The 114,483-nt window shown below is 68.5% G+C and carries 96 protein-coding genes, 2 tRNA genes and 3 pseudogenes (1 of these 101 only partly in view); 45 read left to right on the forward strand and 56 right to left on the reverse strand.

Annotation, left to right across the window (positions count from 1 at the left end; genetic code table 11):
- Window positions 1–638: 638 nt before the first annotated feature.
- The 3 genes and pseudogenes from rpmA to ACFO8M_RS04635 all read right to left on the reverse strand — a co-directional run.
- Window positions 639–908, reverse strand: coding sequence for a 50S ribosomal protein L27 (gene rpmA, locus ACFO8M_RS04625; RefSeq protein ID WP_205324360.1), 270 nt, complete (start codon window positions 906–908; stop codon window positions 639–641).
- Between the two features lie 12 nt (window positions 909–920).
- Window positions 921–1,220, reverse strand: a complete 300-nt coding sequence (gene rplU, locus ACFO8M_RS04630) for a 50S ribosomal protein L21 (RefSeq protein ID WP_205324359.1) — start codon at window positions 1,218–1,220, stop codon at window positions 921–923.
- A 289-nt stretch (window positions 1,221–1,509) separates the two neighbouring features.
- Window positions 1,510–4,053, reverse strand: a pseudogene (locus tag ACFO8M_RS04635) (Rne/Rng family ribonuclease); the annotation flags it as partial.
- A 489-nt stretch (window positions 4,054–4,542) separates the two neighbouring features.
- Here ACFO8M_RS04635 and ACFO8M_RS04640 point away from each other — a divergent pair.
- Window positions 4,543–5,283, forward strand: a complete 741-nt coding sequence (locus ACFO8M_RS04640; RefSeq protein WP_387971220.1) for a hypothetical protein — start codon at window positions 4,543–4,545, stop codon at window positions 5,281–5,283.
- Window positions 5,284–5,772: 489 nt separating this feature from the next.
- Window positions 5,773–6,696, forward strand: a complete 924-nt coding sequence (locus ACFO8M_RS04645) for a hypothetical protein (protein ID WP_387971222.1) — start codon at window positions 5,773–5,775, stop codon at window positions 6,694–6,696.
- A gap of 58 nt (window positions 6,697–6,754) precedes the next feature.
- Here ACFO8M_RS04645 and ACFO8M_RS04650 read toward each other — a convergent pair whose 3' ends face one another.
- Both ACFO8M_RS04650 and eccE read right to left on the reverse strand, forming a co-directional pair.
- Window positions 6,755–8,488 (reverse strand): hypothetical protein, encoded by a 1,734-nt coding sequence (locus ACFO8M_RS04650; protein WP_387971225.1) that lies wholly within the window; start codon window positions 8,486–8,488, stop codon window positions 6,755–6,757.
- Complete coding sequence (gene eccE / locus ACFO8M_RS04655) at window positions 8,485–9,741, reverse strand: type VII secretion protein EccE (RefSeq protein WP_387971228.1); 1,257 nt, start codon at window positions 9,739–9,741, stop codon at window positions 8,485–8,487. Before eccE ends, ACFO8M_RS04650 begins: the two co-directional genes overlap by 4 nt.
- Window positions 9,742–9,998: 257 nt before the next feature.
- On the opposite strand from eccE, the gene ACFO8M_RS04660 reads away from it, so the two are divergent.
- Window positions 9,999–11,255 (forward strand): S8 family peptidase, encoded by a 1,257-nt coding sequence (locus ACFO8M_RS04660; RefSeq protein WP_387971231.1) that lies wholly within the window; start codon window positions 9,999–10,001, stop codon window positions 11,253–11,255.
- 169 nt (window positions 11,256–11,424) lie between these two features.
- Here ACFO8M_RS04660 and ACFO8M_RS04665 read toward each other — a convergent pair whose 3' ends face one another.
- Window positions 11,425–11,694 (reverse strand): WXG100 family type VII secretion target, encoded by a 270-nt coding sequence (locus ACFO8M_RS04665; RefSeq protein ID WP_387971234.1) that lies wholly within the window; start codon window positions 11,692–11,694, stop codon window positions 11,425–11,427.
- Window positions 11,695–11,744: 50 nt separating this feature from the next.
- Window positions 11,745–12,050 (reverse strand): WXG100 family type VII secretion target, encoded by a 306-nt coding sequence (locus ACFO8M_RS04670; protein WP_387971237.1) that lies wholly within the window; start codon window positions 12,048–12,050, stop codon window positions 11,745–11,747.
- 571 nt (window positions 12,051–12,621) lie between these two features.
- On the opposite strand from ACFO8M_RS04670, the gene ACFO8M_RS04675 reads away from it, so the two are divergent.
- Together ACFO8M_RS04675 and ACFO8M_RS04680 are read left to right on the forward strand one after the other, a co-directional pair.
- Complete coding sequence (locus ACFO8M_RS04675) at window positions 12,622–13,209, forward strand: hypothetical protein (RefSeq protein WP_387971240.1); 588 nt, start codon at window positions 12,622–12,624, stop codon at window positions 13,207–13,209.
- A 47-nt stretch (window positions 13,210–13,256) separates the two neighbouring features.
- Window positions 13,257–14,507, forward strand: coding sequence for a WXG100 family type VII secretion target (locus ACFO8M_RS04680; RefSeq protein WP_387971242.1), 1,251 nt, complete (start codon window positions 13,257–13,259; stop codon window positions 14,505–14,507).
- A gap of 116 nt (window positions 14,508–14,623) precedes the next feature.
- On the opposite strand, the gene ACFO8M_RS04685 is transcribed toward ACFO8M_RS04680, so the two are convergent.
- The 6 genes from ACFO8M_RS04685 to ACFO8M_RS04710 all read right to left on the reverse strand — a co-directional run bounded on the left by ACFO8M_RS04685 (window position 14,624) and on the right by ACFO8M_RS04710 (window position 21,282).
- Window positions 14,624–16,135 carry a S8 family serine peptidase gene (locus tag ACFO8M_RS04685; RefSeq protein ID WP_387971245.1) on the reverse strand — a complete coding sequence of 504 codons (1,512 nt, stop codon included), beginning with the start codon at window positions 16,133–16,135 and terminating at the stop codon, window positions 14,624–14,626.
- A gap of 289 nt (window positions 16,136–16,424) precedes the next feature.
- On the reverse strand, window positions 16,425–16,967 hold the full coding sequence (locus tag ACFO8M_RS04690) for a hypothetical protein (protein WP_387971248.1): 543 nt from the start codon (window positions 16,965–16,967) through the stop codon (window positions 16,425–16,427).
- A gap of 103 nt (window positions 16,968–17,070) precedes the next feature.
- The gene (locus ACFO8M_RS04695; protein ID WP_387971251.1) at window positions 17,071–17,673 is read right to left on the reverse strand and encodes a hypothetical protein; all 603 of its coding nucleotides are present in this window, start codon (window positions 17,671–17,673) and stop codon (window positions 17,071–17,073) included.
- A 146-nt stretch (window positions 17,674–17,819) separates the two neighbouring features.
- The gene (locus tag ACFO8M_RS04700; RefSeq protein ID WP_387971254.1) at window positions 17,820–18,833 is read right to left on the reverse strand and encodes a hypothetical protein; all 1,014 of its coding nucleotides are present in this window, start codon (window positions 18,831–18,833) and stop codon (window positions 17,820–17,822) included.
- 28 nt (window positions 18,834–18,861) lie between these two features.
- A complete protein-coding gene (locus tag ACFO8M_RS04705; protein WP_387971257.1) occupies window positions 18,862–19,245 on the reverse strand; it encodes a hypothetical protein in 384 nt (127 codons plus the stop codon).
- Window positions 19,246–20,124: 879 nt separating this feature from the next.
- A complete protein-coding gene (locus ACFO8M_RS04710; RefSeq protein WP_387971260.1) occupies window positions 20,125–21,282 on the reverse strand; it encodes a hypothetical protein in 1,158 nt (385 codons plus the stop codon).
- Window positions 21,283–21,375: 93 nt separating this feature from the next.
- Here ACFO8M_RS04710 and ACFO8M_RS04715 point away from each other — a divergent pair, with 93 nt between their 5' ends.
- Window positions 21,376–22,212 (forward strand): hypothetical protein, encoded by an 837-nt coding sequence (locus tag ACFO8M_RS04715; RefSeq protein ID WP_387971263.1) that lies wholly within the window; start codon window positions 21,376–21,378, stop codon window positions 22,210–22,212.
- On the opposite strand, the gene ACFO8M_RS04720 is transcribed toward ACFO8M_RS04715, so the two are convergent.
- Window positions 22,213–23,322, reverse strand: a complete 1,110-nt coding sequence (locus tag ACFO8M_RS04720; protein WP_387971265.1) for a hypothetical protein — start codon at window positions 23,320–23,322, stop codon at window positions 22,213–22,215.
- Between the two features lie 125 nt (window positions 23,323–23,447).
- The gene (gene eccCa, locus ACFO8M_RS04725) at window positions 23,448–27,485 is read right to left on the reverse strand and encodes a type VII secretion protein EccCa (RefSeq protein ID WP_387971268.1); all 4,038 of its coding nucleotides are present in this window, start codon (window positions 27,483–27,485) and stop codon (window positions 23,448–23,450) included.
- Between the two features lie 248 nt (window positions 27,486–27,733).
- Between eccCa and eccD the strand changes: the two genes are divergently transcribed.
- From eccD to ACFO8M_RS04740, 3 genes are all read left to right on the forward strand, one after another.
- A complete protein-coding gene (gene eccD / locus ACFO8M_RS04730; protein ID WP_387971271.1) occupies window positions 27,734–29,140 on the forward strand; it encodes a type VII secretion integral membrane protein EccD in 1,407 nt (468 codons plus the stop codon).
- 45 nt (window positions 29,141–29,185) lie between these two features.
- On the forward strand, window positions 29,186–30,781 hold the full coding sequence (gene eccB, locus ACFO8M_RS04735; protein WP_387971274.1) for a type VII secretion protein EccB: 1,596 nt from the start codon (window positions 29,186–29,188) through the stop codon (window positions 30,779–30,781).
- A 138-nt stretch (window positions 30,782–30,919) separates the two neighbouring features.
- Complete coding sequence (locus tag ACFO8M_RS04740; RefSeq protein ID WP_387971277.1) at window positions 30,920–31,777, forward strand: hypothetical protein; 858 nt, start codon at window positions 30,920–30,922, stop codon at window positions 31,775–31,777.
- A gap of 62 nt (window positions 31,778–31,839) precedes the next feature.
- Here ACFO8M_RS04740 and ACFO8M_RS04745 read toward each other — a convergent pair whose 3' ends face one another.
- Together ACFO8M_RS04745 and ACFO8M_RS04750 are read right to left on the reverse strand one after the other, a co-directional pair.
- The gene (locus tag ACFO8M_RS04745; protein WP_387971280.1) at window positions 31,840–32,613 is read right to left on the reverse strand and encodes an SGNH/GDSL hydrolase family protein; all 774 of its coding nucleotides are present in this window, start codon (window positions 32,611–32,613) and stop codon (window positions 31,840–31,842) included.
- 165 nt (window positions 32,614–32,778) lie between these two features.
- Complete coding sequence (locus ACFO8M_RS04750; protein ID WP_387971283.1) at window positions 32,779–33,582, reverse strand: GntR family transcriptional regulator; 804 nt, start codon at window positions 33,580–33,582, stop codon at window positions 32,779–32,781.
- A 202-nt stretch (window positions 33,583–33,784) separates the two neighbouring features.
- Here ACFO8M_RS04750 and ACFO8M_RS04755 point away from each other — a divergent pair, with 202 nt between their 5' ends.
- The 11 genes from ACFO8M_RS04755 to ACFO8M_RS04805 all read left to right on the forward strand — a co-directional run bounded on the left by ACFO8M_RS04755 (window position 33,785) and on the right by ACFO8M_RS04805 (window position 46,100).
- On the forward strand, window positions 33,785–34,693 hold the full coding sequence (locus ACFO8M_RS04755; RefSeq protein ID WP_387971286.1) for a transporter substrate-binding domain-containing protein: 909 nt from the start codon (window positions 33,785–33,787) through the stop codon (window positions 34,691–34,693).
- A gap of 5 nt (window positions 34,694–34,698) precedes the next feature.
- Window positions 34,699–35,424, forward strand: coding sequence for an ectoine/hydroxyectoine ABC transporter permease subunit EhuC (ehuC, locus tag ACFO8M_RS04760; protein WP_387971289.1), 726 nt, complete (start codon window positions 34,699–34,701; stop codon window positions 35,422–35,424).
- Window positions 35,424–36,092, forward strand: a complete 669-nt coding sequence (locus ACFO8M_RS04765) for an amino acid ABC transporter permease (RefSeq protein WP_387971292.1) — start codon at window positions 35,424–35,426, stop codon at window positions 36,090–36,092. The genes ehuC and ACFO8M_RS04765 overlap by 1 nt, the downstream gene beginning before the upstream one ends.
- Before the next feature lie 10 nt (window positions 36,093–36,102).
- Window positions 36,103–36,888, forward strand: coding sequence for an ectoine/hydroxyectoine ABC transporter ATP-binding protein EhuA (ehuA, locus tag ACFO8M_RS04770; protein WP_387971675.1), 786 nt, complete (start codon window positions 36,103–36,105; stop codon window positions 36,886–36,888).
- Window positions 36,889–37,112: 224 nt separating this feature from the next.
- A complete protein-coding gene (locus ACFO8M_RS04775) occupies window positions 37,113–38,456 on the forward strand; it encodes a TrkH family potassium uptake protein (protein ID WP_387971295.1) in 1,344 nt (447 codons plus the stop codon).
- 125 nt (window positions 38,457–38,581) lie between these two features.
- A complete protein-coding gene (locus ACFO8M_RS04780; protein WP_387971297.1) occupies window positions 38,582–39,262 on the forward strand; it encodes a potassium channel family protein in 681 nt (226 codons plus the stop codon).
- A gap of 1 nt (window position 39,263) precedes the next feature.
- Window positions 39,264–40,607, forward strand: coding sequence for a TrkH family potassium uptake protein (locus ACFO8M_RS04785; protein WP_387971300.1), 1,344 nt, complete (start codon window positions 39,264–39,266; stop codon window positions 40,605–40,607).
- Window positions 40,608–40,714: 107 nt separating this feature from the next.
- Window positions 40,715–43,135, forward strand: coding sequence for a sensor histidine kinase (locus ACFO8M_RS04790; RefSeq protein WP_387971303.1), 2,421 nt, complete (start codon window positions 40,715–40,717; stop codon window positions 43,133–43,135).
- Window positions 43,136–43,146: 11 nt separating this feature from the next.
- Window positions 43,147–43,551, forward strand: coding sequence for a roadblock/LC7 domain-containing protein (locus ACFO8M_RS04795; protein WP_387971306.1), 405 nt, complete (start codon window positions 43,147–43,149; stop codon window positions 43,549–43,551).
- 225 nt (window positions 43,552–43,776) lie between these two features.
- A complete protein-coding gene (gene ctaD, locus ACFO8M_RS04800; protein WP_387971309.1) occupies window positions 43,777–45,453 on the forward strand; it encodes an aa3-type cytochrome oxidase subunit I in 1,677 nt (558 codons plus the stop codon).
- A 92-nt stretch (window positions 45,454–45,545) separates the two neighbouring features.
- On the forward strand, window positions 45,546–46,100 hold the full coding sequence (locus ACFO8M_RS04805; protein WP_387971312.1) for an isochorismatase family protein: 555 nt from the start codon (window positions 45,546–45,548) through the stop codon (window positions 46,098–46,100).
- A gap of 55 nt (window positions 46,101–46,155) precedes the next feature.
- Here the strand turns inward: ACFO8M_RS04805 and ACFO8M_RS04810 are convergent, their stop codons facing one another.
- The 13 genes from ACFO8M_RS04810 to ACFO8M_RS04870 form a co-directional block, all read right to left on the reverse strand.
- Complete coding sequence (locus ACFO8M_RS04810) at window positions 46,156–47,376, reverse strand: CARDB domain-containing protein (RefSeq protein WP_387971315.1); 1,221 nt, start codon at window positions 47,374–47,376, stop codon at window positions 46,156–46,158.
- Window positions 47,373–47,927 (reverse strand): RNA polymerase sigma factor, encoded by a 555-nt coding sequence (locus tag ACFO8M_RS04815; protein ID WP_387971318.1) that lies wholly within the window; start codon window positions 47,925–47,927, stop codon window positions 47,373–47,375. The genes ACFO8M_RS04810 and ACFO8M_RS04815 overlap by 4 nt, the downstream gene beginning before the upstream one ends.
- Before the next feature lie 160 nt (window positions 47,928–48,087).
- Window positions 48,088–49,284, reverse strand: coding sequence for a hypothetical protein (locus tag ACFO8M_RS04820; protein WP_387971320.1), 1,197 nt, complete (start codon window positions 49,282–49,284; stop codon window positions 48,088–48,090).
- A complete protein-coding gene (locus ACFO8M_RS04825; RefSeq protein ID WP_387971323.1) occupies window positions 49,284–49,820 on the reverse strand; it encodes an RNA polymerase sigma factor in 537 nt (178 codons plus the stop codon). The genes ACFO8M_RS04820 and ACFO8M_RS04825 overlap by 1 nt, the downstream gene beginning before the upstream one ends.
- A gap of 168 nt (window positions 49,821–49,988) precedes the next feature.
- On the reverse strand, window positions 49,989–51,173 hold the full coding sequence (locus tag ACFO8M_RS04830) for a hypothetical protein (RefSeq protein ID WP_387971326.1): 1,185 nt from the start codon (window positions 51,171–51,173) through the stop codon (window positions 49,989–49,991).
- A complete protein-coding gene (locus ACFO8M_RS04835) occupies window positions 51,170–51,682 on the reverse strand; it encodes an RNA polymerase sigma factor (protein ID WP_387971329.1) in 513 nt (170 codons plus the stop codon). The genes ACFO8M_RS04830 and ACFO8M_RS04835 overlap by 4 nt, the downstream gene beginning before the upstream one ends.
- A 140-nt stretch (window positions 51,683–51,822) precedes the next feature.
- The gene (locus tag ACFO8M_RS04840; protein WP_387971332.1) at window positions 51,823–52,590 is read right to left on the reverse strand and encodes an isoprenyl transferase; all 768 of its coding nucleotides are present in this window, start codon (window positions 52,588–52,590) and stop codon (window positions 51,823–51,825) included.
- Between the two features lie 283 nt (window positions 52,591–52,873).
- Window positions 52,874–54,676, reverse strand: a complete 1,803-nt coding sequence (locus ACFO8M_RS04845; protein ID WP_387971678.1) for a phosphoenolpyruvate carboxykinase (GTP) — start codon at window positions 54,674–54,676, stop codon at window positions 52,874–52,876.
- Window positions 54,677–55,345: 669 nt separating this feature from the next.
- Window positions 55,346–55,900, reverse strand: coding sequence for a hypothetical protein (locus ACFO8M_RS04850; RefSeq protein ID WP_387971335.1), 555 nt, complete (start codon window positions 55,898–55,900; stop codon window positions 55,346–55,348).
- 60 nt (window positions 55,901–55,960) lie between these two features.
- Window positions 55,961–56,626 (reverse strand): hypothetical protein, encoded by a 666-nt coding sequence (locus ACFO8M_RS04855; protein ID WP_387971337.1) that lies wholly within the window; start codon window positions 56,624–56,626, stop codon window positions 55,961–55,963.
- Between the two features lie 9 nt (window positions 56,627–56,635).
- Entirely contained in the window at window positions 56,636–59,458 is a 2,823-nt protein-coding gene (locus tag ACFO8M_RS04860; RefSeq protein WP_387971340.1) for an FtsK/SpoIIIE domain-containing protein, read from the reverse strand.
- A gap of 2 nt (window positions 59,459–59,460) precedes the next feature.
- On the reverse strand, window positions 59,461–60,249 hold the full coding sequence (locus ACFO8M_RS04865) for a hypothetical protein (RefSeq protein ID WP_387971342.1): 789 nt from the start codon (window positions 60,247–60,249) through the stop codon (window positions 59,461–59,463).
- Between the two features lie 22 nt (window positions 60,250–60,271).
- Window positions 60,272–60,538: a hypothetical protein gene (locus ACFO8M_RS04870; RefSeq protein ID WP_387971345.1), complete on the reverse strand. Its 267-nt coding sequence runs from the start codon at window positions 60,536–60,538 to the stop codon at window positions 60,272–60,274.
- 183 nt (window positions 60,539–60,721) lie between these two features.
- Here ACFO8M_RS04870 and ACFO8M_RS04875 point away from each other — a divergent pair, with 183 nt between their 5' ends.
- From ACFO8M_RS04875 to ACFO8M_RS04885, 3 genes are all read left to right on the forward strand, one after another.
- Window positions 60,722–62,026 carry a PhoH family protein gene (locus ACFO8M_RS04875; RefSeq protein ID WP_387971681.1) on the forward strand — a complete coding sequence of 435 codons (1,305 nt, stop codon included), beginning with the start codon at window positions 60,722–60,724 and terminating at the stop codon, window positions 62,024–62,026.
- Window positions 62,027–62,095: 69 nt separating this feature from the next.
- Window positions 62,096–62,785, forward strand: coding sequence for an aggregation-promoting factor C-terminal-like domain-containing protein (locus tag ACFO8M_RS04880; RefSeq protein WP_387971347.1), 690 nt, complete (start codon window positions 62,096–62,098; stop codon window positions 62,783–62,785).
- A gap of 55 nt (window positions 62,786–62,840) precedes the next feature.
- Entirely contained in the window at window positions 62,841–63,512 is a 672-nt protein-coding gene (locus ACFO8M_RS04885; RefSeq protein ID WP_387971350.1) for an aggregation-promoting factor C-terminal-like domain-containing protein, read from the forward strand.
- Window positions 63,513–63,584: 72 nt separating this feature from the next.
- Here the strand turns inward: ACFO8M_RS04885 and ACFO8M_RS04890 are convergent.
- A pseudogene (locus tag ACFO8M_RS04890) lies at window positions 63,585–64,169 on the reverse strand (DUF998 domain-containing protein); the annotation flags it as partial.
- Between the two features lie 145 nt (window positions 64,170–64,314).
- Here ACFO8M_RS04890 and ACFO8M_RS04895 point away from each other — a divergent pair.
- From ACFO8M_RS04895 to ACFO8M_RS04915, 5 genes are all read left to right on the forward strand, one after another.
- A complete protein-coding gene (locus ACFO8M_RS04895; protein ID WP_387971352.1) occupies window positions 64,315–66,081 on the forward strand; it encodes a thioredoxin domain-containing protein in 1,767 nt (588 codons plus the stop codon).
- 136 nt (window positions 66,082–66,217) lie between these two features.
- On the forward strand, window positions 66,218–67,903 hold the full coding sequence (locus ACFO8M_RS04900; protein ID WP_387971355.1) for an ABC transporter transmembrane domain-containing protein: 1,686 nt from the start codon (window positions 66,218–66,220) through the stop codon (window positions 67,901–67,903).
- The gene (locus tag ACFO8M_RS04905; RefSeq protein ID WP_387971358.1) at window positions 67,903–69,654 is read left to right on the forward strand and encodes an ABC transporter ATP-binding protein; all 1,752 of its coding nucleotides are present in this window, start codon (window positions 67,903–67,905) and stop codon (window positions 69,652–69,654) included. The genes ACFO8M_RS04900 and ACFO8M_RS04905 overlap by 1 nt, the downstream gene beginning before the upstream one ends.
- Before the next feature lie 180 nt (window positions 69,655–69,834).
- Window positions 69,835–70,734: an alpha/beta fold hydrolase gene (locus ACFO8M_RS04910; RefSeq protein WP_387971361.1), complete on the forward strand. Its 900-nt coding sequence runs from the start codon at window positions 69,835–69,837 to the stop codon at window positions 70,732–70,734.
- A gap of 72 nt (window positions 70,735–70,806) precedes the next feature.
- Entirely contained in the window at window positions 70,807–71,523 is a 717-nt protein-coding gene (locus ACFO8M_RS04915; RefSeq protein ID WP_387971684.1) for a helix-turn-helix domain-containing protein, read from the forward strand.
- Here the strand turns inward: ACFO8M_RS04915 and ACFO8M_RS04920 are convergent.
- Window positions 71,511–72,422 (reverse strand): hypothetical protein, encoded by a 912-nt coding sequence (locus tag ACFO8M_RS04920; protein WP_387971364.1) that lies wholly within the window; start codon window positions 72,420–72,422, stop codon window positions 71,511–71,513. The two genes, ACFO8M_RS04915 and ACFO8M_RS04920, sit on opposite strands and share 13 nt — an antisense overlap.
- Before the next feature lie 118 nt (window positions 72,423–72,540).
- On the reverse strand, window positions 72,541–74,193 hold the full coding sequence (locus ACFO8M_RS04925) for an AbfB domain-containing protein (RefSeq protein ID WP_387971366.1): 1,653 nt from the start codon (window positions 74,191–74,193) through the stop codon (window positions 72,541–72,543).
- A gap of 320 nt (window positions 74,194–74,513) precedes the next feature.
- Between ACFO8M_RS04925 and ACFO8M_RS04930 the strand changes: the two genes are divergently transcribed.
- Complete coding sequence (locus ACFO8M_RS04930) at window positions 74,514–74,675, forward strand: hypothetical protein (RefSeq protein ID WP_387971369.1); 162 nt, start codon at window positions 74,514–74,516, stop codon at window positions 74,673–74,675.
- Between the two features lie 511 nt (window positions 74,676–75,186).
- Window positions 75,187–76,665 carry a non-reducing end alpha-L-arabinofuranosidase family hydrolase gene (locus ACFO8M_RS04935; RefSeq protein ID WP_387971686.1) on the forward strand — a complete coding sequence of 493 codons (1,479 nt, stop codon included), beginning with the start codon at window positions 75,187–75,189 and terminating at the stop codon, window positions 76,663–76,665.
- A 373-nt stretch (window positions 76,666–77,038) separates the two neighbouring features.
- Here the strand turns inward: ACFO8M_RS04935 and ACFO8M_RS04940 are convergent.
- The 4 genes from ACFO8M_RS04940 to ACFO8M_RS04955 form a co-directional block, all read right to left on the reverse strand.
- A tRNA-Ala gene (locus tag ACFO8M_RS04940) sits at window positions 77,039–77,111 on the reverse strand.
- A gap of 76 nt (window positions 77,112–77,187) precedes the next feature.
- Window positions 77,188–78,753: a dolichyl-phosphate-mannose--protein mannosyltransferase gene (locus ACFO8M_RS04945; protein WP_387971372.1), complete on the reverse strand. Its 1,566-nt coding sequence runs from the start codon at window positions 78,751–78,753 to the stop codon at window positions 77,188–77,190.
- Window positions 78,754–78,818: 65 nt separating this feature from the next.
- Window positions 78,819–80,960 (reverse strand): transglycosylase domain-containing protein, encoded by a 2,142-nt coding sequence (locus ACFO8M_RS04950; protein WP_387971375.1) that lies wholly within the window; start codon window positions 80,958–80,960, stop codon window positions 78,819–78,821.
- A 172-nt stretch (window positions 80,961–81,132) separates the two neighbouring features.
- Window positions 81,133–81,891: a hypothetical protein gene (locus tag ACFO8M_RS04955; protein ID WP_387971377.1), complete on the reverse strand. Its 759-nt coding sequence runs from the start codon at window positions 81,889–81,891 to the stop codon at window positions 81,133–81,135.
- Window positions 81,892–82,019: 128 nt separating this feature from the next.
- Between ACFO8M_RS04955 and metG the strand changes: the two genes are divergently transcribed.
- Entirely contained in the window at window positions 82,020–83,813 is a 1,794-nt protein-coding gene (gene metG / locus ACFO8M_RS04960) for a methionine--tRNA ligase (RefSeq protein WP_387971380.1), read from the forward strand.
- A 47-nt stretch (window positions 83,814–83,860) separates the two neighbouring features.
- On the opposite strand, the gene ACFO8M_RS04965 is transcribed toward metG, so the two are convergent.
- Window positions 83,861–84,985: a hypothetical protein gene (locus tag ACFO8M_RS04965; protein ID WP_387971383.1), complete on the reverse strand. Its 1,125-nt coding sequence runs from the start codon at window positions 84,983–84,985 to the stop codon at window positions 83,861–83,863.
- A gap of 252 nt (window positions 84,986–85,237) precedes the next feature.
- Here ACFO8M_RS04965 and ACFO8M_RS04970 point away from each other — a divergent pair, with 252 nt between their 5' ends.
- Window positions 85,238–86,095 carry a TatD family hydrolase gene (locus ACFO8M_RS04970; protein ID WP_387971386.1) on the forward strand — a complete coding sequence of 286 codons (858 nt, stop codon included), beginning with the start codon at window positions 85,238–85,240 and terminating at the stop codon, window positions 86,093–86,095.
- A 16-nt stretch (window positions 86,096–86,111) separates the two neighbouring features.
- On the opposite strand, the gene ACFO8M_RS04975 is transcribed toward ACFO8M_RS04970, so the two are convergent.
- Window positions 86,112–87,761: a copper resistance CopC/CopD family protein gene (locus tag ACFO8M_RS04975; RefSeq protein WP_387971388.1), complete on the reverse strand. Its 1,650-nt coding sequence runs from the start codon at window positions 87,759–87,761 to the stop codon at window positions 86,112–86,114.
- A gap of 69 nt (window positions 87,762–87,830) precedes the next feature.
- Here ACFO8M_RS04975 and ACFO8M_RS04980 point away from each other — a divergent pair, with 69 nt between their 5' ends.
- Window positions 87,831–88,568, forward strand: a complete 738-nt coding sequence (locus ACFO8M_RS04980; RefSeq protein ID WP_387971391.1) for a DsbA family protein — start codon at window positions 87,831–87,833, stop codon at window positions 88,566–88,568.
- Between the two features lie 190 nt (window positions 88,569–88,758).
- On the opposite strand, the gene ACFO8M_RS04985 is transcribed toward ACFO8M_RS04980, so the two are convergent.
- From ACFO8M_RS04985 to ACFO8M_RS05000, 4 genes are read right to left on the reverse strand one after another with little or no spacing between them, the layout of a single operon-like run.
- Window positions 88,759–89,511 carry an energy-coupling factor ABC transporter ATP-binding protein gene (locus tag ACFO8M_RS04985; RefSeq protein WP_387971394.1) on the reverse strand — a complete coding sequence of 251 codons (753 nt, stop codon included), beginning with the start codon at window positions 89,509–89,511 and terminating at the stop codon, window positions 88,759–88,761.
- Complete coding sequence (cbiQ, locus tag ACFO8M_RS04990) at window positions 89,508–90,269, reverse strand: cobalt ECF transporter T component CbiQ (protein ID WP_387971397.1); 762 nt, start codon at window positions 90,267–90,269, stop codon at window positions 89,508–89,510. The genes ACFO8M_RS04985 and cbiQ overlap by 4 nt, the downstream gene beginning before the upstream one ends.
- Complete coding sequence (locus ACFO8M_RS04995) at window positions 90,266–90,631, reverse strand: PDGLE domain-containing protein (protein WP_387971398.1); 366 nt, start codon at window positions 90,629–90,631, stop codon at window positions 90,266–90,268. The genes cbiQ and ACFO8M_RS04995 overlap by 4 nt, the downstream gene beginning before the upstream one ends.
- Complete coding sequence (locus ACFO8M_RS05000) at window positions 90,628–91,323, reverse strand: energy-coupling factor ABC transporter permease (RefSeq protein ID WP_387971689.1); 696 nt, start codon at window positions 91,321–91,323, stop codon at window positions 90,628–90,630. The genes ACFO8M_RS04995 and ACFO8M_RS05000 overlap by 4 nt, the downstream gene beginning before the upstream one ends.
- 255 nt (window positions 91,324–91,578) lie before the next feature.
- On the opposite strand from ACFO8M_RS05000, the gene bcp reads away from it, so the two are divergent.
- Window positions 91,579–92,055, forward strand: coding sequence for a thioredoxin-dependent thiol peroxidase (gene bcp, locus ACFO8M_RS05005; protein WP_387971401.1), 477 nt, complete (start codon window positions 91,579–91,581; stop codon window positions 92,053–92,055).
- 6 nt (window positions 92,056–92,061) lie between these two features.
- On the opposite strand, the gene ACFO8M_RS05010 is transcribed toward bcp, so the two are convergent.
- The 3 genes and pseudogenes from ACFO8M_RS05010 to ACFO8M_RS05020 all read right to left on the reverse strand — a co-directional run bounded on the left by ACFO8M_RS05010 (window position 92,062) and on the right by ACFO8M_RS05020 (window position 94,680).
- Window positions 92,062–93,552 carry a HAMP domain-containing sensor histidine kinase gene (locus ACFO8M_RS05010; RefSeq protein ID WP_387971404.1) on the reverse strand — a complete coding sequence of 497 codons (1,491 nt, stop codon included), beginning with the start codon at window positions 93,550–93,552 and terminating at the stop codon, window positions 92,062–92,064.
- Window positions 93,553–93,670: 118 nt separating this feature from the next.
- Window positions 93,671–94,372, reverse strand: a pseudogene (locus ACFO8M_RS05015) (response regulator transcription factor); the annotation flags it as partial.
- 92 nt (window positions 94,373–94,464) lie between these two features.
- The gene (locus tag ACFO8M_RS05020; protein WP_387971407.1) at window positions 94,465–94,680 is read right to left on the reverse strand and encodes a hypothetical protein; all 216 of its coding nucleotides are present in this window, start codon (window positions 94,678–94,680) and stop codon (window positions 94,465–94,467) included.
- A gap of 238 nt (window positions 94,681–94,918) precedes the next feature.
- Here ACFO8M_RS05020 and katG point away from each other — a divergent pair, with 238 nt between their 5' ends.
- Window positions 94,919–97,135, forward strand: a complete 2,217-nt coding sequence (gene katG / locus ACFO8M_RS05025) for a catalase/peroxidase HPI (protein ID WP_387971409.1) — start codon at window positions 94,919–94,921, stop codon at window positions 97,133–97,135.
- 38 nt (window positions 97,136–97,173) lie between these two features.
- Here katG and ACFO8M_RS05030 read toward each other — a convergent pair whose 3' ends face one another.
- Window positions 97,174–97,590, reverse strand: coding sequence for a VOC family protein (locus ACFO8M_RS05030; RefSeq protein WP_387971412.1), 417 nt, complete (start codon window positions 97,588–97,590; stop codon window positions 97,174–97,176).
- A 109-nt stretch (window positions 97,591–97,699) separates the two neighbouring features.
- Here ACFO8M_RS05030 and ACFO8M_RS05035 point away from each other — a divergent pair, with 109 nt between their 5' ends.
- Entirely contained in the window at window positions 97,700–98,665 is a 966-nt protein-coding gene (locus tag ACFO8M_RS05035) for a helix-turn-helix transcriptional regulator (RefSeq protein ID WP_387971415.1), read from the forward strand.
- 106 nt (window positions 98,666–98,771) lie between these two features.
- On the forward strand, window positions 98,772–99,890 hold the full coding sequence (locus tag ACFO8M_RS05040; protein ID WP_387971417.1) for a sulfite oxidase: 1,119 nt from the start codon (window positions 98,772–98,774) through the stop codon (window positions 99,888–99,890).
- A gap of 43 nt (window positions 99,891–99,933) precedes the next feature.
- Here ACFO8M_RS05040 and ACFO8M_RS05045 read toward each other — a convergent pair.
- Window positions 99,934–100,018, reverse strand: a tRNA-Leu gene (locus ACFO8M_RS05045).
- Window positions 100,019–100,131: 113 nt separating this feature from the next.
- On the opposite strand from ACFO8M_RS05045, the gene rph reads away from it, so the two are divergent.
- Together rph and rdgB are read left to right on the forward strand one after the other, a co-directional pair.
- Entirely contained in the window at window positions 100,132–100,860 is a 729-nt protein-coding gene (gene rph, locus ACFO8M_RS05050; RefSeq protein ID WP_387971420.1) for a ribonuclease PH, read from the forward strand.
- On the forward strand, window positions 100,857–101,441 hold the full coding sequence (gene rdgB / locus ACFO8M_RS05055; RefSeq protein WP_387971423.1) for an RdgB/HAM1 family non-canonical purine NTP pyrophosphatase: 585 nt from the start codon (window positions 100,857–100,859) through the stop codon (window positions 101,439–101,441). Before rph ends, rdgB begins: the two co-directional genes overlap by 4 nt.
- A gap of 73 nt (window positions 101,442–101,514) precedes the next feature.
- Here the strand turns inward: rdgB and ACFO8M_RS05060 are convergent, their stop codons facing one another.
- A complete protein-coding gene (locus ACFO8M_RS05060; protein ID WP_387971425.1) occupies window positions 101,515–101,964 on the reverse strand; it encodes a peroxiredoxin in 450 nt (149 codons plus the stop codon).
- Between the two features lie 189 nt (window positions 101,965–102,153).
- Between ACFO8M_RS05060 and ACFO8M_RS05065 the strand changes: the two genes are divergently transcribed.
- Together ACFO8M_RS05065 and ACFO8M_RS05070 are read left to right on the forward strand one after the other, a co-directional pair.
- Window positions 102,154–103,287 (forward strand): lytic polysaccharide monooxygenase, encoded by a 1,134-nt coding sequence (locus ACFO8M_RS05065; protein ID WP_387971428.1) that lies wholly within the window; start codon window positions 102,154–102,156, stop codon window positions 103,285–103,287.
- Between the two features lie 134 nt (window positions 103,288–103,421).
- A complete protein-coding gene (locus ACFO8M_RS05070) occupies window positions 103,422–104,306 on the forward strand; it encodes a CHAD domain-containing protein (RefSeq protein WP_387971431.1) in 885 nt (294 codons plus the stop codon).
- 88 nt (window positions 104,307–104,394) lie between these two features.
- Here ACFO8M_RS05070 and ACFO8M_RS05075 read toward each other — a convergent pair whose 3' ends face one another.
- Genes ACFO8M_RS05075 through ACFO8M_RS05085 form a run of 3 tightly spaced genes read right to left on the reverse strand, consistent with a single transcriptional unit; the run spans window position 104,395 to window position 107,081 of the window.
- The gene (locus tag ACFO8M_RS05075; protein WP_387971434.1) at window positions 104,395–106,038 is read right to left on the reverse strand and encodes a DUF885 domain-containing protein; all 1,644 of its coding nucleotides are present in this window, start codon (window positions 106,036–106,038) and stop codon (window positions 104,395–104,397) included.
- A gap of 21 nt (window positions 106,039–106,059) precedes the next feature.
- Complete coding sequence (locus tag ACFO8M_RS05080; RefSeq protein WP_387971437.1) at window positions 106,060–106,608, reverse strand: NADH-quinone oxidoreductase subunit J family protein; 549 nt, start codon at window positions 106,606–106,608, stop codon at window positions 106,060–106,062.
- Entirely contained in the window at window positions 106,605–107,081 is a 477-nt protein-coding gene (locus ACFO8M_RS05085; RefSeq protein ID WP_387971440.1) for a 4Fe-4S binding protein, read from the reverse strand. Before ACFO8M_RS05085 ends, ACFO8M_RS05080 begins: the two co-directional genes overlap by 4 nt.
- A 211-nt stretch (window positions 107,082–107,292) precedes the next feature.
- Between ACFO8M_RS05085 and ACFO8M_RS05090 the strand changes: the two genes are divergently transcribed.
- The 4 genes from ACFO8M_RS05090 to ACFO8M_RS05105 all read left to right on the forward strand — a co-directional run bounded on the left by ACFO8M_RS05090 (window position 107,293) and on the right by ACFO8M_RS05105 (window position 111,420).
- Window positions 107,293–107,769, forward strand: coding sequence for a hypothetical protein (locus ACFO8M_RS05090; RefSeq protein ID WP_387971443.1), 477 nt, complete (start codon window positions 107,293–107,295; stop codon window positions 107,767–107,769).
- A complete protein-coding gene (locus tag ACFO8M_RS05095; RefSeq protein ID WP_387971446.1) occupies window positions 107,753–108,505 on the forward strand; it encodes a class F sortase in 753 nt (250 codons plus the stop codon). Before ACFO8M_RS05090 ends, ACFO8M_RS05095 begins: the two co-directional genes overlap by 17 nt.
- A 34-nt stretch (window positions 108,506–108,539) precedes the next feature.
- A complete protein-coding gene (locus ACFO8M_RS05100; protein ID WP_387971449.1) occupies window positions 108,540–108,887 on the forward strand; it encodes a VOC family protein in 348 nt (115 codons plus the stop codon).
- Window positions 108,888–109,368: 481 nt separating this feature from the next.
- A complete protein-coding gene (locus ACFO8M_RS05105) occupies window positions 109,369–111,420 on the forward strand; it encodes an HNH endonuclease signature motif containing protein (RefSeq protein WP_387971452.1) in 2,052 nt (683 codons plus the stop codon).
- A 104-nt stretch (window positions 111,421–111,524) separates the two neighbouring features.
- Here ACFO8M_RS05105 and ACFO8M_RS05110 read toward each other — a convergent pair whose 3' ends face one another.
- From ACFO8M_RS05110 to ACFO8M_RS05125, 4 genes are all read right to left on the reverse strand, one after another.
- Complete coding sequence (locus ACFO8M_RS05110; protein ID WP_387971455.1) at window positions 111,525–111,692, reverse strand: hypothetical protein; 168 nt, start codon at window positions 111,690–111,692, stop codon at window positions 111,525–111,527.
- A 150-nt stretch (window positions 111,693–111,842) separates the two neighbouring features.
- Window positions 111,843–112,655 carry a sugar phosphate isomerase/epimerase family protein gene (locus ACFO8M_RS05115; RefSeq protein WP_387971458.1) on the reverse strand — a complete coding sequence of 271 codons (813 nt, stop codon included), beginning with the start codon at window positions 112,653–112,655 and terminating at the stop codon, window positions 111,843–111,845.
- A complete protein-coding gene (locus ACFO8M_RS05120; RefSeq protein ID WP_387971460.1) occupies window positions 112,652–113,743 on the reverse strand; it encodes a dihydrodipicolinate synthase family protein in 1,092 nt (363 codons plus the stop codon). Before ACFO8M_RS05120 ends, ACFO8M_RS05115 begins: the two co-directional genes overlap by 4 nt.
- Window positions 113,740–114,483, reverse strand: the 3' portion of a protein-coding gene (locus tag ACFO8M_RS05125; RefSeq protein WP_387971463.1) for a Gfo/Idh/MocA family protein. 411 nt of this gene lie beyond the right edge of the window; the window shows 744 of its 1,155 coding nt (coding positions 412–1,155); its start codon lies off the right edge, out of view — the gene reads right to left on this strand; its stop codon occupies window positions 113,740–113,742. The genes ACFO8M_RS05120 and ACFO8M_RS05125 overlap by 4 nt, the downstream gene beginning before the upstream one ends.

The raw sequence follows: 114,483 nt of genomic DNA on the forward strand, positions 1-114,483 counted from the left end.
AAACACCCTGTTGAGTTCTCAAACAACACGCCAACCCAAGTCGATCCACATTTAAGGATTCGGCCTCAGCCGGGGCAACCTCTCAACTCTAACAGTCTCGATTCGCTCTGCAAACCTCAGGTTGATTAACCTGTGTCACACTCGATCGAGCCTCTAGTGAGTCTCAAAGATTCCCGAGATTCAGCTTCCGGACCGCGCCTAAACTCTAATGAGTTTGTCGCTGGTCTCCGGCGGCTTCCGGACCAGGCCTTTTCGGCTCTGTTCCGTTCCCCCTCGGGCTAGGACAACATTACACGACCTTTTGAGGGCACGAAACCGGGGGCCCCCTTTTCGATCGCGACCGCGCTGAGCTGCGGCGATGCCGCTGCAGCCCAACCCGATCCGCACAACGGCCGTTCATGCGCGCTCGTCGGCGGCGCCGGCTTCGGTCGCGTTGCCGCGGGGTCCTGGGTCGAACCTAGGGGAAGGGTCCGACATTCTGCGGTCGTCGCGGTGAACGGACGGGTGCGATCGGTGGTCGAGTACCGGCCGATGCGGGATGCGTTGGGGCCGCGGGGAAGGCGGGTACGCAAAAAGGGCCGGGCCCGTCTTTCGACGGGCCCGGCCCTTTCATGCTTTCGAGCGTTGCCGCTCAGGTCTTAAGCCGCGACCTCGGTGGAGGCCGGGACGATGTTGACCAGCTTGCGACCGCGCTTGGAGGAGAAGAGAACCTCTCCCTCGGCGAGAGCGAACAGCGTGTCGTCGCCACCGCGGCCGACCAGGTCGCCCGGGTGGTACTTGGTGCCGCGCTGACGGATGAGGATCTCGCCCGCGCTCACGTGCTGACCACCGAAGCGCTTGACACCAAGTCGCTTGGAGTTGGAGTCGCGCCCGTTGCGGGAGCTGGATGCGCCCTTTTTGTGTGCCATCTGTCCAACCCCTTACTTGGTGATGCCGGTGACCCGGACGAGGGTCAACGGCTGGCGGTGACCCTGTCGCTTGTGGTAGCCGGTCTTGTTCTTGTACTTGTGGATCTTGATCTTCGGGCCCTTGGTGTGCTCGAGAAGTTCACCGCTCACCGTGACGCCAGAGGCGTCGGTGACCACAGTGCCTTCGTCGACGAGCAACACCGCAGGCAGCGTAAGCGTGTCGCCGGGCGCGCCCTGAAGCTTCTCGACTTCGAGGACGTCTCCTTCGGCGACCTTGTACTGCTTTCCGCCAGTCTTGACGATTGCGTACATGTCGACGCGGTCTCCTTGGGTCCTCCCCGGTGCGGGGAAATGAGTTCCCCGCAGGGGAACGGTGTCTGTCAAATAATCGCGGTGTCAACCACCGTGCCAACAGCGTCAGGTTCCGTAAAGCGGATCCTTGGCTGGGCCGCCGATCGAGCTCCGCGTTGATCCCGCTCGCGCGAGGTCAAAAGCTGAGGGCTCTATAGGCCGCTCACTAGGGTACGTCATGTACCCGCTGGTTCCGGCATCGGGATGAGCCTGACGCCGCGAACGTCACAGTCCGCGGCGTCGGGCCCGCCTAGTGCGCGGCCGGCACCGATCCGGCGTCGTCGCCGGGCTCGGAGTCGGTTTCCGCTGTCTCGGCAGGCGAGTCAACGGTGGTCTGGTCTGCGTCCGGGGCCTCGTCGGCGTCAACCGAGTCGGTCTCGTCCGCGTAGTCGGCCTCGTCCTGCTCGCCGTGGGCGAACTGGTCGGAGGTCTCCTCGTCGATCTCGTCGTCGTGGTCGGCGAGCGCGGCCGCGATCTTCGCGGTCTCGGCAGCGGCGGACTTCACGTGCGGCTCGGCGTTGTCCTGCTGCTTCTGCTGGCCCTGCTGCTGTTGCTGCTGGCCGGACTTGCCCTTGTCGCGCTTGCGCTTGCTGCCCTGGGTCTGCTGCCCCTGGCCTTGGCCGGCGTTGCCGCCGCCTCCGCCGTTGCCCTTCTTGCGGGTGTTCCCCAGGATCTCGTCCGTGTGGACCATGACCCCGCGGCCCTTGCAGTGATCGCAAGGCTCGGAGAAGGCCTCGATGAGGCCCTGGCCGACGCGCTTGCGGGTCATCTGGACCAGGCCCAGCGAGGTGACCTCGGTGACCTGGTGCTTGGTCCGGTCCCGGCCCAGGCATTCGGTCAGGCGGCGGAGCACCAGGTCGCGGTTCGACTCGAGCACCATGTCGATGAAGTCGATCACGATGATGCCGCCGATGTCGCGAAGGCGCAGCTGCCGCACGATCTCCTCGGCCGCCTCCAGGTTGTTCCTGGTGACGGTCTCTTCGAGGTTGCCGCCCTCGCCGGTGAAACGACCGGTGTTGACGTCGATCACGGTCATCGCCTCGGTGCGGTCGATGACGAGCGAGCCGCCGGAAGGCAGGTAGACCTTGCGGTCCAGCGCCTTGAGGAGCTGCTCGTCGACGCGCATCTCGGCGAAGACGTCCTTCGTGCCGGTGTGGCGCTTGAGCCGCGGGAGCAGCTCGGGCGAGACCGACTCGATGTACTTGTGGATCTCGTCATAGGCCTCGTCGCCCTCGACCACGATCTCCTTGAAGTCCTCGTTGAAGACGTCGCGGACCACCCGGATGAGCACGTCGGGCTCGGAGTGCAGGACGGCCGGCGCGTTGGCCTTCTTCGACTTGGACTGGATCTCCTCCCACTCGATCTGGAGGCGGGAGATGTCGCGGGCCAGCTCTTCGGGGCCGGCGCCCTCGGCGGCGGTGCGCACGATCACGCCCGCGCTCTCAGGCACGAGCTTCTTGAGCGCCGCGCGCAGGCGGGTGCGCTCGCGGTCGGGGAGCTTGCGGGAGATTCCGGAGGCGTTGCCGCCCGGGACGTAGACCAGGTGGCGGCCCGAGAGGGCGACGTGGCTGGTCAGGCGGGCGCCCTTGTGGCCGACCGGGTCCTTGGTGACCTGGACGAGCACGGGGTCGCCGGGGCGGAGGGCCTGCTCGATCGAGCGGGCCTTCCCTGCCAAGCCGGTGGCGTCCCAGTTCACTTCACCGGCGTAGAGCACGGCATTGCGGCCGCGGCCGATGTCGACGAAGGCGGCTTCCATGCTCGGGAGCACGTTCTGGACCTTGCCGAGGTAGACATTGCCGACCAGGCCCTGGGTCCCGGACTTCGACACGTAGTGCTCGGCGAGGATGCCGTCCTCGAGGACGGCGACCTGGGATTTGCCAGCGCGGACGCGGACGATCATCTGGCGCTCGACGGCTTCGCGGCGGGCGAGGAACTCGGCCTCGCTCACAACCTGGACGCGGCCGCGGCCGGACTTGCGGCCGTCGCGGCGGCGCTGGCGCTTCGCCTCGAGGCGCGTGGAGCCGGAGACGCCGCGGACCTCTTCGTTGGAGGACAGCGCCCGGCGCTGCGGGGAGCGGACCTTGACGACCACTTCGGCGTCGTCGTCGGAGTCGTCGGGACGCGAGCGGTCGGAGTCCTCCGAGCCGGCGCGCCTGCGGCGGCGACGGCGGCGGCGGGTGACCTCGGGGCCGTCGGCCCCGGATTCCTCGTCGTCCTCTTCGTCGGACTCGGACTCGCGGTCCTCGTCGTCGTTCTCGTCCTCGTCGTCGGCTGCGCCGTCGACGCCCTTGCCGCGGCCTCGGCCGCGACGGCCCCGGCGGCCGCGGCGGCGACGCCCGGCCTCGGAGTCGTCATCGTCGTCGAAATCGTCGTCGAAGTCCTCGGCCTCGGGCGCTTCGGCCTTCGGCTCGGGCTTCTCGGGCGTGGTCTTCTCGGAGGGGCCCTTGTCCGCGCCGGCCTTCTCGGCGGCGCGGTTGTCGGAGCGGCTGCGGGTGCGCTTGCGCGACGGCTGCTGGTCCTGGGTCTTCTTGGCCTGGGTCTTCTTCGCCGGTCCGCGGCGGGGCGCGTCTTCTCGCGCCGCGTCGTCGCGGGGCTCTGCCTCGCGCGGTTCGCGCTTGGAGGGTTCGGCCTTGGGCTCGGCCGCTTTGGGCTGGACCTTCGGGGGTGGGGCGAACATCGCGGCGGTGGTCGCAGCGGCGGCGCGGGGGCGCTCGTTCCGCGGCGGTTCCGCCTGAGGCTCGTCGTTCTTGGGTTTCTGAGGAGCCATGAAGGTCACCGCGACAACGGGAACCTGTTCGCGCGGCTCATTCTCGCGCATATGAATAAATCTCCATTCCAGCCGCCGCCCGGGCGCGTGATGCGATCTGCATCCGCTGCCTCACGGGCGCGGCATCAGCAGTGCGGTCCTCCCGGCCTGGCGATGCCGGCATCCGGCTCGCTTCGCCCAAGAGGCTGGCGAGCCATGCTCCGGCGCTCAAATCATGCCGTTCGGGCCGCACTGAAAGCCTCAACTCGCACTGGGGAAACAACCTCGGCCCCAGCCGAGTGGTCAAGTCCGTCGCCGTCGTGAGGGACGCGGACAGGACATCTACAGGTCGCACCGTCCGTAGCTGTGTGCGGTACGACAAGGTCGAGTATCGCACACTCTGCGTCATTCGCCGAGCCGGTCAGCAAGCCGGTGCCGCCGCTCTCAGTGTGAACCGTCACGAAAGGGTGAGAAAACACGACTCCTCGCGGTTGGCACGGTTCGAGCGTGGCCCGTGTCCCATGTACTCGATAGGCTGTGGACTGGCGCGTCAGCAGCGAGCCTGAAGATAAGGAAGACGACATCGCACTCCAGGTGATCGACTCGGACAAGTCCGAGGAGCCCCCGGCGGACGGGAAACCCTCCACCTACCAGGGGCGGCATCGTGGTGCCGACCTCTTCCGGCAGCTCACCAGCGTCGGCTGGGTGCTCGCCGTGGTCGCGCTGCTGCTCGCGGCCGGAGGGACCGTGCTGTTCCTGTCCTCCGGGTCAGGCGACGAGGAGCCCCTGGTCGACGCGGAGAAGATCGGCGATCTGTGCGAGCTCGCGGTGAACGCCGAGCTGCTCGCGCCTTGGGCCGACACCGAGCAGGCCCGCAGCCCCGAGGAGTCCTCGGAGGAGAAGGTCCGGACGTTCGACTGCACCTACGGGGCCGAATACGCCGGGACCGAGGCCTACCGACTGGTGACGTTGTTCTCGACCCTCCAAGTCTACGAGGACCCGTCGAAGGCGCGGGCCGCGTACGCCGGGGTGCTCGACTTCGAGAAGTCCAAGGGGTACGACACCGCCAAGGTCGGCGGGATCGGCGAGCAGGCGGCGTCAGTCACCGTGGCCGATGGCGAGGAGACGCAGGTCCGCCTGCACATCCAGCTCGCGAACGTGACCTTGAGCATCAACCTGTTCTTCACGGGCGTGCCGCCCGAGGGCGGCGATGTGCAGCAGTTGACCGAGGATCTCGGCAAGGGCCTCATCGACGCGCTCCCCCGAGTGGAGAATTAGGCGGCTCCCTTTAAGCTGGCGGTGACTACCGCGGCGTCAAGTCGACACGCCGGGAATCATTCGCGGAGGATCATTGTGAGCGCCACACCACCCTTTGGCCCGGCATATGACGAGCAGCCCGAGGACGGGCAGCGGTCGGGTTCGGGCCAGTGGCGGCCCAGGGCGGGCAGACCGCGGGGGGTGCAGGGCGAACCGGGCCAGTACCAGAGCGGACCGCGCCCGCCCGAGAATCCGCAGGACCGGGGCGGGCAGCCGCAGGCCGGCGGACCGCAAGGCGGTCAGCGTCCGATGCCACAGGCGGGACGACCCGGCCAGGACCCGCGCGGCGGCCCGCCGCGTGCGGGCGGGCCTTCGGCGGGCCGCGGCCAGCAGCCGGGGCAAGGTTTTCCGGGGCAGGGTCAGTCACCGCAGCAGCAGTTCTCTCCGCAGCCCGGAGGCTATGAAGCGCAACCCGGGGGCTACGAGTCGCGTCGTCCGCAAGGCGGCCCGGTGACGGGCGCGACGCCGCGCGCGAACCCCGCACCACGCACGGACCAGTGGAACGCGGGCTCCCCGCCGAGGCGGGACGCGGGCTCTCCCCCGCAGGGCGCGCATGATCCGCAGTACCGACCCGAGCCCGGTGGCGCCGAGCCGCTGACCCGCAAGGACCAGCCGTTCGAGGAGGCCGCGTTCCTCGACGAGGCCCGGAGCGAATGGGGCAGCGGCGGCGAGACCACCGCGATCGGGCGGCTCGGATACATGCCCAAGGAGCCGCGCCGGCGCGCGGACTTCCAGAAGGTGCGCAGCCGGGCCCGCAAGTCGAGTCCGATCCCCAAGATCATCATCGGTGTCGTCGTGCTCGCTTTGGTGGGCGGCGGCGTGTGGTGGTTCATGAACCGCGACGACGGCAGCGAGACCACCGCCGGGGGGCTGGAGACGAACCTGACGTACGACGGCAGCGACGAGCCCTGCTCCCTGGTCGACGCGGCCCCGCTCGAGTCCCTTGTGGATGCTTCTGATCCCGAGGCCGTCGGGGACGCCGAGGACAAGAGCCGCGGCTGGGTCCAGACCTGCTCGATGACCTACGGCGAGGCCGACCGGGCGGCGGCGCTGCTCGAGGTCGAGGGCACCGTCTTCGAAACCGACGCGAAGGCCAGTGTCAACTTCGAGCTGGGTACCGGCGACATCGGCGAGACGGGCGAGGCCTGGACCTTGGTCGACCCCGCGCCGTCGATCGGCGACCAGTCGGCGGCGGTCGCGCGCGTCGTCACCGACGGCACCTCGAACTTCCACCTGCACGTCCAGGACGACAACGCCTATGTCGTGGTGCGGCTCTCGGTCTCGAAGGACGCCGCGGTGGACCAGCAGGGCCTGACCGACCTGGCGGTCGAACTCGCGAACGGCTACCTGGAGAACTGGCGCGAAGCGAGCTAGGACACAGCACGAGGAAGGGGCGGGGCCGATCGGCCCCGCCCCTTCTTCTATGCCTTGATCAGTACGTACGCATCGGCGCGCCGAACATCTGCGACTCGATCGACGTCGGGGAGCACCACAGGTAGCGCTCCTTCTGGCCCTTGCGGAGCATCGCGATCATGTCGTCGTGCAGCATCTGGAGCCATTGCAGCACTTCCTGGTTGACCCGGATCGCCGAGCGGGCGATCTGGGCCTCTTCGGCAGTGAGCCGCTGGAGGACCGTCATGTGGGCCTCGCCGGTGAGGTCGTCGGCGTAGTTCGTCAGGCGCGGCAGCACCGTCAGCTGGGTGCGCCAGGGGCCGAGGACCGGCTTGGTCTGGGAGCCGCGCTCGCCCACGTCGTAGACGTACAGCGCCGGCGAGTGCTGGCTGGCCTCGACGGTGACCGGCTGGTCGCCGTGCAGGACCGCGAGGCGGTCGTTGCGGCCGGTGGCCGTCTCGCCCAGGCCGTTCCACTCCTGCGGGCGGGTCGTGCAGACCGCGACGCGGGTGCCGATCGCCAAGGCGCGGAAGACGAGCAGACGGGCGAGGTATACGCCGCCGATGAGGTTGATGCGCGTCTCCTCCGGGCGGAAGAACGGCGCGACGACCGGCACCTGCTCGGCGTCGCGGCCGATCACGAGCCCGGACGGCGGGCTGGCGGAGGTCATGAGCTCCAGGGCCCGCGCGGTCGGGATCTGCGGGGAGGGCTTGACGGCCTCGACCGCGCGTCCCGCGTCACTGGCCGTCTCGACGGCGCGGTCGGTGACCGGGAGGCCGTAGACCGTGCCCTCGGTGGGTCCGGCGGAGACCGACCCGACACCGAACAGACCCGCCGAGGTCGGCAAGGAGCTGACCGGGCCGCCGGTGATCGGGGCCGCGCCGGAGTACGGCATCCCCGAATACGGTTGGGCCGAAGCGGGTTGCGAGGAGAACGGCTGCCCGGAGACGGGGCTGCCGGACATGGGCTGGCCCGAGATCGGCTGGCCCGACACGGGTTGCGCCGAGACCGGAGCGATCGACGGGGCGCTGACGGGCGCGGCGGAGACCGGTGCGACCGACGGCTGCGAAGGCTGGGGCTGGGACGGCTGCGGCGTCGTGGGCAGCTGGTACGCCGGCTGCTGCGGACGCGCCGCAGGCGGTTGTGCCGCAGGCGGTTGCGAGGGCTGCGGCGCCGGAGGCGGCGTGGCCCGAGCCTGGGCTGGTGCCGGCGGCTGCGCGGCCGGACGCTGCGGCGGCTGGTACTGCGGCGGCGAAGACGGTTGCGGCGCTTGGCCTTGCGGCGGCGACGGCGGGCGCATCTCCGGGGGCCGGGGCGTCTGCTGCTGCGGCTGCGCGGGCTGGGCCGGACGCGGCGGCTGGGCGCCACCGCGGGCCGAGGGCGGCTGCGCCGGCGAAGCGGGCCGACCCGGCGGCGGGGGCTGCTGGCCCTGGCGTGCCGACGGCGCACCGTAAACGGCGCCCGACTGACCCGTCTGGCCCGTTTGGCCCGGCTGCACCGGTTGCCCGGGCTGCCCCTGCTGCTGGCCGTAGACCGCGCCTTGCGGCGGCTGCGCGCCACCGCGAGCGGTGGGCGGCTGCGGCGGCGAAGCCGCACCCGCGGCTCCCGCGCGGCCGATCTTCGCGGTGCCCGAGGACTCATCGTCCACCGGGCGCTGCTGGTCCTCGTCGTCCTTGCCGTGGCGGCCGGTGCGGTGGGCGCCGCTCTGGTACGAGCCGCCCTGGTAGGTGCCGCCGCCGTAGACGTTGCCGTTGCCGTTGTTGCGGTCGCTCATCGGGGGCCTCCTCCGGTCGGGGCGGATGCGTAGGCGGCGGGGCCGTGCTCGCCGTCGAGGCGCTGCAGGCGGACGCCGAGCTGGTCGGCGACGTTGAGCAGCTGGTTCTGGGCCGACTCCCATGAGGACTGGTCGAGCGCGAGGCGGACGATCCCGTCGACGGCGAGCTGCCGCCCGGTGACGCGACCGTCAGGGTTGACCTTGCCGTTCGTGCCCGCGGTGACCACGGTCGAGACCGTCACGAACGCGGCGGGCACGCCCGACAGTGCGTCGCCGGTGCGGTGCAGGGCCACGGCGTCGGTGGGCCACTTGGTGATCCGGTAGGCGACGTGGCGCAGACCGTCTGCGTACCAGTGGTTCCAGTCCTCGGCGGTGCGCTCGCCCGGGACCGGCGCGAAGGCGACACCGAGCGACTGCGAGACCGCCTCGCGGACGCCTTCGGCGTCGAGGATGCGGTTGGGGACGCCGACGTTGCCGAGGAGCTTGCTGACGCGCTGGGACGTCGAGGCGAGTGCCTTGTAGACACCGTCGACCTCGCCGCCGCGCTCGGCGGTCGCGTCCCGGGCGTCGCGGGCGCCGAGGCGCACGGCGAGCCAGGCCTTGTGGTGGACCACGGCGGGGTAGTCGCCGAGGAGTTCGCGGTACGAGCGGGAGGCGGGGCTGTTGTCGTAGGCGCTCAAGCCGACCGGAGTCGTGTGGCCGATGAGCTGCACGGCGGTGACGGGGACGGAGGTCTCGTCGAAGAGCCTTTCGAGGCGCTCGAGCGGGACGGCCTTGGTGCCCTCGTCGGTGGTGCCGATCTCGATGACGGAGAACCAGCCGCCGTTGTCGTGGCCGATGCCGACGTTCTCGTCGCGGTCCTCGATGCCGGTGATGCCCAGGTCAGGCGCGATCCGGTGGAGCACTTCGGTGGCCAGCTCGGGGTCGAGGGAGCGGACGCGCCGCTTCATGCGCGACTTGAGCGGCCAGGTCTGGTACCACCAGTAGTCGCCCTTGCGCCAGAAGACGATGATCAGGACGACGAGCGCGACACCGCCGCCGGCGGCCGCGGCGATCAGGCTGATCGCCAGGCAGGCCAGCGGGATCAGGAGGGCGAGCTCAACCGTGATGAGCTGCGCGACCGTGAGCGGGCCGAGCTTTCCCGAAGAGCGGGTCGTGAACACGACGGACTCGCCTGGGGTCGGGCCGGCGCCCTGCTGGGCTTGCACGGACGCGGTGCCGCGAGCTTGCTGTTGGGCCTGCAGCATCGTCATGGGCGACGTCTCCAAGATGAAGGTGAGTGGTCGTACCTATCGTAAGCGGACGAGTCCACCTCTTGGTCCCCCGCCCTTCCGGTGTTTCGGGCGTATACGGGTGTACCGGACGGCTGGTACTGCGGCGTTAGACTGACCGGGTGCGATTCCTCCCGCGTATACCTCTCTATTCCGCCGCTGTCGCAGTCGCGACCGTCGGAACGGTCCTCTTGGCGACCACTCCTGTTCAGGCGCAGTATGACGACTGGGACCTGAAGATGGACACCGAGAATCTCGCCGATTGCATACCGGTCTCGGAAGGCGGCTCGGCGCTGAACCAGCGGCCGTGGGCGAAGAACTTCATCGGGCTCGAGCAGGCGCAGCAGTACAACCGCGGCACGTTCGAGACCGGAGAGAAGAAAGGTCAGCCCGTCACGATCGCCGTCATCGACTCGGGTGTCGCGGCGGAACGCGAAGCAGACGTGTTCAGCTCCCGCCTGTTGGACGGCTACGACGCGTGGGACGGGAATTCCAAGGGGCAGTGCGATTCTGACGGGGACGGTCACGGCACGGCCGTGGCGGCGATCGCAGCAGGCGGACTGGTGAACAACGGCGACTTCATCGGTGTCGCTCCTGAGGCGAACATCCTGCCCATCAGGGTCTTCACCGGCGACAGCCGGGAGGGCGGCGACGCCGAGAAGTCGCTTGTGGTCGCCGGAGCCATCAGGGATGCGGTGAAGCACGACGCCGACGTCATCAACGTCTCGTCGGTGATGGTCCAGACGCCCGAGCTCGCGGAGGCCGTCGCCTACGCCGTTGAGAACAAGGTCGTCGTGGTGGCCGCCAGCGGCAACGACACCAAGAATATGGACGACGACTCCCTCGAAGCGGACCAGCTGACGTTCTATCCGGCCAACTACCCGGAAGTCATCGCGGTGGGGGCGCACAACCCGTACGGGAACTGGTACGAGGGCACCAACTTCGGGTCCAACCTCGACCTGCTCGCTCCCGGCATGGAACTGGCGTATCCCTTCGCGGGCGGCGAATGGAAGGAAGGCAGCGGCACGAGCTTCGCCGCGCCGTTCGTGACCGGCGCCGTCGCTCTGCTCAAGGGCCAGTACGGCGCCGAGGCGACGCCGGCGTGGATCCAGCAGCGTCTGCAGGAGACCGCGATCCACCCGCCGAACAGCTTCAACATCTACCAGGGCCACGGCATCCTCAACGTCGCCGCGGCCCTGACCGCTCCGTACGACGAGGCTGAGGTCACCTCCGACACGGTGTCCGCGGTCCCGACCGAGACGCCGAGCGAGGCGCCGGTGGAAGAGGGGGAACGGGACTCGATCGTGGGGCTCGACCCGGACTACGACCCGCTGGCCATGGAGAAGACCGTCGCCTGGGCGAGCATGGGCGGCTCGATCGTGCTCATCGCGTTGGTGCTCGTCCTGCGGAAGATCATCCCGCAGGGCCGCAAGCGCGGTTGGCGGCCGGGAACGCGGAAGCCGGACAACCTGCCGGTGAAGGTCGCCAGCGAGTGACGTCGAAGCATCGTCAGAGGGCGGGACCGATCGGTCCCGCCCTTTCGCGTCTCCAACGCGGCCGCCCCTCGGGGACGTTCTGGCCCAACAGGCTTCCGGGCATGAAGAAACCCGGGTCATCCTGGCGGACTACCCGGGTTTCCTGTTGTCTTCGAGCGCAGGGAAGCTGCTACCCGGCGAAACGAGACGCGTTCGAGGCCTCGACCTCTTGGTAGCGGATCTTCGCGTTGTCGACCGCGCGGCCGACGGCTTCGAGGATGTCGTTGATCTTCTCGAAGGACGCATCCCACTGGGCCTTGGCTTCTTCGTAGGCAGCCTTGTCGGCGCCTTCCCAGTCGAGGGCGTCGAGCTGAGTGCGAAGGTCAGCCAGCGTGCTGGTCATTGCACCAGACTCCGACGCGATCTGAGCAGTTGCAGCTTCGAGCTGCTCGTAGCTCATGGCAATACGAGAACCCATGGTTCACCTCTTTCCTTAGTTCGGGGGAAGTTTTAGAGTTCGCCGTCGTAGGCCGAGAAGTCGGACTGCGACGCGGCGTCCTGCTCCGCCTGCTGGGCGGCCGAGGAGTCGAGGCTGTCCGCGATGTCCTGGAGCGCGTCGAGGAGCTTCGCGGCTTCAGCGTCCCACGCCTGCATGACGTTGGCGAACGCGGTCGCGCCCTGGCCGGTCCAGCCAGCGGCGAGGTCGTCGCACAGCGCCTTCAAGCTGGCAAGGTTGCCGTCGACCTCGAGCTTGGCGTTGACCGTGTCAGTCGCTGCTTGAGCAACTGTCTCTGTGTCCATTGCGACACCGGCCATGTTCACCTCCAAGTGATTAACCGGGGGCTGCGGCGCTAGGGATCTAGGCCGTCAGGGGTATCCCAGTGAGTTTTTGATCGATTCCGCAGTCACCATAACCCGTCCGTGCAAACTCACCGGGTTGGCGGTGCGCCTCTGAGTTTACAAGCTTCGGGGTCTGCCGTGTATCCCCACTTTGTGCCAGCTCCGCTGGTGGTCTTCCCCCGATCGGGTGAGTAGTGGCGGCCGTCCGATCGCCTGTGCGACAAGGCCGTGCGCAAAGCGGGCTAACCAGGGCGAAGGGTCTGGTCGGCCTCGCGTTGCGGATGGGGCCTAGCGGCCGCTTCGGGCCGTGCGCCGACGGCCGGTCGAGCATTCCGGAGCTACATTGGACGGGCGGCGGACGCCCCTTGCTCCTCTGTGTCCTCTCCTCCCGCTTTCGTGCCATGCGGGACGACCTGCGCCGCCTGGGTTGTGGTAAGTCGCTATGCTGGTCTCAGACCAAATCGAGCGACCGTGCCCGTCGCGTCACGCTGAACGGCTCGGACCGATATCCCCCTGTAAACCCGACCTTTGCACCGAGGTGATGACGTTGTCGGACCCCGACGCCGCTTACTCAGCCAGTTACAGCAAGAGCACGGACCTTTACTCGGTCACGAACCACGCGACAGGCCAGACGGTCCAGATGACCGAGGAGTCCTTCGACGAGTTCATCACCAAGATGGACACCACGATCCAGGACCTCGGACTCTTCCGAAGCCGGATCCTCGAGGGCACCGTGGTCACCATCCGCGAGAGCTGGAACCAGGACTACCTCAGCATGGGCGCCATGCAGGAGGTCGACGCGCAGAACCTCAAGCTCGGCGGTTTCGACGACGCGCTCGAACTGCAGGAGGCGTACCGCACGGTCTTCTATCCTTCCCGCGCGGAGCAGCTCGACCGGGTCTTCCACGGCCTGGACACGGGCCGCGTGGTCAGCCAGGACATCAAGACCAGCTACCTCGAGAACGACGGCAACGTTTCGGCCGACGTGGTCAACATCCAGAGCGAGTTCGACAGCAGCGGTGGCAACATCACCGCTGGCGATGTCGACGAGGCTCGTTCGGAGAACGAGCGCAGTAGCGACATGCCGCCCACCGGCGAGGAGCCCGGTTCCGAAGAACCGCCTCCGATGCTCTAGTCCTCGTTCATCGTTGAAGACCTGACCCCCTTAGGAAGGAGTCGAAGATGGTCGCCAAAGGCAAAGGTGTGAGCTACTACCAGAGCACCTACACCCACCAGCAGCTCTGGGACATGCTCCAGGAAGGTGACGACTATGCCGTCGAACGTGCGGGCTCGATCTGGGTGTCTGCAGCGAGCGGCATGAAGGCCGCACGCGAGGAGATGGACACGCACGTTTCCTCGCTGCGCACCCAGTGGACCGGACCTGCCTCTGATGAGTTCGAGGGCCGAATGAACCTCGTCAAGCAATACAGTGTCGAGTCCGAAGAAGGCATGCAGTCCGCCGGGGAGTCCGAAATCCCGCGTCTGGCTGGATTGCTACTCACGGCCCAGAACCAGGCTAAGTCGCTTGATTACCTTCCGGGCAAATCGCTTGACCCGACTCTCATCGACACCTACGAAGACTGGGTCGAAAGCACTAAGAACGTCGACCCTGCAAGCGCCGAGGCTCAATCAAAGAAGACTCAGTGGCAGCAGGAATATCAGACGGATTTGAACGAGCGGCACCAGGCAATGGCCGAAATCGTTGCCGCTCTTGGTGATGAGTACGCGCGGGCGACCGAGGAGACGTTCGGCGAGCCGCCGCCCCCTCCCCCGAGCGACATGCCCGGCAATAACACTTACACAAAGCCCACTGGCGGCGTGTTCTCGGAAACTGCACTGAATCCGTCGAACTCGACCGGGACCGTTCCCTCGGACCAGTCCTCCGACCTCGACGGCGACGGCTTCGCCGACTCGCCGGACGACCTCGACCCTGTCGAGAACGACTGGAACCCAGGTTCTTACGACGACGTCGACTCGAATGTCACCACTGGTGGTCTTGCCAGTGGCCTCACCATGCCTGGAGGAGGTGGCGGCGTCCCGCTCGGCGGCGGTACCGGCGGCATGGGCGGATCCACCATTCCCGGTGGCGCAGGGCTATTCGGGCCGGCCCAGGGCGGTTCCGGCTCGACCGGCGGGCGTGCTGGGAACACCAGCCCCGCGCGATCTGGCGCGAACAGCAAGCCGGGTTCGAGCCCCGCTCGCTCCGGTGCCGGCAGCCGTGGCAACAACGGTGGCCGCCTCTCCTCGTCGAGCCGCAACGCGATCAATCGCGGCGGTAGTGGCAATCCTCGCGGCGGCACCCGCTCGGGGTACAACGACGATGACGACGAAGAGACCTACACTCGCGAGACTTGGCTGCGCGAGGACGATGTCGACTGGGGCCAGAACAACGTCCGGCGCGAGGAACTCGACGACGATGACGGCGAGGACTGACAGCCCGTGAACGAAGTGTGAGGGGCGGATGGCTTAGGCCATCCGCCCCTCACACGTTTCCAGGATGGCGAAAGAGGAAGGGCCCATGCGCATTGCGCATGGGCCCTTCCTCTGAACTATTGCCGGTTCGGATCACTCGGACGCCAGGGCGTGTTCGGGTCTCCGTTTCCAGGCGGCGGGTTGAACCCTTGCTGGCCTCGAGGAGGACTGCTGTAACCCCCCTGTGGTCCAGGAGGGGGAGCGCCATAGCCTTGACCGCCGCCTACCGGAGGACCACCGTATTGCTGTTGCATCGCAGGAGGTTGCTGGAATCCACTCTGCACTGGTCCGTGGTTGGGGTTGAACGGCCCGGCCTCTGCCGCAGCGGCGTTCTTTCGACCACGACCGCGAAGAACGAGCCAGACCGCGATCGCAGCACCGATCAACACGACCGCGGCGGCGACAACGATGATGGTCGAGAGGTTCGATTCCTTGTTCCCCTCGGCACCAGTTGATGACGGGCCTGCGGACTCCCCGGCTGCCTCGGATTCAGCAGGATCCCCGGAACCATCATCAGGAGAAGCGCCGCTGGCGCCGGCCTCACCCATCGGGTAGCCGAGCGGGTTTTCAGCAACCTCTTCGATGCCTTCGGCATGGACAGCCTGGTCGGCATTCACCAACCCGTAGCCCGCGTCCTCACTCTTGGAGCCACCGCCATCTCCGGCGGTCTGGATCAATCGCTGGATCACATTGCTTGCGTCGAGGTCGGGATGAGCGGCCCACGTCAATGCGGCTACGCCACCGGCGATTCCGGACCCCATCGATGTGCCACCAACGACATCCCTGTACAGCTCGGTATTTCCCAACGCGCTGTCCTGAGGAAGTGGGGCAGTCATCTCATCGGCAGGTGCCGCGATATCGACCTCCGGACCAGTGGTGGTGTTCTCGTACCAAATGTTTCCACTGCGATCGGTACCTGTAACCGTGACCACTCCAGGCACAAGGCCCGGATACGGAACTTCGGCAGCCGGATCATTTCCGGCAGAGGCCACAACAATGACGCCCTTGTCGATTGCGTATTGAAGGACCTCGAGATATTCACCCTCGGGGTCAGCCCCCGTAACACCCCAGGGAACAACTATAATATTTGCACCGTTGTCGACGGCCCATCGGAATGTGTCGAACTCCTGTGGGCCCATGGCACCGTTGAGAACGCTCTCGCCTGTGCTGATTCTGACTGGCAGGATTGTCGCCTCAGGTGCCGCGAGCAGCACCCCCGCCGCAATTGCGGACCCGTGCCCATCCGTATCGTTCCACCCAGTGCCGTCCTCGGTGCTCAGCGCCGAATAGCCATCCAAAACGTTCTTACCATCGAAGAACGGGTGGTCGTTGATGCCCGTATCAATCACCGCGACGGTGATGCCCTCGCCCTTTGTGGTTTCCCATGCAGCAGGAGCTTGGACCTGCTCGGCTACCCAGGCGTTGTCGGACGCGTAGGTGTCGTCCTGGGCCAGTGCAGCACTCGGGGTTACGGCAATGACAGCTGCGGTGGCGATGGCTGCGATTCCTGCGCCGAGCGTGGCTCGAGAACGCGATCTGTGTTGCGCTGGTTGGGGTTGCGGAGGGTTTGGCGTGAGAGGTGTGGCCATAGGGTGGGACCCCTTCCGTGTGCCGGTCGTTACAGCGCTGTCCGCACTGCCCCACAAGATACCGGACCAACCAACGGCTCGCGAGCCCGGTTGATCAGGGCAGATGTCATGGCAGATTCGCGAAACCATCAGTCTTTCACCGCTTCTGCACGGGTGAGGAGCGGGCCACGAGGACGAGCGTGCCGGCGACGAGGAGCGCCACCAGGCCGGTTCACCGCTTGGGCGGCGCTGGTGGCATTCGCGGCTGGAACTGGTCTATCCGTAACTCCCGGGAAGCGGGCACTTCGCCTCAGTTTCGCTCAAGCCCGCGAAGCGCAGCCTCATACTGCGCTCGGTCGAAGACGAACAGCCCCAGCTCTTTGAGGTCCCAGTTACCTCGGTGCCCGTTTCGGAAACGGGACCAGGACACCGCAGTCTCGGTCACCGCGACATCGGCAACGAGCGGCCAGCAGCCCCAGTCGCCGCAGGTGCAGCCGAGCAGCACAGTGTCCCCGTCGTCGAAGTTGGACAGGCTCGGCTCACCAAGGAAGTGACGGCTCGGCCAAAGGATGTCATCGCCCGCGGCCAGCCCTTCATAGCTACCGGCGAGGTCCGGCTTCCCCTCCACCTCAGCGAACGGCAACTCCACCGGCCGGGCCAGTTCCTCGAGCCGCACACCATCAACCCAGATCCCCACCACCAGAGCAGGCCCATCTGCAACAACCCGCCCAACAACGTTGAATTCGGCCAGGTTCACCACCGGCAGCTCCGAACTCCTGTAATCACTCAGTCCCCCTTCATGATCCGTTCCACGTCGCGGCCCCGAGAGAATCATGCCCTCGCTGTTGAACAACGGTCCCAAAGACTTCCTACAGTCCTCGAAGCCCGACGAACCAGCAGCTCCCTGAGCCGTCCCGGCGGAAACTAGTGACGCCGCAAATCACGAACGGCTCATTCTACTTCTTGTCCAGCTTTTCCAGAATAGTTGGAAGATACTCCGCGGTCATCCATTGATAGAGAACATCTGATGAAATAATGCAACCTGAATTCAGGTTTGTCGCGTCACAATATTGATTGTATAGAAGCGGTTGATCAAAATATTCCTGTTCCGCGGTGACTTTGAAAGCAATCCCGTACTCGAAACCATTGACTTCGCCCCATGCTCCAACTATGTAGAGATCCCTATTCCGGAAAATTCCATCGAGAAGGTACGCATCTCCAGCATTCCAGGTATCCGAAACCGGCGTGACCGACGATTCAATTACCTCATTGAGTTCTTCCTGACCCTCGGGGTAGAACCACTCGATCTGACCAGATGAAGGGGCTTCATCGGAATCGCTGGTGTCCTCGGAGTCTGACTGAACGAACACTCGGGAAACCACTTCCAGACTCCCGGTTTCTTCCCCGTCATGCATGATACTAAGTCGATCACTACAACCAACGTTGGTTTCATTAATCTCTTCCGTTTGCCCTTCGGCCAGACTGTCTCCAAAAAGAACTCCGGAAGCTCCATCCATGTCCAAGAAGGCACACGGATCATCGGTTGCCAACAATTCCAACGCGCTCGATCCCCCTCCTGGTTCGTCACTGCCCCCGACGCACCCGGCTGTTAGCAGCAAAACTGGCCCGAGAAACCCCAAGAAGACGCGACCCAGGGCAGGCCGTTGTGTCGAATTTCCACTTCGGAAAGAACCGAGATGCAAGATCAGTACACCTCTCCTTGAATAAGGCCACTGGCATCGGCGTTGATCTCATTCGCAAGCTCCGTGACCAGCGCCCTCCCTTCAGAAAGATTGGTTTCGACCGATTCCATCATACTGTTAAGGCCCTCCACCAATGATTCGAAAGTATCGGGACTAATGCCGATCTCATATTCACCTGTGAGATATCGATCCTTGAAATCACTGAACCATTTCGTACCTTCTTCAGACCCCATCATCAGTGTCTCGACCACCGAAAGCGCCGAATCGACATATCCTAGTGGCGTGAAAGTGGTTGCGCCAGTGTACACAATCTGGAGAGCATATCCACGTGCAGTCTGTGCCTCTACCAACCTATCGACGAGTGTGAAAATGCGCTCTCCGATTCCGTTGCGCGCCTCCGCCTGCAACGCAAATTCGGCAATAGTTACTTGTATGGTTTCCCGGAGAAAGCTGCGCTGTGTACCGGCGGTTTCGCGGAGATGCCCAAACGCAAGAAAGGCGGCGGCGTCGTCTGCTCCTCCTGTCCAATCAGTAAATAGTTCCTCGATTTTTTGAAATCCACTTGCTTCCTGCCCTTCGATGAACTCGTCGAATGTCTCCTTAAACTGATTCAATCGATCCACCGTGTTTGCTATATCCTGAAGCGAGTCAGGATATAGGACGCTTGCGAGCCTCGCGGAAATGCGCGAGTACTCATGCGACGCAATTTGCTCACCGTCCGCTTGAATTGATTCCAGATCACCGTCTTCCGCTTCATATGGAACAGGACAGTTGGAAATAGAGCTCCATCGTTGAGTCGGCATCGAGACATCACCTACGATTCCTCCATCGCTGTCGCTCTGCTGCCATTGATCCAGGTTGTACCAGACCGCCGATCCAATCTCAGGCCATTTTTCAAGCACCATCTCTCTAATCTTGATGTCGATCATTGGTTGTCGGAACTGATACAGCATTCCATCAATGGCTTCCGGCGTGATCTGAAGGCAACTTGCAACCTCGGGTCCGAATTCTGACATGGTCTACTCTTGACTCCTTCTTGATAGATCAGTAGTTAGAATCGATTTCAGCCTGAATCTCTGCTAGTTCAATTTGGGTCACATCCTCTGCATCGCTCATGGACTGCGCAGCTTTGAGTACTGCATGTTGAAGATGCTCCAAAGCAGTGGCCGATTCTTCCATTGCGCGTTCAAATCGCATAAAGAGCGTGTTCCAGGCAGCGGCCACGTCTGAAGCACCGGGAGATTCGGTCGGTGCGCCACCTGATCCAGGACCGACATTCGTAGTCTGCGAAGGAACCTGAAACATTGAATCTCGTGCCGCACCCGCTGTCTTGGTTCCGTGAGCGAGATCCCAGTATCCGTTAACAAGTCCCGGAAATACTTGAGTACCGATTTCGGTGATCTGGTCGATATCATATTGGCGGCTCAATATCAAATCCCTTTAGTTCCGTCGCGAATAATAGAACAGTACCCACCGACTCGCCAACCTGCTTCGAGAGCATTTGCCGACTCATCTTAGTAGGTAGTCCGGCCTAGTCGACTGGAGCTCGATCCGAGTTGCATTCCCGTTGACCCTGAGGCTCGCACCAGGGTAACTAGTTCCTCCTACTCGCGGGGTACATGCTGAGGGCCATCGCGTGCCGCTCGGATTCGTTGGGAGGCCTGCAACCACAACGAGTAGTCATATTTGCCTGATATATGTCCCAGTTCGGCGATTTAGCCCACATTCCCGCTACTCAGCGTAGCTTTATCACGGTTTTGTAAATCCTGAATATTGGGATGATTTCGGCGCATTTAGGTCGCCGCGGAAGGCTCTTCCCAGAAGACCGCTACTGCAGCTCGGTAGGCGCCGAGGAGCTTGCGGCAGCGTGCACGACCACTGGATCCTCGGATCCGACTGCAGCGGATAAGGGTTGGTCGGCTGACATGTCTCGAGCGCCAGGCGCCGGGGGTGGATTCCGGGGCGGGACCATTGTTCCTGAATGGAGTTGGGGATACGCCGGGGTTGGGGTTGACATTGGTGCCGTGAGGGCCTCAACATGATGTTCGCGGGCCCACCGAAGTTCGGTAGACCCACCTCCAGGTAGAGGAAGCCGGTCGGCTGCGGCTCAGCGGCACGGGGGAAGGCGAGGACGATGAGCCGGTCGACTTCACCGCGTTGTGCCACTTCGATACCGACTATCTCGTCGCTTACTTCAATCACGACGGCAGTGCGACGATCCGCTGGGACGAAACCTACGGCGATGACGGGTACGGGGGCGTCGGCGCGGACTCGTGCCGGGGTACGGAGGCCTGATCCGGCGCGAAGTCAGGCTGCCTCGCACCAAGACTCGTAGCCGTCGTGCCATGCGGTGTCCGTTGGGCTGGTGGGGGCGTTCGGGTCCTGGTTCGGGCCGATCGTGTATTCGCCGGTTGTATCGAAGACCAGGTAGAGGCCGGCGGTGGTGATCGGGCATTCGAGGACGAGTTCCTCGCCCGTCGCCGAGTCGACCGCGGTCACGCGGGCGCGGCCCTCATTGCGGGTCAGCAGTCCGAGTCCGAATTCCTCGGTGTAGATGGCGCCGCCGAAGCCGGAGGCGGCCGCTTGCGGGTATTCGATGATCTCCCAGCGGTTGTCGTCGCCCAGAGTGAAGTCGAGGTTGTCGATGTCCCGTTGCCGCAAGCCGAACGGGCAGCCGAAGGACTCGGGGCCGTCGGGGCTGGCCAGGCACTCGTCCAGGTAGGCGGTGAGTCGTGCGTTGAGCTCCGGTTCGTCGCCTTCGACGGCGGTGAAGCCCTCGAAGGCTTCGCCGAGGAGCGGCGCCTCGGCGCCGTCCGCCTTGACCAGTCGGTCCCCCAGGGCGAGCAGCGGCTCGGCTTCATAGGCGAGGAATTCGGGGGCGTGTTCGTAGAGCTGGTAGACGCCGGGGAGCAGCGCGAAGTCGAGGCCCTCGTACGGCTCGGTATCCACTGGCAGCGTGAACCCGTTGACGTCGAGATAGGGAACGGGAAGGTTCTCGATGGTCAGTGTCGTGAACGGGTCCTCCACTTTCCAGTCGTCGCCGACCGGGACGAGACTGAACTCGGTCGTGAGTTCGGTGCCGTTGGGCCCCTTGACAGTGGCCCATACGTAGGCGTAGTCGGTGAACGGCGACCAGGACTGGAGACCGAGGTCCAGGATCTCCCAGTCGGCGCTCATCGCCTCGGGCACGAGCAGGTCCGTCGCGTCTTGGGGTTCATCGGTCGTCATGGCCAGTGCCGCGTCGACATTCCCGGAGCGGGCGGCTTCGAGGAGGGCGCGTACGGCTTCGACCGGTTCGCTGGCCTGGCGATCCGTGTGCACCCAGCGCACGGTGTAGATGCCCGCGGCGAGGGCGAGGATCAGGGGGACGGCGATGGCGATCCGGCGGCGGGTGCGGGCCTGCATCGGTGCGTCGGGCCAGCGCTTGGCGGCGCCAGGATCGGGCTTGTCGCGGCGGACGACCATCGGGGTTCCTTGGGCGGCTCGGGTTTCAGGGGATGGCGACCCACCGTACTGCGGGGCATCCACACTGTTGCGACCGATTTCTATGATGGCCGGGTGACCCCCTCCCCCGAATCTGCAGCTCCCCGCCGCCCCCGTATCGCCGACGGGGTGTTCGCGCTGGGGCTGGCCGTTTCGATCCTGGTCTTGCTCCTCTCGCCCCTGTGGACCGTTGATCCGGCGAACTTCATTGAGCCTCGAACGCTGGGCGATGCCGATCCGGTGCTGCCGGAGCGCCTTGAGGTCGGCGACTACGCGGCGCTGGCGGAGGTGCGGCCGGAGGAGGAGCCTCCGGCGGTGGCGACCGTTGCCGTCGAGGAGTTCGGTTACGACATTTCGGTGGACGGCACGGCGCTCACCTGGGGCGCTTCGATTCGCAACACCCACAGTGACTATGCGGCGAAGTTCGGACTGCAGGTGTCGGTCGACGGGGACTTCCTGTATGAGGACGGCGAGTCGGTGTACGGCACGATGACGCTGCCGGGCGGCGATATCCAGACCGGGGGTTCGCTCTATCTCAGTGATGACTTCCCGTCCGAGCCTGTCGTCGAGATCAAGGTCGTGGAGTTGGAGTGGTTCGCCTTCGACGGCGAGACGCCTCCGGAGCCGCAGTCGTCGCCGTTGACCGCCCGTGTCGACGGGATCGACGAGGGGGACGAACCGCACGGGCAGATGCGGTTCTCGGTGACGATCACCAACAGCGCCGCCCATGCGCTCGATCCCAGGTTGTCGGCGGTCTTCCGGCGTGCCGACGGCACCCTGGTTGGTGGCGCCAACGTGTACGTCCGCCTGGTGGTGCCGCCTGGGGAGTCGATCCGTGAGTTCCGGATCTGGAAGCAGGACGTTCCGGCCGGGGCGGATCTCTCGCTCACCGAGTTCGTGCCGACCTGGTAACTAGTCCCTCGGGCAGGTGATGCCCGTGATGGTGTCGGTGGTCGGGTCGCCTTGGGGCAGTATGCATTCGGTTGGTTCGGTGCTGCGTTCGACGCAGGGGCTCTCAAGGTGGAGCGTCGGAGTTCCGGCTTCGGTGTAGGCCAGGGTGATGGCGTGGACGCCGTTCTCGGTGGGGTAGGTGCCGCGGCCGTCGTCGAAGGGGAAGGTGCGTTCGGCGGTGATGCGGCGCGTGCCTTCGAGGGTCTCGCCGTCGTAGGTGAGGTGGAAGTCGTCTTTGGCCCAGCGGGCGGCGATCGGGGCGTCGGCGGGTTCGCGGAGTTCGTAGGTGAGCAGGTAGCGGTAGGTGGGCAGGCCCGCGGGGGTGTAGTAGTCGCAGGGCGCCACGTCGAGGGTGCGGGTGGTGAAGCCGGGGAAGGACGGGATCGCGTCGGTGGTCTCGGTGACGGCCAGTTCGAGGCTCGCCCAGGTGCCGGCCTCGTCGTACTCGCCGTCGGGGGCGGCGGGTTCGGCCGCGGTCTGGGTCCATTGGCGCACTTCGGCACCCGTGTTGAAGGCCAGGGCCAGGGCCAGGCACCAGACGGCTGCTTCGACGATGAGGAAACGGCTGCGGGGCTTCGGGGTGGTGCCCAGCCATTCGCGGGCTTTCGTGGCGGTGGCGATCCAGATGCCTGCGAGGAGCAGCGGCCCGACGGTGACGAGGTGGCGGATGCCGACGGCGTTGGTGCCGTCGCTCATCGCGTCGGTGAGGGGCATCGCCGAGGGGGTGAGGAGGAGCACGACTTGCACGGCGGCGAGCGCTGCGGCGGCGGCGAGGTAGTGGCGGGCGCCGCGGGTGAGGCCGATGGCGGCGACGAGGTTGACGGGGACGGCGGGGGCGAGGATCAGGAGGTAGGCGAGGCCGCGTTCGGCGAGGCCGTTGTCGACGCCGGGCCACGCGTAGGCCTGCACGCCTTGCCAAGCCCAGGCCCAGGTCAGGATGGTGAATGCGGTGGCGGCCAGGAGGAGGAACCGGAGGACCTGCACGCTCGCCGGCGGCCGCGCGGGGGTGAACGGGACCGCCGTCTCGGCCGGGGTGGGGTCGAGGCCGGGCGGGGAGAGCAACGGTTTCATTCGGGGCCTTGGTGTCCAGTGGCGCGAGCGGGGTTCGCGTCCGTTCTGACACTAATACGCCGCGGGGCCGCCTACCGGTTGCGGTAGGCGGCCCTGCGATGTGCGTCTTACGCAGTGACCTGCGACTAGGCGGTGCCGTTCGGGGGGAGCAGCGTCGTCTGGATGAGCTGCTCGCCGTCCTTGCGGCGCACCAGGGTGCCGCGGCCCGGAGGCTGCGGGCTGGGGCGGAGCTTGCCGAAGATCGCGCCTTCCTCCTTGCGGCCGCTCATGAGCAGGCCTGGGGATTCGAGCTGCTTGATCTGACCGACGATCGGGTCCATCATCGCGCGGGACGCACCGGAGGCGCGGCGGGCGATGATGACGTGGAAGCCGATGTCGCGGCCCTGCGGGATCAGTTCGGCGAGCGGGGCGAGCGGGTTCACGCGCTGCGCGACCATCTCGTAGTCGTCGATGATCAGGTACAGGTCCGGGCCGGTCCACCAGGAGCGGTCGCGCAGCTGCGCCGGGGAGACGTCGTCTCCGGGGAGCCGCTTCTCGATCGGGCCCTTGAGGTTCTTGACCGAGTTCTCGAACTGCTTGCCCGACATGGCGTAGTCCAGCAGGGTCGGCTTCGAGATCTCCTCGAGCATGCCGCGCCGGTAGTCGGCCATGATGACCTTGGCTTCCTTCGGCGTGTACGTCGCCTGGATCTGGCGGGCGATGTGACGCAGGAGGTTGGTCTTGCCGGACTCGGAGTCGCCGAACACGAGCAGGTGCGGCTCGGCCTGGAAGTCGAGGTACACCGGCTTGAGCCCGGCCTCGTTGAGGCCGATCGGGATGCCCGGCTTCGAGCGGTCGACCGCCTGGAGGAAGTCGGCCACGTGGAGCTGGCGCGGCAGCAGCCGCACCTTCGGGCAGGGCGGGAAGCGCCAGGCCTGCTTGACCTTCTTGACGAAGTCCTCCACGCCCGGCAGCAGGTCGTCGCCGTCGCGGATGCCGTCGATACGCGGCACACCCGAAAGGAAATGCAGCTTCTGCAGCGAGAGACCGCGACCGGGGCGGTTCTTCGGCACGTTCGCCGCCGCCTTCCGGTCGATCTCGGACTCCATGTTGTCCGAAAGCTTCAACTCCAGCTTCAGACCGAACATGTCGCGCATGTTCATGCGGATGTCGCCCCAGCGGGTGCAGGTCACCATGACGTGCACGCCGTAGGCCAGACCCCGGTTGCCGATCGCGCGGACCTGGTCGACGAACGGCTCGAAGTCCTCGCGCAACGTCATCCAGTTGTCGATGACCAGGAACACGTCACCGTAGGGGTCCTCCTGGAACCGGCCCTCGTTCTTCATGCGCCGGTAGGAGCCCATGCCGTCGATCTTGTTGTCGGTGAAGAACTTCTCGCGCTCGTCCAGGATCGTCGAGACCTCCTGGATCGTGCGCCGCACGCCTTCCTCTTCCTGACGGCCGAAGACGCCCGCGACATGCGGAAGGTCCTCGATGCCGCGGAGCGTACCGCCACCGAAGTCGAGACAGTAGAACTGCACCTCACGCGGCGTGTGCAGCAGCGCGAGAGAGCCGATGAGGCCGCGGAGCATCGTCGACTTGCCCGACTGGGCCCCGCCGGCGATGGCCACGGTGCCCTGGGCACCGGAGAGGTCGACCACGAACGGGCTGCGTCGCTGCTCGAACGGCCGGTCCTCTTCGCCGAGCACGGCGTGGAGCTTCCCGTTGAGCGAGAAGCCCTTCGGGGAGAGTCCGCGCACCGGGTCGGCTTCGAGCGGCGGCAGCAGCTGGTCGAGCGTCGGCGGCTCCAGGAGCGGCGGGAGCCACACCTCGTGGGCCGGGCGGCCCATGCCGAGGCAGTTGTTGACCATGACCTCGAGTTCGGAGAGCTTCTCGTTCTCGTCGTCGGCCTCGGTCGCCTCCAGCACTTCCTCGGGCTCTTCCTCGACCTCGGGCTCCGGGGGGAGCTCGACGAAGCCGGGGAGGAAGCGCTGCACCTTGTGCTGCACGGCCGCGATGCGCTCGGCGCGCGAGGCGACGCGTTTCGGCGGTTTGTAAGGGCCACCGACATATGCGGCGCGGAAGCGCACCAGGTCTTGCGTACCGACCTGGAGGTACCCGTGGCCGGGCGCCTGCGGCAGTTCGTAGGCCGCGCCCGAGCCGATCACCGTGCGCGACTCCTGCGCCGAGAAGGTGCGGAGCGCGACGCGGTACGACAGGAACGTGTCGAGGCCCTTGAGCTTGCCTTCCTCCAGGCGCTGCGAGGCGAGGAGCATGTGCACGCCGATGGAGCGGCCGATGCGGCCGATCTGGAGGAACAGGTTGATGAACTCGGGCTTGGCGACGAGCATCTCGGAGAATTCGTCGGCGATGATGAGCAGCGTCGGCATCGGGTCCATGGCCTGTCCGGCCTTGCGCGCCTTCTCGTACTCCCAGCGGTTCGTGTAGTTGCCCGCTGCGCGCAGCACTTCCTGGCGGCGCACCAGTTCGCCTTCGAGCGCGTCGGCCATGCGGTCGACCAGCTCGATCTCGTCGGCGAGGTTGGTGATGACCGCCGAGACGTGCGGCAGGTCGTCGAGGGCGGCGAACGTGGCGCCACCCTTGAAGTCGACGAGGATGAAGTTGAGCTCTTCGGAAGAGTGCGTGGCGATCAGGGAGCCGATGATGGTGCGGAGCACTTCGGACTTACCCGAACCGGTCGCGCCGATGAGCAGGCCGTGCGGGCCCATGCCGCCGACCGCGGACTCCTTGAAGTCGATGTCGACGATGCCGCCGTCCGGGCCGGGCCCGATCGGCACCTTCAAGTAGTCCTTGACGGGCTTCTCGCGCCAGTGCACGGCCGGGTCGAGCGCCGCGGCGTCGTTGAAGCCGAGCATCTCCGGCAGCGACGACGGGTTCGCCAGCGGCGACGCGTCCTCGTCCCCGGACTCGGTCTTCCCGGCGGCGCCCTTGAGCGTCAGACGCCAAGGGGCGAGCGAACGGGCGACGCCCTCGGCCTGGTTGTACGACATGCGGTCGGGCGTGCCGAGCACGCGCCGGCGACCGGCCTGGTCGGTGTAGATCTCCTCGGGCGTGACGTCGTACAGCTTGATCTGCGGCCCGGGCTTGCGCGGCAGGTAACCGGAGAAGTCGAACACGGTGACCCCGGCCATGCCGTCGGCGGCGATGATGCCGGTCGGGTCGACCTCGCCGCCGTCGAGGATGACGACCAGCTGTGCCTGGCCCTCCCCCGCGGTGGCGCCGGGCGACCAGGCGCCGCGGCTCGACAGCTGCTCGCGCAGCGAGTTCTCCAGCTGCGTGGTCGTGTTGTAGAACATGCGGACCGGACCGGCACCGTCCTCTGCGGACGGATGCTGCAAGTGCGGCAGCCACTTCATCCAGTGCCACTCGGGCATTCGCTCATTGTCCGCGACGACCGCGATGATGAGGTCGTCGGGCGAGTGGAGCACCGCGGCCTGGACGAGCTGGGCCCGGATGTTGTCGACGACGAGCGCCCGGTCGCCGCGCAGGACCATGCGCCCGGCCTCGGTGTACATCATCGAACGGGGAATGTCGATCACGTTCGAGTGGGCGGCCACGAAGCGGCGCAACGCCATCGACGTCATCGGCTCGAGGTCCTCGACCGGCTTGGTCTCCGGCGGGACCAGCTTCATCGTCATGCGCTGCTTGCCGACGCCCACGCGGATGTCCAGCGCGTCGTCGTCCTTCGGGCGGCGCTCCCACATGCGGCGGGAGCCTACGAGCGACCACAGGGCCTTCGGGTCGGGGTGGCGCCAGCGGGCGGCGCGCCACTGGCGTTCGGCGCCCTTGCGGGCACGGCGGCGCACCTGGTTGAGGTAGCGCATGTAGTCGCGCCGGTCGGCGTTGAACTCGGCCTTCTTCTGGGCGCGGTTGCCGCCCATGCTCGTGGCCATCATGCCCACCATGGAGATGCCCATCATGGCGCCCATGGCGATGCGCATGGTGTTGTTGCCCGAGCTGGGAGTCGAGCCGGTGCCGACGCGGGACATCATCATCATGGCCATCGCCGCGGCGCCCGCGAGCATCGGCAGGATCATCAGATACTGCGAGATGTTCTTGGGCTGCGGGTCGGGCATGTCCGGCGGCGACTCCAGGAGGATGTCGCCGCGCGGAGACTGCGGCCCGCGCTTACGCGGAGGCCTGCGGAACAGTTTGGTCGTCACAGAGGGTCCTTGTAGTCACCGGGGGATGCGCCTGCCACACCTCGCCGAATCACGTCGGGCAAGCTTCGACGAGGCTGCTTGCCAGCTGTAACTCAGCGCTGCCGTATAAAAGATGTAAGTGCGCTCTGTCGAGTATCGCACTATCAGGGTAGAACGGGATAGCCACACGGGCGGTACACCGCTCGTTGCATGAGGGATTTATCCTTTAACGGTCCCCCGATTACCGACCTGACCCGGAGGTTCGCGCGGTGAGCACCAAGTCGGCCACTCTTTCAAGGGTGACGATCGTCAGTCCTCGCACGAGGATCGACCTCGCACTGCCCTCAGACGTCCCCCTTTCCGACCTGCTGCCGACGATCCTGCACCAAGCCGGCGAGTACTACATCGACGAAGCCGGCGACAACGGCGGTTGGATCCTCGCCCGCCTGGGCGAAGAGCCCGTCGACACCGGCCACTCCTGCTCCCAGTTGGGCATCAGCGACGGCGAGATGCTGTATCTCAACCCCGCTGACGCCGCCAAGCCCGAAATCGTCTTCGACGACATCATCGACGCGGTCGCCACGGCGACCGAGCAGCGCGGCAACCGCTGGGACTACTTGGCCACCAAGCGATTCAGCGTCGGCATCGGCACCGCGGCCCTCGCCATCGGCGCCGTCGCGATCCTGCTGACCGGCCACATCGCGAGCGCCATCGTCGGCCTCTCGGTCGCGGCCGTCCTCGTCGGCGCCTCGGCCCTGCTCTCGCGCGCCGTCGGCGACTCGCGGGCGGCCACCTACTTCGGCATCACCGCCGTGCTCTACGCCGGCGTGGGCGGCCTGCTCATCGTCGCCGAGAACGGCACGCCGCTGCTCGACCTCACGGGCGTGCACGTGCTCATCGCCGCTTCGGCGATCCTGCTATTCAGCGTCCTGTCCATGGTGGCCGTGGGCGACATGGCCTCTGCCCCAGTGTTCATCGTGACGATCCTCGGCGCGGTGGTGCTCGCCATCTCGACCGCGCTGATGGAGATCATCCCGGGCGGCACCGCCGCCACGGCCGCGGGAATCGCGGCGCCGCTGGCGCTGGTCATCCTCCCGTTCGCGCCGTCGCTGTCGCTGACCATGGCGATGGTGCCCACGCCGCAGCTGCCGACGACGACCGAGGAGTTGAAAGAGGGCGACGCCGAGGCGATCGACGGCAAGCGGATCCTCAAGCTCTCCGAGCACGCCGGGAACTACCTCGAAGCGCTGTACTCGTTCGCGGCCGTGGTCGGTCTGGTCTCGTCCATCGCGCTGGCGTTCTCGGGTGAGGTCCCCGGGCTCATCCTCGCCACGATCCTGGGTCTGGTCCTGCTCAGCCGGTCCCGTTCGGTCGAGGACCGCGCCGCGCGCATCGTGATGCTCGCCGGCGGCATGGGCTCCCTGGCCGCGACGCTGGCGGCGATCTTCGTCGCGAGCGCCGACAGCATCCTGGTGCGCCTCACGGTGATCCTCGGGGCGCTCACGCTCCTGACGCTGATCGCGATGGTCTACGGCCTGGCCGTGGCGGGCAAGAAGATCGCCCCGACGTGGGGCCGCGCCCTCGACATCATCGAAGCGCTGCTCATCGTCTCGATCCTGCCGCTGGTCGGCTGGGTCTGCGACCTGTACACGATCGCCTTGTCGCTGCGCGGCTAGAGCGCCACTCCCCCTGACCCTCGACTCCGAGAGAGGCGAATTCGAATGGCCCAGATGCGCTCCCGCCGCGAACAGGTGGAGGCCCACAAGTTCATCACCTCGCGCATGAACCAGGCGCTGGTGCTGGCCAACCCCGATTCGATCGAACGGCCGCTGCGGCGCATCGGCGTCTCGATCTTCGCGTCGGTGATGGTGCTGGCGCTGATCTTCGGCGGGTTCGCGATCGCGACCCTGTTCAACAAGGGCAACGCCCTGCCCGTCGAGGGCAACATCATCACGATCAAGGGCACCAACTCCGTCTACGTGTTCGTCACGAAGGACGGCACTGAGTCGACTGAGGACAATCCGGCCCGGTTGTGGCAGGTCACCAACTACACCTCGGCGCTCCTGCTCGCGAAGCCCGGTTCGACCGGCGTCCCGGAGGTCCAGGACCTGAAGCCGTCCTCGCTCAAGGACATTCCGCGCGGCAACTTCACGATCGGCATCCAGGGGATCCCGTCGCAGCCGCCGGACCCGTCGGAGCTGCTGCAGGACCGCGACTGGAACACCTGCTCGATGCCGCGTGAGGACGGCGGCACCGCCGAGTTCCAGTTGACGCAGCTCGTGGTCGACGACCTGCCCGAGGATCAGAGTGTGCAGCTCGGCGACGACCACTGGCTCCTGGCCAAGACCGCCACCAAAGAGGACAGCCAGGCGCCGCTGAAGTACTATCTGCTGTGGAACGGCGGCAAGTACGACATCGGCGAGGAGGGCGAGCTCTCGACGCGGATCATCAGCGCCCTCGGGCTGGACAAAGACGACGCGATGCCGCTCAACGAGAACATGCTCAACACGATCCCGGCGGTGGCGCCGCTCATGCCGGAGCCGCGGACCGAGTTCGAATCGACGTCCGCGGTGATGGGCAAGGACGGCGAGTACATCCAGTACGGCCGCCCGGTGAAGGTCGGCGGTGAGTTGTTCGTACTCACCAAGCAAGCCGACGGGGACGAGTTCGCGACGATCTCGCCGACGCTGGCGAAGGTGCTGGAGTCGGGGTACGGCGAGCAGCAAGAGCTCGACCCGGCCGATGCATCCGTGATCGGCACCCAGGGGGACTACATGGCCGATGGCTACCCCGACGCGGATCTGCGCGATGAACTGTGGACCTCCGACAAGAAGCGCCCGGCGGTGTGCGCGGTGTACGACCCGCAGGCCCAGGAGGACGAGTCGACGAAGCTCGACATCATCATGTACGACGCGGCCCCGGAGGAACTCACCTTGCCGGCGGACGGCGTCGAGATCGACGAGAACGGCAACATCTTCTCCGAGACCGAGAACCTCGCGGCGCAGACGGTCCTCCCGCAGGGCACCGCGGCGCTGGCCGACAGCCGCACCGCCGAGGGCGCGACGATCTCCGGGTTCACGTATCTGATCAGCGACCAGGGCATCCGCCACGGCATCGCCGATGAGGGGAAGACGGACATGACGCAGACCATGCTCGGGTACGCCGACGTCAAACCGGTCTCGGTGCCGCACACGATGATCAACCTGATCCCGAAGGGCCCCGACCTCGACCCGTACGAGGCGAAGAAGCAGATGACCTCGAACACCGAGGACGTGCCGGTCTATGAGACGCAGCCCGAAGAGGGCGAAGGCGGCTGACCGCCAAAGCACCTTGAACGACGCCGGGACCTGGCAAGTCCCGGCGTCGTTCATTTCCCGGCAAGTTCGGAGGAAGGTGGGTGTGGGCCTTGCGTGTTAACCTGGCGCAACCCACTCCCGACTATCCAAGGACTTGTCATGGCCTACCCGCCCCAGCAGCCGGGGTTCGACCCGAACCAGCAACCGCCCCAAGGTGGGCAGCCCGGATACGGCCAGCAGCCGGGGTATGGGCAGCAGCCGCCGCAGCAGCCCGGTTACGGTGCGCCGCAGCAACCCGGATACGGGCAGTCCCAGCCGCAGCAGCCGACCGGTTTCGGCCAGCCCAGTGGTGCGCCGCAGCAGCCCGGGTACGGACAGACCCCGCCTCCCGGCTTCGGCCAGCAGCCCGGCTACGGGCAGCAGCCGCAGCAGCCCGGTTTCGGCGGGCCGGCCCTGCCGCCCGCGCCGAAGAAGAAGACCGGCCTGTTCATCGGCGTCGGCGCCGGCGTCCTGGTGCTCGTCGTCGCGATCGTCCTGCTCGTGGCCAACCCCTTCGGTGGCGGCGCTCCCTCGAAGTCCGACTCCCCTGAGGACGTCGCGAACGAACTGCTTCCCAAGATGGGCGAGGCGTTCGAGGCCGTCTTCAGCGGTGACACCGATGCGGTGCAAGCGGTCCTCGACGACATGAAGCCGTACATGTGCGCGGACATGCAGTCGGAGATGAGCGCCACTACCGAGGATCTCGACTTCAGCGGCCAGATGGAGGAACTCGGCTTGACTGACGTGCCTCCGATCGACATCGCGCTCGACTTCCAGTACGAGGTCACGGGTTCGAGCGAGGACGGCGACACCGCCACGGTCGACTACTCCGTCAGCTTCAACATGCCGACACCCGAGATGAGTGACGACGGTATGTCCATCACCGGTTGGACCGAGGAGCCCGTGGACGAGACCGACACCATGGACTTCATCAAGGAAGACGGCGTCTGGAAGGCCTGCGGCGAGATCGGCGCCTAGACCGTACCTGAACAGTAAGGGCCCCACCGGGATTCTTCCGGTGGGGCCCTCCGCTTTGCGGTCTAGACGATGGCGTTCAGGAGGGGGAAGTAGCCGTCCTTCTGACCGGCCGTGTTGGGGTGGTAGGACTCGGCGATGGGGTAGGAGAGTCCGTTGAGCCATTCGGTGTCGTCGCAGACGGCGTGGTCGTCGAAGGCGTCGCGCACGTCGACGTAGTCGAAGCCGTGGCTGACGGCGACCTGGCCGACGGTGTCGCCCAAGAGGTCGGCGGCGTCGTTGAGCGCGGCCTGCTCGGCAGGGCTGATGCGGGTGATGGCGTTGCACTCCTCGCCGTTGAACAGGCGCGGGTAGCCGAGGACGACGACGTCGGCGTTCGGTGCGGCCGACTCGATCGCGTCGTAGACGGCGTGGAGCTTCGCGGGGAGCTGGTCGCGGACGAAGGCCTCGGCCGCGTCGATCTCCTTGGTGCAGGTCCAGGGGTACGGGTAGGCGCACTGCTGGACGACGCCGGTCCAGCCGGTGTCGTTGCCGCCGATGGTGATCGTGACGAGGTCGGTGCTGTCGGAGAGGCCGCCGAGCTGGTCGGCGAGGACGTCGCCGGTCTTCGCGCCCGAGCAGGCGGCGAAGGTCAGGTCGGCGCCGATGGCGTCGGCGAGGAGCGAGGGGTAGGCGGATTCGGAACGGCTGCAGCCGGATCCGTCGTCGATGTAGGAGCGGGTGCCCACGCCGGAGGCGTAGGAGTCGCCGAGGGCGACGTACTCGATGGTCTGCGCTTGGGCAGCACCGCTGGTGAGCGCCATGACGGACACGAATGCCGCGGCTAGCGCCGCGGCCATTGTGGAGATTCTCCGGGGGATGGTCATATGGGCTCCGTTTCGGATTTTGTCCGGAAGTGGGGCCCTCTTTATAACTGTTGGGTAACATGCAAGTCCACCAATAGAAGGCAGATTGTCAGAATATTGACAATGAACGATCTATGGCGGACTGCGGTGCGGCGCTTGCTAGATGCCTTCGGGAAGGTCGAGGCGGTCGAGCGGCTGCGGCTCGTCCGGGGTCTCGGCCAGGAGCCGGTCGGCGTCGTCCTCTTTCGCGGTCTCCGGTTCGGCGAGCAGGCGCCGGACCTCGGCGTCGAGGTGGGCGCGCATCAAGGCGCTGAAGCGGGCCGCGTCCTCGGCGGCCAGCGCCTCGACGAAGGCCGCGTGCTCGGGCACGAGGTCGACCGCGACCTCGAAGTGCTCGTACATCGAGAAGGTGCACAGCCGCGTCTCGATGAGCAGGGTGCTCATCATGCGCGCCAAGCGGATCGAACCGCCCCATGCGGCGAGGCCGCGGTGGAAGTCGAGGTAGGCGTCGCCGAGGGCGCGCGCGTCGTCCTTCTTCAGGGCGCGCTGCATGCGCTTGACCTCGTTGCCGAGTTCGGCGAGCACGGTCTTGCGCTCGGCGAGCGGCCTGGCGAGGATGCGGCGCCCGAGCTCGGGTTCGATGCGGGCGCGGAGCCAGTGGATGTCGCGCACGTCCTCGGGGGTCATCGTGCGCACGGCCAGGCCGCGGCGCCTCGGGATGACGAGGAGCCCTTCGGCGGTGAGCCGCTGCATGGCCTCGCGGAGCGGGCCGCGGCTGACGCCGAGCTGGTAGGCGAGTTCGGCCTCGCCGAGTGCGGCTCCCGGCGGGAGCGAGCCGTCCACGACCGCTTCGCGGAGTCGATCGGCGATGAGATCCACCGTCGAGGTGCGTCGCACCGGGGCCAGGCGCCCCACCTGGCGGGCTCCCGTGAGCCCACCCAATCCGCTGCTGCGATCAGACACGTCTGCCTGCTCCCCCTCTGTCTCTTCTGGGCAGCATCTTAGCGCTGCCGGTACATCACGTTCAGCTGCAAGCTCCGGTTGCGTCCCCCGTCAACATGCTTGCTTTTTTGTTATCGAACGTCGATCATCGTATTGTCGACAAACTTACAATAGACCGTTAGGGTCGGCAACGTATCCGACCCCGAACCAGGAGGCGACCACCGTGTCGAACCAACTGCACCTCAACCGCCGCCATCTCCTCGGCGGGGCGACCGCCGGGGCGGCGGCACTCGCGCTGGCAGCCTGTTCCCGCACCGATCCGGGCGGAGGCGGCTCCAACGGCCTGCTGCAGAAGGCCCAGGACGGCGGCAAGCTCCGCATCGCCTACGCCGACGAGGCCCCGTACGCCTACACGGCCGATGACGACTCCGTCACCGGACAGTCGGTGGCGGTCCAGCTGTACGTGCTGGACAAGCTCGGCATCAAGGCCGACCAGATCGAGTGGAAGCTCACCGCTTGGGAAGCGCTCATCTCGGGTCTGGGCACCAACCACGACATGGTCATCGCGGGCATGTACGTCACCCCTGAGCGCTGCGAGGCCGTGGCCTTCGCGAATCCGGACTACATCATGCCGGACGCACTGCTGGTCGAGGCCGGTAATCCGGGCGGCTGGACCACGCTCAACGCCATGGCCGAGACCGACGGCGTGATCGGCGTCATGAACGGCACCAGCGAGCAGGAGGTGGCGGACGCGATCTTCGAGGCGGACCGCATCAACGTCCAGGGCGACCTGCCCGCGCTCATCCTGGAGCTCAAGGCCGGGCGCTGCGACGCGATCGGGCTGACCGGCGCCAACCTCAGGCTGGCGGCCGAAGCGGACTCCGACGTCGAAGTGACCGAGGGCTTCTGGCTCGTCGACCCCGAGACCGGCGAGGACATCATCGGCGCGGGCGCAGCGGTCTTCCAGACCGGCGACAAGGACTTCCGGGACGCGGTGAACGGTGAGCTGGAGACGCTCCTGGCCGACACCGCCACCTGGGAGGGCCTGGTCGGCGAGTACGGGTTCACCGTCGAGGAGAACCACCCGGAGGGCCTCACCGCCGAAGACCTCTGCCCGGACACCTACCAGTAGTCGCCATGGACTTCTCTGCGGTCATCGACTCGCTGCCCCGGTACGCGAAGCCGCTCCTGGTCACCGTCGAGGTCACCCTCGCCTCGGCGGCTCTGGCGCTGCTCGTCGCGTTCGCGCTGGGCCTCATGACGAGCTCGAAGCACCTGGCCGTGCGCACCCCCGCGCGCGTGTTCGTGGAGTTCATCCGCGGTTCCTCGGTCGTGGTGCAGCTGTTCTGGTTCGCGTTCGCCATGCCCGTGATCCTCGGCGTCAAGTTCGACTACGCCATCGCCGCAGGCATCATCGCCCTCGGCCTCAACTACGGCGCCTACTCCTCCGAGGTGGTGCGCGGTGCCATCGCCGCGGTCCCCAAGGGGCAGTTGGAAGCCAGCCTCGCCGTGAACTTCACCCCGTTCCAGCGCCTCAGGCTGGTGGTCCTCCCCCAGGCCTGGCCCGAGATGATCCCTTCGCTGTGCGCCTTCGCGATCATGCTGCTCAAGGCCAGCGCCCTGGTCTCGCTGATCAGCGTCACCGACATCACCGCGATGGCCGGCCTCATCGGCGGGCAGGGCGGCGGCGTGAACCAGCTGCCGCATTACGCGCTCATCCTCGTCATCTACTTCGTCCTCGCCTGGCTCATCTGGACCGGGATGCGGGCGCTCGAACGCAAAGCCAAGCGCGGCATCGGGATCGACGCGAAGCCCGTCAAGGGCCGCCTGACCCCGGCCGTCGCCGAGAAGGGCCTGGCCTGATGAACGAGTGGAACAACGAGATCGTCGTCGAGGTCTTCCCGGCCATCTGGCAGGGCTTCATCGTCGTCCTCCAGGTCACCCTGGTCGCCGGCGTCATCGCCATCCTGCTGGGGCTGCTGGTGGCGATCGGCGAGCGCACCGGCCCGCCGTGGCTCAAGCGCGTCCTCTCCGGCGTCTTCCAGTTCATCCGCAACACCCCGCTGCTGGTGCAGGTGCTGTTCGTCTGGACCGCAACGAGTCTGTACATCAATCCTGAGTGGAGCGCCTTCGCCGTCGGTTCGGCGGTGCTGGGCGTCCACTACGCCTCCTACACCTCCGAGTCCTACCGGGCCGGGATCGAGGCGATCCCGGTCGGGCAGTGGGAGGCGGCGACCGCGTTGAGCCTGCCGACCCACCGGGTGTGGGGCGCGATCGTGCTCCCGCAGATGATGCGGCGCTCGACCGCGGCGGTGGCCAACTGGATCATCGCCATGTTCAAAGAGGTGCCGACGCTGTTCATCATCGGCGTGCTCGAGATGATCGCCCAGGCCCAGAAATACCAAGGACAGCACTACGACGGTGCCGTCGAGGGCTACACCATCGCAGGAATCCTGTTCCTGGCCGCCTCTTACCCTGTGGCGGTAGCGGCGCGGAGATTGGAGAACCGTCTTGCAAAATCCCACTTCTAATGGCGAGCCGATCATTCGCTTCGACCGGGTCGACAAGTCCTTCGGGGACTTGAAGGTCTTGGACCAGTTGAGCTTCGACGTCAGCCCGGGCGAGCGCGTGACGCTCATCGGGCCGTCGGGTTCGGGCAAGACCACGATCCTGCGGCTGCTCATGACCCTGGAGCACGTCACCCCGGCCAAGGACCCCGCGTCCGAGGGCGGTGTCATCTGGGTCGAAGGCAACCCGCTGTCCCACATGGAGAAGGGCGGCAAGCTGGTGGTGGCGAACGAGCGCCACCTGCGGCAGGTCCGCAAGAAGATCGGCATGGTCTTCCAGCAGTTCAACCTGTTCCCGAACATGCGGGTGCTGCGCAACGTCACCGAAGCACAGGTCCACACGCTCGGCCGCTCCAAGGACGAGGCCGAGGCCAAGGCCCGCGACCTGCTGGAGCTGGTCGGGCTGTCGGCCAAAGTGGACAACTACCCGTCGCAGCTCTCGGGCGGCCAGCAGCAGCGCGTGGCGATCGCCCGCGCGCTGGCGATGGACCCCGACATCCTGCTGCTCGACGAGGTGACGAGCGCGCTCGACCCGGAACTGGTGGCCGACGTGCTGGGGGTGCTGCGCGATGTCGCCGACACCACCAGCATCACCATGCTCATCGTCACCCACGAGATGGGCTTCGCGCGAGACGTGTCGAACCGGGTCATGATGTTCGACCGCGGCGTGATCGTCGAAGAGGGAGCGCCCGCCGAAATCTTCTCCGATCCGCGAGAAGCGCGCACTCAGGACTTCCTCAGAGCAGTTCTCGCGGAGTAGACTTGGGGTTCTCCTCCATCCTTGGAGAGTGTTAGGGGTGTTCGAGGGAGGCGGTCATGAGGGGTTATCGACCGCCTCCCTCTTCTCTTGCCCGCGAGTCCCGGAACGCGTGCGCGCCGCCGGAAACGGCGGGTGGCAGAATCGGGCACCATGCCGGCACCGAGCTCCGATGAACCCGTCAGGCCGCGGCGCGGCCGCCGAGCGGACCGGATCCGCCCGCTGACATGAGCGCCCGAGTCCAGGCGTACTTCCGCCACCCCACGCGCCTCATCCCGCTGATCTTCATCGCCGTGATCCTGGCGGGCACACTGCTGCTCATGCTGCCGGCCGCCAGCTCCGGCGACAGGTACACCTTCACCGACGCGCTGTTCACCTCGACCTCGGCCGTCTCGGTCACCGGCCTCGCGGTGCTCGACACCCCCGTCCACTTCAGCACGTTCGGCCAGGTCGTCATCATGCTGCTGTTCCAGGTCGGCGGCCTCGGCATCATGACCAGCGCCGTCCTGGTGGGCCTGCTGGTGAGCAAGCGGCTCGGGCTGCGCACGAAGCTCGCGACCCGCATGGAGATCAGCCAGGCACTGAGCCTCGGCGACGTGAAGGCCGTGCTGCTGCGCACCGCCGTCGTCTCCATCAGCGTCCAGGCCGCGATCACCCTCATCCTCGCGATCCGGTTCTCCGCGTATGGATTCCCCCTCGGCAAAGCGGTCTGGTACGGGCTCTTCCACGCCGGAAGCTCGTTCAACAGCGCCGGCTTCTCGCTGTTCTCCGACTCCCTCATGGGCTTCGCGACCGACCCGTGGATCTCCCTGCCGCTGTGCATCGGCACCATCCTCGGCGGCCTCGGCATGCCCGTCATCTTCGAGATGACCCGCCGCCGCTGGGGCCCCGCCAAGTGGTCGGTCCACACCAAGCTCACCCTCGCCGGCAGCGGGATCCTGCTCCTCGGCGGCTGGATCGTGTTCCTCCTCTTCGAATGGTCGAACCCCGCCACGTTCGGCCAGTGGCCCTGGTACGACCGGTTCCTGCCCGCGTTCTTCCAGACCTCGATGGTCCGTGCCGCCGGCCTCAACTCCGTCGACATCGGGTTGATGCGCGACGACTCGCAACTGGCCTCGATCATCCTCATGTTCATCGGCGGCGGCTCCGCCTCAACCGCCGGCGGCATCAAAGTCACCACCTTCTTCGTACTGCTGCTGGTGATCTGGGCCGAGGTCCGCGGCGAACCCGACGTCACGGCCTTCCGCCGCCGCATCAATCCCGCGGTCGTCCGCGAGGCCCTCACCATCGCCCTGGTCTACGTCGCCTGCAACGCCTTCGGCGTGTTCCTCATGCAGCGCTTCGAACCCGACCTGAAGCTCATGCCGATCATGTTCGAGGTGACGAGCGCGCTCGCGACCTTGGGGCAGTCCACCGGCGTCACCTACGAGATCTCGGAGCCCTCGAAATGGCTGCTGACGATCCTTATGTACACCGGGCGCATCGGGCCGGTGCTCTTCGCCGCGTCGCTGGCGCTGCGGCCTCGGCACCGCCTGTACCGCTACCCCGACGGCCGGCCCCTCGTAGGCTGAACCGTGACGGCGCAGGTCATCCGGTGCGGCCCCGAGTGCGCGCTCCGGAGACGGGCGCCGGGTGGCAGAATCAGGCCTCGTGACAGCACCGGAGTCCACCCTGTGCTCTTGAAGAGAGAGAACGTATGAACCTGTTCGGCAGGGGCGAGAGCCCGACTGAGGAGACCGTGGCCGTGATCGGCCTGGGCCGCTTCGGGTCAGCCGTCGCCGAGTCCCTCACCCGGCTCGGCCACGAGGTCCTGGCCGTCGACGAGCGATCCGACATCGTGCAGAAGGCGTCGGAGACCCTCACCCACGTCGTGCAGGCCGACTCGACCGAGTCCGCGGTGCTCGCGCAGCTGGGCATCGGCGAGTTCGACCACGTCGTGGTCGCGATCGGCACCGACATCGAGGCGAGCGTCCTCACCGTCCTCGCGTGCGAGGAGGTCGGCGTCCGCGAGATCTGGGCGAAGGCCATCAACGCCAAGCACGGCCAGATCCTGCACCGCACCGGCGCCCACCACGTGGTCTACCCCGAGGCCGCGATGGGCGAGCGCGTCGCGCACCTGGTGAGCGGCAAGATGCTCGACTTCATCGAGTTCGACGACGGCTTCGCGATCGTCAAGACCAAGGCCCCGGCCGAAGCGGTCGGCAGGACCCTCGGCGAGTCGCGGCTGCGCAGCAAGTACGGGGTCACGGTGGTCGGCGTCAAGCAGCCCGGCGAGGACTTCACCTACGCCACACCGGACACCGTGATCGCCGAAGGAGACACCCTCATCGTCTCGGGGGCGACCACCAAGGTCGAGCACTTCGCGTCCACGACGTGACATGACCGAGAAGATCAAGGCGTTCTTCCGCAACCCCGTCCGCATCATCCCGATGGGCTTCATCGGGTTCATCCTCGCCGGTTCCGGCCTGCTCATGCTTCCTGTGGCGCAGGCCGAACCGGGGGGCACGCGGTACGTCGACGCGCTGTTCACCTCCACCTCGGCCGTCGCCGTCACCGGCCTCATCACCGTGGACACCCCCGTCCACTGGTCGCCCTTCGGGCAGTTCGTGATCCTGCTGTGCATCCAGGTCGGCGGCCTCGGCATCATGACCAGCGCCGTGCTGCTCGGACTCCTCGTCTCCAAGCGGCTGGGCCTGCGCACCCGGCTCATGACCCGCGCCGAGCACAGCACCGCGCTGCACCTCGGCGACCTCCGGTCCGTCCTCCTGCTCACGGTGGCCTTCACCGCCATCGTCGAGGTCGTGACCGCCGTGGTGCTGGCGATCCGCTTCGCCACGTACGGCTTCGGCGGCTATTCGGTGTGGCTCGGCGTCTTCCACTCCATCTCCGCCTTCAACAACGCCGGGTTCGCGCTCTTCTCGGACTCGGTCATGAGCTACGCGACCGACCCGTGGATCTCCCTGCCGATCTGCGCCGCAGCGATCCTCGGCGGCCTCGGCATGCCCGTGGTCTTCGAGATGACCCGCCGCGGCTGGGGACACCGGAAGTGGTCCCTCCACACCAAGATGACCCTGTTCGGCAGCGCGGTCCTCCTCATCGGCGGCTGGTTCGCGTTCCTGCTCTTCGAGTGGTCGAACCCCGAGACGTTCGGCCAATGGGCCTGGTACGACCGGCTGATCCCCGCGTTCTTCCAGTCGGCGGTCGCCCGCACCTCAGGTTTCAACTCCATCGACGTCGGTGCGCTGAGCGAGGACTCGCTGCTCGCCACCATCATCCTCATGTTCATCGGCGGCGGATCGGCCTCTACCGCGGGCGGCATCAAGGTCACCACGTTCTTCGTGCTGCTGTGGGTGATCTGGGCCGAGGTCCGCGGCGAACCCGAGGTGAACGCCTTCCGGCACCGCATCAACCCGTCGGTCATCCGCGAGGCCCTGTCGGTGGCCCTGGTCTACGTGGCCTGCAACGCCCTCACGGTGTTCCTCCTGCAGCGCTTCGAACCCGACGTCGAGCTGACCCCGCTCATGTTCGAGGCGGCCAGCGCGCTCGCCACCGTCGGCCAGTCGACCGGCATCACCTACGACCTCCACGACCCCTCGAAGTGGCTGCTGACGGTCGCGATGTTCGTCGGCCGCGTCGGGCCCGTCCTCTTCGCCGCGTCGCTCGCCCTCCGCGTCCGCCACCGCCTGTACCGATACCCGGAAGGACGGCCCCTCGTAGGCTGAACGGCTGATCAAAGGAGTGAGCCCCGCCTCACGCGGCCCTCGTAGCACAAGCGAAGATGGTCGTCAGCACGTCGCAGCGCTTTCGCCCTCAGAAAGGACGCCCCCCGATGGCCCGCAAAAACCGGCAGCGCACCAGTCGCCTCCCGATTCGGATGCAGTTGATGCTGCCGATCGCGGCGGCGCTCATGGGGATGCTGGTACTCGGGCTGTTCCAGACGGTCACGGTGTGGGACGACTACCAGAACGCGACCGACGCCGAGGTGCTCGCCGAACTCTCCTTGTCGCTCAACCAGACCCTGGACAGGCACCAGCTCGAAGCCGGGCCGCTCATGATGACCGTGATCGAGGGTTTCGGCGGCCAGTTCGACTCCGCGGTGGCCCGCCGCGAGACCGACAAGGCCTTCGACGAGCTGCAGAAGTCCGCCGACAGGGCCGTCGCCCGGTTCCCCTCCCTCGAGGACGACCTGGGGCAGCTGTTCGCCCAGGCCGAGGATCTCGAGACGGCCCGCACCGCGTTCGACGAGCTGGCCAACGGCGACGCCGTGTTCACCGACGACGAGGTCGAGGACGCGTTCATCATCTACACCAAGGTCGCCGACCAGATCGTGGCCATCGCCGCGATCCTCCCCCGCCTCGTGAACGACGCGCAGGTCTCGGCGCACCTCGACTCCCTGGCCGCGGTCATGCAGGCCGGCCGCATCGCCGCCGAAATCCAGTTCACCGTCGCCGCAGACTTGGCCTTGCTGGGCGACGAGGGCGCGGTCCTGGTCGGCCGCGAGACCCTCGCGCGCGTCGCGCTCCTGTCCGGGTCCTTCGACCAGCAGATCGTGGAGTTCCAGGCGAACGCCTCGCAGGAGACCAGCTCGGTCTACAAGGCGGCCATGGACTCCCCCGAGGTCGTCGACGCCCAGACGGCCCTCGGGATCTACCTGCGCGGCAACATCCCGACCATCACGCCCTCGGAGTTCTCGGTCGCGCAGGGCGCGGTCGTCGCCTCCCTCGACCACACGCAGGGCGAGGTCCTGGAGTTCATGCAGGGGGACGTGGACAACATGCGCGCGGCCGCCTCGCGCACCCTCCTGACGACGTTCGCGCTGGTGCTCGTGCTGGCGCTGACCTCGATCATCTCGGCGGCGATGCTCGCCCGCCGGATCAGCCTGCGCGTCGACGGCGTCCGCGAGGCGACCCTGACCGCCGCGTACGACACGCTGCCGAAGACCGTCGCCGCGGTCTCCCAGGCCGCCAACGCGGGTGAGGTGGACCGGCTGCTCCAGGCCGCCAAGCGCCAGACCGTGCTGCAGACCGACTCGCGCTACGCCGACGAGCTCGACAGCCTCGCCGAGGCCTTCAGCGCCGCGCACCACCAGGCGCTGCGCCAGACCGCGAACCAGGCGCTGCTGCGCATCGACGTCGAGGCGATGATGAAGACCCTCGCCCGCCGCGGCCAGAGCCTCATCCGCCGCCAGCAGCAGGTCATGGAAGCCCTCGTCGAGGGCACTTCGGCCACTTCGATCCCCGACGAGTGGCGCAGCGTCTACCACCTGCTCGCGCGCATGCGCCGCAACGAGGAGAACCTGCTCCTGCTCGCCGGCGGCGACCCGCAGCGGCGCTACAACCACCCGGCCGGGCTCGAGACGATCATCCGCGACGCCGTGTCCGAGATCGAGGACGCCGGACGCGTCGTCGTCGAGAACCAGGTCGGCGCCCGGCTCGAGACCAAGCCCGCCGGCGACCTCGTGCGCATCCTCGCGGAGCTGCTCGACAACGCGGCCTCCTACTCGCCGCCGACCCAGTCGGTGCGCGTCACCTCCCGGCGCTCGGGCTCGGAGATCGTCATCTCCATCGCGGACGACGGCATCGGCCTCGCCCCCGAGCCGATGGCCGCGATCAACCGCCGCCTGGCCGAGCCGACCCAGCTCAACTCCGAACTCACCGCGACCATGGGCCTCCTGGTGGTGGGGCGGCTCGCGGCCGACCACTCGATCAGCGTCCAGCTGCACTCCACGATGGGCAAGGGCACGCTCGCGCTGGTGCGCATCCCCTCGAGTGCGCACGCCGAGGACCCGGTGGGTCTGTCCCCCGACGGCTCCGGTTCCGCAGCGCGCCTCGCGCTCTCGGCCCGCGCGGCGAACCTGCCGGTGACCGGAACGGGCGCCGAGACGAGCGCGCCGAGCGCCGTCGAGCCGATCGTCCCGCGTCCGCGCAAGGCCGGATCGACCCCCGAACCACTGCCTGTAGCTGGCACGACACTCAACGGCGGGAACGGGTCCCACGCCCCCGCGGGACCCGCGACCGAAGCGCTGGATGTTACCTTCAGGAAGGTGAACCGAGCACTCGAAACCTCCGGCAAGGTCAACGGCGCCGAACTGCCCCGTCGCGCGCCTGGATCCCGTCTGCTCCCAGGTTCCGTCCCCAGCTCGCGTTCGGGCGGCGGCGGAACCGACCTCGACCCTGCCGCGATCAGGGACCGGCTCGCCGGTTTCGCTTCCGGCATCGCGGCGGCCGCCGCGCACGAACAACGCCAATAGAAAGCAGCGAGATGGACAACAAGGACAAGAACGTCGGTGAACTCGACTGGCTCCTGACCTCCTTCGTGGAGAAGGTCCCGGACGTCTCAGAGGCGCTCACGGTCTCCGTCGACGGCCTCGCCATCGCCGCCTCGCGCGGCCTGTCGACCGACCGGGCCGACCAGCTCGCCGCGATCACCTCGGGGCTCGCGAGCCTGACGACCGGTGCGGCGAAGGTCCTCGACGCCGGCCGGATCCGCCAGTCCGTCATCGACATGGACGAGGGCGTGCTGCTGCTCATGGCCGTCGGCGACCGCGCCCAGCTCGCCGTGCTCGCCAACGCCGGCTGCGACCTCGGCCAGGTCGGCTACGAGACCGCCCTGCTGGTCAAGCGGGTCTACGCCGCGCTCGAGCCCGACGCCCGCGGCGGCATCTAGTCCTGTAGGAGATTGCTCACCCGCGGGCGCCGGCCCGATCAGGCGTCCCGCGGGCACAGCTCCTCGATATCGACCTGTCGCGGACGCAACCTGCAACAACCACGATGAGCGCAGCATCCGATCACGCTCCGCCACGCCGTTTGCGCAATCCCCCTCCGCATCGGCGGCCCTTCGCGGCGCTATGCTGCGATTCGCTACCTGGAAATGAATCATGGAGGCCCACAGGTGACCACGGTTGAGCCGAAGCTTGAGCCAACGCCTATCGTCGCGCGCCCCTGGCCGGTACGCCGGGAGCCCAACGGTTCCTGGCTCGCCCGCACGCTCCGCACGACGGACGCGAAGCAGATCGGTCTGCTCTACTTCGTGACCTCCTTCGCGTTCTTCGCGATCGGCGGTGTCCTCGCCCTCCTGATCCGCGCCGAGCTGTTCCAGCCCGGCCTCCAGATCGTGTCCTCCGAGCAGTTCAACCAGCTGTTCACGATGCACGGCACCATCATGCTGCTCATGTTCGCGACTCCGATCGTGTTCGCGTTCGGCAACTACCTGGTGCCCTTGCAGATCGGCGCGCCCGACGTGGCGTTCCCGCGTCTGAACGCCTTCGCGTACTGGCTGTATCTGCTCGGCTCGATCCTGGCCGTCTCCGGGTTCATCACCCCCGGTGGCGCGGCCTCGTTCGGCTGGTTCGCCTACCAGCCGCTTTCGAACGCGGTCAACTCGCCGGGCATCGGCGCCGACATGTGGTTCGTGGGCCTGTCCATCTCGGGTATCGGAACGATCCTCGGTGCGGTCAACATGATCACCACGATCATCACGATGCGCGCCCCGGGCATGCTCATGTTCCGGATGCCGATCTTCACGTGGAACATCCTCATCACGAGCCTGCTCGTGATCCTGGTCTTCCCGATCCTCTTCGCCGCGCTCCTCGCGGTCATGGCCGACCGCCAGCTCGGCGCCCACGTCTTCGACGCGGAGACCGGCGGGGCGATCCTGTGGCAGCACCTGTTCTGGTTCTTCGGACACCCAGAGGTGTACATCGTGGCGCTGCCGTTCTTCGGCATCGTCTCCGAGATCTTCCCGGTCTTCAGCCGCAAGCCGATCTTCGGTTACAAGACCCTGGTCGCCGCGACCCTCGCGATCGCGGGCCTCTCGATGGCCGTGTGGGCGCACCACATGTACGCCACCGGCGCGGTCATGCTGCCGTTCTTCTCGCTCATGACCTTCCTGATCGCGGTCCCCACCGGTGTGAAGTTCTTCAACTGGATCGGCACCATGTGGAAGGGCCAGCTGACCTTCGAGACCCCGATGCTGTTCAGCATCGGCTTCCTGGTCACGTTCCTCCTCGGCGGCCTCTCGGGCGTCCTGCTCGCCAGCCCGCCGGTGGACTTCCACGTCTCGGACTCCTACTTCGTGGTGGCGCACTTCCACTACGTCCTGTTCGGCACCATCGTGTTCGCCGTCTACGCGGGCGTCTACTTCTGGTTCCCGAAGGTCGCGGGCCGCATGTACGACGAGCGGCTCGGCAAGGTCCACTTCTGGTTGACCTTCATCGGCTTCCACACCACCTTCCTGGTGCAGCACTGGCTCGGCGCCGAGGGCTTCCCGCGCCGCTACGCCGACTACCAGGCGACGGACGGCTTCACGACGCTGAACATGATCTCCACGATCGGCGCGTTCATCCTGGGCCTGTCGACCCTGCCGTTCATCTGGAACCTGTTCAAGTCCTGGAAGGCCGGGCGCGTGGTCGAGACCAACGACCCGTGGGGCTACGGCGGCTCGCTCGAATGGGCGACCAGCTGCCCGCCGCCGCTGCGCAACTTCGACCGCCTTCCGCGCATCCGCTCGGAGCGCCCCGTCTTCGACGAGAAGTGGGGCCACCTGGTCAAGGAAGTCAAGGGGCACTAAAGCACGCTTGAAGAAGCCCGGGAGTGAATGCTCCCGGGCTTTTTCGCGCACCGGCCCTTCCGGTGGTGCGACCGCGTCACTAGGATCGAGTCATGAGCCGGGCATTGATCGTGGTAGACGTCCAGAAAGACTTCTGTGAGGGCGGGTCGCTGGCCGTCGCGGGCGGTGCGGCCGTCGCGTCGGCGGTCACCGAGCTCGTCGGCTCCGCCCCGGGCCGCTGGGACCACATCGTCGCCACGCGGGACTGGCACATCGACCCCGGCCCGCACTTCTCGGCCGAACCGGACTTCCGCGACTCGTGGCCCCCGCACTGCGTGGTCGGCACCGCCGGCTCCGGTTTCCACCCGAACTTCGACCATTCGGTCGCCGAAGCCGTGTTCGACAAGGGCGCGTATGAGGCCGCGTATTCGGGCTTCGAGGGCTCCGCGGGCGAGACGAGCCTCGCCGAATGGCTGCACGAACGCGGTGTGGACGCGGTCGACGTCGTCGGCATCGCCACCGACCACTGCGTCAGGGCCACCGCCCTCGACGCCGCCGCCGAAGGCTTCCAGACCACGGTCCTCCTCGACTACACCGCCGCGGTCGCCGAAGAGACGAAGGCGAAGGCGCTCAAAGACTTCGAAGAAGCTGGCGTGACGGTCGCCTGAACCTGGACGCGAACGAGGCCCCCGCGAGTGTTCGCGGGGGCCTCGTCGTATGGGGCTACTCGGTGAACTCGAAGAACGCCGTGTTGTCCGCGAGCGTCCGGTCGCGGGCGATGCCGTCCGCAGTGAAGGTGTTGGGGGCGATCTCGAGCCAGAGGTAGGCGCCGTCGATCCATTCACTGCTCGGCGCGACGGTCACCTCCCACGAGGCGGTGTACTCCTCGCCGGGCGCGAGCCCGTTCATGTCCTCGATGACGGGGGCGTCGATGCCGCAGTCGACGACCTCGAAGTCGGCGGCGATCTCGTTCGGGTCGGCGCAGACGATCAGGTGGTAGTCGCCGGAGGCCTCGTCGCCGTCGTTGCGGACCGTGGCTTCGACGGTCCAGACGCCGGCCTCCTCGGTCTCGGTCGCCTCGACGGCGACCGCGAGGTCCGGGAGCGGGCCCTCTTCGACGCGTTCGAGCACGGGCTCCGAGACGTCGAGGCTCGCCAGCTCGACCCAGTACTCGAGCGAATCCGGGTCCGTGCCGCAGCACGCGTACTGCTCCGCGATGCCGATGAGCACGCCGTAGTCGGGCCCGGGCGCGAGGTCGTAGGGGGAGTCCGCGTTCATCTTCGAGGCGGCGAGCTGCTCCCAGAAGTACCAGTGGCCATCGCCTTCGCTCTGGTCGAGCAGCACCACCTGGTAGGCCGCGGCCTCGCCGAAGCGGCAGCCCAGGAGCAGGACCGGCAGTTCCCGCCCGCCGTCAGGGGACATCTGGACGTGGACGACTTCGAGGAGCCCGATCCGGCCGCCGCCGTCCATGTAGCCGCCGGTCGTGCCGTCTTCTAGCACGGCCCCGTCAACCGGGCATGCCTGGTCGACCATGTCGTTGCCGGGCATGAAGGAGGGCAGTCCGTCAATCGTGGTGCCGACCAGGTCCTCGATGGTCGGCAAGTCGTCGTCGGAGGACTCCACTTCCGCTTCGGTCTCGGCGTCCTCGGGAGGCGTGGGCTCCTCCGCTTTCGTGGACTGCTCCTCCTCGACGACGGTGGTGCTCGTGTCGTCGGCGATCTGCGGCGTCTCCCGTTCTTCGGCGGTCGCGGCCTGCTGGAGCATCCAGGAGGCGGGGGCGATGAGCGCCAGCGCGGCGACACCGGCGACGGCGACGCGGGTGACGCGGCGGCGGCGGACCTTGCCGCGGATCACCGTGGCGTCCGGCGGTTCGACCATGAGCTCGGCGGCTTCGCCGAACTCGGTGAAGGCCTCTGCGAAACGGATCTCGTCTTCGGGGTTCATCGCTGCTCCTTCTCGTCCTGCACGCTGAGTCGTTCCGCCAGTGCGGCTTTGCCTCTGAAGAGCCAAGAGCGGACGGTGGCTTCGGCGACGCCCTCCTGCTCGGCGATCTCGGTGACCGTCAGGCCCGCCATGTAGCGGAGGATGACGGCCTTGCGGTGGTTCGGGGTGATGCCGGCCAGCGCCCGCATCAGGTCGACCCGGTCGCCGTCGGGCGCGGTCTCGTGGGTCTCCCTCTGCCGGTTGAGGAAGCGCTGCACGACGCCGCGGCGGCGCAGCTGGCTCGTGGCGAGGTTCCAGGCCACGCGGCGCACCCACGCCGTGGGGTTCTGGTACTCGCGGACCTTCTTCCAGCGGGCGAGCGCCCGGCAGAAGGCCTCCGCGACCAGGTCCTCGGCTTCGGCCTTGTTGCCGGTGTAGGCGAGCAGCTGGCTGGTGAGGGCGCGGACGTTGGCGGCGTAGAAGTCGTCGAATTCGTTGTTCGCGCGCAGTGGCGGCGTCTGCGCGGCCTCGCCCTCCAATGTGGGGGATGGCCTGTCGCGGGTCGGCATCATCGGGGCTCCTCAACTCGGGTAGCGCGGGGGTCCGCACTAGATACACGAGCGGTGGGCGCGAAGTTATGCACCGGATGCCGCACCGAACCCGAGTGGCCTCGCTCACCGGGAACGCGACAGCCCCCGCGGGCGATGCTCGCGGGGGCCTTGCCGCACTCGGTCACTCCCAGAAGTAGAAGACCGCGTTCTCCTGGCCCCAGAAAACGGTCTGCACGATCTCGGGCCGCTCTTCCCACGGCGTGACCGCCTCGAGGCTGGCGTCGAACTTCGGCGGGATCGTGTCGTCGTCCTGGTCGGCGCCGACGGACACGGTCCACTCCTGGCTGTAGGACCCCCCGACTCCGAGTTCATCGATCTCGGCCAGCGTGGTCCAGGCCTCGTCCTCAACGGTGGCGAGCGGCTGCCCGGACAGGACCGTGACCTCCTTGTCGACGGCGGCGACCAGCACGTGGTCGCTGATTTCCCGCGGCCCGTTGTTGCGGACCTCGACGGTGACGGTCCAGATCCCCGCCTCCTCGGTCTCGGTCGCAGCGACCTCGACCGACGTGTCGGAGAAGCCCGCTTCGTCGAGTTCGGCGAGCTTCTCCCTCACGGGCGCGCCCGCAGCGTCGAACCCGACGCTCTCGATCCAGTAGGCCAGGTCGTTCGCGGCGGGGTCGTACCGTTCGGCGAAGCCGATGAGCACGCCGTCCTCATCGGTGCTCTGCAGGTACTGCGGCGACTCGCCGCCGGGCACCGAGTGGACGATCTGCTCGCGGGCCACCCACGTGCCGTCCGATTCCTCTTCGAGGACGACCGCCTGGTACAGCGTCTCCTCGCCGTACCGGCATCCGAAGAGCCCGACCTCGGCCCAGTCGCCTCCGTCTCCGGCCAGCGTCCCTGGAAGTGCCTCCTTGAGGAACAGCGAGCCGGGCTCGACGGGCTCCTCGTGCCTGCCGTCGCCGAGCACTACTCCATCGCGCCCGCAGACGGCGTCGACGTCGGCGTCGCCGGGGACGAACGACGGCAGGTCCAGCTCGGCTCCGATGAGGTCGACGCTCGGGCCGAGCAGGTTCAGGTACCGCTCTTCCTCAGTGAGCACGCGGTTCTCATCCGTGATGGTCGGTTCCGGAGTCTGCTCAGGAGTCTGCTCATCGGCGGTCTCCTGCTCATCGGCGGCCACGTTCTGCTGGAACATCCAGCCGCCCGGGACGGCCAGGACCGCGGCGGCGACACCGGCGGCCGCGACGCGACCGGCCCGGTGGCGGTGCATCCGTCGCCGCAACTGCCTGGTGGTCGATCGGGTGGTCTCGGCGGCGGTGGCTGCGGCGTACTGGTCGAACATGACGTCCAACGGATCCCGCTCAGGGGTGGTCATCAGCTCTCCTCGAATTCGTCGATGCGAAGCCGCTCCGCGAGCGCCGCTTTTCCTCGTGTCAGCCAGGAGCGGACGGTCGACTCGGCGACGCCCTCCTGATCGGCGATTTCCGCGGTGGTCATCCCGGCCATGTAGCGGAGGATGACGGCCTTGCGGTGGCGCACGTTCAGCTCCGACAGTGCCTGCTCCAGATCGATCCGGTCCGGACCGGGGGCCTCAGCGGTCGCGGGCCGCTGCCAGCGCAGGAACCGGCGCAGCACGGCGGCGCGGCGCAGCCGGGAGGTCGCCAGGTTCCAGGCGACCCGGCGCACCCACGTGGCGGGGTTGTCGTACGCGCTGATCGACCCCCAGCGGGCGAGCGCCCGGCAGAAGGCCTCCGCGACCAGGTCCTCGGCCTCGGCGAGGTCGCCGACGTAGGCGCGGATCTGCGCGGTGATCTGGTCGACGTTCGCGGCGTAGAACCCGTCGAAGTCGGCGCGGGCCGCGGGGGATGCCCGGGACGCAGTGGACTGTTGCACGATTGGGCTCGCGGTCATCCGGTTCCTCGATTCCAGGGTCGGGGGCGTGCAGTCGGTTCGATCGCACTCCCCACACGAAGTGCGCGACCGGAATGACGCAGCCGGATTCGAAGAATCTTCACGCGATGGCCGCCAGGCACGTCGAAGCCCCCGCCAGCTCGCTCGCGGGGGCCTTGTCGCACCGGGTCACTCGACGAAGACGCAGCCGCCGCCCGTTCCGTAGAAGCCCAGGGTCTGCGCGGTCAAGGGCAGGTCGTCGTACGGGGCGGCCGAGATGAACTCGACCATGATCTGCGGCAGGTCTGCCGCGTACTCGGGCTCCGCGTACTCGCCGACGGCAACGGTCCACTCGTAGCTGAAGACGCCGCCGACCGGGATCTCGTCGACCTCGGCAACGGGGCTCCACGTCCCGAGCGGGTCGGTGCGAAGGTTGACGGGGCCCCCGGACAGGATCTCCACCTCGGGATCCGTGGCTGCGGTGAGCACATAGTCGGTGAGGGTCCGCGGCCCGGTGTTATGGGCCTCGACGGTGACGGCCCAGACGCCGTCCTCCTCGGTCTCCGTCGCAGCGACCTCGACCGACACCGCGGAGTAGCTCTCCGGGCCGAGTTCGCCGAGCACTTCCCTCACCGGCTCGCCGTCGGCGTCGAGCGTGATGCGCTCGGCCCAGTACCGGAGGTCGTCGGCAGCGGGGTCGTAGCGTTCGGCGAAGCCGACGACCAGGCCGTCTTCGGATCTGTTGGGGAGGTGCTGGGGTGATTCACCGCCGGGTACCGAATGGACGAGCTGCGTCCCGGCGGCCCACGTGTCGTCCTCGACCTCATCGAGGACCACCGCCTGGTACAGCGTCTCCTCGCCGTAGCGGCATCCGAAGAGCCCGGCGTAGTAGAAGTCGTAGCCCCCTTCTGTGAGCACGATGGAGGACTGCACGAAGAACACCGCGCCGTCCTCGACCGGCTCTTCGTACCTGCCGTCGCCGAGCTCTGCGTCGTCGACTCCGCAGACCGCGTCGACGTCGGCGTTCCCGGGAACGAACGAGGGCAGGTCCAGTGTCGTCCCCACGAGGTCGGCCTTCGGGCCGAGCTCGTCCAGGTAGTTCTCCTTCAGCTCGGAGAGCACGCCCTCCTCGTCGGTGGCGCTCTCCTGCCCGGCCTGCGGCCCCTCGTGCTCGTCGGCCCCGGCGGCGTTCGCGAGGAGCCACGTCGCAGGGGCGATGAGCGCGAGTGCGGCAACGCCGGCGGCCGCGGTGCGGCCGATGCGGCGCCGCCTCGCCCTGCGCCACAGCGGACCGGTGCTGCTCCCCTTCACTTCGGCGGCGGTGTCGTCGGTGTAGCCGGCGAAGATCGATGCCATTGGGTCGGGGGTGTTCACGGCTGCTCCTTGAAGTCTTCGATGCGCAGGCGCTCGGCGAGCGCGGCTCTGCCCCTGGCCAGCCAGGTGCGGACCGTCGACTCGGCGACGTGCTCCTGTTCGGCGATCTCCGCGCTGGTCATGCCTGCGATGTAGTGGAGGATGATCGCTTTGCGGTGGCGCTCGTTGAGTACGGCCAGCGCGCGTTCGAGGTCGACGCGGTCGGGCTGGGGCCCTTCGACGTCGGTGATGCGCTGGCGGCGCAGGAAGCGCCGGACGAAGGTGACGTGCCGGAGCCTCGAGGTGGCGAGGTTCCAGGCGACACGGCGAACCCAGACCGCCGGGTTGTCGTACGCGCTCAGGGTCTTCCAGCGGGTCAGTGCCCGCGTGAACGCCTCGGCGACGAGGTCTTCGGCTTCGGCGTGGTCGCCGACGTAGGCGCGGATCTGCGCGGTGATCTGCCCGATGTTGTTGGCGTAGAAGGCATCGAACTCCGTCCGACGGTCGGGCGCGGCTCGAGATCTACCCATGATGGACGGTTCCGTGGCGACTGCTGCATCCATGCGGGTCCTCGCTGTAGGGGGTTCGCGGCACGGTCGCGTCGACCGCACCCCCCACACGAACGAGCCCACCCGGTCGTCCCACCCGGATCGGGATTTTCTTCAGGGCGTCATTTGCCGTAGCGGCGGTCGCGGATGGCGAAGGACCGCACCGCGCGCAGGAAGTCGACCCGGCGGAAGTCGGGCCAGTTCGAATCGCAGAAGTAGAACTCCGAATAGGCCGACTGCCACAGCAGGAACCCGGAGATGCGCTGCTCGCCGCTGGTGCGGATCACGAGGTCGGGGTCGGGCTGGCCGGTCATGTAGAGGTGGCGGGCGATCGAGTCGGCGTCGATGGACTCGGCGACCTGCTCCAGGCTCGCGCCGGTGGCGGCCTGCTCGAGGATGAAGGAGCGCACGGCGTCGGCGATCTCGCGCTGGCCGCCGTAGCATACGGCGAGGTTGACCTGCATCCCGCGTTTGTCGGCGGTGCGCTGCTGGGCGCCTTTGAGCGCGGCCTGGTGCTCCTCGGGGAGGAGGTCGAGGGCGCCGACCATGCGCAGCTGCCAGGGCTGGTCGTCCTCGGCGAGTTCCCCGGCGAGCTCGTCGATGATGTCGAGCAGCGGGTCGAGTTCTTCTTTCGGGCGGGAGAGGTTCTCGGTCGAGAGGAGCCAGATGGTCACGTGCTCGACGCCCAGCTCCTCGCTCCAGCCGAGGAAGCGCTCGATGTGCTTCGCGCCGGCGCGGTGCCCGTCGTTGGGGTCGGTCAGGCCCATGTCGCGGGCCCAGCGACGGTTGCCGTCGACCATGACGCCGATATGTCTGGGCAGCGGCTGGCCGGTCAGCTCGCGCGCGAGCCGACGCTCATAGATCCGGTAAAGCAGGTTCGAGATCGCCACAACCGGCAATTGTAGGCCGTGCCAAATTACGGCTCGCAAGCTTCGCCGAGGGTGCCAAATTACGGCTCGCAAGCTTCGCCGAGGTCGCCCATTTACGGCTCGCAAGCTTCGCCGAGGGTGCGAAATTACGGCTCGCAAGCTCCGGCGCGGCTATGCATTCGCGGTTCGAATGATCCGCTCTGGAAACGAATGCACGGCTCGCAGGTACCCGCCGGGCCCGGTCTGTGACCGGGGTTGTCTCGACCCCTGCCGAGCGGGCGCCTGCGAGCCGTGAGTTCTCCCCCTAGGGCAGGTCGAGGCGCTGCTTCAGCGCGTCGAGCTCGCTCCAGAGCACCGTGGGCAGCCGGTCGCCGAAGCGGGCGAACCAGCTCTCTACCAGCGGGATCTCCTCGGCCCATTCCTCAGGGTCGACCTGCAGGGCGGCCTTGAGGTCCGACTCGCCCATGTCGAGCCCCTCGACGTCCAGCGACTCGGGGGTCGGGCAGTACCCGATCGGGGTCTCGACGGCCTCTCCGCGGCCCTCGAGGCGCTCGACGACCCATTTCAGGACGCGGGAGTTCTCGCCGAAGCCGGGCCACAGGAAGCGGCCGTCCTCGGAGCGGCGGAACCAGTTGACGTAGAACACCTCCGGCAGGAGGTCCTCGCTGGTCGCGGCCTTGCCCATCTCGATCCAGTGGCCGAAGTAGTCGGCGGCGTTGTAGCCGATGAACGGCAGCATCGCCATCGGGTCGCGCCGGACCACGCCCACCTTGCCGGTGGCCGCGGCGGTGGTCTCCGAGGAGAGCGTCGCGCCCATGTACACGCCGTGGACCCAGTCGCGGGCCTGCGTCACGAGCGGGATCGTGGTCGCGCGGCGGCCGCCGAAGAGGATCGCGTCGATCGGGACGCCGCGCGGGTCGTCGTACTGCTCGGCGAGCACCGGGCACTGCTTGATCGGCGTGCAGAAGCGGCTGTTCGGGTGGCTGGAGGGCTCCTCGGAGTTCGGGGTCCAGTCGCGGCCCTTCCAGTCGATCAGGTGCTCGGGGGACTCGCCCATGCCCTCCCACCAGATGTCGCCGTCGTCGGTGAGCGCGACGTTCGTGAAGAGCGTGTGCCCCTTCTCGATGGTGCGCATGGCGTTCGGGTTGGTGCGGTAATCCGTCCCGGGCGCGACGCCGAAGAAGCCGTACTCGGGGTTGGAGGCCCACAGGCGCCCGTCCTCGCCGTAGCGGAGCCACGCGATGTCGTCGCCGAGGGTCTCGACCTTCCAGCCCGGGATCGTCGGCTCGAGCATCGCGAGGTTGGTCTTGCCGCACGCGGAGGGGAACGCGCCGGTCACGTGGTAGACCTTCCCTTCCGGGCTGGTCAGACGCAGGATGAGCATGTGCTCGGCGAGCCAGCCCTCGTCGCGGCCCATCGTGGAGCCGATGCGCAGGGCGTAGCACTTCTTGCCGAGCAGCGAGTTGCCGCCGTAGCCGGAGCCGAAGGACCAGATCTCGCGGTCGTCCGGGAAGTGCGAGATGTACTTCGTCTCGTTGCAGGGCCACAGGGCGTCCGTCTCGCCGGGTGCGAGCGGCGCACCGACCGAGTGGAGGCACTTGACGAAGTCGGCGTTCTTCCCCATCGCATCGAGCACGCTGGTGCCCATGCGCGTCATGATGTGCATGGAGACCGCGACGTAGGCGGAGTCGGTGATCTCGACGCCGAACATGGGCTTCTCCGCGTCCAGCGAGCCCATGCAGAACGGGACGACGTACATGGTGCGCCCGCGCATGGAGCCGCGGTAGAGGCCGGTCATGGTCTCGCGCATGTAGTCCGGCGCGGTCCAGTTGTTGGTCGGCCCGGCGTCCTCGGGGTCGGCCGAGCAGATGAACGTGCGCTCCTCGACGCGGGCGACGTCGTTCGGGTCGGTCCGCGCGAGGAACGAGTCCGGCTTCGCGGGGACAGGGACGAGGGTGCCGAATGCGACGAGCTCGGCGGTCAGGCGCTCCCATTCGCCGGGGCTGCCGTCGCACCACACGATCTGGTCGGGGTCGGTCAGCTCGGCCACCTCGCCGACCCAGGCGAGCAGCCTGTGGTGGCGGGTGGGCGGATCGGTGAGTCCGATCGAGGGATCGGCGGTGGAGACTTCGATGCTCACGGTGGCTCCTTCGGTGCTGTTCTCATGCGCAGCGCGCGCCGGCCGCTTGTGGCCGCCGGCGTCGGGCCGTGCCTCAAGGCCGGAGCTCGAATGCTCCGGTCGGGACCGGTCTTTCGGACGTTACGGGAATACCCGGGCACGCGCAGGCGGTCGTGCTCGATCGGTCCAGGTCTGAACAGGGGCGCGACCCGCCAACTTTGATCTTGTGCGCATTCAAGCTCGAAACGAGCACAACTACTTGTACTTTCTGCGTGACCGCGCATCCTCGATCATCGGAGACTGAATTTGACCGATGCCCTCAACTAATGCGATCGGTTTCGATCATGGAACGAGCGCGTTAGATCGCCATCGCGAACCGGTTTCGAGCACGAGTCGAAACCTTTTGGCGTGTAACGCCGCACGATGGGGTGCCTTGGGGTGAAGATGCAGGTCTGTAACAGTCGAGTGCCGAACCGTTGGAGACGTCGATGGCGCACCGAGAACAGGAACCGCAGCCGGGGCGAGCGAGGACCGCGACCATCGGCTTCGTGGTCGCCTTCATCATCGTCCTGGCGGTCGTGCTGGCTTACCTGATCCTCAGTTGAGCGGGCACGAAAAAGGGCGGGGTAGCCCCCCGCCCTTCGCGTATCGCCCCGGCTAGACCGAAGGCCCTCGGCGGCGCAGTTCGTCGACGCTGACCATCGCCTCGCGCAGCTCCTTGAGCCAGTCCTCGGCGTGCTGCTCGACCAGGCGCACGCACCAGGCGAGCGCGTCCGAGCGCGAAGCGGCCACACCCGAGCCCACGAGGGTGTCGAGCACGAGCCGCTCGGGCTGGCGCAGACGCGTCGTCACGGGCAGCGACTGGTGCGTGAAGACCATCGTCGTCGACCCGCAGCGCGCGCCCCACGAGGCCTGCCGGTGGTACCGGTACTGGAGCTGCTGCGCGATCTGCACCCGCATGTCGCGGGTGGCTTCCCGGAAGCGGGATATCCGCCCCTCTTCCGTTGCGGCCCTGTCGGACTCGGTCGCATCGGCAGGGTGGTCGGGGGTCGGCAGCGGGCAGATGATGATCATCTCGTCGCGGTCGACCGTGACGTCGGGGAGCCCGGAGATCCAGCCGTCCGGGACGATCCCGTAGATCCAGGCGGGGGCGTCGTCAGTGGACGGCAGCGGGCCGTAATGCCACGAGCCTGTGTCGTCGTTGGCGGCCATTGACGGGACTCCTCACGTTTCGTTGACGCATCAGGTGTACCCCATGGCGTCAACAGCCCTTCAGAGCCCCCTCATGAACAGGCCCGCCAGCGCGCACACCGCGACGATCGCGGCGCCGACGCACATGATGGTCTGACCGGGGCGGGGACGGACCCGGTACTGCCAGGAAAGCCACGCGCCCAAGACGATCGGGCCGGTCCCGATGCCGAGGAACAGCGTCAGCGCGGCCAGGGCCTCGGCGAACGGAAGGCTGCCGGACCAGAGGATCCACAGTGCCGCCCAGACCGCGAGCGAGCCGAGCCCCAGGCCGATGGCGGCGGCGGTGACCTCGGTGTGGCGGGGCGCCTCGATCGGGAGTTCACCCTGACGTGCGAGGGAGAGGAGGCGGCCGGAGCGTTGGAGTCGGGCGCGGACGCGTTCGGTGTCGGGGTCCGGGTCGGGTTCTCCGGCGGAGGGCGTGGGGCCGGTAAGGCGATGGCCCACGAAGTCGCCGAGGGAGCGCCAGAGGACGGCGACGGCCTTGTCGGTCTCGGCGACGAGAGCCGCGGCGTCGACGGAGGCGCTGTTGGCGTCGTCGCGGGCGGTGCGGGCGGCCTCGACGGTGGCGGTGAGGCGGTCGGCCTCGCTTTGGTAAGCGGCGACCGCGGCGCGGATCTCGGCGTCGGCGTCGGCGCGTTCCTTCAGGTAGGCGGCGACGGCGGTGGCGTATTCGGTGTCGTTCGGCATGGCACCCCTTTACGGCAGGTCGAGGACGGCCTCGGGCCGCGGCAGCTGCGCGGTGGTCGAGTAGGGGATGACGACCTGCGGGGTGCGGTGGCGGGCGCGGTCGAAGTAGAGGCCGCGGCGTTCGCGCGGGTACCAGGCGGGGCCGCCGCTGGCGGGCGAGAGCGGGGCGAGTTCGGGCCCTTGGACGTCGAGGGCGAGCCAGGCGTCGACGGCGTCGAAGCGCGCCGAGAAGCCGCCGAGGTCCTCGCGCAGGCGCGGGACGGACCGCCACCAGCCGAGGGTGTGGAGGTGCTGTTCGGGGCCGTCGATGAGCATGGCGCGCAAGGCGGCCGACCCGGGGCCGGCGAGGCGGGCGGACCCGGCGTCGACGGCGTAGATCAGGTTGAGGCGCAGGGTGCCGTCGCAGCGGCGGTCCCAGTCCTTGCAGACCTGTTCGAGGTTGTCGTGCCAGTCGACTTCGGCGCCTTCGGTTTCGAGGGCGGCGGCGAGGGCGAGCGCGGACGAGGCGGCGTCGGGTTCGAGGCAGCAGAGGTCGACGCCGATGCGCTGGCCCCTTGCGGCGGTGAGGGCGGCTGCGGCGAGGATGTCGGCGGCTTCGGTCGCCCTGGTGCCGAGGATGGCGAGGTTGCGGCCGGGGGCGCGGTGGAGGGCGAGTTCGGCGCCGCGGGAGGCGACGTCGATGGTCTGGCCGAGGAGTGCGGTCTCGGGCGGCGGTGTGGTCGTGGTGAGCTCGGGGACGTGGTCGCCGTCGAAGAGGGCGGGCGGTTCGTTGCCGGTGGGGCGGGCGTCCCAGAGGCGTTTCTGGAGCGGTTCCCAGGCGTCGGCGTGCCCGGCGTTGGGGACGGCGACGATCTTGTTGGCGTTCGTGTGGCCGGATTCGTCGTTGACGACGGCGTGGAATCGGGCGACGGTGTCGGCGGCGTGGTTGTTCTCGGCGAGGACCCTGCGGGCCTTGGGAAGGGCGATGCGCAGGGTGAACTGGGCGACGAGGCTGGGCCGGCCCCAGAGGGCCTCGATCCCGGCGATGTCCTGGGAGGCGAGGACGAGGTGGATGCCTTGGCTGCGGCCGCGGCGGGCGAGGTCTTCGAGGAGCCCGACGGCTTCGTCGGTGACGGCGTCGCGGGATTCGAGGAGCACCTGGAATTCGTCGACGACGGCGACGATGCGGGGCCAGTGGCCTTCGGGGTCGGCGGCGCGGAGCTCTTCGAGTTTGGTGGCCTCGTTGGCTTTGGCGGCCTCGGCGCGGCGGCGCAGCTCGTCTTTGAGGTGGCGCAGGAGCGCGAGGCCGAATTCGCGGTCGTCGTTGATGTTGACGCCGACGAGGCGCACATGCGGGAGCCAGGTGGGGTCGCGGCGGCCGGAGGCGAAGCGCGCGAAGGAGACGCCTTCTTTGAAGTCGAGGAGGTAGAGCGCGAGTTCGTCGGGGCTGTAGTTCGAGGCGAGGCCGGCGATCCACGCGTAGAGCAGGTTGGTCTTGCCGGAGCCGGAGGGCCCGCCGACGAGCGCGTGGGGCGGGTTGTCGCCGAGTGCGAGGCGGGCGACGTCGCCTGCGGCGGTCTCGCCGATGGCGGCGTGGAGCCCGGTCGCGGAGGAGGCGGCCCAGAGACGCTGCGGGAGGAGGTCGACGAGGCGGGCGGGTTCCCTTCCGGCGCTGTGCTTCTCGGCGACCGATTTGGCTGCGGCGGTGATGGTGCCCAAGGGCGGGGGGACGTCGAATTCGATGGTGGCGCCGGGGAGCCCGGTGTAGGCGGTCGCGGTGAGGCGCGGCAGGTCGGCGGGACCGGCGGTGTCGTCGCCGATGACGACGAGGTGCACTCCGGCGGCGACGCCGGTGCGGCGCAGGCGCGCGAGCTGGGCTTGGTCGTGTGCGGGCCAGGAGGCGAGGTCGGCGTTGAGGAGCACGAGCACCCGCCAGGGCTCGGGCCGCCGCCCGGTGGCGGCGGCGAGCTCGGCGAGCGAGGCGTGTTCGCCCGCAAGCACTTCGGCGTTGACGCGGCGAACCGTCTCGACCAGCGAATCGAGCGCTTCGCGCAAACCTGAGGGCCCGACGAACGAGAGCAGTCCGGCCTTGCCGAGCGCCGCGAACGCCGAGAGCGACCCGCCGAGGCGCTCGGGATCGTAGACGTGCAGGCGAACGAGCCCGGCGGGAACCGAGCCGACTGCCCGCAGTAGCAGCCCGGGAAGTGCTTGGGCCGCATTGGAATCGATCCGCAGATGCGCACGGTCGAGCAACGGCACGAGCGCAGGGAGTGAGACTGTCGTCACTGACGGTGCTGAATTGTCATACCCCCCTGCCACACTGGAGTGGCCGGCGGATGCATCCGCTGCACCGGAACGAAACCGGAACTTTCCGGAGGTACCGGAGGCATCACCACTCTCGACCGGAGCGCGCCCGGTCGAGGTGGAAGCCGGCAAGACGGTGGTGGTGGCGGGGCGGGTGGGCGAGGGGGAGGGAGGGAGGCCCCCAGAGTCCGCGAGGTCGCCGATGCGGAGCATCGGGGCTGCACCACGGCCCAGGCCCGATTCGGGTTTCCATGCGCTCCATGGCGTTCCGGCCGCCGCCGGGGCTGCCGCGGACGCCGCCGCGAGAGCGGCGTCACGGCCCTCTTGCACCGCAGCGGCTTTGCGCGCTTCGAGTGTGGCGAGCATCCGCTCGTGGATGCCTTTGAGCTGCACCTGCTTGCGGTTCGCGTCGGTGATCGCCTGCTCGGCCTTGGCCCGCTCGGTCTCGGCCTCGGCGGCGGTCTTCTCGGCGAGGAATCGGGCCTCGCCGCGGGCGCGCCCGAGTTCGTCGCCCATGGCCATCACCAGTCGTCGCCGCCAGCTGCTCATGGTCAGGCCTTCCGCTCGCTCTTGCTCAACCGGTGCAGGGCCGCGACCAGGGCCGGGCCGATCGCGGCGGTCCGGGCCGCGTCGCCTTCGTCGTCCGCGCCATTGCGCCTCAACGTGCAGGCCGAGGCCAGGGCCGCGCCGACGTGGTCCGGTTCGGCCTTCGGAACCAGGGACCGCACCTTGTCGGCGCACTTGTCGCGCAGTGCGGAGACGTCGCGCGCGGTGGGCGTCCGTCCCAAGTGCTCGGCGGCGAGGGTGCGCACCAGCGGCCAGGCCAGGCCGGGCAGTTTCACGCCGGTCTGCGGTCCGGCATCACGCAGGCGCTCGCAGTAGGCCTCGGCGTTCCCGTCACCGGCGGCTTTGAGCAGCTCGTTGAACAGGCGCGTCGGCGGCACCTGCTGCGGGTCGGCCGCGCCGGTGCGGTCGCACAGCTCGTTGACGCGGTCGGTCCACCACTGGCGCGGGTCCACCGGCGGCGGCTTGACCGCATTGCCTTTGTGAGCACTGCCTTTGGGGGCGGCAGTAGCTGGAGCCGCGGGGGCTCCGGCGCCGATGCCGTCGAGGTAGTCATCGATCGCGGTCGCGGCCTCGCCCAAGCGGACGCGGGCCGAGTCGAGGCGTTCGCGGGCGGCGCCGAGCTTGTGGAGGCCGATCTCGGCATTCGACTCCCACGAGGCCTCCTTCAGTTCGGCTTGGGCGGCTTCGAAGCACTGGTCGGCGGTGTCGAGGGCGGGCAATGGGAGGTCGGCGGCCAGGGCCTTGAGGCGCCCGGCGAGGGCGGCGACGTCCACAGGGGGCTCCGTTCTGCAGGGTCTAGAGGGTCGATGCGTAGGTCTCGGCCTGCTCGGCGGCGGCGAACGTGGCGGCCAGGGACTGCTCCAGTTCGGCGGCCGCCTGCGCGAGCGCGGCCTGGGCGGTGGCGACCGAGTCGTGGCCCGACCCTGCGGTGACGGCGGTCAGACTTCCTTGGGCGGCTTCGATGTTCTGACTGGCGGAGGTAATGGCGGCCTGGCCGTCGCGGACCTGCTGGAGGGCGGCGGCGATGGCGGACTTGAGTTCGGCGACGCTCACGGTGGACACAAGGCTCATTCTCACCGAGAAAACATCCACTTTCAGTGATCGGACGTTAACCCGGCGTGTCTGCTTTGTCGGATTTCCGACTGCCCCGTGACAACCAGTGTTGCTTTCGATGCATTTAACGGTGGCGGAGTGACGTACCTCCCAACTACAGTGTGAGTACCAACGGGGCTCGCTCCCCTTCACATCGACACCCGGGAGGCGACCGTGCCAGTGCAACGCACTTACGTCCTCGACACCTCGGTTCTGCTATCAGACCCTGGTGCGTTCTCACGGTTCGACGAACACCACGTGGTCATTCCACTCGTCGTAGTCAGCGAGTTGGAGGCCAAACGTCACCACCCCGAGCTGGGCTGGTTCGCCCGGGAGTGCCTCAGGCGCCTCGACGAACTCCGCATCCGGCACGGGCGCCTCGATGAGCCGATCGCAGTTGGGGACCATGGCGGTTCCTTCCGGGTCGAGCTGAACCACGTCGACACCTCCGGCCTGCCGGCCGGATTCGCCGTCAACACGAACGACTCCCGCATCATCGCCGTCACCAGGGCCTTGGCCCTCGAAGGCGCCGATGCCGTACTCGTCACCAAGGACATGCCGCTGCGGGTCAAGGCCTCCGCGGTCGGCATCCCCACTGAGGAGTACCGCCACGGGCAGGCCGTGGACCCGACGTGGTCCGGGATGGCCGAGCTCGCGGTCGCCGACGAAGTGATCGATCAGCTCTTCGACGGCGGCGAAGCCGACCTCCCGCACGACCTCGAACTGCCCTGCCACACCGGGCTCGTCCTCAACGGCTCCAGCTCGAAGGCGCTGGGCCGCGTCACCGTCGACAAGCAGATCCGCCTCATCCGGGGCCGGGACGCCTTCGGGGTCCACGGCCGCTCGGCCGAGCAGCGGGTCGCGCTCGATCTCCTGCTCGATCCGGAGATCGGGATCGTCTCCCTCGGAGGCAAGGCCGGCACCGGCAAGTCCGCGATGGCGCTGTGCGCCGGGCTGGAGCAGGTGCTCGAACGCGAGCTGTTCAAGAAGGTCATCGTGTTCCGCCCGCTGTACGCGGTCGGCGGCCAGCAGCTGGGCTACCTGCCCGGCTCCGAGGGCGAGAAGATGAGCCCGTGGGGCCAGGCCGTGTTCGACACTCTGGGGGCGGTCACCAACGACGTGGTCATCTCCGAAGTGCTCGAGAGAGGACTGCTGGAGGTACTGCCGCTGACCCACATCCGCGGCCGCAGCCTGCACGACGCTTTCGTCATCGTCGACGAGGCGCAGTCGCTCGAACGCGGAGTGCTCCTGACGGTGCTCTCGCGCATCGGCCAGGGATCCAAAGTGGTCCTCACCCACGACGTCGCGCAGCGCGACAACCTGCGGGTAGGCCGCCACGACGGCGTCGCCTCGGTGATCGACGTGCTCAAGGGCCACCCACTGTTCGCCCACGTCACCCTTACGCGCAGTGAGCGTTCTGAGATCGCAGAGATGGTCACCAACCTGCTCGAAGGCTAGAAATTCTGCTCTGGCATGCTGTGTCCCGGGCGTCTGTCCACAGGCGCCCGGGACACAGGAGTAGAGCGAATGATCCCACTGCTGACCCGCTACGGCGCGAAGCTCGCCGCCGTGCTCGTCCTCGCACTGGGGGCCGTCATTGCCGTCAACGCCGTGAACGACGACCCCTCGGAGCTCGACGCCCAACACCCCAGCCAGATCGCCGCTGAACAGCAGGCGGAGGCCGAGGAGGCGTACGAGGAAGTCCGCTACCTGCACGTCAATTACATTGCCGAGACCGCCGGCGCCGACGTCACCGTCAAGGCCGAAGCCGTCGCCGACTACGCGTCGACCAAGGCCGAGGGCCTCGACTCCGCGCAGAAGGACGCCGACGAGGCCGAGCAGGAGGCCGCGGAAGCCGCCGAAGCGGCCGAGAACTCGAACCCGACCTCGGTCGACATCCCCGGCAGCTGCTCCGAGTACTCGGGCAACAAGGCCACCGGCTGCGCACTCGCGCAGGAGCACGGCTTCGACTTGGAGCAGGTCGGCTGCCTCGTCGCCCTGTGGGACCGCGAATCCGGCTGGAACGAGCTGGCCGCCAACGGCATCGGCGCCTACGGCATCCCCCAGGCCCTCCCCGGCTCCAAGATGGAGAGCGAAGGGTCTGACTGGGAGACGAACCCGGTCACCCAGATCGAGTGGGGCCTGGGCTACATCGAGGGGCGCTACGGCGACCCCTGCGGAGCCTGGGGCCATTCCGAAGAGAACGGCTGGTACTAGACGCACGACCGCCGCCCGGTCCCCCCGGGCGGCGGTATTTTTTTGGAGCCGCCCCATGATCCCGAAGCTGACCCGCTACGGGGCCCGGATCGCCGCCCTCCTGGTGCTCGCGATCGGCGCCCTCATCGCCGTCAACGCCGTGACCGACGACCCCGCGAAGATCGACGCCCAGCACCCCGGCCAAGCCGCCGCCGAGCAGCAGGCCGAGGCCGAAGCGGCCTACGAAGAGGCCCGCGAGCACCACCTCAACTACATCGTCGCGACCGCCGGGGCCGACGTCACCGTCAAGGCCGAGGCCGTCTACGAGTACGCCGCGGACAAGGCGAACGGCCTGAACGACGCCCAAGAGGACGCCGATCAGGCCGCGGAAGCCGCCGCCGCGAACAACAACCCGACCTCAGTCGACATCCCGTCCAGCTGCGACGAGTTCACCGGGAACAAGGCGACGGGCTGTGCGCTCACGCTCGACGCCGGGTACGACCTGGAGCAGTTCGCGTGTCTGGAACGCCTGTGGGACAAAGAGTCCGGCTGGAACGAACTCGCCGAGAACTCGATCGGCGCCTACGGCATCCCGCAGTCCTACCCCGGCGACAAGATGGCCTCGTTCGGCGACGACTGGCGCACCAACCCGGTGACCCAGATCCTCTGGGGCCTCGACTACATCGAGCGCCGGTACGACGCCCCCTGCGACGCCTGGGCGAAGTCCGAGGCCGAGGGCTTCTACTGAGCCCCTGAGCCAGACGCCCACGAACGCCAGCGCCACGAGCTCCATGCCCACCGTGGTGCGCTGCAGCAGGCCCGCCGCGAACGCGCCGGGTTCGCGAGGCACGCCGAACCACTCCGCCACGTACGGCGCGGAGCAGGCCGTCAAGGCGATGACGGCGATCCAGCTGGCGGCGAGGACCGAGTTGCGGATCTTCTCGGGGCATTCGGTGCCGCGGGCCCAGCGGGCGAACGCGAGGCCCATGACGGCCATGGTGCTGAAGGCGCAGAACGCGGCGTAGCGGTGGATCGCCGAGATCAGTGAGACCTCGGGGAGGCCGGGCGGGTCGGTCGGGAAGAGGGCCACGAGGCCGAGGAAGCCGGCCCAGACCAGGAGCATCGGGCTGAGCCAGCGGGGGGCCGCGACCCGGCGGGCGACTGCGGCGAAGGCGCAGGCGCCGAGCCCGAAGAGCACGAGCGCGACCGGCAGGAGCCAGCCGAGCGGGGTGTAGAGGTGGAGGCTGATGACGACCTCGACGGGGTTGAGGCCGGAGGTCGCGTGGAGGACGACCATCGCGGCGAAGCCGACGGCGAGCGAGGTGAAGCCCGCCGTCGTCAGTCCCTTGAGGGTGGTCTCAGTGTTGTGGACGGCACTGTCGCCAAGGGGCGCATGAATGATCATGCAATAAGACTCGCGAAATCGGGTGCTGAAATCAGTGACGCGGGCACCCGAATCGCTCCCCCAGCCAGCACCCACGCGTTGGTACCGCCTGCCCTACCTACTCGCTCCCGCTCGCTTCACCTTCGGTGTGTGCGAGGCTTGAGAGGTGAACGAGTTGGCTGGAGCCCTGTCCCCTTACCTGCAGCAGCACGCCGCGAATCCGGTGGCGTGGCGGCAGTGGAGCGCGGAAGCGCTCGCCGAGGCCGCGGAGCGGGACGTGCCGCTGCTGATCTCCATCGGCTATTCGACGTGCCACTGGTGCCATGTGATGGCGCATGAGTCGTTCGAGGACAAGACGGTCGCGGATGCGATCAACAGTCGTTTCGTGGCGGTGAAGGTCGACCGCGAGGAGCGGCCGGACCTGGACGCGGTCTACATGCAGGCGACGATGGCGATCACCGGGCAGGGCGGCTGGCCGATGACGGTGTTTTCGTTCCCGGACGGGACGCCGTTCTTCGCGGGCACGTATTTCCCCAAGACGCATTTCCTGCGGCTGCTGGACGCCGTGCACGCGGCGTGGACGACGCAGCGGGAGGAGCTGACGCATCAGGGCGCGGCGATCGTGGAGGCGAGCGCGCAGAGCGGTCCGGCGTTCGCGGATGTGACCGTGGCTTGCCCGCTGGACGGGCCGTGCCCGCCGGCGCCGCCGATCCGCACCGAGATGCTGGATGCGGCGGCGGCCACGACGATGGCGTCTGCTGACGCGGTGAACGGCGGGTTCGGCTCGGCGCCGAAGTTCCCGAGTGTGCCGGCGCTGCGGTTCCTGTGCGACGCGTATGTGCGCACCGGTGATGCCGCGCTGCTCGACCATGTGAAGCTCACGGCGGAGCGGATGGCGCGCGGCGGGATCTATGACCAGCTCGAGGGCGGTTTCGCGCGGTACAGCGTGGATGCGGCGTGGACGGTGCCGCACTTCGAGAAGATGCTGTACGACAATGCCGAGCTGCTGTGGCTGTATGCGCGGCTGTACGGGGAGGGCGCTTTGTTCGCGCGGGTCGCGGACGAGACGGCGGCGTTCCTGCTGGAGCGCTTCTCGACTGGGGAGGGCGCGTTCGCGGCGGCGTTCGATGCCGACACAGACGGCGTGGAGGGTTTGACGTACGCCTGGACGATGGCGGAGCTGGAGGCGGTCCTCGGCGAGGACGCGGCGTGGGCCGCGGCGGCGTTCGGGATCGATCCGGCGAATCCGAACTTCGAGCACGGCGCGAACGTGCTGGAGCTGCCGCGCGATCCGGAGGACAGTGCCCGCTGGGAGGCGGTGCGCCACCGTCTGCTCGCGGCCCGGCGCAGGCGTCCGCAGCCGGGGCGCGACGACAAGGTGGTCGCGGCCTGGAACGGTCTGGCGATCGCGGCGCTCGCTGAGTACTCGTCGCGCACGCGCCACCGGGATTCGCTGCTGGCGGCGGAGCGGGCCGCTGAGGTGCTGTGGAGGGTCCACGTGCGGGGGGACGGGCGTCTGGCGCGGGTCTCGCTCGGCGGTGTGGCCTCGGAGGCGCCGGGGATTCTGGAGGACTACGCGGCGGTCGCGCTCGGGTTCTTGCGTCTGGGCGGGGATTGGACGACGCGCGCGCAGGGTCTGCTCGAGCAGATCCGGGAGCATTTCACTGACTACGAGGGCGGGTTCTACGACACGGCGGCCGATGCGGAGGCGCTGGTGACGCGTCCGGCGGACGTGCACGACGGTCCGACGGCCTCGGGTTGGGCGCTGGCGGCGGCCGCGCTGCTCGAGGCGTTCCAGGTCACGGGCGATGAGACGTACAAGGACGACGCGTGGCGGGCGGTGGCGAGGGCCGAGCCGGTGATGGGCGCGAACCCGCGTTTCACGGCGGGACTGCACGCGGTGGCGGAGGCGCTGGTCCGCGCGCAGCACTGAGCCGGGGCGTTTTCCCGGACCGGGAGCCGTACTGCCGCAACGCAAGAACTTGCAGGCCAGCGGGTTGTGAATCACACTGCACTTCGTCGGAAATCTGCTTGCCGCTCGGCAAGCACCGTGCTTACGTTTGTGAGTTGTGAAGCCCAATCCACTGCGTCCTCCCACCCTGTCCCCCTCGGACATCCCCTCCGATCCCTGGCGGTACCTCTGGTACGTCGCCCGCGCGCAGACCGGCCTGGTCACGGTCGGGTTCGTGCTGTTGAGCGTCTCAGGTGCGGCCTGGATCCTGCTGCCGTGGACGATTTCGAAGATCATCGACGAGGTGCTGCTGGCGGGGACCGCCGAGCCGCTGCTGCGATGGTCGATCGTGCTCGTGGTGGTGGCGATCGCGTCCTCGTGGGTGTTCGTGGCCGGCTACCGGTCGTTGTTCATGGCCGAGTCGCACGCGCGCGTGCGCACGGTGCGGAACCTGACCGACCACCTGAACCGGGCCGGGACGGGCGTGCGCGGCGCGATCTCCCCCGGCGAGATGGTGAACCTCTCCACTGAGGACGCCCACAAGACCGGTTCGTTCATCTTCCAGCTCGGCTTCGGCTGGATGGGCCTGGTCATGACGGCCGTCGGCGCGGTCCTGCTGTGGCGGGCCAGCCCGGCGCTCGGGCTCACGACGCTGACCGGGGTGCTGCTCATCGGGTTCGTCGTCGGGCCGGTCCTCAGCCGCCTGCAGCACCACCAGATCGCCTACCGCTCCTCGGTGGCGACCCTCACCGGGCAGGCAAGCGATGTCGTCGGCGGGCTTCGCGTGCTGCGCGGGGTCGGCGGCGAGGAGCAGTTCTCGCGGCGGTACCGGGCGGCCTCAGCCGATCTGCGCGAGGCCGGGTACGGCGTCGCCACGGCGGATTCGTGGGTGCAGGGCCTGCGCGCGAGCCTCCCGCTCGCGCTCATCGCAGCGGTCACGTGGGTCGGCGCGCGCCTTGCACTGAACGGCACGATCACTATTGGGGAGCTGTCCGCGGCGTTCGGTATGACCGCGCTCGTCGCGCAGCACTCCGGAGCGATGATCGGCATGGCCCAGGCCGTGATCGCGGCGACCGTGGCCTCGCGGCGGCTGACCGCGTTCTTCAACACCCGCAGCGACATCGCCGACGACGGCACGGCCACCGGTGCGGCGGGCACGCTGCGCGACCCGGAGTCGGGCCTCGCGGTCGAACCGGGGCGGCTCACCGTCGTGGTGAGCGCCGAGGCGAAGCCCGCCGAGGCCGCCATGGAGCGCCTGGCCCGCTACCGCGAGTCCGACGCGAAATGGGGCGCGTCGAGCCTGGCCGACCTCGCGTTGGAGGAGGTCCGCGAGCGGGTGCTGCTCCTGCGCGACGACTACCTGTTCGCCCAGACGCTCGGGGAGACCCTGCGGGTGGACGAGGCCAAGGCGCTCACCGCGATCGAGGCCGCCGGCGCCGGCGACGTCCACTCCAGTCTCGGTTCGACGCTCGACGGGGAGATCACCAACGGCGGCCGGAACCTCTCGGGCGGCCAGCGCCAGCGCCTGCGCCTCGCGCGGGCCCTCGCCGCCGACGCCGAGATCCTCCTCGCGGTCGAGCCGACTTCGGCAGTGGACGCGCATACCGAGTCGCTCATCGCCGAACGCGTCGCCGCGGCCCGCGCCGGGCGCACGACCGCGGTCGTGACGGCCTCGCCGCTGTGGCTGGCGCGCGCCGACCAGGTGGCCTGGATGGTGGACGGCAAGATCCGCGCCACCGGCACCCACGCCGACCTCTCGCACCAAGACGAATACCGGTCCCTCACCTCTAGGCAGGAATCCTGATGAGTGCCAACGAGACCACCGGCCGCCTGCCGATCGCCGGCCGCGCCGCGATGATCGAGGCGATCAAGCGGCTGGTCATGGCCGACCGCCGCGCTTTCACGGGCGTCGTCGCCCTGTACGTGCTCGCCGCGGGAGCGGGCGCGGCCCTGCCCGTGATGCTCGGCGCGGTCATCGACGGCATCGGCACCGGCTGGACCGCGTCCCGCGTGGACCTGGTCTGCGGCGTGATCGCCGCGTGCGTGGTGCTGCAGCTCGTGCTCATGCGCACGGGCCGCCGCCTGGGCTACCGGCTCGGGGAGCGCGCTGCCGCGCGGCTGCGCGAGTCGTTCATCGACCGGGTGCTGCGGCTGCCGCTGGGCACTGTGGAGCGCGCCGGGACCGGGGACCTCGCCACCCGCACGTCGGGCGACGTGGGCGCGGTCGCGGAGCTGCTGCGCAAGACCGCGCCGGAGGTCGCGGTCGCCATGATCGAGGGCACCGTGATCATCGTGGCGGCCTTCGTGGTCAGCCCGCTGCTCGGGCTGCTGTTCGTGATCGGCATGCCGATGCTGTTCTTCGCCGGGCGCCGGTACCTGCGGCTGGCGAGCCCGGTGTTCCTGAGCGAGCGGGCCGCGATGAGCGAGATCGCCGAGACCGCGACCGCCTCGGCCGCGGGCTCGCAAACCGTTGCGGCGTACCGGATGCAGGAGGAGCGCGGTGAGGCCGGGTATGCGCGGGCGGCCACGCACATGGACCGCCTCAAGGGCATCGTGCGGCTCCAGACGTGGTTCTTCCCGGCCACGGACCTGACGTTCCTGACCCCGGCCGTGGTGGTCACCGTGGTGGGCGGCCTGTGGTACCTCAACGACTGGGTCACCGTGGGCGAGGTGGTCGCGGTCGCGATGCTGACGCTGCGCCTGGACGGCCCGGTGTTCCGGTCGATGATGTCGCTCAGCGAGTTCCAGATGGGCGGGGCCGCGATGGCCCGCGTCGAGGGCGTGCACCTCATGCCCGACGAGGTCCGCGAGGCCGCGCCCGAAGGCGCCGAGGTGCGCCTGGACGACGTGACCTTCGGGTACGGCGACGGACCGGATGTGCTGCACGGATTGAGCCTGCACCCGCGGCGCGGCGAACGCCTCGTCGTGGTCGGGCCCTCCGGCGCCGGGAAGTCCACGATCGCGCGGCTCGTCGCCGGGATCGACCGGCCCCGCGCCGGATCGGTGACCCTCGGCGGCGCGAACGTCGCCGACATCCCGTTGGAGACGTTGCGCCGCAAGGTGATCCTGGTGACTCAGGAGCACTACATCTTCACGGCCACGCTGCGCGAGAACCTCAACCTCGCCGCACCTGAGGCCGATGACGAAGCGCTGCTGGACGCGCTCGCCACCGTCGACGCCCGCTGGGCCGGGGACCTTCCCGAGGGCCTGGACACGATGCTCGGCGAGGAGCACCACCCGCTCAACCTCGCCGAGGCGCAGCAGCTCGCGCTGGCGCGCGTGATCCTCGCCGACCCCGACGTGGTGATCCTCGACGAGGCCACCGCGGGCATCGACCCCGGCAGCGCCGGCAATGTGGAGGCCTCGCTCGCGGCGGCCCTGAACGGCCGCACCGTGATCGCGATCGCGCACCAGCTCCAGGCGGCCGAATCGGCCGACCGGATCGCGGTGGTGCAGGACGGCCGCATCGCCGAGGAGGGCAGCCACGCCGAGCTGCTCGACGCCGGCGGCGCGTACGCGAGCCTGTGGAGGGCCTGGAAAGGCGTGGCGGCCTAGGACATCGAGGGCGGCCCGGGGCGGTGCCACGGGCCGCCTTTGCGTCTGCTCCTCCACCCGCAAGACAGACATTCCTATATGAGAGCCGCAAACTACCAGTAACCCGCATTTCGGATACTAGGGTGATCTCCCGTACCTGCGGCAGCCACGAGCTGCCGCGAACCTCGGACGGGAGCCTCCATGCCGCGCAACGCCACCACCCCTCAGGTCTACAAGCACCGCCTGGCCGGCTACACCTACTGGTCGCGACGCACCCTCTCCGACACTCCCCGCATCGCCCCCGTCGTCCTCATCGGCGGTGCCCTGCACCGCAAGGAGGACTGGGGCCGCGTCGAGCAGGGCCTGCTCGCCTTCGCCGACGTCATCTGCCCGGACCTGCCCGGCTGGGGCGACGCCGACCTCCTACCGACCTACCTCGGCCCGGACATTCCGGCGGAGGCGCTCGTGCGGCTGCTCGACGACCTGGGCATCAAGCGCGCCAACGTGTTCGCGGGTTCGTACGGCTCCTCCGTGGGCTACCGGCTGGCGCAGACCCACCCCGAGCGGAGCGCCCGCATGGTCCTCGCCGGGACCATGAGCGGCATTCCCGCCGCGTCCCGCCCGATGATGCGCGCCGCCGTCGCACTCGCCGAATCCGGTCCCCGCGAACGCTTCGGCCCGGCGGCCGTGGACGCGCTCATGAGCCCGCACCCCGACATCGCCTCCAAGGCCGTCGTCCGCCGCATCCTCTCGATGCGCTTCAGCAGCGCCGACGAAGCGGACCTCGCGAAGTTCGTCGCCAACACGAACCGGCTGCTGTCGCGCGACCTCATCGACCCTTCGATCCCGCCCGCAGTCCCGACGCTCTTCACCACCGGCGAGCACGACTCGCTCACGCCGCCGGAGCTGTGCCGCGAGCTCGCGTTCACCTGCCCTGAAAGCTGGTACGTCGAACTGGCCCGGGCCGACCACCTCATCCACCTGGAACGTCCGACCCAGCTCGTCGACCTCATGTCCCGCTTCTTCGCCGAGGAGAGCCTCGACGAACTCCCCTACGCCACGGTCGTCGAGGACCTCCGCCGCGTGCCCATCACCGCCTAAGCACTTCTTGTCGGACCCCGGCGCTACCGTGGAACGGTGGCAGCGCAGCCGGATGCAGCACAGCCGATTTACATGGAGCGTCGGCCGCAGGGGCCGCTGCGTCCGTGGTCGCCCTGCGCGTGGGTCCGCCGCGCACCTGGGGCCGAAGCGAGCACCACGCGGGTCGTGCCGGACGGATGCACCGATCTGCTCTGGCGGCAAGGCGCGCTCGAGATCGCGGGACCGGACACCGTTCACCGCGAAGTGCCGCTCGCACCGGGCGAACTCATCGTCGGCGTCCGGCTGCGGCCCGGCGCCGCGCGCCCGCTTCTCGGCGAGACCCCGGCGACCGCCGTGGCCGACGCCCAACCCGACCTGGGCGAACTGTGGGGCGCAGCGGCCCTGCGACTCGGCGAAGCCCTCGCCGAGCGGCCGGAACCCTGGCAGATCGCTTCGACCCTCGCTGAGGCGCTCGGCGACCGCTGCGACATCCACGAGCCCGACCGGATCGCGGTCGGCGTCGCGAACGCCCTGGACCGTCCCCACCCGCCCGCGATCGCAAGCCTCGCTTGGGAACTCGGCTACTCCGAACGCCAACTGCGGCGCCGCGTCCAGGCCGCGACCGGGTACGGGCCGAAGACCCTGGAGCAGATCCTGCGTTTCCGCCGCTCGCTCGAAGCTGCCGAGTCCGGACCGGACTGGAGCCGCATCGCGGCCGAGCAGGGCTACGCCGACCAGGCGCACCTGAGCCGTCAAGTGCGGCGCTGGTCGGGCGCGACCCCGCGTGACCTCGCGGCTCAGCGCGCCTGATCCCAGGCGCGCAGCGTCCGCAGCGCCTTCAGTGTGAACCCGGGCCGGGCCTGCTGCTCGATCGCCGGGTTCCAGAGCCGGTAGTAGATCGGCCAGCCGCCGTCCTCGCGTTGTTCAGAGGCGAGATGGTCCAGCGAGACGCGCAGCTCGCCCTCGGAGAACCATTGGGCTGCAAGGCTCCCCGGCTCCCCCGCGTACTCGCACGGATGCGTGAACTCCTCCTCCGCATACCCGGGAGGCGAGGCGATGCCGTCCGGGTTCGCCGGGTCGAGCAGCACCAGGTCGCCCTCCCGCACGAGCGCCCCGATCCGCTTCGCCTCGGCCTCGGCCCAGGCCCGGTCGGGCGCATGGTCGAGGAAGCGAAGCACGCTGAGGACCTCGTACGGATGCGTGGCCTCGAGCCCGCTGATCGCCTTGCGGCAGAACGCAGCGGCCCCGGTGACCCAGGGATGCTCGATCCCGTGCCCGAGCAGCATGCCTACTGTCCTCGCCGTGGTGAGCAGCCCGCCTCGGTCCTGCGGCGGCGGCTCGACCCAGGGCGGGCGCGGATACGCGGCGATGCTCGGGAGCAGATCGGGAACGCCGCCGTCCTCGGCCGTATGGCGCAGCAGCCAATCGCAGATCGGCCCGGCGACGCCCTGGTCGACCGCGTCGACCTCGTCGAGGATCTCCAAGGCGGCCATCGCCGAAAGCGGCTGCGGCGCAGGCCCCTTCACATCGGGTTCGATCGCGAACGCGAACCCGCCATCGGAAGTCCGGTGCCCCGCCAGCGCCGCCAGGACCGCGTCCTGGTCGCCCTCTCCCAGCCAGTACGCCATGCGGCGCTGGTCCAGTGTGCTCCCGGTCAGCCAGACGAACTCGGCCGCCCGCTCGATCATGGTGTCGTTGATTCGTGTCATGACCCCACGCTAAAACCGCGAGCCCTCGCCCGTCTTGAACAGAACGGACATCGCCGCGCGCGATGGACGAGTCCGGCAGCGGTCGGGACCGGTGTTCGCCGGCCCGACCGCAACCGGTTCAGCTCGTGATGCGGAAGGTCGCGTCGGCGCGGCCGGTCGCGGTGCTGATCGGGTCGAGCTTCAGCAGGTAGTCGTAGTGGCGGAGGTACCGGTCGGGGTGGCTGTGGGACCGGAACGAGGTCCACGAGCCGTCGGCCAGGCCCGACACGGCGTGGAAGGTGGCGTCGGCGGCGAACCTAGAGGAGCCGTAGTTCGGGTCCAGCCGGAAGTCGTAGTCGTAGTGGCGCAGGTAGTGGCCGGGGACGTTCGACGCTTCGAACGAGACGCCGGTCTTGTCGGCCAGGCCGGGCACGAGCCGGAACTGCGCGTCGGCGGCGGGGCTGATCGAGGCGTCCAAACGGGCGTCGTAGTAGGCGTGCCGCACGTACCGGTCCTGGTGGTTGTAGGACTGCAACCGGTTGAGAGTGGTCGGCTTCCGTTCCTGCACGTACGCGAGGGTGCCGAGCCCGAGCGAGTCGAAGCCGCCGGAGGCGGTGCCGTAGTCGCCGCCGCCGCCTTCGGGCCGGACTTTCGCGAGCATCTCCCACACGTTCGGCATGGCGCGGCCGAGCCTGCCGTAGTAGTGGGAGTAGACCAGCTCCCACACCGGTCGGATCTGGCCCCGTGCGCCTTCCGAGATCACGGTCTGCTCGTTGTAGGCGCAGTTGTGGCCGTTGTACCAGACGAACTTGGTGAAGGGCACGCTGCGACCGTTGTTGTAGCGGGCCACGTATTCGGCGGCCTTGGCGAACGCGTGGTCGCGAGCGGAGTAGAGGTCGATCCCCTGGTTCCAGGCCATCTCCATGAACTCGGCCATCAAGCCGACGCCCATCATCGTGTGGGCCTGGTCGCGGCCGGACTCCTGCCACTGGGCCAGGTCGCCGTGGATGAACGGGATCACGTGCTCGATCGAGCCCTGTCCCTTGCCGTTCCAGAAGTACTCGATGGCCTCGTCGACTTTGGCCTTGTCGTCGTTGAAGATGCCGATGGCGAGGATCGCGGCCATGTTGCACAGGTCCCAGTTGGCCCAGTAGTGGCCGTCGCAGGTGCCGTGGCGGCGGACGAGGAAGTCGTTGTTCAACGGGTAGAACACGTTGGCGAGCAGCGCCTGGAACCGGGCCCGGTCGAAGCCCGGTTCGTTGCGGACGAGTTCGGCGGCGTTGGCCGCCTGGTAGCCGTAGATGCCTGCCGCCAGGGAGGTCTCGGTCCACCCGGAGATCTCCTTCAGGGTTCCCGACCAGGCGTTGAGAATCCTCACCGCGCAGTCGCGGTGGGCGGTGTCGCCGCTGATCTTCCAGCGCAGCCCGTTCTGGTAGGCCGCGTGCATGTCGTTCATGAGCAGCCAGTAGTTCTCGGGGTCGGTGCCGTTGTTGCCGCGGATGATCCGCTCGACCGCCCGGGGCTGCCAGGTCGGGTGGGAGTGCGAGTTGGCGATGAGCCGGTTCCAGCCGGAGATCCACGGCTCCCGGTTCCCCTGGACGGCGCTTCGCATCCGGGCGAAGTCGTCGGTCTGGACCAGCATCCCGGGGTGGGAAAAGGACTGGGCACTGGCGATGCCGATGCCGCCGACCCCGGCGGCGGCGAGGCCGCCCGCGAGCATCGCTCCTCGGAGGAGGTGCCGCCGCCCGAAACTCGGGCCGCGGCGGGGTTCGGTCTGGTGCTGTTCGGGCATGGTGCTCCCTTGCGCCATGCGGTGTGCGACGCCGGGGAAACGCCACCGCGCTCTTCGGACGGTCGACGCGGGGACGCGCCGCCGTTAACAGAGAACGATATCTTAAAAGGTTTATATATTTCAATAACTGACTCTATATTCATCAGACCTCTGCGCCCCCACAGGTTCGGATACCGGGACAGAAGGGCGACAGAGCTCTCTATTCGACCGGATGCACCCGATGTTCTCCTGAACCGATCAACAGATAACGGTTTCTGTCACGGTCAGCAAATATGGATGCAAAAGAGGGATCATCTACCAGATGATCCTTCAAAGCTATGATGTCCGATTTTGTGGCCCCGAAGGACCGCCAACGGCCCATCGAGGACTATCTCGATGGGGCGCTCCAGAGAGACCCCTCCGCGCGGTACGCCATCGGACTTTCCAGCGTCAAGACCATCCTCCGCGACGCCGGAGCCCGCAAGTACACGGCGCGGCTCTAGGAGTTCCACTCGGCGGCGCCTGCCTGGCAGGCGCCGCCGACTCCATTCGAGAGCTAGTCAATGGAGTCTTCGATGTCGGCGAGGTGCTATTCGATCAGAGATCGCTTGCAGGCCTTCAGGAAACGACCGTGAAGCCGAGACTCGACGCGGCAGTCTAACGCTAGGCGTACCAACAAACTTCCGTGGAGCCGTTGACTACACATCGAGATCTCTCTATAGTTCGAATCGCCGAAAGATTCATCAGATGTTTCGGAGCCAGGCTGCGATATGTGAACGATAACAAACATTCCCGTACCCGCGTCCGCTAAGGAGCACCCGATGACATCGGCCGCACCCGATTGCTCGATCCTGTCCCGCTGAACCGAAGGCATGGCCGCGCTCGCGGCGGCCTCCGTCGACTGACCGATCCGGGACCGGACCGCGGCGCCAGTCCGCGACCGCCCGGTCCCACCAATGAACCGCATCTCCATGACCCCGACGAACCTCGACTAAGGAGGCCACTATGGCCTGGATGGAAACCCCCAAGAGCCGCAGGCGGATGCTGATCGGCGGAGCCGGCGTGCTCGCCGGGGCCGCCGCCGCGACCGTGCTCAACCCGTTCACCGCAGCCCAAGCCCAGCAGTCGACCGACCCCACCGCCTGGTACGTGCTGGTGAACCGCAGCAGTGGCAAGGTCCTGGACGTCAGCGGTGTGTCCACCGCCGACGGAGCCCAGCTCCACCAGTGGACCCGCACGAACGCCGGCAACCAGCAGTTCCAGTTCGTGGACGCCGGCGGCGGCTACTACCGGATCAAGGCGCGGCACTCGGGCAAGGTGCTCGACGTGTCCAGCTGGTCGACCGCCGACGGTGCCGCCATCCACCAGTGGACCGACCACGGCGGCACCAACCAGCAGTTCCGGCTGGCCGACTCCGGCAGCGGCTACGTGCGCCTGATCAACCGCAACAGCAACAAGGCGGTCGAAGTCCAGAACGCCGCGACCAACGACGGCGCCATCGTCGTGCAGTACAGCGACTGGGGCGGCAACAACCAGCAATGGCAGCTCGTCCGCGTCGACAGCGGCAGCGGCGCCCTGCCGGCGACGTACAACTGGACATCGACCGGCCCACTGGCACAACCGCAGAACGGGGAGGTCTCGCTCAAGGACTTCACCGTAGTCCGCCACAACGGCCAGTACCTTGTCTACGCGACCACACACAACTCGGTAGCGCCTCCCAACGGCGCCTGGGGCTCGACGGTCTTCAGCCCCTTCACGAACTGGTCCGACATGGCAAACGCCACCCAGACCAGGCTGCCCTTCAACGCCATCGCGCCGACGCTTCTCTACCTCGCCCCGAAGAACACCTGGGTGCTCGCCTACCAGTGGGGCTGGCCGTACAGCTTCTCCTACCGCACCTCGAGCGACCCCACCAACCCCAACAGCTGGGGCCCGCACCAGGAGCTCTTCACAGCAACCCTTCCCGTCGGGGCCCCCATCGACCAGACCCTCATCGCTGACGACCGGAACATGTACATGTTCTTCGCCGACGACGAAGGCAACATCTACCGGTCCAGCATGCCCCTCGGGGACTTCCCGAGCAGCTTCGGCTCGAACTACACCAGGATCATGACCGACACGAGAGAGAACCTGTTCGAAGCGGTCGAGGTCTACAAGGTCCAGGGTCAGAACCAGTACCTCATGATCGTCGAGGCCATGGGGGACAGGGGTCGCTTCTTCCGCTCGTTCACGGCCACCAGTCTCGACGGCGAATGGACACCCCAGGCCGGGGCGAACACCCAGAGCAGCCCGTTCGCCGGCAGGGCCAACACTGGTGTCACCTGGACCGCCGACATCAGCCACGGCGATCTGGTGCGCACCAACCCCGACCAGACCAAAACCATCGACCCCTCCAACCTGCAGTTCCTCTACCAGGGACGCGACCCCAGCTCTGACGGCATGGACTACGGCCGCCTGCCCTATCGGCCGGGTCTGCTGACCCTGCAGCGCTAGCGGCACGACACAGGTCCGGCTCGGGTGTTCCTGAGGCAGCGGGCGGGCTCGGTGCGAGACCGAGCCCGCCCGGATCCTTCTTCGTCGGGTCGCAGTTCAACGGACCGGCAAGTCTCGGCGACTACGAGGGAACGGCCGAAGCCCTCGCCGGTCGGTTCCGCGACCACTCGTACGTCTTTGGCCTCCAGGACTCGTAGAGTGCGTCGACCGATGCCGGGGCGCCGTCGACTGCCAGGCACAGCTCGCCGGTGAGGACCACCGCCAGTGCGATGTTAAAGATTGCCCAGAGGGCTTCTCACCCGCAATCACCCTTGGAACAGCAAAAAGCGGTCATCAACCTGATGACCGCTCATGTACTAAATATCCGATTCTGTGGAGCTTAGGGGATTCGAACCCCTGACCTTTTCATTGCGAACGAAACGCGCTACCAACTGCGCCAAAGCCCCTTGCGGCGACAAGGTTAGCACAGGCGCCGGAGGGCGCTGCGAGGGAGCGGTGTGGGGCGGGTCTCGTTGGGGGCGATCAGATCCAGGAGTCGAGCCACATGCGGGCGTGCCATTCGTCGCGAGGGATGGCCTCGCCGGTGTAGATCGGCCAGAAGTAGGCGAAGCACAGGACGACGACGGCCACGAAGGCCCCGGCGATCAGCGCGCCGGTGAGGCGGCGTTCCGGGGAGCCGAGGGCGGGGAGGCCGGAGCGTCGGCGTCCGAGGCTGTTCCTGCCGATGATCATCCCCAGGCACCAGGTGACCGCGCCGATGAAGAACGGGACGGCGGGGGCGGTGTAGAAGAAGAACATCGTGCGCTCGGGGTAGAGGAACCAGGGCAGGATGCCCGCGCCGAGGCCGGTGAGGAGGAACCAGGCCCGCCAGTCGCGCTTGTAGAGCGCCCAGACGAGGAGCGCGAGGGTGGCGGGCACGAAGGTCCACCACAGCAGCGGCGTGCCGAGGAGGAGGACTTCACCGGCGCATTCGCTCGCGCCGCAGTCGACGTCGGAGCTCCAGTAGAAGACCACGGGCCGCAGGTCGAACAGCCACTGCCACGGCCAGGACTGGTAGGCGTGCTCCGAGGAGAGGCCTTCGTGGAAGTCGAGGACGCTGAAGTGGTACTGCATCCAGTTGATGAGCGCGCCGATCACGGGGGGCTCGCTCTGGCCCTGGTCGGCGCGCCAGTGGCGGTAGGAGCCGGTGTCGTTGAGGAACCAGCCGGTCCAGGTCGCGACGTACACGCCGATGGCGAGGAGCCCGAACCACAGGTTCTGGCCGAACTCGTAGATGAGGGTGTCGCGGAAGGGCTTGCGGGCGCCCACGTCGGCGCGCAGGCGCCAGTCCCAGATGATGAAGAGCAGGATGACGGCGACGATGTACCAGAGGGCGCTCCACTTGGTGGCCATGGAGAGTCCGAGGAGCACCGCGCACGCGACACGCCACCAGGGCAGGCCCAGACGGGGCCGTCGCCTCAGGGGGTCGAGGCCGTCCTCGATCGCGGCGAGCCAGCCGGCGCGGCGCCAGTCGCGGTCGCGGACGAGGCAGTACATGGCGCCGAGCAGGAGCGTGGCGATGAAGATGTCGAGCAGCGACGTGCGCGAGAGCACGAAGTGGCTGCCTTCGACCGCGAGCAGGAGGCCCGCGGTGCCGCCGAGGAGGGTCGAGCCGGTGAGGCGGCGCATGAGCCGGATGAGGATCGCGACGCCGATGATCCCGGCGAAGGCCGCGCCGATGCGCCAGCCGACCTCGTCGTAGCCGAAGGCCCATTCACCGAGGCCGATGAGCCATTTGCCGAACGGCGGGTGCGCGACGTACGCGGAGCCGTCGGCGCCCGGGTCCCATTCGACGCCGTAGGAGAGCATCGAGTGCGCGTCCTGCGCGTAGTAGACCTCGTCGAAGATCAGGCCCTTGGGGTGGTTCAGGCCCATCAGGCGCAGGGCGGCGGCGATTCCGGTGACGGCGAGGGTCACCCAGAGGGCGCGGCTGCGGTCGTCCGGGAGGGTGCTCGAGAGGCGAGCCCGGACGGCGGGGAGGGGGCCGGGGAGCGGCGTCGGCCGCCAGGCGGCGGGCGGCTGCTCGGGCCGGACTGCGGTGGCGCTCACCGGGGTGAGTCTAGGGCCTGAACGCTCCCAGCGGGAAGTCGCGGTCAGGCCCTGGGACTCTGCTGTCAGTGCACCAGCTCGGTGGGCGGCGTGAACTCGCCTTCGCCGTTCATGTCCCACTGCGCGGCCAGGATCTCGGCGACCGCGTTGGCGGGTTTGCCGAGGTTGTCCTTGCCGACGACATTCTGCGGGCTGTCCGGGTCGGCGACGAACGCCGCGGCGGCCGCGTTCGGCGTGAAGCCCACGAACCAGTTGGTGGAGTTGCCGTCGGTGGTGCCGGTCTTGCCTGCGACGGGCCCGTCGACAGCATTGCCGACCTGAGGCGCGGTACCCCACGTGCACTGGCCGGCGGCCGCGCCGTATTCGGTCGGGCAGCGGGCCGCGTCCACGGCGGCCCGGGCGACCTCGACACTGACGGCCTGGTCGCACTCGGACTCGAACGGGATCGTCTCGCCCTCGAGCGTGATCGCACTCTCCGCCGGGATCGGCTCGCAATACTCGCCGTCCGCGGGAAGCGTCGCATAAGCCGCCGCCATGTCCATCGGCGTGCTCTGCGTGACGCCGAGGACGAACGGCCCGAAGCTATCCGGGTTGTTCGTGACGAGGTTCAGGTCCTCCTGCGAACGGAACTTGATGCCGAGCCGCTCGGCCATGTTGATCGCCTTCTCGACGCCGATCCGCTCGGCCAGCTGCACGAAGTACGTGTTCACGGACTCGCCGAAGCCGGTCCACATGTTGTAGTTCCCGTTCTCGGACCTGGACGCGTTCTTCGGGCACCAGCGGTTCCCGCACGCGGCCTCGCCGTCGCCCACGATGTACTTCGACGTGTACTGGTACGGCGAGTAGATCGTGGTGTCCAGCGGCAGGCCCTCTTCGAGCGCCGCGAGCATCGTGAACATCTTGAACGAGGACCCCGCCTGGTAGCCCGGCACCGCCGAGTTGCCGCTCAGCAGCGGGTTCGTGGTGTTCGGGTACGAGCCCTTGTACTCCGGGTTCGAGGTGTTGTCGCCGTTGTCGGAGGTGTCGTTGGAGTAGTTGCGGTTCACGGCCATCACCTGGATGCCGCCGGTGCCCGGTTCGACGACGACGGAGCCGAGCGCGAACTCCGAGCCGGTCTCCTTCTGCCGCTCGACGGCCTCCTGCGCCGCGTCCTGCAGGTCGGCGTCGAGGGTCGAGGTGATCTGGTAGCCGCCCCGGTAGAGGCGGGCCTTGCGGATCTCCTCGCTCTCGCCGAAGTCCTCCTGCTGGTTCCACCACTGCTCGAAGTAGTCGACGAAGAACCCGTAGTCGGAGTCGATCGCGCCGCCGGAGGTGTTGTTGGCCTGCTGCGGGTTGAGGTTCAGGCCCTCGGCCTTGGCCTCGTCGCCGGCGGCGCCTTCCAGGAACCCGACGTCGACCATCCGGTTGATCACGTGGTCGCGGCGGACCTGCGCGGCCTCGGATGAGCCGTTGATCGGGTCGTAGTTCGACGGGGACTGGATCAGGCCCACGAGCATCGCCGACTCGGCGACGGTCAGGTCCGCGGGGACCTTGCCGTAGTAGACCTGCGCGGCCGCGCCGATCCCGTACGCGCCGTTGCCGAAGTAGACCGTGTTCAGGTAGTTGGTGAGGATCTCCTGCTTGGTCATCTCCTCTTCGAGCGCCAGCGCGTAGCCCATCTCCTTGACCTTGCGGTCGATGGTGACCTCGCTTGCGGCGGCGACCTCGCCGGGCGTGGTCGCGGTGTAGGAGAGGACCTGGCGCACGTACTGCATGGTGATCGTCGAGGCGCCCTCGGAGGTGCCGCCGTTGGCGACGTTGGTGACGAGCGCGCGCATCACGCCTTCGGGGTCGACGCCGTTGTGCTCGAAGAAGTTCGAGTCCTCGGTGGCGACGAGCGCGTTGACCACGGATTCGGGGATCTGGTCGTACTCGAGCTGGACGCGGTACTGGTCGCCGAAGGTGGCGATGACGGTCTTGCCGTCGGAGGCGTAGAGGGTCGACGACTCGGGTGCCGGGGGGAGCACGAGTTCGTCGGGGAGTTCGAGCACGGTCTCTGAGCCGACCTTGGCCAGGCCGCCGAAGGCGCTGGTGAGCGGCAGGAATGCCAGGCCGACGACGAGGCCGAAGGCGACCGCCACCGGCACGAGCGCGAACATGGCGCGTCGCTGCACGGCGGTGATGGGTCCGAACCAGGTCTGCGCCACCGGTTTCGAAGATGCACTCACGCTGTCTCCCGAAGAGCCCCGCTTGGGGAAAATGGAACGGTCATTGCAAATGGGCGCGGCTTGGCGCCGAATCAGGCGGCGTTCCGGGGGCGCATTCACTCTACGACGCCGCGCCTCGCGGCTGGAGGGGCCGTCCGACCCGGGTGGGCACCATTACAGCGCGTCCTGAACGTCACCAGGCGAAAGCGAGTGTGGCGGCCAGGACGACCCCGGCGGCGACCCAGCAGAGGCCGATCGCGCGCGAGCGTCCTTCGTAGAGTCTCGTGGCGCCGGAGGTGCCGACGAGCGCGAACGCGGTGGCCATGAACAGGACGAGGGAGGGCGCCCAGCGGAGCACGAGCCCGCCGGTGCCGCCGATGTAGGCGCTGTGGGCGTCGGGTCCGGTGGACCGGGCGGGGAGCTCGGCGCCGAGGTCGGCGACGGTGACCTGGCCGGTCAGGTGCACGTCCCGCGACCAGCCGTCGGCGGTGAACAGGCCGTTGCAGGAGGGCGCGAACCCGTCCTGGCAGGAGGTGACCTGCACGGTGCCGGACTGGCTGTGGCCGATGGAGATCCACAGGGCGGGGGCCGCGGTCCAGGCGAAGAACATGAGCAGGCACGCGCAGGCGAGGATGCCCAGGAGCGCGGGGGCGAAGCGCCTGGGCTCGCGGCGGCGCTGGCGCCTGCCGGGTCTGGCGGGGCGGCGCTCGGATTCGCCGGCGCGTTCCCAGACGGCGCGGATCGCGGCCATGCCGTCGGACTGGGAGCCGAGGGGGCCGCGCTGCGAGACGGGGCGGGGCAGGGTCTCGGTGTCCGGGTCCCAGTAGTCGGTCTCGGCCGGAGGCGCGACGGTCCCGTACGCGGCCGGCATCTCGGGGACGGGGACGTTCCCCTCCCGCGCCTCGGGTGACGAGGGCTGGTGCTGGGGATCCACACGGTATGTTCCAGACATACCGGTTATTGCATCACCGAATTCGCGAACCGGGGCGCAATCGCGCCCGGACCGCCGTGTCGGGTGCGGCGGCGGGCTCGGTGCCGGACGGTGCCGGTCCTGCGGATCGGACCGATACCATGGGGCGCATGACTCATGTATTGACCGCGCTGGCCTGGCCTTACGCCAACGGCCCTCGCCACATCGGCCATGTAGCAGGATTCGGGGTCCCCGCCGACGTCTTCGCCCGCTACATGCGCATGCGCGGTCACGACGTGCTCATGGTCTCGGGGACCGACGAGCACGGCACCCCGATCCTGGTGCAGGCCGACTCGGAGGGCCTGACGGCCGCCGAGGCCGCCGCGAAGTACAACCGGATCATCGTGGAGGACCTGGACGCGCTGGGCCTGTCGTACGACCTGTTCACGCGCACCACCACGGGCAACCACTACAAGACCGTGCAGGAGCTGTTCTCGACGCTCTACGGCAACGGGTACATCCTGCAGAAGAAGACGCTCGGTGCGATCAGCCCCTCGACGGGGCGCACGCTGCCGGACCGGTACATCGAGGGCACGTGCCCGCATTGCGGGTTCGACTCGGCGCGCGGCGACCAGTGCGACAACTGCGGCCGCCAGCTCGACCCGACCGACCTCATCGACCCGAAGTCGCGGATCAACGGCGAGACGCCGAAGTTCGTGGAGGAGGACCACTTCTTCCTGGACCTGCCGGCGTTCGCCGACGCTTTGAACGTGTGGCTCGACACCCGCACGGGCTGGCGCACGAACGTCCTCAGGTTCACCAAGAACCTCCTGGACGAGATGCATCCGCGCCCGATCTCGCGCGACCTCGACTGGGGCGTGCCGATCCCGCTCGAAGGCTGGATCGACCGTCCGGACAAGCGCCTGTACGTGTGGTTCGACGCGGTGATCGGCTACCTGAGCGCCACGATCGAGTGGGCGCGCCGCTCGGGCGACCCGGAGGCGTGGAAGCGCTGGTGGCAGGACCCGGAGGCGGTGTCCTACTACTTCATGGGCAAGGACAACATCGTCTTCCACTCCGAGATCTGGCCGGCGATGCTCCTGGGCGCCAACGGCGAGGGCGCGGGCGGCGGCGAGCCGGGCCCGCTCGGGAAGCTGAACCTGCCGACCGAGGTGGTCTCCTCGGAGTTCCTGACGATGGAGGGCAAGCAGTTCTCGTCCTCGCGTCGCGTCGTGATCTACGTGCGGGACTTCCTGGAGCGGTACTCCCCCGACGCGCTGCGCTACTACATCTGCTCGGCGGGCCCGGAGAACCAGGACTCGGACTTCACGTGGGCGGAGTTCCTGCGCCGCAACAACGATGAGCTGGTGGCGGGCTGGGGCAACCTGGTGAACCGCTCGATCGCGATGGCCGCGAAGAACTTCGGGGCCGTGCCCGAGCCGGGCGAGCTCGAAGAGGTCGACCGCGAGCTCCTGGGCGCGACGCGGGCCGCGTTCGACACCGTCGGCGACCTCATCGGCCAGAACAAGGTCCGGGCGGGCATCGGCGAGGCCATGAAGGCCGTCGCGGCGGCGAACAAGTACCTGGCCGACACCGCGCCGTGGAAGATGAAGGAGGACCCGAAGCGCCAGGGCACCGTGCTGTACACGGTCCTCCAGGCGGTCTCGGACCTGAAGACGATCATGAGCCCGTTCCTGCCGCACTCCTCGCAGCGGGTGCACGAGCTGCTCGGCGGCGAGGGCGTGTTCGCGCCGATGCCGCGCATCGAGGAGGTCGACGAGCTCGACGCGGGCGAGGGCGCGACCGACGGGCCGTACCCGATCCTCACCGGCGACTACTCGGACGTGCCGAAGTGGGAGTCGGTGCCGCTGGCCCCGGGCACGGTGCTGGAGAAGCCGGTGCCGGTGTTCACGAAGCTCGAGCCGTCCATCGTGGATGAGGAGATCGAGCGCCTGAACTCCTAGGACGACAAAGGAAGGGGCCCGGCTCGCGCCGGGCCCTTCTTCTCGTCTCAGGCCGTGGCCGGGGCGATCTCGCTGCGCTCGACCCATTTCTCGTAGACGCCGCGGCGCACGGCCTCGGCGCCGGTGCGGGAGAGGACGTCGGGGCTCGGGCGGGAGAGCCGGAAGCGGCCCCAGTCGTCGTCGGCGTCCACGAGGGAGCCCGGGACGCCCTTCCAGACCACGTGGTTGGCCTCGCGCAGGACGCGGCGCACCTGGTGGACGCGTCCCTGCTCGACGCCGGGGATGTCAACGCGGCGTTCGAGGGTGAGCGGCGACCACTGCTGTCCGGCGTAGGCGAACAGTTCGAGTTCGGCGCCCTGCTCGGTGTAGGCGAGGATCCGGGAGCCCTCGGGGAGCGGCAGGTCGGTGAGATCGGCGGTGACGTGCTCGGGCAGCAGGTGCGCGGTCGAGATCGCGAAACCGGTGCCGAGCACGGGCATGCCGCGCCGGTCGGAGGACGGCATGGCCGTGAGGCCTTCGTACTCGGGGGCGACGGGCGCCTGGTAGTCCCAGGTGTCGGCCGCGGGCCAGCGCAGGGCGAACACCCACGGCTCGCTCGGTTCGGTCTCGCCGCCGAGGACGGAGCGGGCGGCGGGGGTGCGCAGGTGCGCGGTGTCCCAGCGGCGGTAGCAGAAGCCGCCGGGGACGGCGGCGGTCTCCATGATCCGCGCGATCTGCGCGGCGGTGATCGGGCGCTCCATGATCTCGCCGGGGGCGACCGCGGCGGAGCGGCGGACGCGGTCGAGGAGGACGCGCGCGGCCGGGTCGAGGTGCGGGGTCTGGGTGAGGCGCCGCACGTATTCGAGGTCGAGGCCGGGCGCGAGGGGCACGGTGAGGGAGCGGTCGTCGGCGACGGCCACGGGCACGCCGTCGCGCAGGACCTCGCCGGCGTGGGCGAAGTGGCGGTACGGGTAATCGGTGCCGGGGCGCGGGTTGGGGAGGAAGTCGGGGCGCGGGAGGGCGGAGTAGAGCTCCCATGCGGCGCCGTCGGCGAATGGGGTGCCGGGGTACTTCTCGCCGCGCCATTCGACGGTGACGAGTGTCTGGGGTTGCGTCGGTTCGGCCGGGACGGCGGGGCGGCGTTGCTGGAGCGCTGCGGCGCGGTTGCGGCGGGACGCGAGGTCGCGGGTCATGTGCGTCTCGATTCGTCTTGCGCGGATGGCGACGGCGGGGTGCGACGACGTTGTCGTTGGACGGTGCCGCCACCGGACGGTAATGGAGTGTCCACAGCCTGGTTCGACTGTCCGCCAACGTAGGCGCGGCCTGTCAGGTGGGGATGTCCGGTAAATGAAGAAGATGTTACGGCCGCAGCATTACGTCTACGCGGGATCGGCAAGCGTTGTTTATTGAAGCGCGGGCGGGACGCTTCGTGGCATCGTTGAGGCGTGTACCGATCCGAACCCGCGCCGCAGCCCGAGCCGCTGCCGTTCCCCATCGCCGACAGCCACACCCACCTCGATCTGGTCGACACGTTCGGATCAGAGGAGGAGCTGCCGGTGCCGTCCCCTGACGCTCCCGAGGTCCGGGCCCGCCTCGACGAGGCCGAGGCCGCCGGGGTCGCTCGCGTGGTGCAGGTCGGCACCGACGTCGCGTCCTCGCGTTGGGCCGCCGCGCTCGCGGCGGCCGACCCGCGCGTGCTCGCGGCGGCGGCACTGCACCCGAACGACGCCCCGCGCGAGGCTGATCTCGACGCGTCGCTCGCCGCGATCGACGCCGTCGCCGCGCTCCCCCGGGTCTCGGCCCTCGGCGAGACGGGCCTGGACTACTTCCGCACCGACGAGGCCGGGCGCGCCGCCCAGCAGCGCTCGTTCCGCGCCCACATCGAGATCGCCAAGGCGCGCGACAAGACCCTCGTGATCCACGACCGGGACGCCCACGAGGACGTCCTGTCGATCCTCGACGCCGACGGCGCGCCCGAGCGCGTGGTCCTGCACTGCTTCTCGGGCGACTTCGCGTTCGCGAAGGAATGCGCGCGCCGCGGGTTCTTCATGAGCTTCGCCGGGAACGTGACGTTCAAGAACGCCCAGAACCTGCGCGACGCGGCGTCCGTGGCACCGGCCGAGCTGGTCCTGGTCGAGACCGACGCGCCGTTCATGGCTCCGATCCCCGTGCGCGGGTACCGGAACCACCCGGCGCTCACGAACTACACGGCCCGGTTCCTCGCCGAGCACCTCGAACGCGACCTCGAGGCGTGGTGCGAGCGCCTCTGGGCGAACACGGAGGCGGCGTTCGGCTCCTGGTGACCGGTTGGCGCCGTACCTAACTGACGTCGACGGCCGCTTCGGCGGTCGCCGAGTTCCCTGCGGCGTCGGTGAGCGTGAACGTGAAGATCCAGCGCCCCTCGTCGGGCAGGCTCACTTCCCCGGCGAGGATGCCGGTGCGCAGCTCGATGAGCCGCATCTCCTCGGGCGCTTCGCCTTCGAGGCCGAACTCAGCCGTCCACTCGGTGGCCGGGAACGGTGCGCCCTCGAGGTCGTCGGCGAGGATCCGCACGCTGTTGGGGCCGGGCCTGCCCGGTTCCAGCACGAGCTGCGCGGAGTAGACGTCGGTGGTGACGAGCGTGGCCGTCTCGGTCGACTCGGCCTCGGCCGTCTCGGTCTCCAGCAGCGCGGTCTTCGCGGGCACGGCCTGCACGAGCACCGCGACGGCGGCCATGACGGCCGCGAGGAACACGACCTCGACGCCGGCCGCGACCCGCAGCCGCCGCCTGCCCGAGGTCCCGCGCAGCAGCGCGCGCCGCGTGAACAGACCGGCGACGACCAGGACGGTGAAGAGCGCGGCCTTCAGGATCACCAAGCGGCCGTAGGTCGTGTCGGTCAGCGCCTCGATCGAGTCGATGTGGAGCAGACCGGACGCGAGCCCGGCCACCAGCACGTTCGCGACGAGCCACGGCACCAGGGCGATCCAGGTCTCGGCGGTGCGGTCGGGGATCTCGGTGTCCTTGCGGAACGCGAGGATCAAGAGCGCGATCACCCCGCCCGCCCATGTCAGGGAGGCGGCGAGGTGCACCATGTCGGCGACGAACGCGACGACCTCCGGCTCAGTGGCCATGGGGTGCCCGGCGAGCGGCCAGGTGGCCGCGAGCGCGAGGCCGACCCCGGCGAGCCCGGTCGCGAGCAGCGGTCGCGGTTCTTCGCGGCTGGTGACGACGATGCGCATCAGCGGGAGCGCGAGGAGCACCAGCAGCAGCCGCAGGAGCGCCGCGAGGCCCACATTGGATTCCATGACGGTCTGGAGTCCGGCCGCGTCGAGCCCGGAGACGCTGGTCCCGGTCTCGTAGGCGGCTTGGAGCGGCAGGCCGAGCACGGCGGTCATCGCGACGACCGCGAGTCCGGTGGCGACCATCTTGGCCGCGACCTCGCGCGGCCGGGCCCCGGCGACGAGGAGCACGCCCGCGCCGAGCGCGAGTGCCAAGCCCGCGTAGCCGAACCATCGGTTCCCGTAGAGGAGGCCTTGCACGAACGGGTCGGTGCCGGCCACGAGCGCTTCGGCGCTGGGCGCCTCTGACTCGGCGCCAACGGAGTAGGTGAAGGAGCCGGAGACGGGGTGCCCGTCGTGGGAGACGACGCGGTAGCCGACGAGGTAGGTGCCTTCGGCATCCGCGTCCACGGCGATCGTCAGGACGGTCTCGTCCTCGTTCTGCGTGAGGCCGGTGTCTGCTCGGTCACCATCGGGAGCCACCACGCCGGTGGCCGCGTCTACGGGGGTGACTGGTTCGTTGAACTCGACGACGACCTCGCTCGGAGGCGTGTCCAAGAGCTCCCCTGATGCGGGGGTGGTCTTGGTGGCCGTGGCGTGGGCCCAGGCCCCGGATGCCCAGAGCGTGCCGACGAGGGCCGCCGCGAGCGACGACCAGGCGAGGCGGGTCGCGAAAACGGCGGGTCGGCGTTCGTTCGAACTGGATCGCATCGCCGCTGAGCGTACTCGAAACCGCTTCGTGAATCGAGAGTTGGACTGCAGAAAGGCTGTGCGAGGCACATGGGCAAGTCGAACCGGAATACCGACCGCCGCCAGGCCGCGGAGGCCCTGCGCAAGCAGCAGGCCGCGGAGGCGAAGCGGCGGAAGATCGTGTTCGGGACGGCGATCGGCGCCGCGGTGGTGCTGATCGGGGGGCTCCTCGCATGGGGCATCTGGGAGAACAGCAAACCCGAGTTCCCGGTGAACGAGCCCGCGGCGGCGGTCACCGACTCGTACGGGGTGCAGGTGGGCGACGGCCCCGTGGAGGTCGACCTGTACATCGACTACATGTGCCCGGCGTGCAACCAGTTCGAGCAGACTTACGCCGCGCAGATCCAGTCGTGGGTCGACGACGGCTCGGTGACGGTGAACTACCACCCGCTCGCGATCCTCGACCGGCTCAGCTCGGGCACGGAGTACTCGAGCCGCGCGGCCGCGGCGGCCGTGTGCGCCGCCGACGTCGGCGAGCAGGAGTTCCTCGACTACACGCTGGCGCTGTACGCGGGCCAGCCCGCCGAGAACTCCGAGGGGCTGACCGATGACGAACTCATCGCGATCGGCAGGGACGAGGTGGGTCTCGGTTCGGACTGGGAGTCGTGCGTCGACGACGACACCTACCGCGGGTGGGTCTCCGAGGGCAACGCCGACGCCACCTCCGACCAGGGCGTGACCGGGACGCCGACCGCGAAGGTGAACGGCGAAGTGGTCGAGAACTCGGCGTTCGCCGATCAGGTTCAGGCCGCGATCGACGCCGGTTGATCTACAAGGAAGTGCAAGGGGCGCAGCCACTTTCGTGGCTGCGCCCCACTTGTTGGCGCTGTCTGCGGCGATGTGTGCCCGGGCGGGGCCGTGCCGCTGACCCCGACGGGGGGACGGGATCGACGGCACGGAGGTGTCCCTAGGGCCTGGCAGGCGGGTCCAGCACGGGCTGGATCCGGCCTGCCCGGCCCTAAGCCCGCATCGCCGCCAGCGCCGTCTCCAGGGAGAAGCCGAAGGGCAGTTCGAGCCGGTGCCGTTGCAGGAGTTCGGTGTCCGCGAGGATCTCCGGCGTGGGGCCGTCGGCGGCGACGCGGCCGGCGTCGAGGATGACGGCCCGTTCGCACAGTTGCAGCGCGTACGGCAGGTCGTGGGTGACGAGCATCAGCGTGGGCGCGGTGGCGTGGAGGATGCGGGCGAGGTCGCGGCGGCTGGCCGGGTCGAGGTTGGCGCTCGGCTCGTCGCAGACGACGATGTCGGGCCGCATCGCGAGCACCCCGGCAAGGGCGGCGCGGCGCTGCTGGCCCACCGAGAGGTGGTGCGGCGGGCGGTCGGCGAGGTCGCTGAGGCCCACGTCGGCGAGCGCGGCTTCGACGCGCGCGGCGAGTTCGGGCCCGCGCAGGCCGAGGTTCGCGGGGCCGAAGCCCACGTCGTCGGCGACCGTGGGCATGAACAGCTGGTCGTCCGGGCTCTGGAAGACGATGCCGACGCGGCGGCGGATCTCGGCGAGGGTCTTCTTCGCAATCCTGACACCGCCCACCGACACTTCGCCTTCGGTGGCGGTGAGGAGCCCGGCGAGGTGGAGCATGAGTGTGGTCTTCCCGGCTCCGTTGGGGCCGAGGATCGCGACGCGTTCGCCTTCTCCCACTTGCAGATCCACGCCGTCGAGGGCGCGGTGCCCGTCGGGGTAGACGTGCTCGAGGCCCTTGATGTCCAACGCACTCATGCGAACACCGCCGTCCACGTGGCGATCCCGGCCGCGAGCGCCGGGGCGGCGAGCGCCGCGGACCATTGGAGCGCGCTGGCGGGGGCGGGGCCGACTTCGAGCGGGAGCCGCCCGGTGTAGCCGCGGGCGGCCATGGACTGCCAGACGCGTTCGCCGCGTTCGAAGGAGCGGATGAAGACGACTCCCAGGCTGCGGGCGAGCGCGCCGGCCTGCCACAGGAACCGCGGGTCGTCGCAGCGGGCGAGGCGGGCCAGTCGCATCTGGGTCACTTCGGCCACCGTGAGGTGCGCGTAGCGGATGGCGAACGCGGTGATCTGGAGCAGGATCTCGGGGCAGCGCAGCCGCGAGAGACCGGCGAGGACCCCGGCGATCGGCGTCGTGGCCGAGAGCAGCAGCGCGGCCCAGACGCCGAGAGTCGCCTTTGCGAGCAGGTTCCATCCGGCCCACAGGCCCGGTTCCGAGACCGTGAGGAAACCGAGATGGACCGCGGGGCCTTCGACCATGAACGGGAACGCGAGCGCGAGCACCAGGAACGGCGATTCGACGAGGCTGCGGGAGAGCAGCCAGGTCAAGGGCACCCGGGCGAGCGCGAAGAGCCCCAGGAGGAGGGCCGCGTAGGTCCCGAAGGCCCACACGGCTTCTCGCGGGGTGGCCGCGATGGCGCAGGTGAAAGCGACGAGCGCGACGATCTTCACCTGCGGTCGCAGTCGATGGATCGGTGAGTCCCCCGGCCGGTGGAGTCCGTCGACCGCGTTCACGCTTGCTCGTTCGCGGCACTGGTCTTCTTGCCGCGGGCCAGCAGCCAGAAGAAGCCGGTGGCGACGGCGAGCGTGAGCAGGACGCCGAGGATCCCGGCGAGCGAGGCGCCGAGGATCTCGCCGCCTTCAAATGCGTCGGCCAGGAACGACATCCCGTAGTCGGCGAAGGCGCCGCCGATCTCGTGGTCGCCCGCGGCCTGAAGCACGCAGGTGCCGCCGGTGATCTCACCTTCAGCCGTGTCGCATCCGGTGAGGAGCACCGATTCGAGCCCGTCGGGCGAGGCGGAGGCGAACAGGGACACCACTCCGGCGAGGAGCAGCGTGAGGATGAGTCCGGTGATGATGAACGGCCTGGTCTTCACACGGTCTCCTTGGCGGTCTGGGCGAGGCGGGTGCCGCGGAGGGCGTGGACGAGGTCGGGGCGGGCGACCGCGACCGCGGTGACCGCTCCGGCGGTGATGACGCCTTCGCCGATGCCGACGAGGACGTGCGTCCCGAAGATGGCGGCGGCCATGGCGCCGAAGGACTGGCCCACCTCCTCACCGCCGAGCCAGAACTGGAGCACGAATCCGGCGGAGGCGGCCACGACGCTGACGACCGAGGCTGCGAAGACCGCGGCGCCGAGACCGGCGCGGGTGCGCGGGAGGACCTTGAGCGCCAGGACGATCACGCCGTAGCCGGTGAATGCGGCGATGACGGCCATGTTGACCACGTTGAGGCCCAAGGCGGTGACGGCCCCGTCGGCGAACAGGAGCGCCTGGATGACGATGACGACGGTGACGCAGAGGGCCCCGAGCCAGGGCCCGAGGAGCGCGGCGGCGAGCGCGCCGCCGAGGAGGTGCCCTGAGACGCCGGCGGCGACGGGGAAGTTGAGCATCTGCGCGGCGAAGATGAACGCGGTGGCGAGCCCCGCGAGCGGGACGAGCCGCTCGTCGAGGTTCCTGCGCGCCATGACGACGCAGGCGCCGACGGCGATGGCGGCGAGGAGGGCGAAGGCGAGTGAGGTCGGTCCGTTGACGACGTCCGTCGGGATGTGCAGCGCCAGGTCTGACACGGGCATGTGCCGCCTTTCGACTGGTTGTGGGGCCTGGGGCGGGCCGGGGCGGGCATGGCGGTCGCCCTGCCGGATGCAAGGCGCCCACGCGCGGATCAACAGCCCACTGCCGGGCTATTGCAATTATTTTGCAATAGCTACCTCGGCGCCGTCAACCCGGGACCGGCGAGTGTCGGGAATGCGCCGACTGCCGAACAGGGACCGTCAAGCGTGCTCCCAGGGGATTGTCAGGGACGCCCGGTAGGGTTCCCACCTGTGAACGTACGACTTCAGCCTGGTGAGACGGCGCCTGACTTCACGCTGACCACCGACACCGGCGACCCGGTGACCCTGTCGAGCCTCCAGGGCCGCAAGGTGATCCTTTTCGCTTATCCGAAGGCCATGACCCCGGGCTGCACCAAGGAGGCCTGCGATTTCCGCGACAGCCTCACCGGCCTGCAGACCGCCGGCTACGCGGTGCTCGGGATCTCCCCCGACGCCCCGGAGGCGCTCGCCAAGTTCGTCGAGCGCGACGGCCTGACCTTCCCGCTCCTGTCCGACCCCGAGCACAAGGTGCTCGAGGAGTACGGCGCCTGGGGTGAGAAGAAGAACTACGGCCGCACGATCCTCGGGGTCATCCGCTCCACGTTCGTCATCGACGAGAAGGGCGATGTCGAACTGGCGCAGTACAACGTGAAGGCCACCGGCCACGTCGCGCGCCTGAAGAAGCAGCTCGGCCTGCTCGAGGAGTAGTCCGGGTCAGGACTTCGGCAGGATCACCCGGAACGTCGCTCCGCCGCCTGGCGTCTCGCTCAGCCGCACGCAGCCGCCGTGCCCCACCACGATGGCCGCGACGATCGACAGTCCGAGCCCCGAGCCGCCCTCGGCGCCGCGCGAGCGGCCCTGGTCGACCCGGTACAGCCGCTCGAAGACCTGTTCGGAGTGCTCGGGCGCCACACCGGGCCCCGTGTCGGCCACCTCCACCACGGCCGCGGGCAGCGCCGGGGTCTCCCCGATCTGCGCCAGGCAGCGCGGCCCAGGGCTGGAACTCCACCCGAGGCGCACGGCGATCCGCGCGTCCGGCGGCGTGTGCCGCAGCGCGTTCGCCACGAGGTTCGTCAGCACCTGACGCAGCCGCGGCTCGTCCCCGGTGATGTCGACGGCGTCGAGCAGTTCGTCGTCACCGTCGTATAGAGCAGCGCTGTCGTACAGAGCAGCACCGTCATGCAGCGCGTCGCCGCCGTGCAGCGACTCCAAGGCGATGAACCGCCCGGGCTCGCGAAGGTGCGCGTCCCCCACCGCGTCCGCGGCGACGCCGAGGAGGTCGACGGGCCCGCGCTGCAGCGGGCGCCGCCGGTCGAGGGCCGCGAGCAGCATGAGGTCGTCGAGCAGCAGCCCCATGCGCTGCGACTCGGCCTCGATCCGCCCGATGGTCTCGTCCATCACCGGCCCCGGCGGCACGCCGCCCCTCCGGTACAGCTGCGCGAAGCCCTTGATCGAGGTCAGCGGGGTGCGCAGTTCGTGCGAGGCGTCGGCGAGGAACTGGCGCAGCCGCGCTTCGGACGCGGCGCTCGCGTCGAGCGCCGCCTGGATGCGCGCGAGCATCGTGTTGAGCGCCGAGCCGAGCCGCCCGGTCTCGGTGTGCGGGTCGGTGTCGGTGACGCGCGCGTCGAGCCGGCCTTCGGCGATCGCGTCGGCGGTCTCCTGCATCCGGTCGAGCGGCCGCAGCCCGAGGCGCGCGACCCAGAAGGCGCTCACGGCGAGCAGCAGCAGGATCGCGAGGGTGACGCCGCCGCCGATGAGCAGCAGCGACTCGGTCGCCGCGCCGACGTATTCGGAGGACAGGGCGTAGACGACGTACCCGTCGAAGTCCTCGGCCTCCTCCACGAGCACCCGCCAGGAGTTCCCGTCCGCGTCCTCGACGGTGTAGGCCTCGCCCGCGTGCTCGGCGAGGTCGCCGAGGCCGACCAGTTCGGTCGTGTCGTCGGCGTTCCCGAAGACGTGGAGGAACGAGCCGTCGGCGTCGTACGCGAGGACGCGCGGGCTGTCCGGCAGTCCGGGCTGCGGCCCGGGCGGATTGAATTCGCCGTCGTCAAGCCCGGCCGGCGGCTCCTCGGCGCGCACCACGTTGGCGGCGGTCTGGAGCTGCGAGTCGATCCGGTCGGTGAGGACGTTCTGCAGCAGCACGGTTGCGGTCAGGACCGCGGCGGCCAGCGCGAGCGCGCACAGCGTCACGATCGTGAACGCCATTCGGGAACGGACGGTCCAGTGCCGCCAGCGCCGGGGCTTCCTCATCGGGGAACTCCCTCTTGCCTGGACGAACGCATGGCTCGCAAGCTTCGCCGAGAGTGCTTGCGAGCCATAACTTCGTCCTGGGCTCGCGGAGGGCGTAGCCGAAGCCGCGCACAGTCTGGATCAGCGGCGGGTCGACCTGGTCGATCTTCTTGCGCAGGTAATAGACATAGGACTCGACGATGCGGCCGTTGCCGCCGAAGTCGTAGTTCCACACCCGGTCGAGGATCTGGGACTTGCTGACCACCTTGCCCGCGTTGAGCATCAGGTAGCGCAGGAGTTTGAACTCGGTGGGCGAGAGCTCGATCGGCCGCCCGGCGCGGCGCACCTCGTGCACGGTCTCGTCGAGTTCGAGGTCGGCGAAGCGCAGCACCTTGTCCTCGGGCGGGGCCGGGGTCTTCGCGCGGCGCAGGATGGCCTGGACGCGGAGGATGACCTCTTCGAGGTCGAAGGGCTTGGTCACGTAGTCGTCGCCGCCGACGGTGAGGCCGGTGACGCGGTCGCGCACGGCGTCGCGGGCGGTGAGGAACAGCACCGGGAGGTCGCGGGCGGCCCGCAGGCGCTTGGCGACCTCGAAGCCGTCCATGTCGGGGAGCATGACGTCGAGGATCACGAGGTCGGGTTCGAACCGCGAGGCGGCCCGGAGGGCCTCGGCGGCGTCGCGGGCGACCTCGACCTCGAAGCCGGTGAGGCGGAGGGTGGCGGACAAGAGCGCGCCGATGTTCTCCTCATCGTCGACGACGAGGACGCGGTCTTTGTGCTCGATCGCTTCGCTCACGTGGGGCTCCTTAGGCTCGTGCCTGGAAATTAGTATCCGCCCAGGCCACGGCGAAGCTGGGAGCCACCTCAAAGATAGGTCAGAGCCGAGGGTCAGATCCGGGTGAGCGCCGGCCTGGACGGCCCGGCGGCCTCGTCGATCTCCAGCAGCCGTTGGGCGGTCTCGGCGGTGCCGGTGCGCAGGACGTGCTCGCGCAAGCGTCGGTAGCGGTCGAGCAGGGCGGCCTGCTCCTCCTGCGGCAGCAGCCCCGACCGCTGCACCGCGAGGGCGAGAGCGGCGACCCGCTCGATGTCGTCAGCAGTTCTCATGCCCTGACCGTCCACTCTGAAGGCGTCCGGAAGACGAACCGAAGGTGAACCGGACCGGACGCGGCGACAACGATCGATGTCCGAATTGCCCCCGATCGGGGTTTCGCCGCATCGGGACCGAATCGGCCGCGATCGTGGGTCGTTTTCAGGCATAGGTTGGCCTTGTGATGGTATGACCTCATGGGGGCTCCCTCATCAGAGAACCGAGCTCCCGACGCGTCCATGCGGAAGGATTCCCATGTCTGGCAAGCAAGAAGCCAACGATCCCGACAACGGCGGCTGCCCGGTGCGGCACAGTCGCGCGCTGCTCCCCGTCCAGGGAGGCGGCAACCGCGGCTGGTGGCCCGACCGGCTCAACCTCAAGCTGCTCGCCAAGAACCCCGCCGTCGGCAACCCCTTCGGCGAGGGCTTCGACTACGCCGCGGCGTTCGAGACCCTCGACCTCGCCGAAGTCAAGCGCGACATCGAAACGGTCATGACGACCTCGCAGGACTGGTGGCCGGCCGACTTCGGGCACTACGGCCCCCTCTTCATCCGCATGGCCTGGCACAGCGCCGGCACCTACCGCATCAGTGACGGCCGCGGCGGCGCCGGCACCAGCCAGCAGCGCTTCGCGCCGCTCAACAGCTGGCCCGACAACATCAGCCTCGACAAGGCCCGCCGCCTGCTGTGGCCGGTCAAGCAGAAGTACGGCCGCAGCCTCTCCTGGGCCGACCTGCTCATCCTCACCGGCAATGTGGCCCTGGAGTCGATGGGCCTCAAGACGTTCGGATTCGGCGGCGGCCGCGAGGACGCCTGGGAGGCCGACGAGGACATCTACTGGGGTCCCGAGTCCGACTGGCTCGACGACCAGCGCCGCGGCGAGGACCGCAAGCTCGAGGACACGTTCGCCGCGGCCCAGATGGGGCTCATCTACGTGAATCCCCAGGGCCTGGGGGGCAACCCCGATCCGGTGGCATCGGCCCACGACATCCGCGAGACGTTCCGGCGCATGGCGATGAACGACGAGGAGACCGTCGCGCTCATCGTCGGCGGCCACACGTTCGGCAAGACCCACGGCGCCGCACCCGAGTCGAACCTCGGCCCCGAGCCCGAAGCGGCCCCGCTCGAAGCGCAAGGCCTCGGCTGGAGCAACGCACACGGCACCGGCAAAGGCAACGACACCATCACCAGCGGGCTCGAAGGGACCTGGACGAACACGCCGATCCAGTGGGACAACAGCTTCCTGGAGATCCTGTTCGGCCACGAATGGGAACTGACGCAGAGCCCGGCCGGCGCGCACCAGTGGCAGCCCAAGGACGGCGCAGGTGCGAATACGGTCCCCGACGCGCACGATCCCGCGAAACGCCATGCCCCGACAATGCTGACCACCGACCTCTCACTGCGATTCGACCCGGTTTACGAGGCGATCTCACGGCGCTTCCTGGAGCACCCGGATGAGCTCGCGGACAAGTTCGCGCGCGCCTGGTTCAAACTGACCCACCGCGACATGGGGCCGATCGTGCGCTACAGGGGCCCGGAGGTACCCGAGGAGCGGCTGCTGTGGCAGGACCCGCTCCCGGCCGTGACCTACGAGCCGATCGACGCCGACGACATCGCGGCGCTCAAGGAACGCATCCTCCAGGCAGGCCCGACCGTCCGGCAACTCGTCGCCACCGCCTGGGCCTCGGCATCCTCGTTCCGCGGCAGCGACAAACGCGGCGGCGCCAACGGCGCCCGCATCCGGCTCGAACCACAACGCGGCTGGGAGGTCAACGAACCCGACCAGCTGACCGCGGTGCTGCGCGCGCTCGAAGGGGTCCAGGAGGCGTTCAACGCCGGGCAGTCCGGCGGCAAGCGCGTCTCACTCGCCGACCTGATCGTCCTCGGCGGATCCGCCGCCGTCGAACGGGCCGCACACCTCGCCGGACACGACGTCGAGGTCCCGTTCGCGCCCGGCCGCGCCGACGCGACCCAGGACCAGACCGACATCGACTCGTTCGCCCCGCTCGAACCGACCGCCGACGGCTTCCGCAACTACCTCGGCAAGGAACACCCGCTCCCGGCCGAATACCTGCTCGTCGACCGGTCGAACCTGCTGGGGCTCAGCGTCCCGGAGATGACCGTCCTGGTCGGCGGCCTGCGCATGCTGGGCGCGAACTACGAGGACTCGCCGGTCGGCGTCCTCACCGACCGGCCCGGCGCGCTGACCAACGACTACTTCAGGAACCTGCTCTCGCTCGACATCGAATGGGCGCCCGCCTCGGACGACTCGCAGACGTACGAGGCCCGCAACCGCGCCACCGGCCGGGTGACCTGGACCGGCTCCCGCGTCGACCTCGTCTTCGGCTCGAACGCGGAACTCCGCGCCGTCGCCGAGGTCTACGCCGCCGACGACGGCGAGGAGCACTTCGTCCGCGACTTCATCGCCGCCTGGACCAAGGTCATGAACCTCGACCGATACGACCTGCGATAGGCAACCAGGCCCCCGGCGAAAGCCGGGGGCCTTCTCCATTACTGCTCGCCCAGCACGTCCAGGACCCAGGTGACCCCGAAGCGGTCCTTGAGCATCCCGTAGCGCTCGGCCCATGGCGCGGATCCGAACGGCTGCACGATGAACGCCCCTTCGGCGAGCCGCTTCCAGGCGGCGTCCATCTCCTCCACGTCGTCGCCGCGGACCGACACGAAGAACGGGTCGTCGCCCTGACTCCACGGCCGCGACGCCGGCACGTCGTAGGCCATCACCCGGAACCCGTTCGCGGCCGCGACCTGGCCCCACACGACGAGGTCGGCTTCGGCCGGGTCCGCGGCATTCCCCATGTCCGCGTATGTGGTGACGACGAGGTCGCCGCCGAAGACGGACTGGTAGAACTCCAGCGCGGTCCTGGCGTCGCCGCGGAAGTTGAGGTGGGGCGTGACATTCACGGTCATGTGGAGCTCCCTGCTCGTTGCGCCGCCGGGCGGCCTTCGCCCGGCGCATGCCGAGGTTGGCAGCAGTAGCGGACAGGATGCGTCCGCTTCCTCTGGCAGGATCGCGGACATGGCCGAAACCTCGTCGCGGATGCTCACGCTGCTCTCGCTGCTTCAGGCGCGCCCGACCTGGCCCGGGCCGGAACTCGCGGCGCGACTGGACGTGAGCGAACGCACCGTGCGCCGGGACGTCGACCGCCTCCGCGAACTCGGCTACCGCATCGCCGCGGTCAAAGGCCCCCACGGCGGCTACCGGCTCGAAGCCGGATCGGCCCTCCCGCCGCTGCTGTTCGACGACGAGCAGGCCGTCGCGCTCGCCGTCGCGCTGCGGACCGTCACCGGCGCAGGTCTGGAAGCGGCTGCAGCCCGCGCACTCGCCACGGTGCGGCAGGTCCTGCCTTCCCGCCTCCGCCACCGCATCGACGCCCTCCAGGTCACCGCCGTCCCACGCAGGCCCGAACCAGTGGTCGACCCCGACCTGCTCGCGACCCTCGCCAGCGCCGTGCGCGACCGCGAGACCCTGCGTTTCGACTACGCCTCCAACAACAGCGCCTCCAACGACAACCCGACCCGCCGCCGCGCCGAACCCCACCACCTCGCCATCCGCAATGGGCGCTGGTACCTCGTCGCGTGGGACCTCGACCGCGAGGACTGGCGCGTCTTCCGCACCGACCGCATCACCCCACGCACCCCGAACGGCCCGCGATTCACCCCGCGTGAAATCCCCGGCGACGACGTGGGCGCCTTCATCAACGCCCGATTCAAAGGCTCGAACGGAACCGACTCCTGGCCTTGCACCGGCGAGGCCGTCCTCGCCGCGCCCGCTTCGGCCATCGCCCCCTTCAGCGACGACGGCCTCGTCGAAGACCTCGGCCCCGAACGCAGCCGCATCACCCTCGGCTCCTGGTCCTGGCCCGCCCTGGCCGCCGCGATCGCCCGCTTCGACGCCGACATCGAAGCCGTCCACCCTCCCGAACTCGCCCAGGCCTTCGCCCGCCTCGCCGCCCGCGCCGCAGCCGCGGGCGATGGGCACTGACGACCCGACCCAGGCTCAGCGCAGAAACCCTGTCACCTGGTCTTTTGCACTCAGCGCGGTTGCCGACATCGGCACACGCGACGCGGCCGGCCGATACGATCGAGTCATGGTCCATATCGAGGACATCAGCACGCCCGCACGGGTGGCCGAGCCTGAGGAAGGCATCGGCCGAGACGAACTGTCGCTCGCCACCCGCAACCACGGCCTGCCCCTCGAAGGGCTGCGCTACGACGTCACCCCGCCCGGCATGCACTACGTCCTCACCCACTACGACATCCCCTACGTCGCCGAAGACGCCGCCTGGGAGCTGACGATCGGCGGCCACGTCGACCGCCCGCTCCGACTGGGCATGGACGAACTGCGGTCGTATCCGCCGGTCACCACCCGCGTCACCATCGAGTGCGCCGGGAACGGACGCGCCCTCCTCTCGCCGCGGCCGGTCAGCCAGCCCTGGCTGGTCGAAGCGGTCGGCACCGCGGACTGGACCGGCGTGCCCCTGCGCACGCTGCTCGCCGAAGCCGGTGTGCGGGACGGCGCCGTCGACGCCGTCTTCACCGGCGCCGACCACGGCGTGGAACGCGGCGTCGAGCAGGACTACCAGCGCGCCCTCCCGCTCGAAGCGGCCCTCGGCGACGACCCCGAGGTCCTGGTCGCCTACGCCATGAACGGCGCTCCGCTGCCACCGCAGCACGGGAGGCCGCTGCGCCTGGTCGTCCCCGGCTGGTACGGCATGGCCCACGTCAAATGGCTGCGCGACATCACCGTCGCCGACCAGCCTTTCACCGGCTTCCAGCAGACCGTGTCCTACCGGATCCGCCAGGAGCCGGACGAGCAGGGCGCACCGGTCACCCGGATCGCACCGCGCGCCCTGATGGTCCCGCCCGGCTTTCCCGACTTCATGTCCCGCTCCCGGGTGGTCCGCCCCGGGGAGGTCAAGCTCGAAGGACGCGCCTGGTCGGGCCGGGCACCCGTCACGGCCGTTGAAGTCAGCACCGATGACGGGCGCACTTGGGACGCAGCCGATCTCGAAGGGCCCGACCGTCACCGCTGGGCCTGGCGCCGATGGCACTTCGACTGGACCGCCACCCCCGGCCAACACGTCCTTTGCGCCCGCGCCACCGACGCCGAAGGCGGCACCCAGCCCCTGGACCAGCCCTGGAACCGTGCCGGCTTCGCCAACAACCTCGTCCAGCGCGTCCCGGTCTTCTGCCCGCAATCGCCCTGACCCCTTGCAGCAGAAAAGGCCCCGAATGACCAGGGCCTTTGCGTGGTGCGCGAGGGGGGACTCGAACCCCCACGTCCTAGGACACAGGAACCTAAATCCTGCGCGTCTGCCAGTTCCGCCACTCGCGCCAGCTGTGTGCGGCGGCATCGTCGCCGATGCGCCGGGTGCCGTGCCGGGTGGTCCGGCAGATGGGCAGCAACTAGTGTTTCACACGCTCCGGGGGTCCCGTAGTCTGGTGGGGATGACTCGACCTGACAAGCGCGCCGCCGATGAGCTGCGCCCCGTGAAGTTCACCCGATCCTGGACCGACCACCCCGAGGGCTCGGTGCTCGTTGAATTCGGCCGTACGCGCGTGCTCTGCACCGCGACGGTGACGCCCGGCGTGCCGCGCTGGCGGCGCGGATCCGGCGAAGGGTGGGTGACCGCCGAGTACTCGATGCTGCCGCGGTCCACGCACTCGCGTTCCGACCGTGAGTCGATCCGCGGCAAGATCGGCGGGCGGACCCATGAGATCTCGCGTCTCATCGGGCGCTCCCTCCGTGCCTGCGTTGACTTCAAGGCTTTGGGCGAGAACACGATCACCCTCGACTGCGATGTCCTGCAGGCCGACGGCGGGACCCGTACGGCGGCGATCACCGGCGCTTACGTTGCCCTGCACGACGCCGTGGACTGGCTCAAGGAGCAGAAGCTCGCCCGCAAGCCCGACAAGATCCTGACCACCTCGGTGGCCGCGATCAGCGTCGGCGTGGTCAACGGCGTGCCGGTGCTCGACCTTCCTTACGAGGAGGACGTCGCCGCCTCGGTCGACATGAACGTCGTCTGCACCGGCGAAGGCGACTTCGTCGAGGTCCAGGGCACCGGCGAGGAAGCGGTGTTCAACCGCGCCGAGCTCGACCAGCTCCTCGACCTCGCCCTCAAGGGCTGCAAGGAACTCGCCGGCCTGCAGGCCCGGACCCTCCTGACCCCGTGAGAGTGCTGCTCGCCACCCGGAACGCCGGGAAGGTCGATGAGCTCCGCCAGATCCTGGCGCAGGCCGCGCCTGACGTCGAGCTGGTCGGACTGGACGCCGTACCGGAGTACCCGGAGACCCCCGAGACCGAGCTCTCCTTCGCTGGGAACGCGCTGCTGAAGGCCCGCGACGGGGTCAAGCACACCGGTCTCGCGACCATCGCCGACGACTCCGGGCTCGCCGTCGACGCGCTCAACGGGATGCCCGGGGTGCTCTCGGCCCGCTGGGCCGGCAGCGCGAAGGACGACGCGGCGAACAACGCGCTGCTGCTCGACCAGCTCGCCGACGTCCCCGACGGGCTTCGCGGCGCGAAGTTCGTCTGCGCGGCGGCGATCGTCTGGCCCGACGGGCGCGAGCTCGTCGTGCACGGCGAAATGCACGGTGCCATCGGGCGCGAACCCAAGGGCGCCAACGGGTTCGGCTACGACCCGCTGTTCACGCCCGACGGGTTCGACCGGACCAGCGCCGAGCTCTCGGCCGAGGAGAAGAACGCGATCTCCCACCGGGGCAAGGCATTCCGCGAGCTTGTGAGCGGAATCTGAAGCGCCGTCGCGAGATTGCCAACGGCATCTGAGACGTACTGACGAAAGAGGCGGCCTTCGGGCCGCCTCTTCGCTATGCGCCCTTGAGGAGTTCCAGGGCCTTGTCCGCGTGCGCGTTCATGTTGAGCTCGCTCTTGAACGCCCCGATGATCCTGCGGTCCCGGCCGATCACGAAGGTCTTGCGCTTGGTTCCGACGATGCCCAGCTTGCGGCGCACGTCGAAGGCCTCGGCGACCTTGCCCTCCGGGTCGGACAGGAGCGGGTAGCCGAAGGAGTGCTTGGCGGCGAAGGCCGCCTGGCGGTCGACCGAGTCGTGGGAGATGCCGACGGGGGTGGCGCCGACGGCCTTGAAGTCGGCGGCGAGGTCGCGGAAGTGGCAGGCCTCGGCGGTGCAGCCCGCCGTCATCGCCTGCGGGTAGAAGAAGAGCACGACCGGGCCGGACTCGAGGAGTTCCTCGAGGCTGCGGGGATTGCCGGTCTCGTCGTCGAGGGTGAATGCAGGTGCGGTGTCTCCAGTGTCCATGAAGCCGAGTCTATCCGCGGATTCCGGAGGCGAACCGGTTCAGGTCCGGCCGTCCGGAACCGTTGCGTTCCATCCATAGATATAGATACACTCGAATATCACCATATCGTCAGCAGCAGTCCACAAGATCGCTTTGGCTCCGAGTGAGTCAGGTTGGGAGCGCTCCATGCACGTCAGAGGAGTCATTCCATGTCCACCACCGTCACGGCGGCGCTGGGCGGCAGACGCCGCCGCATCGCCGCCGTCATGTCGCTGGTCCTGGCCGCCGTCGCAGCCCTGACCATCACGACGCTGTTCAGCAGAGACGAGGCGGAGGCCCACGGCGCCACGGTCTTCCCCGGCTCGCGCCAGTACTTCTGCTACTTCGACGCGCTCACCGAGAACGGCTCGCTCGACCCGTACAACGAGGCCTGCCAGTCCGCGTTCGACCAGGGCGGCGCCACGCCGTTCTACAACTGGTTCGGCAACCTCGACTCCAACGGCGCAGGCCAGACCGTCGGCTACATCCCCGACGGCCAGATCTGCAACGGCGGCGGCAAGGGCCCGTACGACTTCTCGGCGTTCAACGACCCGGGCAACTGGCCGCGCACCCACGTGACCGCCGGCGACACCGTCGAATGGCGCTACAACAACTGGGCCCACCACCCCGGCCGGTTCGACCTGTACATCACCAAGGACGGGTGGGACCCGAGCCAGCCGCTCGCCTGGGACGACCTCGAGAAGTTCCAGACCATCTCGAACCCGCCGGCCACCGGCGGGGCCGGGAGCAACGACCACTACTACTACGCGAACATGACGCTCCCGCAGAAGGACGGCTACCACATCGTCTTCACGCACTGGGTGCGCTCGGACTCGAACGAGAACTTCTACGCGTGCTCCGACATCGAGTTCGACGGCGGCAACGGCGAGATCACGGGCATCCGCCCGGGCGCCGAGCTCCCCGGCAACGACGGCGGCGTGGTCGACCCTCCGACCGACCCCACCACCTCCCCGACGGAGGACCCGACCGGCGACCCGACGGGCGCCTGCACCGCCACGGCCTCGGTCTACTCCTGGTCCGGCGGCGCGACGGTGAACATCACCGTCAAGAACACCAGCGCCGCGAGCATGAGCGACTGGATGATCCACTGGCTGTGGCCGCCGAACTCCGGCATCGCCATCAGGGACTCGTGGAACACCGAGATCAGCACGATGGGCGACATGCAGATGGCCGGCCCGTCCGGGTGGAACGCGACGATCGCGTCGGGCGGGACGGCGAGCTTCGGCTTCAATGTCACCGGCAACCTGACGACGATGCCCGCGATGGAATGCATGCCCGCGTGACAAGGCGGTGATTCGCGAGGGCGACCGCCTCAGGGCTGAAGCCCGAACGATCGTTTGAATATCACCGCTTCGGCTCCTCCCTCCGGAGGCCTACTGGAATACTTGATCCAGCAGGTCTTCCGGGGGGAGGAGCCATGTCAGCATCCACAGCGCCGGCCGCTCAGGCCAGGCCCGAGCCGATGACGGCGTCCACACGGGCCGGAATCGTGGTCCAGACCTATATCTCCGACCACGTCGACGCCCTCAACCGCGCCATCGCCGCCTTCGAACGCCAGGCGCCCGGCTCCGCCGGGACCGTCCGCATCACCATCCACCGATTGCGCACCGTGATACGCGGCTACGGGCACCTGTTCACGGAGACCCCGCCGCGCAGCCACGAACTCGACCATCTCCTGGAGGCCCTCAAGCACACCGAGGACCTCGAGAAGCTCCGCGTCCACTTCTCCGACCGCTTCGACCAACTCGGCCTCGTGGCCCCCGAGTACCCGAAATGGTATGGGGCCCTTGATGAGGAGATGCACGACTCGTACCGGCAGACCGAGGGGGTCGCCTCGCAGACCTGGGTCGCGGTCCTGCTCAGCCAAGTGCGGCTGTTCACCGAGCACGCACGGTTCTCCCGCGACGGCGACAAGCCCGCGTCCTCGCTCATGGGGGTGCTCTCGCGGGCGAAGACGCATCTGCTCGACACGTACGGGAAGCTCAGCTACGCCACCGATCTCGTGCTCGCGCGCGACGAGACGCGGATCGCCGCCAGGGAGGCGCACTACCTCGCCGAGGCCGCCGCGCCCGCGCTGGGGCGGGCCGCCGAGGACGTGCTCGTCCCGGTCGCCGACCTGGAGCACCTCCTCGACCAGTACCGCCAAGCGGTGATCGCCCGCAACTGGCTCCTGCGCCTGCCCGGCGCCGACCGGGCCGACCGCCTCACGGCGAGCCTCGCGGACCTGGAGAAGGAGCACCTGCGCCAGCTCGGCGAGGAGATCGACCGGGCCGCCGCGGCCATGGAGGAACGCTGGCGTTGACGTCTCTTGGCGAAGCTTGCGAGCGATAAGTTGGCAGCGCAGCACGAAGGGGTCCAGGGCTTTCGCCTTGGACCCCTTCGTCTTCGGTCTAGCCTCGCAGTACGGATGCGAGGTTGTCGAGGCCGATCGGGCCGAGGTTGAGGGCCCGGGTGTGCCAGGCCTTCAGGTCGAAGTCCGCTCCGCCGGCGGCCTGCGCTTCGGCGCGGGCGGCGACCCAGGCGCGTTCGCCGAGCTTGTAGCAGATGGCCTGGCCCGGCCAGCCCGCGTAGCGAACGATCTCCGGGTAGGCGCGGTGCTCGGCGATGCGGCCGCGGGTCTTGAGGACGTCGAGGGCCACGTCGAAGTTCCAGCGCTCGCCGTGGATCTTCGCCTCGGCGGCGGGCAGCGGCAGGTCGAGGTGCCAGCCGATGTCGATGACGACGCGGGCGGCGCGGAGTGCGGAGCCCTTGAGCATCCCGAGGCGGGTGCCCGGGTCGGTGAACCAGCCGAGCTCGTCGGAGAGCCGCTCGGCGTACAGGGCCCAGCCCTCGGCGTGGCCCGAGACCGAGCCGAAGACCTTCGCGAAGCGCGAGAGGCCGTCGCCGGTGACCTTGGTCTGGCCGATCTGCAGGTGGTGGCCGGGCACGCCCTCGTGGAAGACCGTGGTCAGCTCGCCCCAGGTGCGGAACGTCTCGCGTTCGGCGACGGGCCACCAGGTGCGGCCCGGCCGAGAGAGGTCCTCGCTGGGGCCGGAGTAGTAGGCCGAGCCGGCGGAGGAGCCGTGCACGAGCTCCACGTCGAGGTTCATCAGCCGCGGGTCGATGTCGAAGTGGACGCCGTCGAGCGCCTTGAGCGCGCTCCGGTGCTTCTCGGTGAGCCAGGCCAGGTACTCCTCGTGGGTGCCGACGGCCTGCGTCGCGTCCAGGTGGGAGATGACCTCGTCGAGCCCGGCGCCGGCGACGATCTTGTCGGCCTCGGCGGCCATCTCGTCCTCGATGCGGTGCAGTTCGTCCCAGGCCCAGTCGTAGGCGTCGCGCGGGTCGAGGACCGCGCCGAGCGTGGCGCGCGCGGCCAGGAGGTACCGCTCCTCGCCGACGCCGTCGCGCTCGGCGGCGTGCGGGAGGTAGACGCGCTCGAGGAAGTCGGCGGCCGCGTTGAAGGCGTCGTACGCGGCGGCGGCGGATTCGCGCAGGTCGCGGGCCTGCGGGCCGTCGCCGTAGGCGGCCACGTGCTTGTCGAACACGCGCGAATCGGCGTTGCGGCGGGCCTGCTTGACGCCCTCGGTGACCTGGAGGCGCGCGACCGTCTGGCCCGCTTCGATCCCGGCGTTCATGGTCTGGCGCCAGGTCGCGAGCATCTCGGGGATGGCCCGGATGCGCGAGACGTTCAGGCGCCAGTCGTTCTCGGTCCTGCGCGGCGCGAGGTCCACATAGCCCACCAGGCTCTGGAGCATCCCGTAGGGCACGCGCAGCGCGCGGCGCCATTCGCCGGCCTCGTGCTGGGCGACGCTGACTTCGAGGCGCTCGGCCATGTGCAGGCGGGCCAGGTCGTCGGCGGGCCCGGTCGAGGCGAGGGCCTTGAGCTTCGCGAGGGTGTCGGCGTCGAGCTTGGCCCTCTCGGCGACGGCCTCGGGGCCGAAATCGGTGGCGACACCGAAGTCGCCCTTGATACCGGCGGCACCGGCGAACATGGGGTGGAGACGGGCGTACGCCGTGATGTACTCGTCGGCCAAAGCGAAAATCGGTGAGGTCATGGCCGTCAGCTTACCGCGCGGCTAGTAAACCTTCGTTACGTGATTGTTGCTCGATAATTCTGTTAACCCGGGACTGTCCGACCGCGTGGAGACCACGATGGCGCCGACCAGCGCGGCGAGCAGCAGCAGCGAGAGCACTTCGAACGGGAGCACCCAGTCGGCGAAGATCGCTTCGCCCATGACGGCGGCCCCGCCGCTCGCGCGGTCGTCGAGCCCGGACCGGGTCCAGCCGAACGCGCCGATCACGACCGCCGCGAGGCCGAGGCCCACGCCGCCGGCGATGAGCGCCCCCGGCAGCTTCGGTCGGTCGAGATCATCGGACGGATCGGTCGGGGCCCTGGTGAGCATGGTCGCGAACAGCAGCAGCACGACGATCGCACCGACGTAGACGAGGACGAGCACCCACGCGAGGAACTCTGCGGTGAGCACGAGCGCGGCCCCGGCGATCCCGGCGAACGCGACCGCGAGCCACAGTCCGGCACGCACGATCCGCTTGGTGGTGACGACCGCGAGCCCGGCGCCGAGCGCGAGGAGGCCGAAGGCCAGCAGCAGGACGTCCGCGAGCGTCACTCGGCGGCCTCCGCCTTCACGGCCTCGGTCTTGGCGGCCTCCGGCACGTTCGCGATCCACTCCCCCAGGTGCTCCTTGTCGTGGAGGAGGTCGCGGATGTCGCCTTCGGCGTAGGCGAAGTCGGGGGCCCAGAACAGGGCGTCGAAGGGGCAGACGTCGACGCAGATCCCGCAGTACATGCAGAGCGAGAAGTCGATGTCGAAGCGGTCGAGGACGTTCACCTGCCGGGGCCGGGCGGCCCCTTCGACCTCGACGGTCTCCTTGTGGGAGTCGATGTAGATGCACCAGTCGGGGCATTCGCGGGCGCAGAGCATGCAGGAGGTGCAGCTGGGCTCGTGCAGCGCGATGACGCCGCGGGTGCGTTCGGGGAGTTCGGGTTCGTTCTCGGGGTACTGGCTGGTGACGGCGCGGCGCGCGGCGGTGCGCGCGGTCGCGGCGAGACCGCTGACCAGACCGCTCCCGGGAAGCCTCATCCCCTCATCGTGGCAGATGGCGCCGCGGTTTTCCAGACCCGAAGCCGCACTTCGCGGATCGAGTTGTCCGATACCCGACTCGCCAGGCGCGGGAGCGGGGGCCGGTTTTCCGATGAAACCCCCTGGCGCGCCCATAAGAGCCATTACCGTGAGCCATTGACACGTCACGCAGCGGGTGCGACCCGGTGCCGTTCGGGGAGGAACCGTGCCCATGCGAATGCCGCAGCCCATCCGAGGGATGCTCGCCGCGCTGAGCCTCAGCGCCGCACTCGTGCTGACCAGCGCCGTTCCGGCGAACGCGGCCATCACCGTCACGCTCTCGCCGACCGCGGGAGCCACAGGCACCCGCGTGGACGTGCTCGCGTCGAACTGCGACATGGACGCGACCGGCGACGTGGAGAACACCGACACGAGCTTCAAGCTGCCGAAGAACAACAACAACGCCCAGGGCAGCTTCACCGTCACGGAGAAGATGAGGCCGGGCTCGTACACGGTGACGGTGACCTGCGGTTCCGACACCGCTTCGACCAGGTTCACGGTGACCTCGGGGACCGGCGCCGCCACCGGCGGCGGCTCGACGGCCTCGGACGCGGCCACCGCGGTCATGTGGACGGGCGCCGCCGCGGTGCTGGTCGCGGCTGCCGGGCTCTGGCTGCTCAAGCGCCGCAGCAATGTCACTGCCGCCTGAACCGACAGGCGACACGTCGCCCGACGAGGAACCCATCCACCGGCCGGAACCCGCGTTCCGGCCGGTCGCCTTCGTCGTCCTCTCGTTCGTGCTCGCCGGGGGCCTCGGCCTCATGCTCGGCAGCGTCGTCCCGGTACCCGCATTGCGGATGCCGCACTTCGGGAATCCGTTCCACGACGACCCGTTCGCCGTCGCCGACCCCGCGGGCGGCACCTGGCTCGACCGCTCCGAACCGACCCGCGTGGACATCGGCGCGGTCGGTGTCCACGCCCCGCTCACCGCACTCGGCCTCGACTACGAGGGGAACTTCGAGGTCCCCGAAATGTGGCGTCCGCACGAGGCCGGCTGGTTCGAGGCCGGGCCCACGCCCGGCGAGTTCGGGCCCACGGTGCTCATGGGCCACGTCGACACCGACCGCTCCGGCCCCGCTGTGTTCTTCCCGCTCAAGGACATCGAGGAAGGGGACCGCATCGAGGTCACCCGCGCGGACGGCGTCGTCGTCGTCTTCGAGGTGTCCGCGATCGAGTCCTACGCCAAGCAGCGCCTCCCTTACGAGGACGTCTTCGGCATCGAGCCCGAACCCGCGCTGCGCCTCATCACCTGCGGCGGCGCCTTCGACCGCAAGTCGGGCGGCTACACCGAGAACCTCGTCGTCTTCGCGACCTACACGGGCCACCGCGACGCCACCGAGAAGGACCGCGCTCGGCCGCTGAACGGCCGTGACCACTTCAGATGATGGAATGTCGGACCCTCCGGCTACCTTCGCCCCCATGGATTTGAAGATCGCGAACGTCACCGTCAACACCGACCGGCCGAAGGAACTCGCCGAATGGTGGCTCGCCGCGCTCGGCGGCGAGATCACCGCCGACTGGGGCGAGTACGTCATGGTCGGCCTCGGCGACGGCACCGGCATGGCCTTCCAGTTCGTCGAGGGCACGCAGCCCGGCCGCATCCACCTCGACCTCGTCACGACCGACGCAGAGAAGGAGGTCGCCCGCCTCATCGCCTCAGGCGCCACCCAGGTCTCCCACCACGAGGCCCCCGGCGGCGTCTTCTCCTGGACCGTCCTCAAGGACCCCGACGGCAACGAGTTCTGCGTGGCCGAGGGCCACGCATAGACCGACCGTTGGGGCGGGACCGGGCGAGCCCCTTGCGGTCCCACCCCAACGGCATTCCGAGGGCCGATCCGCGGCTTTGCCTCGCTTCGACTTACTGGACCAGTGAGCTCGCGGTCCTCAATCGCCGACAACGAGGAAGGAGCCCTCTCGGCTTGTCCTTCGGCTTCGCGGTTCGTTGTGGCCCGCGTTCGGTCGGGCAGCGACAAAGGGGTGTGAGGTGCCTCGGTCGCACTGCGGCCGCCCGGTCCGAGCCGCCCGGCACCCCTGCGCTGGCTGCCCGGGCCGTCTAGCGCGGGGTCGGTTCGGGGCGCTGGCCGACACGCCCGACCCCGGGGGACAGTGCTATTGACCTGCAGAAACATCGATGATTCACCCGATTGGGTGATGACAGTCGACCCCTGACCGATCTATGCTTGATACAGCACAAACAAGCGAAATCAGCCAGATCATTCGAGTACAGCGGAAGGGAGGCGAGACCCCGATGAGCCACTGCACCACCACCCCGATCACCACCCCGGTCGCATCGGACCGCCGCTCCCAGGCCCAAGCCATCCGCTCCACCCTCGACCACGCCGCCTCTCTCATCAACACCCAGCACGCGGCAGTCCTCGCCGCGGTGATCGAGATGAAGGCCTCTGGGCTGCATCGTTCCGAGTTCGGGTTCTCCGCCCTGCGGGATCTGTTGTTGTCGCAGTTCGACTTCACGTTCAACACGGCAGGCTCCGTCGCGGCCATCGCCAGACTCTCCGGGAAGTTCCGTCTCCTCGCGGAAGCGGCTACGACGGGGAAGGCCCGGATCGACCAGGTCGCCTTCGCGGTCCGCCAGTTGGACAAGACCCCCGCCATGCGCCTGTTCGCCCGCACCCCCTTCACGACACCAGTCCCCTCCCCCTTCGACGCTTCAGTCCAGTGCGCGACACCGGAAGCGATGGTCGCCCAGTACTGCGCCCATGCTTCGTTCAAAGACCTGCAACGCCACCTCGACGAACTCTGGGCCTCCATCGCCGAAGAAACCGAACTGCTGGACGAGTTGGGCGCACAGTCCCTGCAGCGCCTGGAGTTGATGCCGCAAGACAACGGCATGTGGAGCCTCTCCGCGGAACTCTCCGACACCACGGGCCGCCTGTTGGACAAGTACCTGCAGACCGCCTGCCCGCCACCCCGTCAAGAAGACCAAGACAGCGACGGCCTGCTCCCACCCCAGGAGCACCGGCACGCTGAAGCCCTCCACCAGCTCCTCGCCGGCTACGGGTCTTCCCCGCAGGCCGCGACCCGTCACGGGCACACCGCCACCCTCGATCTCACGGTCGATATCGAGACGTTGCAGGGCAAAGACACCGGCCGCCTCCCGCTGCTGGAGGGCGACCCGATCTCGGTTCCCAGGGCGCGCCTGCTCGCTTGCGAGGGCGTGGTGATCCCCTCGGTGTTCAACTACGCCACAGGCGAAGCGGTCGAACTCGGCCGGGCCCTGCGCCTGCCGAACACGGCGCTGCGGCGGAAGCTGGAGCTTGAGCAGCCGGGAGGTTGCGCCTGGTCGGGGTGTGGGCGCCCGGTCGCCTGGACCGAAGCCCACCACATCCAGCACTGGGCCGACGGCGGCCCCACGATCGCGGAGAACCTGATCCTGCTCTGCCGGTTCCACCACGGCCGCATCCACACCACCGGCTGGACCGTGGAGAAGACCGGCCCCGGCCAAGCCATCATCACCCACCACGACCACGCTGGCATCCAGAGCGCCCCCACCGACACCACGGCTGGGTGCGGCTGCTCCGACTGGCGCACCGATACCGACATGGACACTGAGCACACCGGCACCGACTGGGATGTCTTCCCGACCGGGCTGTACCGGTCGGAATGGTCCGAGGCCATGAAACCCGACCTCGATGCCCTGGCCGAGGCCATCGACCGAGACCGCGCCCTCAAAGCCATGCGAGCCGCCAAGGCCCGATGCCGAGAGAAGTTCGGGACACCGAACCAGGCAAGCCAAGCGAGCCAGGCGACACCGCCTCCGCCTCCGTCGATCATCCAGGCCCCCAAGCCTTCCAAACCCGCCGAAGCACCCAAAGCATCGAAGGTGATGGCTGGCCCGGCAAGGGAGGTCGACTACGGGGAGCCACCCTTCTTACTGTGCCCTCAGCGGGCGACTGCTGAGGGGAAGCGCCGCAACACCAGCAGCGCAGCCCGACACCCATATGGGATCGGGCCCCTCACCATGCCCAAGGAAGAAACCCGCCCCGGCACAACCCGGAACAGGCACTGCCGACAGCCGAAGAGCCAGCCCGGGAAGCAGCGGCCTCTTTGTCGCTGCCCGCCTGAACCCATACCCATCAGGCCCGGGAGGCCGACGAGCGAGCCTGAGAAGACGCCACACTCTTGCCGCCACCGCCTGCCTGCCCTATTGGTTGTCCCGCAGGGTGTTGGGAGCTTCGAAGCTCCAGATGGTCAGCGTGCTTCGGTTGAAGATGTCGTTCACGGGCGGAGCGCTTTACGAAGACGCTGCGCCAGTGCGGCAGCCGCGTCGGGGACTTGCTAGATGACAACGTTCTCGGCCAAGAGCGCGTGGAACTGCTGCTTCTCGTGGGGGACACCGGGCGGCGGGGGCGCGACATGCCAGAAGGCGATGTGCTCTTCGTCTTCTTATACGACTTCGTGGAAGAACCCGGGCTCGCCTGCAACCAGGGCACAGAAGAAGCCCTTGCCAGTCTTGGTGTTCCCGACGTAGGTCTCCACATCGAATGGCACTCGCGCCGGGCTGTGGTCGCCCATCGAGGTCTCCTTCCATGCGGCCAGACGCTCCGCGCCCATGATTCGTCCCGCGAGGCCGTCGGGAACCAACCGCGGGCGCTGGGTCGGGTCTTGACCCCGTTGACCCAACGCCCGCGGCGTTCCGGGGGCTCATCCGCGAGCGCGGGATCCGGCTGCCCAACCGCTGCCGGTTCCGCGCCCGCGGTGCTCCTATTCCAGTACCCGCGCGAACGCGGTCCTGGTCTCTTCGAATACCTCCGCGCCCGGGCGGGCCCAGAGCGCGTCGTTGAACAGTTCGACCTCGATCAGGCCGTCGAAACCGGTCGCGTCCACTTCGGCCAGATAGCGCTTGAAGTCCACGCAGCCGTCGCCCAACTGGCCTCGGCCGGTGAGCACGCCCGCCGGGAGCGGGGTGACCCAGTCGGCGAGCTGGAACGAGGCGATGCGGCCTTCACGGCCGGCGCGCGTGATCCCTTGCCACACTTGCGGGTCCCACCAGATGTGGTACGTGTCGACCACGACGCCGACCTGCTCGGCCGGGAACGGCGCGGCCAGGTCCAGTGCCTCGTTGATCGTCGTCACGACGCACCGGTCGCTCGCGAACATCGGGTGCAGCGGCTCGATCGACAACGTCACGTCGCGCTCGCCCGCATACGGGGCGAGGACCGACAGTGCCTCTTTGACGCCTTCACGGGCGCTGTCGATCGTGCCGCCGTCCGGGATGCCTCCCGAGACGAGCACCAGCGTCGGGGCGCCCAGCGTCGCCGCTTCGTCGATCGCCCGCTTGTTGTCATCGATCGCCGCTGGCGTCGGCTCCGTGAAGAACCCGGCTCTGCACAGGCTCGTCACCTGGACGCCGGCGTCCTTCACGAGCTTCGCGCTCGCCTCGACGCCCATCTCCTGCACCGGTTCACGCCACAGGCCGATCCCGGAACCGGTGCGCGCGCAGGCCTCGACGGCTTCGCGCTGGTCCCAGAACTTCGCCGTCGCGTGGTTGAAGGAGAACCGCTCCAAGATGCTCATGCGAGGGTCCGCTTCGGCTGGCCCGCGACCTTCAACAGGGCGTTGAACCGGTCCATGGCCAGGGCCTCGTCCGGGAAGAGGTTCACTTCCAGCGCCAGGTCCACGATCTCGCTGAAGTGCTCGATCGAGCGGGCCGATTCCAAGCCGCCGACCATCTTGAAGTGGTCCTGGTAGCCCGAAAGCCACGCCAGGAACACCACGCCGGTCTTGTAGTTGAACGTGGGGGCCTCGAAGACCTTCCGCGCCAGCGGGATCGTCGGGTCCAGGATCGCGTGGAAACCGGCCACGTCGCCTTCGTCCAAGCGCTGCACGGCCTTCGACGCGAGCGGCGCGAGCGGGTCGAAGATCCCCAGCAGCGCGTCCGAGTAGCCGAACTCGTCCCCGGCGATGAGCCGCGGGTAGTTGAAGTCGTCGCCGGTGTAGCAGCGGACCCCTTCGGGGAGCCTGCGGCGCAAGGCGATCTCGGCCTCGGCGTCGAGGAGGCTCATCTTGATGCCGTCCACTTTCGACGCGTTCTCGGTGATGATCTCGACGAACGTGTCCGCGGCCTCATCGAGGTCCGAAGAGCCCCAATAGCCTTCGAGCGACGGGTCGAACATCGGGCCGAGCCAGTGCATGATGGCCTTGCCGCTGACTTCGCTCAGCAGCTCGGAGTAGAGCGACTTGTAGTCGTCCGGGCCCTTGGCGCTCGCGGCCATCGCCCTGGAGCACATCAGGATCGTGCCCGCACCGGCGTCCTCGACGATCGCGAGCTGCTCGAGGTAGGTCGCGCGGATCTCGTCCATCGTGGTCGAGACGGCGCCGAGCTGGTCGGTGCCCACGCCGCACGCGAGGAGGTCGTCCGGTCCCGCGGCCTCAGCCGAGCGCCGGATGAGCTGCTTGGTGGCCTCCCAGTCGAGGCCCATGCCGCGCTGCGCGGTGTCCATCGCGTCGGCGACGCCGAGACCGAGGTCCCACAGGTGCCTGCGGTAGCCGATCGTGGCGTCCCAGTCGACCGTGGCCGGCCGGCCGGGGCCGTTGTCGGCCAGCGGGTCCGCGACCACGTGGGCCGCGGAGTAGATGACGCGCGAGGAGAACTTGCGGCTCACAGGACCAGGTCCTCCAGGTCGATGCGGCGGCCTTCGCGGGCGGACTGGTAGCCGGCCTCGGCGAGCTGCACGCCGCGGGCGGCGGCCAGGAAGTCGTGGTGCCACGGCTCGTCGTCGACGACGTGGCGCAGGAACTCCTCCCACTGCAGCTTGAAGCCGTTGTCGAAGACCTCGTTGTCGGGCACCTCGTGCCACTGCTGCCGGAAGGGGATCGGCTGGTCGATGTCGGGGTTCCACACGGGCTTCGGGGTGTGGACGCGGTGCTGGGCGCGGGCCTTGCGCAGCCCGGCGATCGCGGAGCCCTCGGTGCCGTCGACGTGGAACTCGACGAGCTCCTCGCGGTCGACGCGGGTCGCCCAGGAGGAGTTCATCTGGACGACGGTGCCGTCCTGCAATTCGAAGAACGCGTAGGCGGCGTCGTCGGCGGTGGCCGCGTAGGCCTTGCCGTTCTCGTCGAAGCGCTCGGGGATGTGGGTGGTGACGTGGGCGGTCACGGACTTGACCGGCGAGAAGGTCTCTTCGAAGACATAGGACCAGTGGGGGAACATGTCGAGGACCATGCCGCCGCCGTCCTCGGCGCGGTAGTTCCACGAAGGCCGTTGGGCCTCTTGCCAGTCGCCTTCGAAGACCCAGTAGCCGAATTCGCCGCGCACGGACAGGACCCGGCCGAAGAACCCGGAGTCGACCAGGCGCTTGAGCTTGCGCAGGCCCGGAAGGTACAGCTTGTCGGCGACCGCGCC

Origin of the sequence: Glycomyces rhizosphaerae, assembly GCF_042647865.1 — a bacterium.
Classification (GTDB): Bacteria; Actinomycetota; Actinomycetes; order Mycobacteriales; family Micromonosporaceae; genus Glycomyces; species Glycomyces rhizosphaerae.

Bases quoted from the DNA above. Each gene is read 5' to 3' on its own strand.
- ACFO8M_RS04860 (WP_387971340.1), bottom strand. From the start codon at position 59,458: ATGAGCAGCTGGCGGCGACGACTGGTGATGGCCATGGGCGACGAACTC.
- ACFO8M_RS04850 (WP_387971335.1), bottom strand. From the start codon at position 55,900: ATGGCCGCCAACGACGACACAGGCTCGTGGCATTACGGCCCGCTGCCG.
- ACFO8M_RS05105 (WP_387971452.1), top strand. From the start codon at position 109,369: ATGAGCCACTGCACCACCACCCCGATCACCACCCCGGTCGCATCGGAC.
- ACFO8M_RS05075 (WP_387971434.1), bottom strand. From the start codon at position 106,038: ATGACCTCACCGATTTTCGCTTTGGCCGACGAGTACATCACGGCGTAC.
- ACFO8M_RS04765 (WP_387971292.1), top strand. From the start codon at position 35,424: ATGAACGAGTGGAACAACGAGATCGTCGTCGAGGTCTTCCCGGCCATC.
- ACFO8M_RS04790 (WP_387971303.1), top strand. From the start codon at position 40,715: ATGGCCCGCAAAAACCGGCAGCGCACCAGTCGCCTCCCGATTCGGATG.
- ACFO8M_RS04910 (WP_387971361.1), top strand. From the start codon at position 69,835: ATGCCGCGCAACGCCACCACCCCTCAGGTCTACAAGCACCGCCTGGCC.
- ACFO8M_RS04805 (WP_387971312.1), top strand. From the start codon at position 45,546: ATGAGCCGGGCATTGATCGTGGTAGACGTCCAGAAAGACTTCTGTGAG.
- ACFO8M_RS04810 (WP_387971315.1), bottom strand. From the start codon at position 47,376: ATGAACCCCGAAGACGAGATCCGTTTCGCAGAGGCCTTCACCGAGTTC.
- rplU (WP_205324359.1), bottom strand. From the start codon at position 1,220: ATGTACGCAATCGTCAAGACTGGCGGAAAGCAGTACAAGGTCGCCGAA.
- ACFO8M_RS04855 (WP_387971337.1), bottom strand. From the start codon at position 56,626: ATGCCGAACGACACCGAATACGCCACCGCCGTCGCCGCCTACCTGAAG.
- ehuC (WP_387971289.1), top strand. From the start codon at position 34,699: ATGGACTTCTCTGCGGTCATCGACTCGCTGCCCCGGTACGCGAAGCCG.
- ACFO8M_RS04915 (WP_387971684.1), top strand. From the start codon at position 70,807: ATGGAGCGTCGGCCGCAGGGGCCGCTGCGTCCGTGGTCGCCCTGCGCG.
- ACFO8M_RS04920 (WP_387971364.1), bottom strand. From the start codon at position 72,422: ATGACACGAATCAACGACACCATGATCGAGCGGGCGGCCGAGTTCGTC.
- eccE (WP_387971228.1), bottom strand. From the start codon at position 9,741: ATGACGATGCTGCAGGCCCAACAGCAAGCTCGCGGCACCGCGTCCGTG.
- ACFO8M_RS05085 (WP_387971440.1), bottom strand. From the start codon at position 107,081: ATGAGGCTTCCCGGGAGCGGTCTGGTCAGCGGTCTCGCCGCGACCGCG.
- ACFO8M_RS04835 (WP_387971329.1), bottom strand. From the start codon at position 51,682: ATGGGTAGATCTCGAGCCGCGCCCGACCGTCGGACGGAGTTCGATGCC.
- ACFO8M_RS05095 (WP_387971446.1), top strand. From the start codon at position 107,753: ATGTCACTGCCGCCTGAACCGACAGGCGACACGTCGCCCGACGAGGAA.
- ACFO8M_RS05100 (WP_387971449.1), top strand. From the start codon at position 108,540: ATGGATTTGAAGATCGCGAACGTCACCGTCAACACCGACCGGCCGAAG.
- ACFO8M_RS04930 (WP_387971369.1), top strand. From the start codon at position 74,514: ATGTCCGATTTTGTGGCCCCGAAGGACCGCCAACGGCCCATCGAGGAC.
- ACFO8M_RS05060 (WP_387971425.1), bottom strand. From the start codon at position 101,964: ATGGACACTGGAGACACCGCACCTGCATTCACCCTCGACGACGAGACC.
- ACFO8M_RS04820 (WP_387971320.1), bottom strand. From the start codon at position 49,284: ATGACCACCCCTGAGCGGGATCCGTTGGACGTCATGTTCGACCAGTAC.
- metG (WP_387971380.1), top strand. From the start codon at position 82,020: ATGACTCATGTATTGACCGCGCTGGCCTGGCCTTACGCCAACGGCCCT.
- ACFO8M_RS04985 (WP_387971394.1), bottom strand. From the start codon at position 89,511: ATGAGTGCGTTGGACATCAAGGGCCTCGAGCACGTCTACCCCGACGGG.
- ACFO8M_RS05065 (WP_387971428.1), top strand. From the start codon at position 102,154: ATGTCCACCACCGTCACGGCGGCGCTGGGCGGCAGACGCCGCCGCATC.
- ACFO8M_RS04825 (WP_387971323.1), bottom strand. From the start codon at position 49,820: ATGACCGCGAGCCCAATCGTGCAACAGTCCACTGCGTCCCGGGCATCC.
- ACFO8M_RS04815 (WP_387971318.1), bottom strand. From the start codon at position 47,927: ATGATGCCGACCCGCGACAGGCCATCCCCCACATTGGAGGGCGAGGCC.
- ACFO8M_RS04660 (WP_387971231.1), top strand. From the start codon at position 9,999: ATGGACACCGAGAATCTCGCCGATTGCATACCGGTCTCGGAAGGCGGC.
- ACFO8M_RS05040 (WP_387971417.1), top strand. From the start codon at position 98,772: ATGGTCCATATCGAGGACATCAGCACGCCCGCACGGGTGGCCGAGCCT.
- ACFO8M_RS04700 (WP_387971254.1), bottom strand. From the start codon at position 18,833: ATGTCAGAATTCGGACCCGAGGTTGCAAGTTGCCTTCAGATCACGCCG.
- eccB (WP_387971274.1), top strand. From the start codon at position 29,186: ATGGCCCAGATGCGCTCCCGCCGCGAACAGGTGGAGGCCCACAAGTTC.
- ACFO8M_RS04955 (WP_387971377.1), bottom strand. From the start codon at position 81,891: ATGTCTGGAACATACCGTGTGGATCCCCAGCACCAGCCCTCGTCACCC.
- ACFO8M_RS04980 (WP_387971391.1), top strand. From the start codon at position 87,831: ATGGGCAAGTCGAACCGGAATACCGACCGCCGCCAGGCCGCGGAGGCC.
- ACFO8M_RS05110 (WP_387971455.1), bottom strand. From the start codon at position 111,692: ATGGGCGCGGAGCGTCTGGCCGCATGGAAGGAGACCTCGATGGGCGAC.
- rpmA (WP_205324360.1), bottom strand. From the start codon at position 908: ATGGCACACAAAAAGGGCGCATCCAGCTCCCGCAACGGGCGCGACTCC.
- ACFO8M_RS04885 (WP_387971350.1), top strand. From the start codon at position 62,841: ATGATCCCGAAGCTGACCCGCTACGGGGCCCGGATCGCCGCCCTCCTG.
- ACFO8M_RS04975 (WP_387971388.1), bottom strand. From the start codon at position 87,761: ATGCGATCCAGTTCGAACGAACGCCGACCCGCCGTTTTCGCGACCCGC.
- ACFO8M_RS04965 (WP_387971383.1), bottom strand. From the start codon at position 84,985: ATGACCCGCGACCTCGCGTCCCGCCGCAACCGCGCCGCAGCGCTCCAG.
- ACFO8M_RS05035 (WP_387971415.1), top strand. From the start codon at position 97,700: ATGGCCGAAACCTCGTCGCGGATGCTCACGCTGCTCTCGCTGCTTCAG.
- ACFO8M_RS04685 (WP_387971245.1), bottom strand. From the start codon at position 16,135: ATGGCCACACCTCTCACGCCAAACCCTCCGCAACCCCAACCAGCGCAA.
- ACFO8M_RS04670 (WP_387971237.1), bottom strand. From the start codon at position 12,050: ATGGCCGGTGTCGCAATGGACACAGAGACAGTTGCTCAAGCAGCGACT.
- ACFO8M_RS04710 (WP_387971260.1), bottom strand. From the start codon at position 21,282: ATGGTCGTCCGCCGCGACAAGCCCGATCCTGGCGCCGCCAAGCGCTGG.
- ACFO8M_RS05020 (WP_387971407.1), bottom strand. From the start codon at position 94,680: ATGAGAACTGCTGACGACATCGAGCGGGTCGCCGCTCTCGCCCTCGCG.
- ACFO8M_RS05070 (WP_387971431.1), top strand. From the start codon at position 103,422: ATGTCAGCATCCACAGCGCCGGCCGCTCAGGCCAGGCCCGAGCCGATG.
- ACFO8M_RS04785 (WP_387971300.1), top strand. From the start codon at position 39,264: ATGACCGAGAAGATCAAGGCGTTCTTCCGCAACCCCGTCCGCATCATC.
- ACFO8M_RS04795 (WP_387971306.1), top strand. From the start codon at position 43,147: ATGGACAACAAGGACAAGAACGTCGGTGAACTCGACTGGCTCCTGACC.
- ACFO8M_RS04905 (WP_387971358.1), top strand. From the start codon at position 67,903: ATGAGTGCCAACGAGACCACCGGCCGCCTGCCGATCGCCGGCCGCGCC.
- ACFO8M_RS05010 (WP_387971404.1), bottom strand. From the start codon at position 93,552: ATGGCGTTCACGATCGTGACGCTGTGCGCGCTCGCGCTGGCCGCCGCG.
- ACFO8M_RS04745 (WP_387971280.1), bottom strand. From the start codon at position 32,613: ATGGCCGCGGCGCTAGCCGCGGCATTCGTGTCCGTCATGGCGCTCACC.
- rph (WP_387971420.1), top strand. From the start codon at position 100,132: ATGACTCGACCTGACAAGCGCGCCGCCGATGAGCTGCGCCCCGTGAAG.
- ACFO8M_RS04740 (WP_387971277.1), top strand. From the start codon at position 30,920: ATGGCCTACCCGCCCCAGCAGCCGGGGTTCGACCCGAACCAGCAACCG.
- ACFO8M_RS04880 (WP_387971347.1), top strand. From the start codon at position 62,096: ATGATCCCACTGCTGACCCGCTACGGCGCGAAGCTCGCCGCCGTGCTC.
- ACFO8M_RS04935 (WP_387971686.1), top strand. From the start codon at position 75,187: ATGGAAACCCCCAAGAGCCGCAGGCGGATGCTGATCGGCGGAGCCGGC.
- ACFO8M_RS05115 (WP_387971458.1), bottom strand. From the start codon at position 112,655: ATGAGCATCTTGGAGCGGTTCTCCTTCAACCACGCGACGGCGAAGTTC.
- ACFO8M_RS04775 (WP_387971295.1), top strand. From the start codon at position 37,113: ATGAGCGCCCGAGTCCAGGCGTACTTCCGCCACCCCACGCGCCTCATC.
- ACFO8M_RS04720 (WP_387971265.1), bottom strand. From the start codon at position 23,322: ATGAAACCGTTGCTCTCCCCGCCCGGCCTCGACCCCACCCCGGCCGAG.
- ACFO8M_RS05030 (WP_387971412.1), bottom strand. From the start codon at position 97,590: ATGACCGTGAATGTCACGCCCCACCTCAACTTCCGCGGCGACGCCAGG.
- katG (WP_387971409.1), top strand. From the start codon at position 94,919: ATGTCTGGCAAGCAAGAAGCCAACGATCCCGACAACGGCGGCTGCCCG.
- ACFO8M_RS04650 (WP_387971225.1), bottom strand. From the start codon at position 8,488: ATGAGCGACCGCAACAACGGCAACGGCAACGTCTACGGCGGCGGCACC.
- ACFO8M_RS04665 (WP_387971234.1), bottom strand. From the start codon at position 11,694: ATGAGCTACGAGCAGCTCGAAGCTGCAACTGCTCAGATCGCGTCGGAG.
- ACFO8M_RS04925 (WP_387971366.1), bottom strand. From the start codon at position 74,193: ATGCCCGAACAGCACCAGACCGAACCCCGCCGCGGCCCGAGTTTCGGG.
- ACFO8M_RS04780 (WP_387971297.1), top strand. From the start codon at position 38,582: ATGAACCTGTTCGGCAGGGGCGAGAGCCCGACTGAGGAGACCGTGGCC.
- ACFO8M_RS04680 (WP_387971242.1), top strand. From the start codon at position 13,257: ATGGTCGCCAAAGGCAAAGGTGTGAGCTACTACCAGAGCACCTACACC.
- ACFO8M_RS05090 (WP_387971443.1), top strand. From the start codon at position 107,293: ATGCGAATGCCGCAGCCCATCCGAGGGATGCTCGCCGCGCTGAGCCTC.